The organism is Halobacillus sp. ABH2_015, from assembly GCF_056158945.1.
The window spans coordinates 1-114,475 of record NZ_JBSWUG010000002.1 but is presented as its reverse complement, the minus strand read 5'-3'; the positions used below and the strand labels follow the sequence as shown (position 1 = coordinate 114,475).

At 48.6% G+C, this 114,475-nt stretch carries 119 protein-coding genes, 3 rRNA genes, 1 pseudogene and 2 riboswitches (1 of these 125 cut by a window edge); of the genes and pseudogenes, 45 read left to right on the top strand and 78 right to left on the bottom strand.

Features of this window, described 5'->3' with window-relative positions; genetic code table 11:
• The 14 genes from ACXAD6_RS00665 to acpS all read right to left on the bottom strand — a co-directional run.
• On the bottom strand, nt 1–393 hold the 5' portion of the coding sequence (locus ACXAD6_RS00665; RefSeq protein WP_474967197.1) for a SpoIIE family protein phosphatase. Its footprint begins 183 nt before the window's first position; 393 of the gene's 576 nt are visible here — the first part of the coding sequence; the start codon lies at nt 391–393; its stop codon lies off the left edge, out of view.
• A gap of 20 nt (nt 394–413) precedes the next feature.
• Complete coding sequence (sigB, locus tag ACXAD6_RS00660; protein ID WP_027956778.1) at nt 414–1,193, bottom strand: RNA polymerase sigma factor SigB; 780 nt, start codon at nt 1,191–1,193, stop codon at nt 414–416.
• Complete coding sequence (gene rsbW / locus ACXAD6_RS00655; protein WP_474970330.1) at nt 1,165–1,641, bottom strand: anti-sigma B factor RsbW; 477 nt, start codon at nt 1,639–1,641, stop codon at nt 1,165–1,167. The genes sigB and rsbW overlap by 29 nt, the downstream gene beginning before the upstream one ends.
• Nucleotides 1,642–1,643: 2 nt before the next feature.
• Nucleotides 1,644–1,970 carry an STAS domain-containing protein gene (locus ACXAD6_RS00650; protein ID WP_474967196.1) on the bottom strand — a complete coding sequence of 109 codons (327 nt, stop codon included), beginning with the start codon at nt 1,968–1,970 and terminating at the stop codon, nt 1,644–1,646.
• A gap of 62 nt (nt 1,971–2,032) precedes the next feature.
• A complete protein-coding gene (locus ACXAD6_RS00645; protein WP_474967195.1) occupies nt 2,033–3,043 on the bottom strand; it encodes a SpoIIE family protein phosphatase in 1,011 nt (336 codons plus the stop codon).
• 14 nt (nt 3,044–3,057) lie between these two features.
• A complete protein-coding gene (locus ACXAD6_RS00640) occupies nt 3,058–3,459 on the bottom strand; it encodes an anti-sigma regulatory factor (RefSeq protein ID WP_474967194.1) in 402 nt (133 codons plus the stop codon).
• 2 nt (nt 3,460–3,461) lie between these two features.
• Entirely contained in the window at nt 3,462–3,818 is a 357-nt protein-coding gene (locus ACXAD6_RS00635) for an STAS domain-containing protein (RefSeq protein ID WP_027956783.1), read from the bottom strand.
• Between the two features lie 5 nt (nt 3,819–3,823).
• Complete coding sequence (locus tag ACXAD6_RS00630; protein WP_027956784.1) at nt 3,824–4,693, bottom strand: RsbT co-antagonist protein RsbRA; 870 nt, start codon at nt 4,691–4,693, stop codon at nt 3,824–3,826.
• Between the two features lie 227 nt (nt 4,694–4,920).
• Nucleotides 4,921–5,271: a type II toxin-antitoxin system PemK/MazF family toxin gene (locus ACXAD6_RS00625; RefSeq protein WP_027956785.1), complete on the bottom strand. Its 351-nt coding sequence runs from the start codon at nt 5,269–5,271 to the stop codon at nt 4,921–4,923.
• A 5-nt stretch (nt 5,272–5,276) separates the two neighbouring features.
• Nucleotides 5,277–5,558, bottom strand: coding sequence for a CopG family ribbon-helix-helix protein (locus ACXAD6_RS00620; protein WP_027956786.1), 282 nt, complete (start codon nt 5,556–5,558; stop codon nt 5,277–5,279).
• A gap of 160 nt (nt 5,559–5,718) precedes the next feature.
• Nucleotides 5,719–6,876, bottom strand: coding sequence for an alanine racemase (gene alr, locus ACXAD6_RS00615; RefSeq protein ID WP_474967193.1), 1,158 nt, complete (start codon nt 6,874–6,876; stop codon nt 5,719–5,721).
• 162 nt (nt 6,877–7,038) lie between these two features.
• Complete coding sequence (locus ACXAD6_RS00610) at nt 7,039–8,067, bottom strand: LolA family protein (protein WP_474967192.1); 1,029 nt, start codon at nt 8,065–8,067, stop codon at nt 7,039–7,041.
• 42 nt (nt 8,068–8,109) lie between these two features.
• Nucleotides 8,110–9,603 (bottom strand): NAD(P)H-hydrate dehydratase, encoded by a 1,494-nt coding sequence (locus ACXAD6_RS00605; RefSeq protein ID WP_474967191.1) that lies wholly within the window; start codon nt 9,601–9,603, stop codon nt 8,110–8,112.
• A 62-nt stretch (nt 9,604–9,665) separates the two neighbouring features.
• Nucleotides 9,666–10,031 (bottom strand): holo-ACP synthase, encoded by a 366-nt coding sequence (gene acpS / locus ACXAD6_RS00600; RefSeq protein WP_474967190.1) that lies wholly within the window; start codon nt 10,029–10,031, stop codon nt 9,666–9,668.
• Nucleotides 10,032–10,161: 130 nt separating this feature from the next.
• Here acpS and ACXAD6_RS00595 point away from each other — a divergent pair, with 130 nt between their 5' ends.
• Nucleotides 10,162–10,932 (top strand): rhomboid family intramembrane serine protease, encoded by a 771-nt coding sequence (locus ACXAD6_RS00595; protein ID WP_474967189.1) that lies wholly within the window; start codon nt 10,162–10,164, stop codon nt 10,930–10,932.
• Between the two features lie 77 nt (nt 10,933–11,009).
• On the opposite strand, the gene cshA is transcribed toward ACXAD6_RS00595, so the two are convergent.
• On the bottom strand, nt 11,010–12,482 hold the full coding sequence (gene cshA / locus ACXAD6_RS00590; protein ID WP_474967188.1) for a degradosome RNA helicase CshA: 1,473 nt from the start codon (nt 12,480–12,482) through the stop codon (nt 11,010–11,012).
• A gap of 217 nt (nt 12,483–12,699) precedes the next feature.
• Here cshA and ACXAD6_RS00585 point away from each other — a divergent pair, with 217 nt between their 5' ends.
• Nucleotides 12,700–13,617, top strand: coding sequence for a DMT family transporter (locus ACXAD6_RS00585; RefSeq protein ID WP_474967187.1), 918 nt, complete (start codon nt 12,700–12,702; stop codon nt 13,615–13,617).
• 49 nt (nt 13,618–13,666) lie between these two features.
• Nucleotides 13,667–14,521, top strand: a complete 855-nt coding sequence (locus tag ACXAD6_RS00580) for a DegV family protein (RefSeq protein WP_474967186.1) — start codon at nt 13,667–13,669, stop codon at nt 14,519–14,521.
• 159 nt (nt 14,522–14,680) lie between these two features.
• Here ACXAD6_RS00580 and ACXAD6_RS00575 read toward each other — a convergent pair whose 3' ends face one another.
• The 5 genes from ACXAD6_RS00575 to ACXAD6_RS00555 all read right to left on the bottom strand — a co-directional run bounded on the left by ACXAD6_RS00575 (nt 14,681) and on the right by ACXAD6_RS00555 (nt 17,884).
• A complete protein-coding gene (locus tag ACXAD6_RS00575) occupies nt 14,681–14,866 on the bottom strand; it encodes a hypothetical protein (protein ID WP_474967185.1) in 186 nt (61 codons plus the stop codon).
• A 188-nt stretch (nt 14,867–15,054) separates the two neighbouring features.
• A complete protein-coding gene (locus tag ACXAD6_RS00570; RefSeq protein ID WP_474967184.1) occupies nt 15,055–16,320 on the bottom strand; it encodes an MFS transporter in 1,266 nt (421 codons plus the stop codon).
• Nucleotides 16,317–17,027 carry an alpha/beta hydrolase gene (locus ACXAD6_RS00565; RefSeq protein ID WP_474967183.1) on the bottom strand — a complete coding sequence of 237 codons (711 nt, stop codon included), beginning with the start codon at nt 17,025–17,027 and terminating at the stop codon, nt 16,317–16,319. Before ACXAD6_RS00565 ends, ACXAD6_RS00570 begins: the two co-directional genes overlap by 4 nt.
• A 71-nt stretch (nt 17,028–17,098) precedes the next feature.
• A complete protein-coding gene (locus ACXAD6_RS00560; protein WP_474967182.1) occupies nt 17,099–17,482 on the bottom strand; it encodes a YppG family protein in 384 nt (127 codons plus the stop codon).
• A gap of 123 nt (nt 17,483–17,605) precedes the next feature.
• Entirely contained in the window at nt 17,606–17,884 is a 279-nt protein-coding gene (locus ACXAD6_RS00555) for a glutaredoxin family protein (protein ID WP_027956800.1), read from the bottom strand.
• A gap of 191 nt (nt 17,885–18,075) precedes the next feature.
• Between ACXAD6_RS00555 and ACXAD6_RS00550 the strand changes: the two genes are divergently transcribed.
• Nucleotides 18,076–19,170: an SDR family oxidoreductase gene (locus tag ACXAD6_RS00550; RefSeq protein WP_474967181.1), complete on the top strand. Its 1,095-nt coding sequence runs from the start codon at nt 18,076–18,078 to the stop codon at nt 19,168–19,170.
• Between the two features lie 63 nt (nt 19,171–19,233).
• Here the strand turns inward: ACXAD6_RS00550 and abc-f are convergent, their stop codons facing one another.
• From abc-f to ACXAD6_RS00535, 3 genes are all read right to left on the bottom strand, one after another.
• Complete coding sequence (abc-f, locus tag ACXAD6_RS00545) at nt 19,234–21,069, bottom strand: ribosomal protection-like ABC-F family protein (protein WP_474967180.1); 1,836 nt, start codon at nt 21,067–21,069, stop codon at nt 19,234–19,236.
• A gap of 276 nt (nt 21,070–21,345) precedes the next feature.
• A complete protein-coding gene (locus tag ACXAD6_RS00540) occupies nt 21,346–21,810 on the bottom strand; it encodes a MarR family winged helix-turn-helix transcriptional regulator (protein WP_474967179.1) in 465 nt (154 codons plus the stop codon).
• A 93-nt stretch (nt 21,811–21,903) separates the two neighbouring features.
• Complete coding sequence (locus tag ACXAD6_RS00535; RefSeq protein WP_474967178.1) at nt 21,904–22,827, bottom strand: YegS/Rv2252/BmrU family lipid kinase; 924 nt, start codon at nt 22,825–22,827, stop codon at nt 21,904–21,906.
• A gap of 393 nt (nt 22,828–23,220) precedes the next feature.
• On the opposite strand from ACXAD6_RS00535, the gene ACXAD6_RS00530 reads away from it, so the two are divergent.
• From ACXAD6_RS00530 to ACXAD6_RS00500, 7 genes are all read left to right on the top strand, one after another.
• Entirely contained in the window at nt 23,221–23,673 is a 453-nt protein-coding gene (locus ACXAD6_RS00530; RefSeq protein WP_474967177.1) for a MarR family winged helix-turn-helix transcriptional regulator, read from the top strand.
• Nucleotides 23,670–25,046, top strand: a complete 1,377-nt coding sequence (locus tag ACXAD6_RS00525; protein ID WP_474967176.1) for an MATE family efflux transporter — start codon at nt 23,670–23,672, stop codon at nt 25,044–25,046. Before ACXAD6_RS00530 ends, ACXAD6_RS00525 begins: the two co-directional genes overlap by 4 nt.
• Nucleotides 25,047–25,222: 176 nt before the next feature.
• Entirely contained in the window at nt 25,223–25,894 is a 672-nt protein-coding gene (locus ACXAD6_RS00520) for a hypothetical protein (protein ID WP_027956807.1), read from the top strand.
• Nucleotides 25,895–25,916: 22 nt separating this feature from the next.
• A complete protein-coding gene (locus ACXAD6_RS00515; RefSeq protein WP_474967175.1) occupies nt 25,917–27,188 on the top strand; it encodes an efflux RND transporter periplasmic adaptor subunit in 1,272 nt (423 codons plus the stop codon).
• 200 nt (nt 27,189–27,388) lie between these two features.
• Complete coding sequence (locus ACXAD6_RS00510; protein WP_474967174.1) at nt 27,389–28,399, top strand: LLM class flavin-dependent oxidoreductase; 1,011 nt, start codon at nt 27,389–27,391, stop codon at nt 28,397–28,399.
• A 140-nt stretch (nt 28,400–28,539) separates the two neighbouring features.
• Nucleotides 28,540–29,487 (top strand): BMP family lipoprotein, encoded by a 948-nt coding sequence (locus tag ACXAD6_RS00505; protein WP_474967173.1) that lies wholly within the window; start codon nt 28,540–28,542, stop codon nt 29,485–29,487.
• A gap of 17 nt (nt 29,488–29,504) precedes the next feature.
• Nucleotides 29,505–31,220 (top strand): methyl-accepting chemotaxis protein, encoded by a 1,716-nt coding sequence (locus tag ACXAD6_RS00500; RefSeq protein WP_474967172.1) that lies wholly within the window; start codon nt 29,505–29,507, stop codon nt 31,218–31,220.
• 12 nt (nt 31,221–31,232) lie between these two features.
• On the opposite strand, the gene ACXAD6_RS00495 is transcribed toward ACXAD6_RS00500, so the two are convergent.
• Nucleotides 31,233–31,490 carry a DUF2164 domain-containing protein gene (locus ACXAD6_RS00495; protein WP_474967171.1) on the bottom strand — a complete coding sequence of 86 codons (258 nt, stop codon included), beginning with the start codon at nt 31,488–31,490 and terminating at the stop codon, nt 31,233–31,235.
• Nucleotides 31,491–31,512: 22 nt separating this feature from the next.
• A complete protein-coding gene (locus tag ACXAD6_RS00490) occupies nt 31,513–32,100 on the bottom strand; it encodes a class I SAM-dependent methyltransferase (RefSeq protein WP_474967170.1) in 588 nt (195 codons plus the stop codon).
• A gap of 161 nt (nt 32,101–32,261) precedes the next feature.
• Here ACXAD6_RS00490 and ACXAD6_RS00485 point away from each other — a divergent pair, with 161 nt between their 5' ends.
• Genes ACXAD6_RS00485 through ACXAD6_RS00465 form a run of 5 tightly spaced genes read left to right on the top strand, consistent with a single transcriptional unit; the run spans nt 32,262 to nt 36,731 of the window.
• The gene (locus ACXAD6_RS00485) at nt 32,262–33,488 is read left to right on the top strand and encodes an ABC transporter substrate-binding protein (protein WP_474967169.1); all 1,227 of its coding nucleotides are present in this window, start codon (nt 32,262–32,264) and stop codon (nt 33,486–33,488) included.
• Complete coding sequence (locus tag ACXAD6_RS00480) at nt 33,469–34,329, top strand: ABC transporter permease (protein ID WP_474967168.1); 861 nt, start codon at nt 33,469–33,471, stop codon at nt 34,327–34,329. Before ACXAD6_RS00485 ends, ACXAD6_RS00480 begins: the two co-directional genes overlap by 20 nt.
• Nucleotides 34,326–35,126: an ABC transporter permease gene (locus tag ACXAD6_RS00475; protein ID WP_474967167.1), complete on the top strand. Its 801-nt coding sequence runs from the start codon at nt 34,326–34,328 to the stop codon at nt 35,124–35,126. Before ACXAD6_RS00480 ends, ACXAD6_RS00475 begins: the two co-directional genes overlap by 4 nt.
• A complete protein-coding gene (locus ACXAD6_RS00470) occupies nt 35,123–36,094 on the top strand; it encodes an ABC transporter ATP-binding protein (RefSeq protein WP_474967166.1) in 972 nt (323 codons plus the stop codon). Before ACXAD6_RS00475 ends, ACXAD6_RS00470 begins: the two co-directional genes overlap by 4 nt.
• Complete coding sequence (locus tag ACXAD6_RS00465) at nt 36,087–36,731, top strand: TVP38/TMEM64 family protein (protein ID WP_474967165.1); 645 nt, start codon at nt 36,087–36,089, stop codon at nt 36,729–36,731. The genes ACXAD6_RS00470 and ACXAD6_RS00465 overlap by 8 nt, the downstream gene beginning before the upstream one ends.
• Nucleotides 36,732–36,785: 54 nt before the next feature.
• On the opposite strand, the gene ACXAD6_RS00460 is transcribed toward ACXAD6_RS00465, so the two are convergent.
• The 4 genes from ACXAD6_RS00460 to ACXAD6_RS00445 form a co-directional block, all read right to left on the bottom strand.
• On the bottom strand, nt 36,786–37,868 hold the full coding sequence (locus tag ACXAD6_RS00460) for an FAD-dependent oxidoreductase (protein ID WP_474967164.1): 1,083 nt from the start codon (nt 37,866–37,868) through the stop codon (nt 36,786–36,788).
• Nucleotides 37,869–37,926: 58 nt separating this feature from the next.
• Nucleotides 37,927–38,244, bottom strand: a complete 318-nt coding sequence (locus tag ACXAD6_RS00455; protein ID WP_474967163.1) for a thioredoxin family protein — start codon at nt 38,242–38,244, stop codon at nt 37,927–37,929.
• A gap of 81 nt (nt 38,245–38,325) precedes the next feature.
• Nucleotides 38,326–39,144, bottom strand: coding sequence for a DUF368 domain-containing protein (locus ACXAD6_RS00450; protein WP_474967162.1), 819 nt, complete (start codon nt 39,142–39,144; stop codon nt 38,326–38,328).
• Nucleotides 39,145–39,267: 123 nt separating this feature from the next.
• Nucleotides 39,268–40,785, bottom strand: a complete 1,518-nt coding sequence (locus ACXAD6_RS00445; RefSeq protein ID WP_474967161.1) for a glycine betaine uptake BCCT transporter — start codon at nt 40,783–40,785, stop codon at nt 39,268–39,270.
• Nucleotides 40,786–41,129: 344 nt separating this feature from the next.
• On the opposite strand from ACXAD6_RS00445, the gene ACXAD6_RS00440 reads away from it, so the two are divergent.
• Together ACXAD6_RS00440 and ACXAD6_RS00435 are read left to right on the top strand one after the other, a co-directional pair.
• A complete protein-coding gene (locus ACXAD6_RS00440) occupies nt 41,130–41,681 on the top strand; it encodes a GNAT family N-acetyltransferase (RefSeq protein WP_474967160.1) in 552 nt (183 codons plus the stop codon).
• A 102-nt stretch (nt 41,682–41,783) separates the two neighbouring features.
• Nucleotides 41,784–43,316, top strand: a complete 1,533-nt coding sequence (locus tag ACXAD6_RS00435) for a BCCT family transporter (RefSeq protein ID WP_474967159.1) — start codon at nt 41,784–41,786, stop codon at nt 43,314–43,316.
• Between the two features lie 44 nt (nt 43,317–43,360).
• Here ACXAD6_RS00435 and ACXAD6_RS00430 read toward each other — a convergent pair whose 3' ends face one another.
• From ACXAD6_RS00430 to ACXAD6_RS00405, 6 genes are all read right to left on the bottom strand, one after another.
• Nucleotides 43,361–43,510 (bottom strand): hypothetical protein, encoded by a 150-nt coding sequence (locus tag ACXAD6_RS00430; protein WP_474967158.1) that lies wholly within the window; start codon nt 43,508–43,510, stop codon nt 43,361–43,363.
• Nucleotides 43,511–43,522: 12 nt separating this feature from the next.
• Nucleotides 43,523–44,548, bottom strand: a complete 1,026-nt coding sequence (locus tag ACXAD6_RS00425) for an AimR family lysis-lysogeny pheromone receptor (RefSeq protein WP_474967157.1) — start codon at nt 44,546–44,548, stop codon at nt 43,523–43,525.
• A gap of 108 nt (nt 44,549–44,656) precedes the next feature.
• On the bottom strand, nt 44,657–45,268 hold the full coding sequence (locus tag ACXAD6_RS00420; protein WP_474967156.1) for a metal-dependent hydrolase: 612 nt from the start codon (nt 45,266–45,268) through the stop codon (nt 44,657–44,659).
• Nucleotides 45,269–45,337: 69 nt separating this feature from the next.
• Entirely contained in the window at nt 45,338–45,622 is a 285-nt protein-coding gene (locus ACXAD6_RS00415; RefSeq protein WP_027956825.1) for an iron-sulfur cluster assembly accessory protein, read from the bottom strand.
• Between the two features lie 118 nt (nt 45,623–45,740).
• On the bottom strand, nt 45,741–46,157 hold the full coding sequence (locus ACXAD6_RS00410; RefSeq protein WP_027956826.1) for an organic hydroperoxide resistance protein: 417 nt from the start codon (nt 46,155–46,157) through the stop codon (nt 45,741–45,743).
• A gap of 71 nt (nt 46,158–46,228) precedes the next feature.
• Nucleotides 46,229–46,510: a YkvA family protein gene (locus tag ACXAD6_RS00405; protein ID WP_474967155.1), complete on the bottom strand. Its 282-nt coding sequence runs from the start codon at nt 46,508–46,510 to the stop codon at nt 46,229–46,231.
• Between the two features lie 186 nt (nt 46,511–46,696).
• Between ACXAD6_RS00405 and ACXAD6_RS00400 the strand changes: the two genes are divergently transcribed.
• Nucleotides 46,697–47,248, top strand: a complete 552-nt coding sequence (locus tag ACXAD6_RS00400; protein ID WP_027956828.1) for an NADPH-dependent FMN reductase — start codon at nt 46,697–46,699, stop codon at nt 47,246–47,248.
• A 215-nt stretch (nt 47,249–47,463) separates the two neighbouring features.
• Here ACXAD6_RS00400 and ACXAD6_RS00395 read toward each other — a convergent pair whose 3' ends face one another.
• Nucleotides 47,464–48,105 (bottom strand): lytic transglycosylase domain-containing protein, encoded by a 642-nt coding sequence (locus ACXAD6_RS00395; RefSeq protein WP_474967154.1) that lies wholly within the window; start codon nt 48,103–48,105, stop codon nt 47,464–47,466.
• A 524-nt stretch (nt 48,106–48,629) separates the two neighbouring features.
• Between ACXAD6_RS00395 and ACXAD6_RS00390 the strand changes: the two genes are divergently transcribed.
• The gene (locus ACXAD6_RS00390; RefSeq protein WP_027956831.1) at nt 48,630–48,821 is read left to right on the top strand and encodes a hypothetical protein; all 192 of its coding nucleotides are present in this window, start codon (nt 48,630–48,632) and stop codon (nt 48,819–48,821) included.
• 31 nt (nt 48,822–48,852) lie between these two features.
• On the opposite strand, the gene ACXAD6_RS00385 is transcribed toward ACXAD6_RS00390, so the two are convergent.
• From ACXAD6_RS00385 to ACXAD6_RS00355, 7 genes are all read right to left on the bottom strand, one after another.
• Nucleotides 48,853–49,281, bottom strand: a complete 429-nt coding sequence (locus ACXAD6_RS00385; RefSeq protein ID WP_474967153.1) for a YueI family protein — start codon at nt 49,279–49,281, stop codon at nt 48,853–48,855.
• Between the two features lie 94 nt (nt 49,282–49,375).
• Entirely contained in the window at nt 49,376–50,263 is an 888-nt protein-coding gene (locus tag ACXAD6_RS00380; protein WP_474967152.1) for a diacylglycerol/lipid kinase family protein, read from the bottom strand.
• A gap of 26 nt (nt 50,264–50,289) precedes the next feature.
• Nucleotides 50,290–50,772, bottom strand: coding sequence for a GNAT family N-acetyltransferase (locus ACXAD6_RS00375; protein WP_474970329.1), 483 nt, complete (start codon nt 50,770–50,772; stop codon nt 50,290–50,292).
• Between the two features lie 20 nt (nt 50,773–50,792).
• Nucleotides 50,793–51,068 (bottom strand): GNAT family N-acetyltransferase, encoded by a 276-nt coding sequence (locus ACXAD6_RS00370; RefSeq protein ID WP_474967151.1) that lies wholly within the window; start codon nt 51,066–51,068, stop codon nt 50,793–50,795.
• A gap of 98 nt (nt 51,069–51,166) precedes the next feature.
• Nucleotides 51,167–52,609: a carbon starvation CstA family protein gene (locus ACXAD6_RS00365; protein ID WP_474967150.1), complete on the bottom strand. Its 1,443-nt coding sequence runs from the start codon at nt 52,607–52,609 to the stop codon at nt 51,167–51,169.
• A gap of 138 nt (nt 52,610–52,747) precedes the next feature.
• The gene (locus ACXAD6_RS00360) at nt 52,748–53,476 is read right to left on the bottom strand and encodes a LytR/AlgR family response regulator transcription factor (protein ID WP_474967149.1); all 729 of its coding nucleotides are present in this window, start codon (nt 53,474–53,476) and stop codon (nt 52,748–52,750) included.
• A complete protein-coding gene (locus ACXAD6_RS00355; protein WP_474967148.1) occupies nt 53,473–55,218 on the bottom strand; it encodes a LytS/YhcK type 5TM receptor domain-containing protein in 1,746 nt (581 codons plus the stop codon). Before ACXAD6_RS00355 ends, ACXAD6_RS00360 begins: the two co-directional genes overlap by 4 nt.
• A 114-nt stretch (nt 55,219–55,332) precedes the next feature.
• On the opposite strand from ACXAD6_RS00355, the gene ACXAD6_RS00350 reads away from it, so the two are divergent.
• Nucleotides 55,333–56,115, top strand: coding sequence for a carbon-nitrogen family hydrolase (locus ACXAD6_RS00350; RefSeq protein WP_474967147.1), 783 nt, complete (start codon nt 55,333–55,335; stop codon nt 56,113–56,115).
• 123 nt (nt 56,116–56,238) lie between these two features.
• Here ACXAD6_RS00350 and ACXAD6_RS00345 read toward each other — a convergent pair whose 3' ends face one another.
• The gene (locus ACXAD6_RS00345) at nt 56,239–57,315 is read right to left on the bottom strand and encodes a nitric oxide synthase oxygenase (RefSeq protein WP_474967146.1); all 1,077 of its coding nucleotides are present in this window, start codon (nt 57,313–57,315) and stop codon (nt 56,239–56,241) included.
• 67 nt (nt 57,316–57,382) lie between these two features.
• On the bottom strand, nt 57,383–58,714 hold the full coding sequence (locus ACXAD6_RS00340; protein WP_474967145.1) for an FAD-dependent oxidoreductase: 1,332 nt from the start codon (nt 58,712–58,714) through the stop codon (nt 57,383–57,385).
• A 149-nt stretch (nt 58,715–58,863) separates the two neighbouring features.
• On the opposite strand from ACXAD6_RS00340, the gene ACXAD6_RS00335 reads away from it, so the two are divergent.
• Both ACXAD6_RS00335 and ACXAD6_RS00330 read left to right on the top strand, forming a co-directional pair.
• A complete protein-coding gene (locus ACXAD6_RS00335) occupies nt 58,864–60,036 on the top strand; it encodes an aminotransferase class I/II-fold pyridoxal phosphate-dependent enzyme (RefSeq protein WP_474967144.1) in 1,173 nt (390 codons plus the stop codon).
• A gap of 158 nt (nt 60,037–60,194) precedes the next feature.
• Entirely contained in the window at nt 60,195–60,362 is a 168-nt protein-coding gene (locus ACXAD6_RS00330; protein WP_474967143.1) for a hypothetical protein, read from the top strand.
• A 135-nt stretch (nt 60,363–60,497) separates the two neighbouring features.
• Here the strand turns inward: ACXAD6_RS00330 and ACXAD6_RS00325 are convergent, their stop codons facing one another.
• Both ACXAD6_RS00325 and ACXAD6_RS00320 read right to left on the bottom strand, forming a co-directional pair.
• Nucleotides 60,498–61,952: an aldehyde dehydrogenase family protein gene (locus ACXAD6_RS00325; RefSeq protein ID WP_474967142.1), complete on the bottom strand. Its 1,455-nt coding sequence runs from the start codon at nt 61,950–61,952 to the stop codon at nt 60,498–60,500.
• A gap of 75 nt (nt 61,953–62,027) precedes the next feature.
• A complete protein-coding gene (locus ACXAD6_RS00320; protein ID WP_474967141.1) occupies nt 62,028–62,477 on the bottom strand; it encodes a GNAT family N-acetyltransferase in 450 nt (149 codons plus the stop codon).
• Nucleotides 62,478–62,595: 118 nt separating this feature from the next.
• Between ACXAD6_RS00320 and ACXAD6_RS00315 the strand changes: the two genes are divergently transcribed.
• The gene (locus tag ACXAD6_RS00315; RefSeq protein ID WP_474967140.1) at nt 62,596–63,972 is read left to right on the top strand and encodes a DUF2254 domain-containing protein; all 1,377 of its coding nucleotides are present in this window, start codon (nt 62,596–62,598) and stop codon (nt 63,970–63,972) included.
• Nucleotides 63,973–64,097: 125 nt separating this feature from the next.
• Complete coding sequence (locus ACXAD6_RS00310; RefSeq protein WP_474967139.1) at nt 64,098–64,982, top strand: cation diffusion facilitator family transporter; 885 nt, start codon at nt 64,098–64,100, stop codon at nt 64,980–64,982.
• 35 nt (nt 64,983–65,017) lie between these two features.
• Here the strand turns inward: ACXAD6_RS00310 and ACXAD6_RS00305 are convergent, their stop codons facing one another.
• Nucleotides 65,018–65,443: a pyridoxamine 5'-phosphate oxidase family protein gene (locus ACXAD6_RS00305; RefSeq protein WP_474970328.1), complete on the bottom strand. Its 426-nt coding sequence runs from the start codon at nt 65,441–65,443 to the stop codon at nt 65,018–65,020.
• Between the two features lie 209 nt (nt 65,444–65,652).
• On the opposite strand from ACXAD6_RS00305, the gene ACXAD6_RS00300 reads away from it, so the two are divergent.
• Nucleotides 65,653–66,543 carry an alpha/beta hydrolase gene (locus ACXAD6_RS00300; protein WP_474967138.1) on the top strand — a complete coding sequence of 297 codons (891 nt, stop codon included), beginning with the start codon at nt 65,653–65,655 and terminating at the stop codon, nt 66,541–66,543.
• Nucleotides 66,544–66,577: 34 nt separating this feature from the next.
• Here the strand turns inward: ACXAD6_RS00300 and ACXAD6_RS00295 are convergent, their stop codons facing one another.
• Nucleotides 66,578–67,261: a class I SAM-dependent methyltransferase gene (locus ACXAD6_RS00295; protein ID WP_474967137.1), complete on the bottom strand. Its 684-nt coding sequence runs from the start codon at nt 67,259–67,261 to the stop codon at nt 66,578–66,580.
• A 192-nt stretch (nt 67,262–67,453) separates the two neighbouring features.
• Nucleotides 67,454–67,627, top strand: a riboswitch (cobalamin riboswitch).
• Between the two features lie 133 nt (nt 67,628–67,760).
• On the opposite strand from ACXAD6_RS00295, the gene ACXAD6_RS00290 reads away from it, so the two are divergent.
• The 7 genes from ACXAD6_RS00290 to ACXAD6_RS00260 all read left to right on the top strand — a co-directional run bounded on the left by ACXAD6_RS00290 (nt 67,761) and on the right by ACXAD6_RS00260 (nt 74,814).
• A complete protein-coding gene (locus ACXAD6_RS00290) occupies nt 67,761–69,992 on the top strand; it encodes a ribonucleoside-diphosphate reductase subunit alpha (RefSeq protein WP_474967136.1) in 2,232 nt (743 codons plus the stop codon).
• A gap of 17 nt (nt 69,993–70,009) precedes the next feature.
• Entirely contained in the window at nt 70,010–71,047 is a 1,038-nt protein-coding gene (locus tag ACXAD6_RS00285; RefSeq protein WP_474967135.1) for a ribonucleotide-diphosphate reductase subunit beta, read from the top strand.
• Between the two features lie 187 nt (nt 71,048–71,234).
• The gene (locus ACXAD6_RS00280; RefSeq protein ID WP_474967134.1) at nt 71,235–71,576 is read left to right on the top strand and encodes a P-II family nitrogen regulator; all 342 of its coding nucleotides are present in this window, start codon (nt 71,235–71,237) and stop codon (nt 71,574–71,576) included.
• 24 nt (nt 71,577–71,600) lie between these two features.
• Nucleotides 71,601–72,998, top strand: a complete 1,398-nt coding sequence (locus ACXAD6_RS00275; RefSeq protein ID WP_474967133.1) for an ammonium transporter — start codon at nt 71,601–71,603, stop codon at nt 72,996–72,998.
• A gap of 191 nt (nt 72,999–73,189) precedes the next feature.
• Nucleotides 73,190–73,285 (top strand): putative holin-like toxin, encoded by a 96-nt coding sequence (locus ACXAD6_RS00270; protein ID WP_156896547.1) that lies wholly within the window; start codon nt 73,190–73,192, stop codon nt 73,283–73,285.
• A gap of 340 nt (nt 73,286–73,625) precedes the next feature.
• Entirely contained in the window at nt 73,626–74,192 is a 567-nt protein-coding gene (locus ACXAD6_RS00265) for a sigma-70 family RNA polymerase sigma factor (RefSeq protein WP_474967132.1), read from the top strand.
• Nucleotides 74,185–74,814, top strand: a complete 630-nt coding sequence (locus ACXAD6_RS00260) for a hypothetical protein (protein ID WP_474967131.1) — start codon at nt 74,185–74,187, stop codon at nt 74,812–74,814. The genes ACXAD6_RS00265 and ACXAD6_RS00260 overlap by 8 nt, the downstream gene beginning before the upstream one ends.
• 61 nt (nt 74,815–74,875) lie before the next feature.
• Here the strand turns inward: ACXAD6_RS00260 and ACXAD6_RS00255 are convergent, their stop codons facing one another.
• A complete protein-coding gene (locus ACXAD6_RS00255; RefSeq protein ID WP_474967130.1) occupies nt 74,876–75,520 on the bottom strand; it encodes a uracil-DNA glycosylase in 645 nt (214 codons plus the stop codon).
• 134 nt (nt 75,521–75,654) lie between these two features.
• Between ACXAD6_RS00255 and ACXAD6_RS00250 the strand changes: the two genes are divergently transcribed.
• Entirely contained in the window at nt 75,655–75,876 is a 222-nt protein-coding gene (locus tag ACXAD6_RS00250) for a hypothetical protein (RefSeq protein WP_474967129.1), read from the top strand.
• 18 nt (nt 75,877–75,894) lie between these two features.
• Nucleotides 75,895–76,899 (top strand): DUF3231 family protein, encoded by a 1,005-nt coding sequence (locus tag ACXAD6_RS00245; RefSeq protein WP_474967128.1) that lies wholly within the window; start codon nt 75,895–75,897, stop codon nt 76,897–76,899.
• Nucleotides 76,900–76,931: 32 nt separating this feature from the next.
• Here ACXAD6_RS00245 and ACXAD6_RS00240 read toward each other — a convergent pair whose 3' ends face one another.
• From ACXAD6_RS00240 to ACXAD6_RS00230, 3 genes are all read right to left on the bottom strand, one after another.
• A complete protein-coding gene (locus ACXAD6_RS00240; protein ID WP_474967127.1) occupies nt 76,932–77,918 on the bottom strand; it encodes a sodium:calcium antiporter in 987 nt (328 codons plus the stop codon).
• Nucleotides 77,919–78,028: 110 nt separating this feature from the next.
• Entirely contained in the window at nt 78,029–79,543 is a 1,515-nt protein-coding gene (locus ACXAD6_RS00235) for a phytoene desaturase family protein (protein WP_474967126.1), read from the bottom strand.
• 12 nt (nt 79,544–79,555) lie between these two features.
• Entirely contained in the window at nt 79,556–80,110 is a 555-nt protein-coding gene (locus tag ACXAD6_RS00230; protein ID WP_474967125.1) for a methyltransferase family protein, read from the bottom strand.
• A 128-nt stretch (nt 80,111–80,238) separates the two neighbouring features.
• Between ACXAD6_RS00230 and ACXAD6_RS00225 the strand changes: the two genes are divergently transcribed.
• A complete protein-coding gene (locus tag ACXAD6_RS00225) occupies nt 80,239–80,397 on the top strand; it encodes a hypothetical protein (RefSeq protein ID WP_474967124.1) in 159 nt (52 codons plus the stop codon).
• On the opposite strand, the gene ACXAD6_RS00220 is transcribed toward ACXAD6_RS00225, so the two are convergent.
• The 9 genes from ACXAD6_RS00220 to ACXAD6_RS00180 all read right to left on the bottom strand — a co-directional run bounded on the left by ACXAD6_RS00220 (nt 80,394) and on the right by ACXAD6_RS00180 (nt 90,685).
• Entirely contained in the window at nt 80,394–80,621 is a 228-nt protein-coding gene (locus tag ACXAD6_RS00220; protein WP_474967123.1) for a hypothetical protein, read from the bottom strand. The genes ACXAD6_RS00225 and ACXAD6_RS00220 overlap by 4 nt on opposite strands.
• 192 nt (nt 80,622–80,813) lie before the next feature.
• Nucleotides 80,814–82,055 carry a dicarboxylate/amino acid:cation symporter gene (locus tag ACXAD6_RS00215; RefSeq protein ID WP_474967122.1) on the bottom strand — a complete coding sequence of 414 codons (1,242 nt, stop codon included), beginning with the start codon at nt 82,053–82,055 and terminating at the stop codon, nt 80,814–80,816.
• A gap of 443 nt (nt 82,056–82,498) precedes the next feature.
• Nucleotides 82,499–84,187, bottom strand: coding sequence for an acetate--CoA ligase (acsA, locus tag ACXAD6_RS00210; protein WP_474967121.1), 1,689 nt, complete (start codon nt 84,185–84,187; stop codon nt 82,499–82,501).
• A 12-nt stretch (nt 84,188–84,199) separates the two neighbouring features.
• Nucleotides 84,200–84,913 (bottom strand): ABC transporter ATP-binding protein, encoded by a 714-nt coding sequence (locus tag ACXAD6_RS00205; RefSeq protein WP_474967120.1) that lies wholly within the window; start codon nt 84,911–84,913, stop codon nt 84,200–84,202.
• Nucleotides 84,914–84,931: 18 nt separating this feature from the next.
• Nucleotides 84,932–85,768, bottom strand: coding sequence for an ABC transporter permease (locus ACXAD6_RS00200; protein ID WP_474967119.1), 837 nt, complete (start codon nt 85,766–85,768; stop codon nt 84,932–84,934).
• A gap of 12 nt (nt 85,769–85,780) precedes the next feature.
• Nucleotides 85,781–86,764, bottom strand: coding sequence for an aliphatic sulfonate ABC transporter substrate-binding protein (locus ACXAD6_RS00195; protein WP_474967118.1), 984 nt, complete (start codon nt 86,762–86,764; stop codon nt 85,781–85,783).
• 20 nt (nt 86,765–86,784) lie between these two features.
• Nucleotides 86,785–88,563, bottom strand: coding sequence for a PLP-dependent aspartate aminotransferase family protein (locus tag ACXAD6_RS00190; RefSeq protein WP_474967117.1), 1,779 nt, complete (start codon nt 88,561–88,563; stop codon nt 86,785–86,787).
• Nucleotides 88,564–88,696: 133 nt separating this feature from the next.
• A riboswitch (SAM riboswitch) is annotated at nt 88,697–88,805 on the bottom strand.
• Between the two features lie 76 nt (nt 88,806–88,881).
• Entirely contained in the window at nt 88,882–90,027 is a 1,146-nt protein-coding gene (locus ACXAD6_RS00185) for a trans-sulfuration enzyme family protein (protein WP_474967116.1), read from the bottom strand.
• Between the two features lie 58 nt (nt 90,028–90,085).
• Complete coding sequence (locus ACXAD6_RS00180) at nt 90,086–90,685, bottom strand: NUDIX hydrolase (protein ID WP_474967115.1); 600 nt, start codon at nt 90,683–90,685, stop codon at nt 90,086–90,088.
• 110 nt (nt 90,686–90,795) lie between these two features.
• Between ACXAD6_RS00180 and ACXAD6_RS00175 the strand changes: the two genes are divergently transcribed.
• On the top strand, nt 90,796–90,978 hold the full coding sequence (locus ACXAD6_RS00175) for a hypothetical protein (RefSeq protein WP_474967114.1): 183 nt from the start codon (nt 90,796–90,798) through the stop codon (nt 90,976–90,978).
• Nucleotides 90,979–91,081: 103 nt separating this feature from the next.
• Complete coding sequence (locus tag ACXAD6_RS00170) at nt 91,082–92,527, top strand: hypothetical protein (RefSeq protein WP_474967113.1); 1,446 nt, start codon at nt 91,082–91,084, stop codon at nt 92,525–92,527.
• A gap of 249 nt (nt 92,528–92,776) precedes the next feature.
• Here the strand turns inward: ACXAD6_RS00170 and ACXAD6_RS00165 are convergent, their stop codons facing one another.
• Nucleotides 92,777–93,541 carry an alpha/beta fold hydrolase gene (locus ACXAD6_RS00165; RefSeq protein ID WP_474967112.1) on the bottom strand — a complete coding sequence of 255 codons (765 nt, stop codon included), beginning with the start codon at nt 93,539–93,541 and terminating at the stop codon, nt 92,777–92,779.
• Nucleotides 93,542–93,711: 170 nt separating this feature from the next.
• Here ACXAD6_RS00165 and ACXAD6_RS00160 point away from each other — a divergent pair, with 170 nt between their 5' ends.
• On the top strand, nt 93,712–94,293 hold the full coding sequence (locus ACXAD6_RS00160) for an SCO family protein (protein ID WP_474967111.1): 582 nt from the start codon (nt 93,712–93,714) through the stop codon (nt 94,291–94,293).
• Nucleotides 94,294–94,506: 213 nt separating this feature from the next.
• Here ACXAD6_RS00160 and ACXAD6_RS00155 read toward each other — a convergent pair.
• Both ACXAD6_RS00155 and ACXAD6_RS00150 read right to left on the bottom strand, forming a co-directional pair.
• Nucleotides 94,507–94,671, bottom strand: a pseudogene (locus ACXAD6_RS00155) (IS5/IS1182 family transposase); the annotation flags it as partial.
• A gap of 348 nt (nt 94,672–95,019) precedes the next feature.
• The gene (locus ACXAD6_RS00150; RefSeq protein WP_474967110.1) at nt 95,020–95,922 is read right to left on the bottom strand and encodes a DUF1002 domain-containing protein; all 903 of its coding nucleotides are present in this window, start codon (nt 95,920–95,922) and stop codon (nt 95,020–95,022) included.
• A gap of 159 nt (nt 95,923–96,081) precedes the next feature.
• Here ACXAD6_RS00150 and ACXAD6_RS00145 point away from each other — a divergent pair, with 159 nt between their 5' ends.
• The gene (locus tag ACXAD6_RS00145; protein WP_035532877.1) at nt 96,082–96,489 is read left to right on the top strand and encodes a DoxX family protein; all 408 of its coding nucleotides are present in this window, start codon (nt 96,082–96,084) and stop codon (nt 96,487–96,489) included.
• A gap of 17 nt (nt 96,490–96,506) precedes the next feature.
• Nucleotides 96,507–97,031 carry a type 1 glutamine amidotransferase domain-containing protein gene (locus tag ACXAD6_RS00140; protein WP_474967109.1) on the top strand — a complete coding sequence of 175 codons (525 nt, stop codon included), beginning with the start codon at nt 96,507–96,509 and terminating at the stop codon, nt 97,029–97,031.
• A 38-nt stretch (nt 97,032–97,069) separates the two neighbouring features.
• On the opposite strand, the gene ACXAD6_RS00135 is transcribed toward ACXAD6_RS00140, so the two are convergent.
• The 6 genes from ACXAD6_RS00135 to ACXAD6_RS00110 form a co-directional block, all read right to left on the bottom strand.
• A complete protein-coding gene (locus tag ACXAD6_RS00135; protein WP_474967108.1) occupies nt 97,070–97,741 on the bottom strand; it encodes an acyl-CoA dehydrogenase in 672 nt (223 codons plus the stop codon).
• Nucleotides 97,669–98,217, bottom strand: a complete 549-nt coding sequence (locus tag ACXAD6_RS00130) for an acyl-CoA dehydrogenase family protein (RefSeq protein WP_474967107.1) — start codon at nt 98,215–98,217, stop codon at nt 97,669–97,671. The genes ACXAD6_RS00135 and ACXAD6_RS00130 overlap by 73 nt, the downstream gene beginning before the upstream one ends.
• Before the next feature lie 173 nt (nt 98,218–98,390).
• Entirely contained in the window at nt 98,391–98,690 is a 300-nt protein-coding gene (locus tag ACXAD6_RS00125; protein WP_474967106.1) for a putative quinol monooxygenase, read from the bottom strand.
• Between the two features lie 215 nt (nt 98,691–98,905).
• Complete coding sequence (gene ytvA / locus ACXAD6_RS00120) at nt 98,906–99,715, bottom strand: YtvA family blue-light photoreceptor (protein ID WP_474967105.1); 810 nt, start codon at nt 99,713–99,715, stop codon at nt 98,906–98,908.
• An 82-nt stretch (nt 99,716–99,797) separates the two neighbouring features.
• Complete coding sequence (locus ACXAD6_RS00115; RefSeq protein WP_474967104.1) at nt 99,798–100,370, bottom strand: nucleotidyltransferase family protein; 573 nt, start codon at nt 100,368–100,370, stop codon at nt 99,798–99,800.
• Complete coding sequence (locus tag ACXAD6_RS00110) at nt 100,300–101,217, bottom strand: LysR family transcriptional regulator (RefSeq protein WP_474970327.1); 918 nt, start codon at nt 101,215–101,217, stop codon at nt 100,300–100,302. The genes ACXAD6_RS00115 and ACXAD6_RS00110 overlap by 71 nt, the downstream gene beginning before the upstream one ends.
• Nucleotides 101,218–101,327: 110 nt before the next feature.
• Between ACXAD6_RS00110 and ACXAD6_RS00105 the strand changes: the two genes are divergently transcribed.
• Nucleotides 101,328–102,536 carry an MFS transporter gene (locus tag ACXAD6_RS00105; protein WP_474967103.1) on the top strand — a complete coding sequence of 403 codons (1,209 nt, stop codon included), beginning with the start codon at nt 101,328–101,330 and terminating at the stop codon, nt 102,534–102,536.
• A gap of 278 nt (nt 102,537–102,814) precedes the next feature.
• On the opposite strand, the gene ACXAD6_RS00100 is transcribed toward ACXAD6_RS00105, so the two are convergent.
• Together ACXAD6_RS00100 and ACXAD6_RS00095 are read right to left on the bottom strand one after the other, a co-directional pair.
• On the bottom strand, nt 102,815–103,282 hold the full coding sequence (locus ACXAD6_RS00100) for a GNAT family N-acetyltransferase (RefSeq protein ID WP_474967102.1): 468 nt from the start codon (nt 103,280–103,282) through the stop codon (nt 102,815–102,817).
• Nucleotides 103,283–103,336: 54 nt separating this feature from the next.
• Entirely contained in the window at nt 103,337–104,227 is an 891-nt protein-coding gene (locus tag ACXAD6_RS00095; protein WP_474967101.1) for a LysR substrate-binding domain-containing protein, read from the bottom strand.
• A gap of 108 nt (nt 104,228–104,335) precedes the next feature.
• On the opposite strand from ACXAD6_RS00095, the gene ACXAD6_RS00090 reads away from it, so the two are divergent.
• The 3 genes from ACXAD6_RS00090 to ACXAD6_RS00080 all read left to right on the top strand — a co-directional run bounded on the left by ACXAD6_RS00090 (nt 104,336) and on the right by ACXAD6_RS00080 (nt 106,969).
• A complete protein-coding gene (locus ACXAD6_RS00090) occupies nt 104,336–105,340 on the top strand; it encodes a YeiH family protein (RefSeq protein WP_474967100.1) in 1,005 nt (334 codons plus the stop codon).
• Nucleotides 105,341–105,506: 166 nt separating this feature from the next.
• The gene (locus ACXAD6_RS00085) at nt 105,507–106,397 is read left to right on the top strand and encodes a DMT family transporter (RefSeq protein ID WP_474967099.1); all 891 of its coding nucleotides are present in this window, start codon (nt 105,507–105,509) and stop codon (nt 106,395–106,397) included.
• Nucleotides 106,398–106,411: 14 nt separating this feature from the next.
• Nucleotides 106,412–106,969, top strand: a complete 558-nt coding sequence (locus tag ACXAD6_RS00080) for a cysteine dioxygenase (RefSeq protein WP_474967098.1) — start codon at nt 106,412–106,414, stop codon at nt 106,967–106,969.
• An 82-nt stretch (nt 106,970–107,051) separates the two neighbouring features.
• Here the strand turns inward: ACXAD6_RS00080 and ACXAD6_RS00075 are convergent, their stop codons facing one another.
• The 5 genes from ACXAD6_RS00075 to ACXAD6_RS00055 all read right to left on the bottom strand — a co-directional run bounded on the left by ACXAD6_RS00075 (nt 107,052) and on the right by ACXAD6_RS00055 (nt 114,290).
• Complete coding sequence (locus tag ACXAD6_RS00075; protein WP_474967097.1) at nt 107,052–108,203, bottom strand: AI-2E family transporter; 1,152 nt, start codon at nt 108,201–108,203, stop codon at nt 107,052–107,054.
• 63 nt (nt 108,204–108,266) lie between these two features.
• Nucleotides 108,267–109,175: a DMT family transporter gene (locus ACXAD6_RS00070; protein WP_474967096.1), complete on the bottom strand. Its 909-nt coding sequence runs from the start codon at nt 109,173–109,175 to the stop codon at nt 108,267–108,269.
• Between the two features lie 148 nt (nt 109,176–109,323).
• Nucleotides 109,324–109,437 (bottom strand): 5S ribosomal RNA (gene rrf, locus ACXAD6_RS00065).
• Nucleotides 109,438–109,638: 201 nt separating this feature from the next.
• Nucleotides 109,639–112,555 (bottom strand): 23S ribosomal RNA (locus tag ACXAD6_RS00060).
• A 170-nt stretch (nt 112,556–112,725) separates the two neighbouring features.
• A 16S ribosomal RNA gene (locus ACXAD6_RS00055) occupies nt 112,726–114,290 on the bottom strand.
• The 16S, 23S and 5S rRNA genes sit together here, the layout of an rRNA operon.
• Between the last annotated feature and the right edge of the window lie 185 nt (nt 114,291–114,475).

The window sequence follows — 114,475 nt, the reverse complement described above, 5'->3', positions numbered from 1 at the left end:
AACCCGCAGTGACTTCGAATACCCGGATAAATAACCCGCCAGCGGGATATTCCGGTGGCGTGTACCGTCAGGGTCTACAGTAATGACTCCAATATTCCCGATGGAGGAATACGAATAAGTCATCGCATGGTAATCGATTTTCAAAATACCGAGCACCACCCCGCGTTTGCCGACCAGTACTTCATTGCATTTTTTTACAAGCGCCTCTACAGAAAGAGAAGGATGATCTTCTATGATTTCCATCACAGCTTTCGAAGACTCCCTGGCCATCTCTCCACTGCCGAGGCCATCAGCCAGTGCACAAAGGAACGCATCATCTGTTTCACGGTAAAAATAACTGTCGCCACAGTAATAATTTCCTTTTTTAGCTTTCTGGAAGACAGATAACTCCACCCGTTCGTTCCCCTTTTCCACTAGAACACCTCAACCGATTCCGACTGGAGAGCTTCCCTCAATTTACGCAGCGCCCGCCTTTGCAGCCGGGATACGTGCATCTGGGAAATGCCCAGCCGCTCACCTGTATCTTTCTGACTCATGTTTTCAAAATACGTGCATTGAAGAATCTCCTGTTCCCGTTCACTCAAGATCGGCAGCACCTTTTCGAGCAGCATCCGCTGATCGATATTGGAGTATCCTTCATCCTGATTCCCGATAAGATCGAGAATGGTTACAGTACTTCCATCTGAATCCGCTTCGATTTTACGGTCCACGGACAGGGCTTTGTAGCTTTTACCCATTTCCATCGTTTCCAGTACATCCTCTTCAGAGACTTCCAGGTATTCAGCAATCTCGAGGACAGACGGGGAACGCTGCTGGATATTCGTCAGCTCTTCAGCCGCTTTCTTTATCTTCGGCCCAAGTTCCTTAATCCGGCGTGGTACGTGCACACTCCATGTCTTATCCCGGATGAAGCGTTTAATCTCACCGATGATGGTCGGGATCGCGAACGATTCGAATGATTTTCCGAAATCCTTATCATACCTGCGGATCGCTGCCAGCAGGCCGAGCATTCCGACCTGAACGAGATCTTCATGGATCGTACTGTTCTTCGAATATTTACGGGCGATGGACTCTACAAGGTCCTTATAAACAAGGACCACTTTCTCCTGTACAGCCTCATCTTTTGGATTCTCCTGTAAGTAGGCAATCCATTCGTAAATTTCCTCATTGTGGTGTTGTGATCTGGTCGCCATTATGACCCACCCCGGTTTCATGGAGGTATTTCGTCATTAATACAATCACTCCATATTTACTGTTGATTTCGACTTTATCCATTAAGGCATCAATCAAAAACAGGCCAAATCCGCCTTCGCGGAGCTCTTCAATATCACCGTCCTGCTTATAAGGTCCGATGTCTTCTTTCACTTCACCAAGATTGAAGCTTCCGCCGTGATCGGCCACCATCACCTCGAGTCTGTCCTGATACACGCCGAAACCGATGGTGATTTCTCCTTCACCCGTTTCTTTATAGGCATGTTTGACGGCGTTGGTGATCGCTTCTGAAATCGCCACTTTCAAATCTTCAATATCTTCATAGGAAAAGCCCATGCGGTTGGCAATCCCGGACGTGCTCAAACGCACGACTCCGATATATTCCGCTTTTGCAGGCACCTTCACTTCAACAAAATCAAATGGTTCCATCATTACATTCCACCTTGCACTGTAGAATCGATGTTCATAATTTCAGTCAGGCCGGTAATCTTGAACAGACGGTAGACACGGTCCTGCATATGAACGAGACGGAGCGTGCTGTCATGTTCTTTCGTCGCTTTCAAGGCACTGATAAAGACACCCAGTCCTGTGGAATCCATATAATTCACGTCTTGAAGGTTCACTTCAACGACATCCTGTTCCTTCGTCAATGGAAGAAGCGTCTCTTTAAGCTGAGGTGCCGTGAATGCATCGACTTCACCGCCGAGCATCACGTGCGCCACGCCGTCATTCTTTGTTACATCTATCGATAAATTCATAAATATCCCTCCCGTGTTGCTGAAAAGTAACCTAAATAACCAATACCCGGATCGATAAAACGTTAAACATTCCTTCTGAGAATGATCAACGTGAAATCATCACGCAGGTGGAAGTCCTGCAGGCGTTCAAAGTGCTTGTACACCTGGTCGACGATGCCCTGTGCCGGCAGATGAGAATACTGCTTGATAACGTGCAGCACTTCTTCCTGCTCGATAAAACGGTCGCCCGTCCGGCATTCTGTCACACCATCGGTCAAAAGGACGATCATATCGCCTTTTTCCACCTGTTTCTCATACTGGGTGTAGGTGATTTCAGGAGATACACCGAGAACAAGGCCCGGAGCATCGATTTCTTCAAATTCGTCCTTATCCTTATGATAATAAAAGCCCGGCTCATGACCGGCAGAAGCATAAGTAAACGTATGATTGTTGTTATTATACAAGCCATAGAACATCGTAATGAACATGCTTGCATCCACATTGCGTTCCACAACCCGGTTCAAGCTGCCCAGAATGACACTTGGATCAGTCTGCATCTCAGAGAAGCTGTCCATGGAATATTTGATCATGGACATGCATAAAGCGGCCGGCACGCCTTTTCCGATGACGTCAGCCACCGCAATACCCAGGCCGCCTTTGTTGTCGTGGACAAAGTGGTGATAGTCACCGTTCATCTGTTTCGCCGGTACACTGAGCGCCCCGACGTCCAGCTCATCAATGTCCGGCTTCACCGTAGACAACAGTGTTTTCTGCATATTGGCCGCAACCGAAATTTCGGATTTCAGCTCCAGCTGCTTTTCACGCAGCGTTTGATACTCCTGATAGGCGAGACCATAGGAAATCATGGTTTCCAAAAGGAAATTCATCGATGTCTGTATATATTCCGGCATATCCGGGTATATTTCCTGTAATGATTGAATATGCACGTTAATAATTTCTTCTGGTGATATATTCTGCTGCATCGAGTATTTACTGAACTGCTCTGCCTGATACAGAGCCTGCTCATCTTTCGTAGTAATATACTCCTGCAGCAGCTCTTTGTAATTCTCCAAGTCGAGTTTCAATGTACTCATCGTTTATACCTCCTCTAACGGAGCCATTTCACAACCTTGATTTCCGTACCTTCCCCTACGTGGGAGATAATATCGAACTCGTCCATCAGCCGCTTTACACCTGGAAGTCCTGCACCAAGTCCCCCGGAAGTCGTAAAGCCGTCCTCCATGACCTGACTGATGTCCTGAATCCCAGGTCCTTCGTCCATGGCAACGATCCGGATGCCTTTTTTGTTCATATCCTCAACCGTTTCAAAACAGACTTTTCCGGTCCCTGCATATAAATAAATGTTTCTCGCTAATTCCGAGATGGCAGTGGCGATTCTTGCCTGGTCAACGGTGCCGAAGCCGATTTTTCTAGAGATGTCACGGCCCAGCTGCCTTGCTCCGACAATGTCCCACTCCTTTTGTATGTTTACACAGGATTGAAAATCCATACTCACTCCTCCAATTCCTGGCGAAGTTTAATCAATCCTTGTTCTAGATCTAATGCTGTAGGAACATCCTGCATATGAATGCCCAAATCAATCAGCGTCATGGCTACCGCAGGCTGAATTCCCGTCAGCACTACTTTTGCCCCCATCAAATCTGACATCGTCACGACATCGCCGAGTACTTTAGCAATAAACGAATCAATAATGTCGACAGAGGTCAGGTCAATGACGACACCTGTAGCTCCACTTTCATGGATTTTTTTCAACAGGTCTTCCTGGAACTGGATAGCCGTTTGATCATCAAGATCGATCTGGATGGAAATAAGCAGGTAATTATGAAGCTTTAATATAGGTATCCTCATTTGTTTCACTCCCCATCTAGCGAATCAATCAGTTTTTCAATATCCTGGTCATTGGAACGCGTGTCCTCAATCCGGCGGTTTGTCAGCTCAAGAGCTGATTGGAAGCCTTTACGAAGGGAACTCTTCGTCGGGAACTTTCCAAGGTCGATACCGAGGTTGACGATCGTCTGCGCAATTTCGGGACGGATACCGACAAGGATACAGCGTGAACCGATTAGACGGACCGCTTCTGCCGCCTGGATGATGTGATGCGCGACCATTGTATCGACAACCGGCACACCCGTGATATCGATCAGCACGACCTCTGCATTGTGTTTAATCACTCCATCAAGCAGGTTTTCCATGATCAGCTTGGCTCTTTCCGTATCAATCGTACCGATCAGAGGCATGATCGTAATGTTATCCATCACCGGTATCAGCGGTGCTGACAATTCCTGCAGAGCGACCCGCTGCAGGGATACGATGTGCTCCCAGCTGCCCGAGTACTCATTGACGAGGCGGTTGATGATCGGATCCACCCATCCATCCACCTCCCGCAGAATTTCAGAGAAATGGTCAGAATTGACCTTTTCCGACTGCTTGAGTATAAAATCGGTTACAACGCGGCGGAATACCTGCATGCCGTCCGTCAGGTAGCTCAAAGGCCAGCCTAGATTAATGAGGCGTTCAGAGAAATCATCCAGATCCGAGGACAATCCCTGTTTTTCAATGCTTGAGAAAATGACATTCACGAACTCCCGGTTCGTATTCTCAAACATTTCCTCAGAAATCGTTGATGTATAATCATTCTTTTTATGAGCGTCAACTTCCTTCAACCACATATTGACAATATCGTCACTGTGTTCCAGCACTACGTTTTTTAATCGTTCATCCATTATCGAACCCTCCGCCATTGATACCATTTCATATTTTCCAACTGCTGTTTTTGCTATCTGGGTATAATGTTAACAAAAAAGGCCGGGTAATTACACCAATCCGTTTGTAAAAAAAACATGCCAACAACAATACCCTTTGTATTTCTATTATAAACTACATTCGACAAAAAAAATAAAGCCGCCTGCATACGAGGCAACTTTATTTTAACAAAAAGAAAAAAGATAAGTTAGAAGTCGATCAAACCGAGGCTGACCTGCAGGGATTTATTCACCTGCTGCATCATCGGTTCGTCCAATTGGGTGATCTTGTCGGTCAAACGCTGCTTGTCAATCGTTCTGATTTGCTCCAATAGGATCACAGAATTTCGCTCGAACCCATATTTTTCTGCATTGATTTCAACGTGAGTAGGAAGTTTGGCTTTTTGTATTTGCGCTGTAATCGCAGCAATAATTACGGTCGGGCTGAAGCGATTACCAATGTCATTCTGAAGGATGAGTACAGGACGAACGCCGCCTTGTTCGGATCCCACAACCGGGGACAAATCAGCGAAATAAACGTCACCTCGTTTGACTATCACAGGCTTCACACCCCGCTCACTAATTGCTCCAGGGTGTGTTCGGCCTCCTCTTCAGCTTGAAACGCTTCTGAAGCGATGTTTAAATTAATTTTCGCCATTTCCATATAACCTCTTCGCATCGATTCCCGAATATGACGTTGTTTTTTCTCACGCAAATACATTTTAGTAGCTTGACACATGAAATCGCTCCGATCACTGTTATCGAGTTGAATGAAGCCATCCACTTCATTGAGTAGGTTATCCGGAATCCGGATGACAATCTCCTGCATGCTGTCGGACAAAACCATACACCTCCACCATCTTCTCTCAAAAGAAACCAGTCAAATAGTCCACTCTAATCTTATCAAACGGGAGTGTCCATTGCAAAGGCGTGTTGGAATTTTTTTGTGTTTTGTGCAGCTTTCTATCCTTACATCGGGAGATTTGTCTTGCACCTGTTCCTTCCTGTCACAACGTATTTCTTACTTCGATGGTCTTCCCGTCCTTCCGGTATACACGGGGGACCCTGCGGCTGATGATGCAGGGAATTTCGTAATTGATGGTATCCAGATAGTCAGCCACCTCATCTGTCGTTACTTCGCCATTCCCCTGTTTACCAATTAAGGTAACCTTTGTCCCTATAGGATATTCCTGATCCAGCCGAATCATGAATTGATCCATGCAGATTCTTCCGACAATCGGATGACGTTTCCCGTCGACAAGGACTTCCATGCCCTGCAGCCGGCGGATCCAGCCATCGGCATAACCCAATGGAACGGTTCCGATCCATTCCTCTTTTTCTGTTGTATACGTCGCTCCGTAGCTGATCGATTCCCCCGGTCCCACCTGCTTCACGTGAACCAGACAGCTGGTCAGGGAAAAGGCAGGCGTCAATTCTATCGGGCGTTCCTCTTTCACATCTGCGGATGGATAAAGTCCGTACATGCTGATCCCGAAACGGACAAAGTGGTCCATCCGCTCTGGAAAACGCATGCTTGTCGCACTGTTACTCGTATGTATTTCGACATCTTCCGGCCAAACCCTCTTAAAATGGTCCATCAATCGCTGAAATTCGTCCGCCTGCCGCTGATAATAGCTCGTATCCTCATCATCTGCCGTGGCAAAATGGGTGAAGATTCCTTTCAGCCGGAACATATCTTCTGCTTTAACGGCTTCAAGGACGGCGTCCATTTCTTCCGTGTCACGGACTCCGATCCTTCCCATACCTGTATCGAGCTTCAAATGAATCGACAGCGGCTTCGGGCATGCGTCCGTCTGCACGTGATGCAGCCATTCCTTCTGGAAAACCGTGACGGTAATGTCGTTCGCTGCCGCCAGCGGAGCGTCTTCCGGACGCGTCCATCCCATTACGAGAAGGGGAGCCTCAATGCCCGCGTCCCGAAGTTTGAGCGCTTCATCCATAATCGCAACCGCCAGTCCACCTGCTCCCGCACGCAGGGCCTCGGCAGCGACCTGTACGTCGCCGTGCCCGTAAGCGTCCGCTTTGACGACCGCGTAGATCCCCGTCCCAGGGTGAAGCCTCTGTCTCAACTGCTGAATGTTTGCTTCAATGGCGGATAAATCAATTTCTGCTATCGAATCTCTGTAGTATCTATCCTGCTGCACCTTGCCCGCTCCTCTCCTTTAACTATCCTATTATTATTGAGCGGAACATTCCCCCCTGTCAAATGGACACCTCCTTTCCCATACCAAACATCCGCAGAGCGCTTTCTGCGGATGTGTAAGAAAGAAAATAAAAGCAGACGAGGACGCCTGCTCCACTTTCAACTATTTCACCATAGCCCCATGGTTGATCGAACTGGCAACGGAGACCATTTCTTCCTGGGTCAGCTCATTACTTGCAAGCTGGTAGGTCGTTCCGTTATGACTCCACTCCAGACGGTTGTGCTCTAGCGCAGCAATGACACCGTCATCCAGCTGCACCGGATCTCCGTTCACGTGGACAGAATACCCGGCACTGGCCGGCTGCACTTCTGCCTTTTCCTGAACGAGTGTGAAGTTTTTCTCTCCGGCATATGTCATGATCATGCGTTTGCCGTCATCTGTCTTTACTTCGCGTTCTTCCGCAAGCTCTGCACCGAAGGTTTCCTGTGGGTAAAGCACTTCCTCAAGCTCTTCCTCCGCCCCATCCATATTCGCTACTGGAGCCTCAGCCGGAGACATCGCCATATTCTTGTCTACATCGAAGTCTTCTTTTTTCAGCGAGTCATCTTTTGTGAAATTCGCAAAAGAGACCTCCACGAGCGCATTCATATCCTGATCGAAAACTTTGACCATAACCGGCTGGTAGGATTTTTTATCGAAATAAATTTCCTGATAAGGGAGTGTTTTGTTGTTTTGATAGTTGGTTTTCGTCTTGAATTTAAAATAGTTTTCGGTTGCGGTGAATTCGGCTTCCGGGTCGGCCTTGATATCATTTAAAAGAGAAGCGAATAAATAGGGCTGACTTGTATTCTGCGGCCAGTCACTCTGGAATTTGAAACTCTTATTCAAAGCCGGAGTGAGGACATAGACGCCGGTATCGTTTTTCAGAATGACCTGACTTCCCTTTTCGTCCTGATCATTCTGAAGTTTCACGCGGTAGTAATCATCTTTCTTGTGCCATACTTGAATATGGTACTTCTGCTCTTCCTTGCCTGTGCGCATCTTCATGTTTGCTTCCGTTTTATAACCCGCCATCTCTTCTGTCTGCTTCTCAAGCTTCTTGACTACGTCCTCTTTTGACTGGGAGCCGCACGCGGTCAGAGCCCCCAGGATGAACAGGCTGAATAAAAGGATCAGAAAACGTCTTTGCATCAGACTCCACTCCTTTGTCTCTACTTATGGACAAAGGGAACGTTAAGTTATGGATGAAGAGAGTGTACGAAAGGTTCCGGGCAGGCCTTCTATTACATCGGTGGCCAGCAGATCCACTTTCGACCGTCCCTGCTGCACGAGCTGATCGGCGGTATGGCCGTGCAGGACACAGCCGCTGCTGAGTCCGTCCAACATGGATTGTGACTGCATCAGCATCGCCAGCAGGATGCCGGCCAGGGCGTCCCCACTTCCACCCTTGGCAAGGCCCGCATTCCCCGTGGTATCGACACGCTGCCGGCCGTCAGGGGCGGTAATGATCGTTGCCGGCCCTTTCAAGACGAGGTAAACCCCATGCCGGCGCGCGAAAGCTTCAGCCAGGGAGAACGGAGAAAGCAGCACGTCCTTGATCGATCGCCCGGTCAGATGAGCAAACTCTCCCGGATGTGGAGTGAGGATGGTCGGTTCCTGCCTCTTTTCCACTTCCCCAAGAAAGTCTTTCAGCACATACAACCCGTCCGCATCAATCAGCAGCGGCCCTTTAGTATGAGTGACCACACGACGGATCAACGCCTGGGCCTCTGCTCCCCTGCCGATGCCCATACCGGCCGCTACACCATCATAGGTGGAGAGGTCCATTGTCTCCCTTTCCACAAAAGTGGCCTCCTGGACATAAGGGGATATGGACGGAACCGCTCCTTCCTCCGTGGCGATGGCGATCAGCCCGGCCCCACTTCTAAGGGCCGCCCGCGACGTCATCGCTGCAGACCCAGGCATCAACATAGACCCTCCGATGACCAGACCTCTGCCGTGGGAACCTTTATGCGAATGATCATCACGGGAAGGGAGCGTCCGTTTCACATCCTCCACCGTCCACATGCTCCGGCGCACGGCAGGAGCAGCCTGTGGCGGAATACCGATTTCAACGACGGACCACTGCCCGTACCAGGGCTGTGTATGCTGGAGAAACGCACTCAGTTTCGGAGCTTCAATCACCGAGGTGTAATCAGCTTTGTATGCTGTGAATTCCTCTACTCCTTCATCCGCAGGAACGCCGGTTGGGAGGTCGACGGCAAGACGAAGTAGAGAAGCTTCGTTACAGTGCTGGACGATTTGTTTATAAGGGTCACGCAGATCACCCTGGACGCCGATGCCGAGCATGGCATCAATGGAAACATCCGCACGCAGCAGGTATCCTTCCGCGTCTTCCACATCCGTCCATTTTTTCACTGTGTGACCGGAAGCTTGGAAGATCTGCTTGTGCACGGCGGCGTCTCCCTTAATTTTTTCGTCCGGAACGACCTGCACAGCCTCAGCCGTGTACCCAAGGTTCAAAAGGGTACGCGCAATCACAAATCCGTCTCCGCCATTGCTTCCCGCACCGATCCATACGATGATGCGGTCCGATCTCTGAATGTGTTTAACCAGATCATAGGCGGCCGCACGTCCGGCATTCTCCATGAGCATGGATCCTGCCAGTCCGGCTTCCGCTGCAGCCTGATCCCGTTCGTACATCTCTTGTGCGGTTACAATATCCAACTCGTTCCCTCCTACCCGCATTACATGTTATGAGACAAGCGGTTCAATTATGTCTTGCCTGTCTATTCCCGGCCGCTCTCTTCCAAAACCACCTGGGCGACCGCATGAGTCCGGCTGTGGGTGATCGATACCCAGATGTGGAAGGATTCAAAGCCCTTGACGGTCATCTGCGGGGCGCCTTTTTCCGATGGCAGGATTTCCATATCTTGAAAACCGAGAGCTCCGATGCCGGTCCCAGCCGCCTTTGAGAAGGCTTCTTTGGCAGCGAAGCGCCCGGCGGCAAACTCCGCCTGACGCTGTTCTTTAAGGTTATGACAGCGCTGATATTCATTTTCCGTTAATATTCTTTGAACAAAGCGCGGCTGACGCTTTATACTTTGTTTAATACGATCGATTTCAACCATATCGATTCCGATTCCTCTGATCACACAGCATCTCCCTTTTCCTTATTCATCTACCACCAGTATACCCGAACGTACCTTTGTTAAAAAAAGAATACGCAGACGGTGGTGGGACTACACTTTTAGATAACAAGACATCACAAAGGAGACGAATGTCATGTTTTTACGAACAGAAAGCTTCAAAGAGTTTCTGAGATTTTATCCAGTGGTTTCTGCGCTTGTCGGAATCCATTTTGCGTTATGGCTGCTTGCGGATTTCCTTCAGCTTGGTTTTGCTGTCGACTTGAAGCAGTGGGGCATCGGCGTGAACGTACTCGTATTAAATGGAGAGTACTGGAGGCTGATCACCCCCATCTTTCTGCATGCCGGCTTCATGCACGCCGTATTCAATTCCTTCTCCCTCGTCCTGTTCGGACCTGCGCTTGAACAGATGCTCGGCCGCGTCCGGTTTATCGTCATGTACCTGGCCGCCGGTATTGCCGGGAACATCGGGACATTTATCGTAAACCCCGATGCTTACTACGCGCACCTCGGTGCATCCGGAGCCATCTTCGGGATTTTCGGTGTGTATCTGTTTATGGTGCTGTTTCGGAAGCACTTCATCGATCAGGCCAATGCACAGATCATTATCGTCATCTTCGCTCTCGGGCTTTTCATGACGTTCACCCGTCCGAACATCAACGTGCTCGGCCATCTGTTCGGTTTGATCGGCGGCTTCGCCATCGCCCCTGCCATCTTAAAAAACGCCCGTCCCTTTTCCCTATGGCAGATCCGCACCCGTCCTTCCCGCCGGGACAGTGATGAGATTTCCTTCGACCCCAACCGGTGGAAAAAACGACGGTTCGGCCGTGGAGGGATCGGAAAATATGTATTGTGGGGCATTATCATTTTCCTCGCCTTGTTTGCGCTTGTGAACCGATCCCTTTAATTCGTGCGCCGGACCGCTCCCTTGAAACAAAAAAAGATCCGCTTCCTGACAGATAGGAAGCGGATCTTTTTTATATATTAGCTGCGGCCTTTGTTTTGGTAGCTGCCGCGCTTACCGCCTTTACCGCTGAAGTTGCGGTTGCGGGATTTGTTTTTGTTGTTGAAGTTACGGCCGCCTCCGCCTTTGCGGTAGCCGCCTTTTTTCTTGCCTTTGTCACGCTGGGCGTTTTTCACGCTGATTGGTGCAACGTAGGACAAGTTAACAGGAACTTCACTGCGTTCTTTAGTCATCAACTTCAGAGCTGCTGCGATAAGGTCTGAAGACTCATAGCGCTCAAGCAGTTCTTCTGCTGCATTTTTGTAGTTGTTCAAGTCATTGTTGTTCACAGTTTCAGCAATCTTTTCGACAGCCACTTTCTGCTGACCGCGTGCAGCTTCTTCAGAAGAAGGCACTTTCAGACGATCCACTTTCTTCTTCGTCAGCTTTTCAATCAAGTTAAGCTGATCTTTTTCACGTGGTGTAACGAAGGAGATGGACTCTCCTTTACGCCCGGCACGACCAGTACGGCCGATACGGTGTACATAGCTTTCCGGGTCCTGTGGAATATCGAAGTTGTACACATGGGACACTTCAGAGATATCCAGTCCACGGGCAGCTACGTCTGTAGCGACAAGGATTTCGATACGGCCACGCTTGAACTTGTTCAACGTAGACATACGCTTTCCTTGAGTCAGGTCTCCGTGAATCCCTTCCGCGCTGAATCCGCGGGCTTGAAGACCGTCAGCTACTTCGTCTACACGACGCTTCGTACGACCGAAGACGATCGCCAAGGCTGGATCATGAATATCAAGCAGGCGCGTCAGTGTATCGAACTTGTGTTTTTCCGGAACTTCTACGAAGAACTGCTCGATGTTTTCCACCGTCATTTCCTTCGCTTTCACTTTAACTTCTTCCGGATTGTTCATAAGAGTTGTTGCAATATCGCGGATCTCTTTCGGCATGGTCGCAGAGAACAAGAGTGTCTGACGTTCTTCTGGAAGAGCCTTCAGAATGTCGCGGATATCATCGATGAAGCCCATGTTCAGCATTTCGTCCGCTTCATCAAGGACAGCTGTGTGCACGTTCTCCAATTTGATCGTTTTACGACGAATGTGGTCAAGTAAACGTCCAGGTGTCGCTACCACGATGTGGTTGTTTTTCAACGCACGGATCTGGCGCTCCATATTGGATCCACCGTAAATTGGAAGGACGCGTGCGCCTTTCCCTTTACCAAGACGGTTCATTTCTTCAGCTACCTGAATAGCCAGTTCTCTTGTCGGGGCGATGACAAGACCTTGAACGCCTTTCACCTGTTTGTTGATTTTTTCAAGCATCGGAATACCGAATGCCGCCGTCTTACCCGTACCTGTCTGAGCCTGCCCAATCACGTCTTTCCCTTCTAGTCCTAGAGGGATGGTCTGTTCTTGAATTGGTGTGGTTTCTTCAAAGCCCATTACGTCTAATGATTTTAAAATCGGCTTTGATAATCCTAGTGATTCGAATGTTGTCACTTAATTCCTACTCCTTTATGTTTAAATCTTCTACCTATATCCATGTAAAAAAAGCCTTCTGCCACAGGAAACGGGAGAGGCTTCTCTGGTATCTGCCTGATAGATTTATTCATCATAACATATTTAACATATTATATTCTACACATTTCCGCTATGCTTTTCAAACCCAATAATGATAAAATGAGTAAAAACCGACCTATACCAGAGGAGGGCTAGATTGGAAAAGCCTCCGGTGCATCCTTATTTCATCCTGTTTATCGGAGTGGTTTCCATATCCACCTCGGCCATTTTCGTCAAGCTTGCGGGCGGCGCCCCTGCTTCGATGACCGCGTTCTACCGGCTGCTGCTTGCCGCCGGACTGATGGCCCCTTATGTATTATGGAAACATTCCGGTGAATTCAAACACATTCATAAAAAAGATTGGCTCCTTGCCACGATTTCAGGAATTTTTCTCGCCTTCCATTTTATCTTCTGGTTTCAATCCTTAAAATATACATCCGTGGCAAGCTCCGTTCTTCTCGTTTCCCTCCAGCCCGTCTTTGCCTTTACGGGCGCCTATCTGTTTTTCCGGGAACGATTTACCGTCGGAGCCATTCTCAGCCTTTTCATTACGTTGATCGGCAGTGTCATCATTGGATGGGGAGATCTTCAGCTGAGTGGAACAGCACTGGCCGGTGATATTCTTGCGCTCCTCGGAGCGGTTACCGTAACCGGGTACTTCCTGCTGGGCCAGAGTCTGCGCCAGCGGCTGTCGCTTCTCACCTATACACTGATTGCCTATGGAATGGCAGCTGTCACCCTCGGCCTCTACAACGTGGCCGCCGGGACGGCCTTCACAGGCTACTCTGGAGAGCAGTGGTTTATTTTCCTGGCCCTTGCCGTGATTCCGACGTTCTTCGGACATTCACTGTTCAACTGGACACTGCGCTGGCTGAGCGCGGCCTCCATATCGATGGCGGCCCTCCTGGAGCCGATTGGAGCCTCTCTGTTAGCTTACTGGATCCTTAAGGAATCCATCACTTGGGTGCAGTGGCTTGGCGGGTCCATCGTTTTATTCGGCTTGATGATGTTTATTTTGAGCACCACGAAAAAAGTCGAGCCGAAACTGACCCACGAATTGAAAAAAGATCACTGAAACGAGTCTGGTATACTGGAAAGACGATATTTTGAGAGCAGGTGAACGAATGACTACACAACTAATCATCGACGGCGGCGGAGATGTCGCGCCGGGAATGATGGAGAAGCATAACATCCTCTCCGTCCCGTTAAACATCCATTTCGGGGACGAACATTATAAAACGGAAGAAACCATTGATCTGGATACCTTCTATACGAAGATGAGACAGTCAGAAGAGCTCCCCGGCTCCTCTTCCCCGAGCCCGAATGATTTTTATGAAATGTACAAACGCGTGGACCCGTCTGCGAATATCCTCGTCCTTGCCATCAGTCACGGGTTGAGCAGCACCTACGAAAGTGCTGAAATCGGCAAAAACATGCTGCTTGAAGAAGAGCCCGACCGCCGGATCGCAGTTATGAACACCAAAACGGCCTCCTGTGGTATCGCTCTTCTTGTCGACGAAGCAGGAAAGAAAATGGACGAAGGCGTCTCCTTTGACGAACTTGTCGCCCATATGGAAGACCGTATCGAGAACACGATTACGCTGTTCATTTTGAAAACGCTGGAGAACGTCATTAAAGGCGGACGCCTGGATAAAGTCAAAGGCGCTCTGGCCAAGACCTTGAACATCAAGCTGCTTATGAAAGCAAGTGAAATCGGTGCCGTCGAAGTAACGGAAAAGGTGCGGGGAAACAAAAAATCGATCCGCCGCTTTGTCGATCAAATCGGGGAATACGCTCATTCCTTCGAAGACCGCGTCATTGCTCTGTCCCATTCCAATGATGAGGAACGCGGCAGTCAGGTGCTTGATATGATCAAAGACCGCTATCCATTTAAGGAAAGCCTGTTTATGGAAATGGGTCCTTTGATTGCCACCTATGCGGGGGAAGGCGGCCTCGCCATTGCCTTTTTCAAAGATTAAAAGCTGAAAACTCCGTTTCTTTACAAGCTTTTTTCTTTCTTACCGCCAGGAGCGAAAGCCCCTTCCCTTTCCGCGGACGAGCGCCCGAGCTTCCTCGCAGAACCCACGCTCGGCGATCTCGGACCACTCGTTCTTCCGCAGGAGTGGAAGGGGCGCCGCTCATTGGGAATTCTTTAACATCGACAAAGACTCTCCTTCACCCAGCTCGCCCTTGCTGGATGGAGGAGAGTCTTTTTCATATTCCGGAAGGCAGCCGTCATCGGCGCCTGTGCTTTCCCTTTTTCTTTTCCACGCAAGTGCGCACCAGCGCATCCCATGCTGTTCTTTTGAATCTGCTTCGTGCACAATTTCTCTCCTCTATATTCTAACGTCGGCATGAGGAGCGTTCGGTGGTGATGCCTGCATGCCCGCGGCATTCATCCACCGATAAGCGGAAAGTGACCCTTCCCACGACAAATGGACAACTCTCACTGGTTAACACAGGCTTTTTCTACAGCCAACAAACTCCTTAGGCCTTAGCCTAAGGAGTTTGTTTATCCATGATAGGTTTCATAATCAGGCTGCGGGGAAAGCAGTGCCAGAACTGTCGCGGTGACTGGAAACAAAACGGTAAGCACGATGATTTCCTGATAGCCCCCGAGCCAGTCATAAAAAATACCGAAAGGAAGCGGCCCGAGAGCAGATCCAACGACCATCACCGTTTGGGCAAGCCCCTTAATGCTCCCGAGGTGGGCACGCCCGAAATAATTCGGCCATACGATGTTCAATACAATCCGCTCAAATCCATTCACCACTCCCCATAAACAGCCAAAACCGACAGCGGCAGCCCAGGAATCCGTCACAAGAAGCAGCAGCAGCGTACAGATATGGCCGAAAAATGTAACAGCCAATATGTAATGCACTTGGAAGCGGTCGACAAGCCAGCCACTAATAAAAGTAACCGGAAACCCGACAACGGCCATAAGCGTCAACACCATTGCTGCTACTCCAGCGTCAAGGCTGCGCAGTTCCATAATGGAAACCATATGGAACGTGATCGCTGTGTTGACGAGAGCAGGAACCGTCACACAAAACAAAATGAACCAGAAAGCTCTCGCAGCCATTGCTTCTTTTAATGTCCAGCTTTTTTCATTCACTTCGGCATTCAGATTGTTGATCTCGTGCCCGTCTGCCGGTTTACGGCCCCCATCAGGCACTTCCCCTATATCTTCCGGACGGTTTCTCACGAGGTAAAAAGCAAGCGGCACGAATATCACCAGCAGAGCGGTTCCCCAGATTCCCCAGGTCATTCGCCAGCCGAACGCTTCAATCAGCCACGTGTTCAATGGCGGCAGTAGTGCAGAGCTTGCGAAACCCCCGATGGCCATCACACTGAGCGCCCGCCCCCTTTTCCGGATGAACCACTGCGGAACAAGGGTATTCGGGATCAATGTCATCGACCCCTGTCCAAAGAGGCGGATCAGGAAAAAACCGATGAACATCATGACAGGACCCGCTAAAAAGGCATTCCAGAACAGCGCAAGGGCGAGGCACATTCCGACGGCGACCATCATCGCCCGCTGTCCGAAACGGTCAATCAGCCGCCCCATCATAAACAATAGGAATCCGGCCGCAAGCGTAGCACCGGAATAAATGCCAGAGACAAGCGAGCGGGTATAATCAAAATCATCTATGTAATAATCAATGAAAATAGAAATGGAATACGTCTGCCCGGGCCCGGAGAAAAACACACTCAGACCGGCAATAAAAACGATCACCCATCCATAATAAAAGGGTGATCCGTCTGTTCGGTTATTCAAGTTACCCCCTCCTGCTGAGCGCTGCCGATGAACTCGAGCACTCTGTCAAACAGTTCGTCTTTATCATCTCCGTGGCAGATAAGATGCTTCGACTGCTTCAAAAAGACCACTTCTTTTTCTGTAGACGGAATTTCCTCCTCTAAATAAACCGCTGCGGCTTTGGGAACCATGCCGTCCAGCTCTCCCTGGATAATCAGGACAGGGCACGTCACTTCCCTTAAATAAGGGCGGGTAAATTGAACACATTTCATAAATTCAATGGTTGAAAATACATACGTATCGCGCATTTTTTTCTGATAGCGGCGGAACAGATCATTGTCGGCCAGCGCACCATTCCACGCATCTCCAGCCATCTCCAGAACATCCTTCGCCATCTGCGGAAGGCTCACATATTTGCCGGCGGCTGAGAGAAGCACAAGCCGGTCGATCCGGTATTTGGCCGTCAAATAAGCTGCAATCATGCCACCCATGGAGAATCCGACGATATACACTTCATCGTGACGTTTCATCAAATCCAACAGCGCCAGTTCAGCTGCTGCAATCCACTCCTGATAATAATGCCCTTCAAGATCCAGATCCTCCCCATGGCCGGGCAGGGTCGGGTTGGCGATTTCCCATTCGGTTCTCGCTTCAAGAAAATCCACGAGCGGCTGCACTTCCTCCGGGCTTCCTGTATATCCGTGAATGCACAAACATCCAATACTCATAACTTTTTCCTCCGCATCCTGCAGTTTTTCCAATATGGAAGAAAGAAAACGCGCTGACATCAGCAGCGCGTCTATTTGATCCCTTTCACAAAAGTACCGATGCCTTTGACAATCGGACTGACTTGTTGAACGGTCTTCATCACCTGACCGGTCGTATTCATCATTTTATCAAAGTCAAATTGACCTTCCTCATTTTGAAAATAGCCGATCACACTCTTCCCTGCTGCTGCGGGTTGGAAAGAGGTGGAGCCGCCTTCATTCCCGGTTTCAGTATAACCGGAGTAAGGGGTACTATTCACCTGGTAATAAGGAAAGCCGTAGGATGCACCTCCCTGATATGGGTAGAAGGCGTTCCCCTGATAATAGGTCTGCGGGTAGGTATCCTGGCTGTACACAGGAGGAGCCGGATACCGGTACCAGTTTTCGTAATAAGGGTAGGAATAATATGGGTACATGACTGTGCCACCTTTAACGTATTTACTTCAGCCTATGACAGAGGCAGGAAAAGAGTGAGACGCAATCATCCAGTACCCGACACGATAAAAAAACAAGTGACTCTCATCACTTGTTTCCTTTATTTATGAAAAGTTGAATGAGTCCGTTTGAGCATATAGGTCTTCCCTCAACCCCAGCACCTGCTGGAGCTTGCGTTTCTGAAACCCTAAAACACGGTGATCATCGACAAAGGTGGCCGGGGTCCCGTAGACACCCTTCCCCTGAAGCTCCTTAAAATAGGTGCGGTTTTCCGATACGTTCCGTTCCTCAAAATCTACATTCCACTCATCTAATAAATCCATGACCTGGTTACAAGAGGCACAATCGCGACTGGTGTACACAACAACATTCTGGTTTCCCATGACTCCCCTCCTCATGCCGGTTCAATAAACGTTCTACAGATTTTTCCCTGATCATTTTAGTTTAAACGTCTATTCCTCACCTATGTTTACCACGTATTCCCACTTATTAATCCCCCTTTTTACATAGGAAAAAAGGAATTCACCTCCACCATCCCGAATGGAGGTAAAAACAAGATGGAGGAGGCAGTTTTATGGCTTTTACGTATGTATGTACTGGCTTTCCCGGGTTTCTGGCGGCTGAGCTGCTGAAAGATCTGTTCCGCACACGGAAGGTGGATCATGTTTATCTTCTTCACCTTCCTCATATGGAAAAGGAAGCACGAATGCGGCTGCATGACTGTCTGGAGGACCCTGCTGTGGAGGGCGGCCGTATTACACTGATAACCGGAGACATTACAAAGAAAGATCTCGGGCTCGACATTTCGACAGCCGAGGAGCTGAAACAGAACCTCACCCACTTTTATCATCTGGCTGCCTTATATGATCTGGCCGTTCCGCTGGCGCCTGCCCTTCAAGTAAACGTTCAGGGAACACGCGAAGTGCTCCGTTTTCTGCAAGGCTGCCAGCGATTGAACCGCTGTCTTTATTTCAGTACGGCTTATGTATCCGGAAAAAGGCAGGGAACCGTCTACGAGCATGAGCTGAAGCATGGAGACGGCTTCAAAAACCATTACGAATATACGAAATACGAAGCAGAAAGGCTGGTACAGGAGTATCAGCATCGTCTGCCCCTCACCATTGTCCGGCCCGGCATCGTCGTCGGTCATACGCGGACAGGATCGACAGCGAAATTCGACGGCCCTTACTTTATCTTGAATCTCCTGCATGCACTGAAGTCCCTCCCTGTTGTCCCTTATTTTGGAAAAGGTCAGGCCCGGGTGAACCTCGTCCCCCACGATTATGTGGTCCAGGCAGCCAACGTTCTCACCCACCTGCCGGACGCGGAAGGTAAGACCTACCACCTGACAGATCCCCACCCCTATACAGCAAAGGACATTTATCATCATTTCGCGTATCTGTATGCCGATAAACAGCCTCATCTGACGGTGCCGCTCCCGGCTGCCCGTCCACCGTTAAAACTGAAACACATCCGCCGAAAGCTGGGCATTCAAAAAGAGGCGCTCGACTACTTTGAAACCGTCGCCGATTATGATTCAGCCCAGGCAGAAAACGACCTGGCGTCTTCCGGTCTCTACTGTCCGGACCTCTTCTACTATACACAGCCGCTCATTCATTATTATGAAGAGCATAAAAACAACCCGGCTAAGCATGTCTCCATTCTGTAAGGATGTTTCAATGGAAAATTCCACAAAAAGAAACGGGAGGGCTTATCTGCCCTCCCGTTTTTCTCATTCTCCTGCTTCGGCCAGCCAGCTCTCATACAATGCTTCCAGTCTTTCATCAAGCTCTTGTTTTTCCTGTTCCAGCCTGCGCGACTCTGAAAGCGAAGCCACCGCCCATTCTTCTTCCAAACGAGCGGCCTCTTCTTCGAGATCCGTAATCCGGTCTTCCAGGGATGCGGGTTCTTCCACAGGTTCAAGGGCCGCCTTCTTTTCCGCTTCCTCTTTTCTTTCCTCCGGCCAGTGGTGCTTCGTATCTTCATACGATCCTGAACATCGATACCCTTTTCCATTTGCCAGATACATGGTTTCCGGAAAGCACCGGTTCAGAAAATGGCGGTCATGGGACACACCGATCACCGTTCCGGAGAAGCGGTCCAGCGCTTCTTCCAAAACCTCCTGGGATTCAATATCCAAGTGGTTGGTCGGTTCATCCAGGAGCAGCACGTGCAGGTCCTGCTGCATGAAGATGGCCAGTTTCAGGCGCATTTGTTCCCCGCCGCTCAAATGGCGGATCTTCCGGAAGACATCATAGCCGTAAAAAAGAAACCCTGCCAGCTGACGCCTTGCCTCTCCTTCGGTTACACGAATAGATGCGCGGTAATAATCAATCAGCCTCTGCTCTTGATCAGCCTCCTGCAGCGGATGTTGAGGAAGATAGCCCACCTTCATCCCAGGTGCACGTTTCATCGTACCCTCATCCAGCTGTTCTTCCTCAAGAAGCAGACGAAGAAGTGTCGACTTGCCACTCCCATTCGTCCCGACGAGAGCCAGACGGTCCTGATAACGGACGTGCAAGTTGAAGCCCTGAAGAATCGTGGAATTCCCATAGGACTTCCCGCCGTTTTCCACGATGAAGACATCCTTCCCTGTCCGGTCTTCTGAATCAAGGGAAAGCTTCATCCGTTTTGGATCCATGACCGGTTTATTGATTTTCTCCATACGTTCCAGCGCCCGCTCCATGCTTTTCGCTTTTTTAAATAACTTCTCACTGGGAGGAGAGGCCTCGTTGGCCCACTGCCTCAACCGGCGGATGGCATCCCTCATTTTCTTGATCTTCTTCTGCTGTTCTTCATAATGGTGAAACTCGACCAGCAGCTTTTCTTCCTTCTTCTTTTCAAAGGTTGTGTAATTTCCTTTATAGGCTTCTATATTACCAGCATCAAGGTCATACATATCCGTAACGACCCGGTCGAGGAAAAAGCGGTCGTGAGAAATGATGCAGAGTGTGCCGGGATATTGCTGGAGAAACTCTTCCAGCCACTCGACCCCTTTGACATCCAGGTGGTTGGTCGGCTCATCCAGCAGCAGCACATCCGGCTTTTCCAACAGCAGCTTCGCCAGACCAAGCTTCGTCCTTTCCCCACCGCTCAACGTGGTAAAGGACTGATCGAGCAGGTGGTGGACCTTTAATCCGTGGGCGACCTGACGGATGGATGACTCCATTTCGTAGCCCCCTCGGTCTGCAAACCGCTCCTGCAGGAATCCGTATCGTTCTACAGCTTTCTCCATATGTTGCGGAATCCTCATCTTCTGTTCCAGCTCTTGCATCTCTGCTTCCATGTCCTGAAGCTCTTGAAAGGCCGAGCGTAGATATTCCCGGCCGGTTCCCGTCCAATGGGACGGCATCTGAGTCAAATATCCGATGGTTTTTCTTTTCTGGATAAACACATCGCCTCCATCAATCGGCTCTTCCTTCGTTAAGATCCGGAACAATGTTGACTTCCCGCTTCCGTTCCTTCCGACAAGACCAACACGCTGGTGTTCTTTGATTTCCATGTTCAAGTCTTCGAATAACACTTCGCCGCCCATAATTTTATAGATATGTTTAAGGGTTATGATCAATTTCCGTTCCTCCTAAAGACATTTTAAAAGCACAAAAAAAGCCAGAGGTCCCGTTGCCTCTGACTTTTGTTCATGCATATTCAATCAGGTATGAGACATTACAGATTCCTATTCAGATGTCATTTTTGGACATACGTGTCCCGTTGACAGCTGAAATGTGAATAATTGCACGACGCAGATAGTTCAGTTGATAATCAAGCGCATGCATCTGTAACATCTTTATACCCCCTTTGTCTTTAGTCTTACGTCTATCATAACGGATTGTCTGAAAATTGGCTACTCTTTTTGATGACCGGCATTTTTCCCGAGTTTCTTCAGCAGGTCAATCGCCGTTGTTTTCTCCTCATCTGTCAGGCCGCTCATAATAGATTCAATCTGCTGCCAGTGATCCGGAAAGATGCCGTGAAGCAGTTTCCTGCCCTCTTCCGTAATCGACGCATACGTAATCCGGCGGTCTGTCGGGCATGGGACACGCTTCAAAAACCCTTTCTTTTCAAGCTTGTCTACCACATACGTAATGCTGCCACTGGCAAGAAGGATCTTCTCGCCGATTTTCTGCAGCGGCTGATCCCCCTGATGGTATAGCAGCTCCAGTACACCGAATTCCGTCGGGTTTAATTCATAACGCTGAATATCGTCCTTCACTAAATCACCGATGGCCCGCTGCGCCTTAGATAAGACGACAAACAGCTTCAATGATGGATCTTGTTTCTTTTTCAAGTACAATTCATGTTCGTTCATCCGGTTCGCCCATCCTTTTTAAAAGATAAAGATAGTATAAGTTTAACATTTTCGCACTGTCAATCAGGCACGGACGGATAAGCTTGAAGACTTTTATAGATCAGTTGTCGTTCGAAGGGCGTTCGGGCCGCCTCCTAAAAAAGTGAAATGGGCCGGCAGCACATCGATTTGTGCAGGTGTCTCTGTTTTAATTTCGCCGTCCATATCTACTTCTTCATCCGTTTCCGTCTCAATGGTAATATGCTGTCCCTGACGATAGCTGAGGTCCTGGAACTTTTGATCGACAGAGCGTTCCCTTCCCATTGCCAGCCACTCTCTGAATACAGCCAGGCTGGAATTTTTGACAATCAGCACATCAAACTTCCCGTCCTGCAGGTCGAGCGATGACATCGGAACTTTCCGGGTACCGATGAACTGCCCGTTCATAACAAGGATCATCACCGCTTCCCCCTCCAGTTTTTCCCCATCGACGGTCAATGAAAAACGAAAAGGTTCGGATCGGTTCACTGTTTTCAATGCACTGATGAAATAACTGAGCACCCCTAAACGGTTTTTCTGGTTTTCATCGATGTTGAACGATGTCTGGGCGACGAGGCCGATGCCCCAGAAGTTGATGAAATACGTATCTTCTGTTTTGCCGGCATCCACCTGCAGTGCCTCCCCCTTCATAATGGAGGCAGCCGCCTGATCCAGCCGCTGCGGAATATCAAGGACACGGCTGAAATCATTGCACGTTCCGGCGGGAAGCACCCCGATCACCGGCCGCTTTTCCAGTTCCGCCATGCTGTTGATGCATTCATGAATTGTCCCGTCTCCCCCAAGGATTAGGAAGACATCGGTTTCTGGACCGTACGTCCTGCAGACGTCCCGAAGTTCTTCCAGCGAAGCCGTCTGAATTACACGCAGATCTTTGACCTCTTTACTGACCTCAGGAAGCACCTGGCTGAGTGCAGGTGTGATTTCATTTTCTTCTTTATTTCCGTTATATAGAAGTATCCCGGTTTCAAATCGCGGCATAGTATCCCTTCCTTCCTCCTTACATAATTGACGAAAAGCGGACCTTTGAAACGATTTCCTCTATTTTCATCCTACGACCTCCAAGCAAATCCTTTCGGCATCTAAGTAAATAGGCGGGACATTCTCTATTCGGGAAAACCACTGGGTTCCTCTTTTGGGCAAGGATCAGAAAAAATGATGAAGCTGTTTTTTCCATAGAGGAATTCAGGAAAACCTCATCGGCAACCCTGCTGTGTTACTCTTTATTCCTCCATATCTTCCATTGTACACCACTTCGTCTTCCACCTGGCGGCTTCTCTGTTAGAACAAGCCGCACCCATCCACCAAAGCAGATGGGTTTACGAATAGCCTTCTTTGTTTTATACTATATTTTGTTTAGGGGGCTAAGTAATTATGAAGAAACAATTGGATGAATCACTGGGATATCAGATTCATATGGTTTCCCATTTTCTAAGAAACGTATATAACGAACGGCTCGGGGAATATGGATTGACCCATGCCCAAGGCAAAGTCATCCACATTTTAGCCAGAGAAGGCGAGCAGCCACAGGTGGAACTCCAGAAGCGGCTGCATATCAAGCCTTCCTCTATGAACGGCGTTGTGGAGTCTCTCCTTAAATATGAACGAATATCAAAACGGCCGAGTGAAGAGGATAAGCGCACAAAACTGATCACTCTGACAGAAGCCGGCATGGAACTCCACGAAATGATCGTCACAACCATTAAGGCAATTGAAACAGAAGCTTTCGCTGACCTCTCTCAAGAGGAACAGCAGATCATGACATCCTGGTTGAAAAGAACCCAGGAACGCATAAAGTCACAAACAGCAGGGAGAGAAAACGAATGAAAGAACAAAGTCAGCGTTTAGGTACCCAGCCTATACCAAAGCTGTTGGCCAATTTGTCCATTCCGGCGATGATCGGAATGTTTGTTATGGCGCTGTACAACGTCATTGATACATTGTTCATCGCACGCGGTGTCGGAATTCTCGGAGTATCGGGTGTAAGCATCGGTTTCCCGGTTATGATGATCATTATGGCCATTGCAGCAGCCGTCGGTATTGGTGGTGCTTCCGTTATATCACGAAGGCTCGGAGCAGATAAAAAAGACGAAGCGGATCTTGTTTTCGGAAACGTCCTGATCATGATTGTCTTAATAAGCAGCGTCGGCTTCATCGGCGCTTTCACCTTTTTAGAGCCGCTCCTTACCATTTTCGGAGCTACAGATAACATCATGCCGTATGCGAAGGATTATTTATTCCCGATCATGGTCGGTTCCCTGTTCTTCTCCTTCGCCTTCGCGACAAACAACATCATCCGTTCTGAGGGGAATTCCAGGTTTGCCATGATCACGATGATCATACCTGCGGTTCTGAACATCATTCTTGACCCCATCTTCATCTTCGGACTCGACATGGGCGTACAAGGGGCTTCCATAGCGACGGTCATTTCACAGGCGACGGTATCGATTGTTGTTCTGAACTATTTCCTTAAAGGAAAATCTTCCCTGACAGTCAGGAGAGCCGCCTTGAAGCTTCAGACGAAGATCATCAAGGAAATCATCACCATCGGTATGCCGGCGTTTATCCGTCAGGTGGCTGGGAGCGCAATGATGATCGCTATCAACTTGATGCTTATCAAGTTCGGAGGCGAATTCGAAGTCGGGGTCTTCGGAATCGTCCAGAAGCTGGCCATGTTCACCATCATGCCGATGATCGGTGTCCTCCAAGGTATGCAGCCGATCATCGGCTACAACTACGGGGCCCAGAACTATGAACGTCTAAAGGAAACCGTCAAGCTCGGAATGAAAGTCGTCACCATCATTTCTGCCGGTATTTTCGTTCTCATGATGGCTTTCCCGAATGCATTGATGATGATTTTCACAGGAGATCAGGCAACGATCGAAACCGGGGCTCACGCCATCCGGATTATGTTTGCCTTTGCTGTCCTGATCGGCGCACAAGTCGTCAGCGGTGGTCTTTACCAGGCGCTCGGCATGGCCAAACCGGCGATGATCCTGTCTATGGCCCGCCAGGTGCTGTTCCTGATTCCGCTGGTACTGATCCTCCCGAATTTCTTCGGTGTCACTGGTGTATGGCTTGCCTTCCCGGCGGCCGATCTTCTGGCGTTTGTTTTATCCATGATCTTTCTTTACAGAGACCGATCCCTTTTCTTCAAACCGAAACGCGGGGCATCCAATTACGAAACGGCCCCGTCTTGATCAACAGCCCGGCGGCTTGACGCCGGGTTTTTTCTTTTTCTGCAGAAAAATCTGAATGAGCACTGCTTTGTTCTCCATCTTTTCCCAAAGATTCTCAGCAATGGATAGCAACCCATGACATTTTCCGTTAAAATGATACAGAGAATGCTATTTTTCACTGGTAAAGGATGAAGTGTATGACTTACTCGGTCCACTTGATCAAACTGTTTATCCGCCGTGATGATCATTTGTTCAAGCTGAATGAAGCTGAAAAATTGAAAAACGTCTGGAATCTATTATTCTTTTTACTCGCTCTCACTTTACTCACCTTTGTCTGGACGGCCTGGCTCGGCCTGGGTACCGATGCGATTTCCGCTAATATGACAGAATTGACCCGGACTGATTATGAACTGAGAAAAGCATGGTTCCTGATCGGCAGAGCTGCTTACGGGCTGCTGTTTTTTTTATTCCTTTTATTTATCTCTTCGTTTTTTTACTGGTTATTCAATCATGTATCCTACAAAAAGCTGATCATTCTACAAATGAACGTCCTGCTCGTTATGCTTCTTGAGCGTGTAACCTGGGTGCCGTTGATGGTCTATGCAGGAATCGACTGGTATGTATCACCTCTTTCCTTTGGTGTTGCAGCCTCCTACTTCACTTCCCTGGAGTGGGTCATTTATTTTTTCGGTTCCATATCCCTTTTCCAGCTGTTTATCATCTGGTACCAGGTCAAATGCCTTTCCCGGCTGTCCAGAACAAAAATCGGCTGGATCTGGACCGGCGTCATTTTCTGGCATCTATTGCTGTGGGCTGGAACCTCCGCCCTTGCCTATTACGATTTATATCTTCTTTACTTAATAAGGTAGGAAAGCCGCAGGTGGACATATTATGAAGAAAATTAACATTAAAGGAAGAATGACCGGATTGTTGATCATCGCTTTCATTACGACGAATGCCCTGTTGATTTATTTGGACGAAGATGACAGAGTGGACCGGAAATCCTATCTCCATACATGGTCACAGGCGGTTACATATGACCTCTTTGAAAGAGTGGAAACCAAAGGCGTCTTCACATCGCAGGAATCTGTCCCGGTTTACTTTGACGGAGCAGATGGTTCCTTCCAGCAGTTCCTCGTAAGCGAGGGGGACAAGGTGCAGGAAGGCGATGACCTTTATACCTATCAGGTTGAAGACTACACTGCAGAGGAATCCCGTCTCCAAGGAGAAGTGCAGCGCATTCAGGAAGAAATATCAGCCGTCGAGGACTATATCGATCAACTGGAGGCCTATGATATCCCTGATCCCTCATCTCCAACAAACCGTTCCACTTCTTCCTTTTTCGGAGAAGACAGGAATGCCTCCGAGGAAGAAAGCACTTCTTCCCCGGATTCTTCTATAGAAGCGGAGTACCTCAAAGAGGAGGAACTTGCCAGACAGCAGGCCGAACTTTCCAAACAGCAGGGGCTGCTTGAAATGGCGGAAGACCAGCTGGACCAGCTCCAGGAAACGGGAGAACAGATTACAGTCACCAGCCAGTTTTCAGGAACCGTCACCGATATCGATGAAGAACTCAACGCTCCTATCCTTACGATGAAGTCTGCCAATCTCGTATTGGAAGGCGAAATCCAGGAAGAAGACCGGACACAGGTGGAAGAAAACTTAACCGTTGAGATCTTTGTACCCGAGCTTGAACTGGAAACGACCGGAACGGTAACCCGGGTGGACGAATTCCCGGAACAGACAGACCTCGGCGGGAAGAGCCGGTATCCATTCATCGTGACACTGGAAGATGCGGATGAACAGCTTCTTCCCGGCTACCATGCGGAGATGCAGGTGATCACAGCGGAAGCACCGCAAGCCGTCGCTGCCCTGGACGCTGCCTTGACGACGGAAGAAAATCTGTACGCCTGGATCATGAATGAAGAGGGCATCCTGGAACGCCGGGAAGTGACAACCGGCATGAAGGAGGACGGACTTGTCCAAGTCGTATCCGGCCTCGAGGACGGGGAGTGGATGGCCGTTGCACCGAAGGACGAATTCCGTAACGCCTCTGTTTTTCTGACCTCTATGCAGGCGGAGGACCTTCCTGTCAAAGACCTGATGGAACTGGATCAGTCAACGATGCTCAATTACGGACTTCTCGGACTTTTATCGAGGTAGTCATACAAAGAAGACGGCCGCCCGCGGCCGTCTTCTGCTTGTAGAAAACCCCCGTGTTTTTTACTGCTTCAAGGAACCGGTCAAGACGCTTTGGCAGCCGGTCCATATCCCACACATTCCAAGCCATATGTATTGCATCTTTTACGTGTCCATGGGACGATAAAAGATAAATAAACCGTTGACTTTAAAGGGGGCCCACAATGAAATTAAGTGTATTGGATCAGTCCCCTGTTTTAGCTGGGACAGACCCACAGGAAGCATTAAGACAAACAACCGAATTAGCAAAATGGACCGACCAGCTCGGGTATCACAGGTTCTGGGTATCCGAACATCACAGCACCGGCAGCCTTGCGGGGTCTTCACCGGAAATCCTCGCCGCTCACCTGGCTGCTCATACAGACACCATACGAATCGGCAGCGGAGGCGTGCTTCTGCCGCATTACAGCCCGTTTAAAGTAGCTGAATCCTTCCGTGTTCTTGAGACCCTTCATCCGGACCGGATTGATCTGGGGGTCGGCCGGGCACCCGGAGGCCTGCCGAACATCAACCTTGCCTTGAATAAAGGGAACGTCCCCAATGTGGAAGGCTATCCTGCACAGGTTGAAGAACTGATCGCTTATCTGCATGGGCACGACCCGCACGGAATGGGGATACAGGCGACACCGACAGGCGAAACTGCACCACCGGTATGGATGCTCGGTTCCAGCGGGACGAGCGCGCGGGTGGCCGGAGAGCTGGGAGCTTCGTATTCCTTTGCCCACTTCATTAATGGCCGGGGCGGCACAAGAGCGATGGAGCGTTATTTCAACCATTTCACCCCTTCGCTGCAGCAGACCGAACCGGACGCCAATGTTTCTGTTTTCGTCGTATGTGCAGAAACGGATCAGCGCGCCGAGTATTTAGCATCAAGCCTGGATCTTGCCCTTCTTCAAATTGAAAAAGGCGGAAGGCGCACCCACTTCCCTACACCGGAAGAAGCTCTTTCCCACTCCTACACGGTCTTTGAAGAGGAGCGCATCGCCGATAACCGTAAAAGGATGATTGTCGGATCGATCGAGCGGGTGAAGGAAGAAATTGAGGAACTGGCTTCCCTTTACCAGGTAGATGAAATCATCGTCAATACGATTGTCACTCCATTTGAGGAGCGGCTGAAATCCTACGAACTGCTGGCCGGCGCTTTTGAACTGTCCACGTCCACCACTATGACCTGAGGTCGTAGTGGTTTTTTTTATGCTTTTCTCCAATTCCTATTGATTTCCACTCTGCATGTGCCGATGTATATAGTTGTCAGACATCTCTTTCATAACGAAGGAAATGATGTCAGCGGATTTTATACAGAGGAGTGAAATAGTTGAAGCGTTCGACCTTATTTATCGTCCTATTTCTGTTTAGTTTTCTTATATCCGGCTGCAGCAGTGGTTCTGCTGAAGGAACGGAGGAGTCTGGAATCAGTGCAGGTCTGCTTGTCACTGAAAGCGGTCTCGGAGATGATTCTTTCAGTGACTCCGCTTTTCAAGGCCTTGAGCAGGCCCGCGATGAGTTGAATATAACGTTTGATTACCGTGAACCTTTTGACCAGAATTATGAAGCTCATGCCCGCGATCTGATTGAACAGGGGCACGATGTCATTATCGGTCTCGGGTATAACTCACAGCCGGCTGTCGATCAGCTGGCCGCCGAATTCCCTGACCAGGATTTCGTTTTGATTGATGCCGTTTCTGATCAGCCCAATGTATCATCCATCACTTTTAAGGAAGATGAAGGAAGCTACCTGATCGGTTTCATTGCCGGCATGAAATCCAAAAGTGGTGTCGTAGGATTCATTGGAGGAGAAAACATTCCTGTCGTAAACCGGTTTGAAGAGGGATTCACAAAAGGAGTTCTGGAAGCCGCTCCCGACGCCGAAATATTGGTCAGCTATGCGGATACCTTTGATGATGACCACAAAGGCGCTTCTCTTGCGGCGGAGATGATCGATCAGGACGCCGATTATATTTTTCCAGCTGCCGGCTTTACAGGTATTGGTGTTCTGAAGGAAGCTGAAAAACAGGACATCTACGCTTTCGGAGTGGATAGTGATCAATTTTATACGGCGGAAGAATCCGTCGTGACATCCATGCTTAAAAACGTCAATGTCGCCTTATATGGTGTGATGGAACAGTTGTCTGAAGGAGAAAAGCTGGACGGCAGCGCCCGTACACTTGGGCTTGAGGAAAACGGTGTGGGTCTTGCCCCCATCCGCCTGATCGATTTAAACGATCAGGAAGAGAAAACGCTCCAAAAAGCTATGGGGCAGTAAAACGAGGAGGAAAACAAATGAGTATCAGCCGCAGACTATTTGTCATGACTTTGCTGCCTCTGGTGTTGTGTATTATTTTAATCGGTGTGATTGTGTTTCAAATGATCGGATTGCAGCGCTCTACGAATGAAGATATTCAGGTGCTCCTTGATGGTAAGGAGCTTCACGGACAGCTCGTTCGTGTAGAACAGGCCTTGACGACATATGGCTACAACCCTTCCGAAGCTTCCAAGCAGGAAGCCTTCACCCAGGTGGAGCAGACGAGGCAGCTGTTTCAGACGGTGGAGCCGCTCATTGTCACCGATACACAGCGGCAGTGGTTTGACCAGGCCCAGGCGAAATTCAACGATTGGGAGAGCCTGGCCACGGAAGCATTGAATACCGATGACACGAATGAGATTCAGCGGCAGGCATCACGGACAGCCGGGTTAATCAATGATGTGTACATGCTTCAGCGGGAATCACAGGCATGGTATGAAAACAAAATGGAGACACAGCAAAAGACGATCGGTCAGTTGATTCTGTTCACCATCATTGCGGCCGTTATCTTAATTATCGGCACCTTGTACTCCACCTTCCGCCTGACCGCACATATCGCCCGCCCCGTCCGCCAGCTGGCCGCCCAGGCTGCTGATGTGGCCGGAGGGAACTTGACAGTGAACATCGAAGACGATCCGAAGAAAAACGATGAAATCGGACAACTGACCCAATCCTTCCGTGTCATGGTGGAGAATCTTCAGGAAACGGTTCAGTCCGTAGACGAAATCGGACAGAGCGTCAAAACGTTCAGTTCCAGGTTGAATCAGGAAATGAACGGCCTTTCGGAAATATCCAGCCAGGTGGCTCATTCAACGGATGAACTGGCTCAGGGGAGCCAGTCGATCTCCAACGACGTTCAGGATGCCGCTGTATTGATGGAGGATCTGGACGACCGCTTTGCGAAGAACCGTCATGACGGACAAGAATCCAGGGAAATCAGTACACAAGCCCTTCATTCTGTTGAGGAAGGACAGAACAGTCTGATGAATCAGCGGACCTTGATGGATCAAAATACGGCTTCTTTAGCAAAAGTCGAAACATCGGTGCACCAATTCATCCAATACACTGATCAAATTGAATCGACCGTACACCTTGTGAACGATATCGCCAGCCAGACCAACCTGCTTGCCTTGAATGCAGCCATTGAAGCTGCACGTGCAGGAGAGCATGGAAAAGGATTTGCCGTTGTCGCAGAGGAAGTGCGCAAATTGGCCGATCAATCCACCGCTGCAACAGCAGACATCTCCGATATGGTGTCACAAATCCGGAGCGGCGTGGATACGATCCGCCGGGAAATGACAGAAACTGTCCAGGTGACAGAGCAGCAGAACACGTCTGTGTCTGCATCAAAAGCCGCCTTTGACCAGATCAGTACGTATGTCCATACGATCGACCAGCACCTCGAAGCCCTCGTACAGGGACTCGATCAGTCCCGTCACCAGAGCACAGATGTTCATGCGGCTTTTGAAAACGTAAGCAGTGTCATCCAGCAGACCGCAGCAGGAACCGAGGAAATCTCGGCTTCTACGGTGGAGCAGCAGTCCGCCTTCCAGCAGCTGCTATTGGAAAGTGAACAGCTGGAAACGATGATCGGCCAATTGAATGAACAAATCCAGCAGTTTCAATGGCAGAAGGAACCGGAAACGACTCCCCCACCTGCCGATGAGGAAATCATCACCGCTTCAGCTTCCTGAAGCGGTGTTTTTTTACCGCCGCTTCGGACGCCCGGCAGGACGCTCAAGGGAGCGCAGGTCTTCATCTACATTCATGACCTTCTGTTCCACCATCTGTCGGGCATCCTCCACTCCTTTGTTATAAAAGAAAGGCCCCATTTCCTCTGCCATCTGATGAACCCATTGATCGGCCGCCAAATCGCCAATGACCTCCCCACGTTCAAGCTCAAACCACTCTTTAATACGTTCAGCCATGTATTCCTGTTGTTCTTTTTTCAACTTCACAACCATCCCCCCTTTTCCCTCTATCCTATCACACCATCCCGGTGACACAGACCGCTTTATTCGGCTTCTCAGGACGGATATGGATGCAGACGTCCCGGAACCCTGCCTGCACCAGCATCGCCTTCATCTGGCCTCCGAGGATATGTGTGGTATCATCTCCCGCCCCCTCTTCGTGAGGACGGAGCGTTAAGGCTATTCTTCCGTTTTGGTTCATGTTTGTATACAAATGGGCGAGTATCTCTTCCGGATCTTCCCAGAAGGTGACATTGTTAACGGCATAGACTTTATCCATCGCACGGTGGAAATGGACCAGGTCTTCAGCCTGCCCGTGAATGACACCCACCTGCGCAGCATTATTGAAGCTCCGCCATTTATGCAGCACCGTTTCGACCATCACCTCGGATGGATCCAAGGCGTAAAGGTGGAGTCCCTGGATTCTGGATGCCTGCTCTAACGCTTCTCCTGCTCCACATCCGATTTCAAGAACTTCCTCTTCTTTCTGCAGATCCAGAAACGATAGTGTCCACGCGTTCAGCTTTTCATTTTCTTTTTCCATAAAACGTCCGGCAAGCTTCCCCATCCAGCCGGACGGCCTTGCGAAATGTTGATACAGCATCGGTTCCCTCTCCTTCCTTTCCCGCTTCTTGTACCCGTCTTCAAGAACAGGTATGCCTATTGGTGAAAAGGGTTTAGTTTCCTTCCCGGGCGTTTGTTTGTATGATAGATGACAGAGACCTGTACTTATTTTTTTATAAAATGATCCTAAGGGGGAAAATCATGAAAAAGTGGAGCATTCTTATGCTGCTGATCACACTAGTACTGGCTGCCTGCAGTGGCGGCGGGTCCCAGGAAGAAGCATGGAAGGATATGTCCTGGGAAACCATTGAAGAAGAGGCCGACGGCACGGAGGTGCGTCTCTATATGTGGGGCGGCGATGAAGGGATCAACCGCTACATTGATGAATGGGCGGCTCCCCGCCTGAAAGAAGCACACAACATAACTCTGGAGCGTGTTCCTATGGATGCGGCGGAAATACTCCAAAAACTTCAGACAGAGAAACAGGCCGGAAAACAAGACGGCCCGATCGATGTGATCTGGATCAATGGGGAGAACTTTAAAAATGCCAAAGAAAACGAACTGCTGGCAGGATCGTTTACAGACAAGCTGCCTGCTTTCAATGAATATTACGACACAGATGATCCAGCTTTCCAGACCGATTTCGGAACATCTGTAGAAGGCATGGAAGCCCCGTGGGGCAAAGTCCAGTTCGTCTTTCACTATGACGCCGACCGGATCAGTGAGCCTCCTTCCTCTTTTGAGGAACTGCAGAACTGGATTCATGACAATCCAGGAAAGTTCACTTATCCGCGAGCGGAGGACTTTTCCGGGAATGCTTTCTTACGCCACGTCTTATATGCCAAGGCGGAAGAGCCATCAGATATTTATGAGAATCCCTTGAATGAAGCTGATATTCAGCCGGCGGCGGATCGCACATGGGCTTATCTCAAGGATATTCAGCCGGATTTATGGCGTTCCGGTGATCACTACCCGAATGACTTAACAGAGCTGGATCGTTTATATAGTCAAGGAGAAGTCTTGATGACGATGGGCTACAATGAGTCCCGTGCGGAATCCTTGGTCGCTGATGGGGTGTTCCCGGAATCCACCCGTTCGTTCGTCCTGGAACCAGGTTCTATTGGAAATACACACTTTTTGAGCATTCCCTTCAATAGTTCCAATCCGCCCGGAGCGCTGGCTGCCATTAACTTCCTGCTTTCACCGGAAGCCCAGCTGGCCAAATTCAAGCCGGATTACTGGGGGGAAAACACCACGATCAGCATAGATCAACTACCCGAAGATATGAAACAGCAATTTGAAGCGGTGGATAGAGGAGACAGCGTTCTTTCCACAGAAAAGCTGGAGGAAAGCTTTCTTCCTGAATCAGAAGCCGCCTACGTCGAATGGATGAAAGAGCAGTGGTTTGATGAAGTCGTTCAACCTTAAACATTCTCTCCTTTTCCTGCCGGCTGTCCTGTTTATGCTCCTTCCTCTTTACGGGCTCCTGACAGCTGTCTTGAACAGCTTTGGCCGGCACAGAGGATGGACACTGGACTATTACCGGCAGATCTTTGAATCCAACCGTTTTGTCACGTCTCTTGTTTTCAGCCTGCAGACAGCCTTGATCGCCACCCTGTTGTCCATTCTTATCGGGATCGCTTTCACACGCAGTTTTTATCCCATCCTGGAAAAAATGGCACCAAGGGTGAGTGTATGGATTCCGATGCTGTTCCCGCACTTTGTCTGGGGCTACATGGTCATTCTCCTTCTTTCAGAAACCGGAGTGGCCGCTCAGCTGTTCACGGCTGCCGGATGGATTTCTGACCCGCAGCAATTTCCGATACTCACAAGGGACCCGAACGGAATCGGCATCATCTTAACCTATGTATGGAAAGAGGTTCCCCTTGTCATCTTGATGCTGCTGCCGGTCTATGCCTCGATCCGGCCGGAATACTATGCACTCATCGATACACTTGGGGGGTCGGTTTGGAACAGAATCACAGCGGTTGAACTGCCTCACCTGCTTCCGGTTCTGATGGAGACAAGCCTGATCATTTTCTCATTCACCTTATCGGCTTATGAAGTACCTGCTCTGTTGGGAACCACGTTTCCGGAGATGGTCTCCGTACTCAGCTATGACTGGTTTTACGGAAGCTCCTGGCAGAAACGTCCACTGGCGTTTGCCGCTATGGTCAGCATCAGCCTCGTCCTGCTGGTTCTGTCCTTTATCGGATACGGGTACTTAAGCAAAGCCAGATGGAGAGCTATGAGAGGAAGTCGTTCATGAAGCAGAATTCACGTTTATTTTTAGTGCTTACGCTCCTGTTTTTCCTTATACCGCTCCTCATACTGGCCGCTCAGAGCTTCAGTGCGCCGTGGCGGTTTCAAACAGGCGCCGGACTGGACTGGGAGCTTCGCAGCTATGAACAGCTGCTGCAGAACCCGATGCTCTGGAAAGCTACATTCACATCGATATGGATTGGATTCATCGTCCTGCTCCTGAATGTATTGATCGGTGTGTCCACCGGCAAAGCGCTCGCCACCGTCCCATTGAAAGGAAAACCCTGGGTGGAGGCTTTACTGCTGTCACCGATTCTTATCCCGGTCCTTGCGATCGCCATGGGGCTCCACATCTTTATGATCCGTGCCGGATTGGCGGATACAGCACTTGGTGTCATCATCATCCACCTTGTACCGACCGTCCCTTACAGCATTAAAGTATTTCACAACAGTTACCAGCAGATTGGACGGGCGATGCTTGAGCAGCCTCACATCCTCGGTGCCGGATTTTTCAGGCAGCTGTTCACGGTTGAGCTGCCTCTCTTGAAACCGGCGCTTCGAAGTGTCACTTTTTTAACCATTGTCATCAGTCTGAGCCAGTACGCAATCACAGCCGTTATTGGCGGAGGACGTGTGCTGACGCTGCCTCTCGTATTCTTTCCATTCCTGGAAAATGCGGATGCTTCCGTCATGTCTGCGTTTTCCCTCTGGTTTGCTGTCATACCCGTTGGGATGTATTTCCTGGTGGAAGCTGTCATCCTTCTGCTTCCCTACTCTCGCCTGCCTTGGAGGAATAAAAGATGAGCCCGACTACATTAGAAGTGAAGCAATTGAAAAAAAGCTTTCAAGAAGACCTGATTTTGAACGGTCTTTCCTTTCAATTAAAGAAAGGGGAAATCCTCAGCGTTGTCGGTCCTTCTGGAAGCGGAAAAACAACGCTTCTTCGTGTCCTTGCCGGCCTCGAAACCCCTACACACGGGTCCCTCTGGATGAACGGTAAGGACATTACAGCTACAAAAGCCAACCGGCGGGATATCAGTCTCGTATTCCAGCAGCCGCTTCTGTTTCCCCATATGACAGTAGAAGAAAATATTGTCTATGGAGCGAAAGTATCTAAGAAATATGACAAACAGAAAGTAGAGAGACTGCTTGAAGCGATTGGAATGAGCCGGTATAGAAATTATTTCCCTTCGGAAATCTCCGGCGGTCAGCAGCAGCGGACAGCGCTTGCCCGCGCCATGGCGACTGAACCGGAAGTGATACTTTTTGATGAACCGTTCAGCAGCCTGGATCCATCGCTTAGGCAGGACCTGCGCTACTGGGTCAGAGATTTCCTCGTGGAACAGAAAACGACAGCCTTGTTCGTCACTCATGATATGGAAGAAGCTATGATCATGGGAGACCAGATTGCCGTCTTTCAGGATGGAGAGTTTCAACAGATTGGAGAAGCATCTGTCCTTCATCATCATCCTGCCAATCAAAAAGTCGCTTCCTTCATGGGCGGCCACCTGATCCTGAATGAAAACGAATTTGTCCCACTGGGGGACATACAGCTTTCCCCGGGCTATGAAGACGGAGAGACACGCACCTTCCAAGGGCGGATGGAGCACCTGACCTACCAGCACGGACGTCCAGTGGCTCATATCAACGTTCCCGCCCTGGGCTCCAGAGTGGCGTTACCCGTTCAACAGGTTACAGCGGATACAGAAGAAGTCACTCTGCACATCCCGAATTCCCGCATTCAACGATTTGAGGTGAACCATCATGAATAAAAAAACTCTGCTCCGTTCGCTTTTGTTCCTGACGATTTTCATTGCGGCGGCCTGGTTTGCCCGAAGCCGGTTTAACGTCGATCCACAAAACATCCGTGCCTACATCCTGTCGTTCGGCAGTATCGGCCCGCTCATTTTTATGGGATTGTATGCCATCGGCCCCATTGTCGTCTTTCCAACCTCCGTGCTTTCCTTGGCAGCAGCCTTTGCCTACGGCCTGTGGCCGGGTATGCTGTACATTGTCATCGGAGCGACCGGGGCAGGAATCACCGGATGGGTGATGGGGCGCTTCTTCGGGGATTCCGTGTTGAAGTTCCATCAGTCCAAGTGGGCTTCTTCCATCTATGAGCGTATGAAAGGACAAGGATTTTTATATGTATTTGTCCTCAGGCTCATCCCGCTTGTCGGATTTGATATCCTCAGTTATTTATCAGGGATGACGCGGGTGAAACTGCCATCCTTTATCCTGGCCACAGTCCTCGGCATGCTGCCCGGCACATTCGCCTACAGTCTTGTCGGTACCAGTCTTGCCAGCGGGGACAGGACATTGATTTTCGCCGCGCTGAGCGTTTTTGCCCTTATTCTAGTAACGACATACCTTTTCCGGAATAAAGTACGTTCCTGGTTGAAGATTTAACCATAAGAAAAGCCTTTGAACCATCCCTCCTCGGCATACGGTTCAAAGGCTTTTTTATTTGTATTTCGCCATAAATTCACGATCGATCTTCTGCTTCAACTGCCATGCTTTGTGATTATGTGCATGCACAAGTCCATAAATCAAAAAACCTTTCCGATCTCCAGTGGAAAGAATATACAAAGCTTTCTTTTGAGGCACGAAGGCTTCCAACGGCTCGTGATGGAAGAAATTCTTTACGTTTTCCCATAAAACCGGTCCCTGGCGTACGGCATAAACGCCGCTTTTCGGGAGGTCAGGGTCGGTTTCCAGCGTGACACAATCTCCCGCCCCGAACAAATAGTCATAGTTCTTGAACTGCAGTGTTCGTGACACAAAAGCAAAACCACGATCATCCACATCCAGCCCTGCCCGCGTAAATATGGCATCCCCGACAGCTCCGCCCAGCCAGAGGACACCGGTGTGACGGATCTTGTTCCCTCTGCTCGTCTCAATGCTGGAATCCGTGACGGCTTCCACCTCTTCATTTTCCCACACCCGGACACCTTTTTTCTTCAGGATATGCTTCATCCGCGCCCGGACCCATTTAGGAGTATCCGGCAGAAGAGGTCCTGAAGTAACGAGACGTACCTGCCCCGGCCGCTGATGCATATTTTTATAAGACTGGATGGAAAGGGCCAGTTCCGTTCCGGCCGCTCCCCCTCCGACAATCAAAGGCTGAGGGGTTTCCCGTAAATCCTTCATGCGTTCAGTGAAAAGGTAGTTCGGTTTAATGGACTGGGCGGCCGTATGCTCGACGGACTCCGGCAGGCTGCGTGAGCCGATATCAAAACTGGCGGCATCAAAAGGGTACACGCTCCCATCATGGCAGATGATCTTCTTTTGTTCCGGTCTGATCATCACAGCTGTCTTCTGAATCAGCTGCACTCGAGCTCTTTTCGTGAGTGGACGAAGGTCGACTCTCGTGTCTTCTTCTGTATAGATCCCTTCGGTAAAGCCGGAAAACATACCGGAATAATATTGATAGGGGGATGGTGTGATGAGGCACACATCCACATCAGGCAGGCCGTGTTCAGCCATCTGCTTGAGCACTTCCAAATGCGCATGACCGGCGCCGACAAGCAGCAATCGTTTGGACATCCTTCCACCTCCTTATAAAAAACGCCCACATGGAACCAGCCATGTGGACGCTCACCCATTATAGGCTTGCCTGTAGGAATTCCTGCACTTCTTCCGGCGTTTTAGCATCCGCACTGTGCAGATGAGCGGTCTTTTGACCATTTTGGAAAACCAACAGACTAGGAATGCCCATAACTTCGTACTTTTCAGCCAGTTCAGGAAGCTGGTCACGGTTCACATCGTACCAGTGGTAACCATTATATTCCTCGATAATCCCACCGATAAACATGTCCATGCGGCGGCAGTCCGGACACCAGTCCGCCTGGAATTTCACGATGACCGGCTGTTCACTGGCAATTGTTTCGTTAAATTGATCCACGCTTTGAATAGATTCCATTCCTATCAATCTCCTTTAAGCAAGCTCTACCCTCATGATAATCAAATCACGCTCATTTGTCTTACTTTCCGCTCACGGCTGCTAGTCCTTGTATTCCACACGACCGAGCAGCCAGGCAGCAAGCAGTCCTGCAAGGAAAGTGACGATACTGACGATGAGAAGTCCTGTCGATTCAGGAACCCCGGGAAAGATGACAAACACGGAACCGATCACAAGCCCGATAATGACAGCAAAGGTTCCGGACGTGTAATTTTCCAGGAAAAACTTCACGATTTTACTCATAGAAACCAAGCCAATCAGAATACCTAATCCGACCACGGCGATGATATCGATGCGGAAATCCGAAATGCCTGAAGTCACGGTTGTGTACACACCGATAATCAGAAGGATGAACGATCCACTGATGCCGGGAAGAATCATGGCACTGCTGGCAATCCATCCGGAAAAGAACAGCAGCAGGTATCCCGACAGTGTGATTTCCTCCATTGCCGTCGTTTCCGATGTCTGGAAGATGGCCATGGAAGCCACCACAGCGGCGCCCATCAACAGCAGAATATAGTGCTTCGCTTGAAATTTATTTTTCATGTCTGCTTTATGGGTCAAATAGGGAAGCACACCGATAATCAATCCAAGAAAGAAAAACTGCGTCGGACCCGGGTAATGTTCAAACAGCCATTCAATGACGCTGGCCAGCAGCGCGATGGAAGTGACGATCCCAATACCGAGCGGCAGCAGAAACTTCAAATGTTTTTTCCATTCCTTACTGAAAAATCCGTTGATGGCCTCAATCAAACGATCATAAATCCCCAGAACTACAGCAATCGTGCCTCCACTGACGCCGGGAACAACATCGCTGGCTCCCATGAGAAGACCACGGTAAATATTTCTCCATTCCCACATGTTTCTTTACTCCTTTTTCACAGGCAGATATTTTATAGTCATTCTTTAAGCTTCCATCATACCTTGTCTTGAAGAAAAATACAAAAAGCAAAAGGCCCGGTTTCCCGGACCTTTTTTCATGCATCAGGCAGATGTTTTTTCCTTCTCTCTCTTCCCTTTTTCAAGAGCGGCCTTATCAGCACGCAGTGCCTTGTAAAGGGAAACAACCATGAGAATCATGATGAAGGAAAACGGGAAGGCGGCAGAAATCAGAGCATTCTGGAGCGCCTGCAATCCTCCGGAATACAACAGCACAGCCGCCATGGAAGACTGGACGATCCCCCATGCGAACTTCACCATTGTCGGGGGAGTGAGCGACCCGTTCGTCGTCTGCATGCCCAGCACAAAGGTTGCAGAGTCTGCAGATGTAATAAAGAACGTTCCAATCAGTGTCATAGCAATAATAGAAAGAATCAAACCTAATGGATAGTTATCAAACATTCCAAACATCGCCTGTTCGGTAGCCAGTCCGGCCAGGTCGGCATCGCCTGACTGCTGCACTTTAATCGCCGAGGAACCGAAGGTGGAAAACCAAAGGAATCCGACAACAGACGGGACCAGAAGGACACCGGCCAAGAATTCCCGGATGGTACGTCCTTTGGAAACACGGGCAATAAAAATTCCGACAAACGGAGACCAGGCGATCCACCAGGCCCAGTAGAAGACGGTCCAGTCGTTGATCCATGCACGGTTTTCCTCATTATTCGGAGCCAGACGGAAACTCATCGTCGGCAGATTCTGCAAGTACGCCCCGATCGTATCCGTAAACATGTTCATAATGAAGAGCGTCGGCCCGACAATCAGCATAATGACAAGAAGAGCCAGCGCAAGGAACATGTTCGTATTACTTAAGTATTTAATCCCTTTGCTCAACCCTGTATAGGCTGACATCATGAACAGAACGGTAACAATCCCGATAATGATCAGCTGCACTCCAAAGGAATCCTCAATGGGAGTCAGGTAGGTCAGGCCGCCATTAATCTGAGCGGCACCGAAACCAAGGGTTGTCGCTACACCTACAATAGTGGCGAAGACGGCAATGATGTCGACCACCTTGCCGAGCGGCCCCTTCATTTTATCTCCAAATATCGGCTCGAGTGTGGAGCTGATCAAAGCGGGAGCTCCGCGTCTGAATTTAAAATACGCAAGAACCAAGGCGACGATCGCATAAATGCCCCACGCATGCACGCCCCAGTGGAAATAGACAAAACGCATGGATTCATTCAACGCCGCTGCTGTACCGGTTTCCGCTGTGGGTGCATTGTTTGCGTAGAAAAATATCGGTTCCGCAGCCCCCCAGAAGACAAGACCGATCCCCATGCCTGCACTGAAAAGCATGGCAAACCAAGTAGCATAATTATAATCCGGGGTATCGCTTTCCTTTCCGAGCTTCATTTTACCGTACGGGCTGAATATCATATAAAGACAAAAAACGACGAATCCTGTAACGATTAATAAGTAATACCATCCAAAGTGAACAGAGATGTAAGACTGGATTTCACCTGTAATGGATTCCAGACTTCCCGGGGCCCATGCCCCCCAGATGACGGAAAATAATGCGATGGCCAGTGTAACCCAGAATACCGAGGTAACTTTTTGCATAATTTGCTCCTTTCTTCCTAAATAATGGTCATAGAGGATATGAAATGCGGGGAAAAAGTTGGGTCCTGCATAATTATCGAATACCCAAACCTAGAAAAATTAAACAATTGTCGTCATTTCCTGCATAAAAAAACAGCCCTTAAGATGAATAAGGACTCCTCGGATCAAAGTGTACCAGATTTTCCCGTAAACTCAAAAAAACGTCAAAAGCCGACAAATCCATACGTTCCAGGTCAACCTTCAAAGTTGGATTCTTGAGGAACTATGCACATGTGAGCCCTTATGACTACCCTTATTTTTCCATAAATCATCTGCTACAATGAACAAAAATAAGGAGGTGGATGATGTTAAAAGGACAGTTAGTCGAACTGCGTCCAGTCGGAAGACATGACTTGGACCATTTATACAGATGGGCGAATGACGAACAGCTGGCCGACCTGGGTCACGGCAGCTCTTCCGCCTATCAAAACAACAACCCGAAGGAAGATATCGAAGCGTTTTACGAAAAAAACCTGACCCATCAGGCGTTATGGGAAAAAGGCCGTGTCTTTATTGTGTACACCATCGGCACGAACGTTCCGATTGGAAAATGCGATTACAGAGAACTAAACCCGGTCACACGTGCAGCGGAGGTGGGGATCAGCATCGGCGAGCGTGCCTACTGGGGACAGGGCTATGGACAGGATGTCTTATCCACCCTTTTAAAGCACCTGTTCTATACGTTGAACCTCGAGCGTGTGCAGATGGATACGTGGAGCGGCAACACCCAGGCCCTGCGGCTTTATGAGAAAGCGGGCTTCGTCGAAGAAGGACGTTTGAGGAAGAATGAATTCGTCCAGGGCTCTTATTATGATACGGTCCTTCTCGGTATGCTTAGAAATGAATTTGAAGCATAAAGAGAGACAAAGGTTTCCCAAGGAAAATGTAGGGAATTATATACACAACACCTCAGACCCCGCCCCTTTTTTCTCACGTCATTCTTATGAAAGGAGACGACGATGAAAGATCACCTGAAAAACCCTGTATTCCTCATTTCCGCTTCTGTCATTCTCGTTCTTGTCGTAATTGGAGCGGTCAACCCGGAAGGTTTTGGTGCTGTAGCCGGAACCTTATTCGAATTCACAACCATCAATTTTGGCTGGTTTTACTTAATTTCTGTATTCGGCTTCGTCATTTTCCTTGTTGGACTTGGCTTAAGCAAATACGGAAAAATTAAAATCGGTCCGCCCGATTCCAAGCCGGAATTCCCATTCTTTACTTGGATCGGCATGCTTTTTTCCGCCGGTTTTGGTGTAGGCCTCGTTTTCTGGGGCGTTGCTGAACCGATGAGCCATTTCTTTGAAACACCGTTTTCTGAAATGGAAGCTCAGACAGAGGAAGCGGCGCGTGTCGCAATGGGCTACTCCTTCTTCCACTGGGGAGTCAACCAATGGTCCGTATTCACTATCGTCGGGCTGCTGATTGCTTTCCTGCAGTTCCGTAAAGAAAAAGACGGTTTGGTATCTACAGCCCTTGAACCTGTTCTCGGGAAGTCAAAGCCTGTCAAATACACCATCGACTCCCTTGCCGTGATTGCTACAGTCATGGGCATAGCGACTTCCCTCGGACTCGGCATCCTGCAGATGAATGGAGGATTGAATGCCGTCTTCGGCGTACCTAATAACACCACGATACAGCTTGTCATCACAGGCGTGCTTTTGATCTTATACTTAACCTCCTCCAGTACAGGGCTTGATAAAGGAATCAAGTGGCTCAGTAATTTGAATCTCGGCCTCTGTCTGCTGCTGCTTTTGTTCGTTTTCATTGCCGGTCCTACGGTTTTCATTTTAAACAGCTTCACCCTTGGTCTCGGAGATTATATTACGAACTTTGTGACCTACAGCCTGCGTCTCACCCCTTATGAGGGAGGAACATGGCTGAGAGAGTGGACGATCTTCTACTGGGCTTGGGTCATTGCCTGGTCCCCCTTCGTCGGTGCCTTTGTAGCCCGTGTTTCGCGTGGGAGAACGATCCGGGAATTCATCTTCGGTGTTCTCGTTGTCCCTCCACTCATTGCCTGTTTGTGGATTGCAACCTTCGGAGGAACCGCTTTAAACAGCGATCTGAATAATGGAACACAAATTGCACAGGCCGTCAGCAATGACGTCACCGTGGCTCTTTTTGAAACCTATGAGTTTCTTCCGCTGACCGGAATCCTGTCGCTGCTGTCCATCTTCCTGATTGCTACGTTTCTAATAACATCGGCAGACTCAGCAACCTACATCCTTGCCAGCATGACGACGAACGGCAGTCTCACTCCTGCCCTTTTCATTAAGATTGTCTGGGGAGTACTGATGGCGGCCATCGCTGGTGTTCTATTGGTAGCTGGAGGTCTCGATGCGCTGCAGACAGCCTCTCTCGTATCGGCCCTGCCGTTCACGGTGATTATTATTCTCTTTATCTACGCCTTCCTGAAGATCATACGAAAGGAACCGCTCCCGCAGCGGAAGTATGATTCCAACGAAGACAACAGTCATAAAAAGAATGCATAGATCAAAAAAACAGCTGCCCTGCAAAGGACAGCTGTTTTTCTTATTCAACCGATTCCTGGATCACCAGGATCATACATCACTTCTGCGTTTCCAGCTCTGCTGTCCTGAATTTCATTCATAAGGGCGGACGAGGATGAAAAAAGAGAAAACATGAGAACGAAACCAACCATTGACGTTTGAAATGCTTTTTTCATTTTCAAAGCCTCCTAACAGGTTTTTAAACGTTTCATATACTCCAACGGGACACGGGCGAAAAAGTGATCGCCCCTTTCCTTAATAAAGCGCGTATAGGAACGATAAAGCATGTCCATATCCTCGTTCACATAACCGAGGTAGCTTTCCTGAAAAGGCGTAGGGGATGGAAGGGATTCCAATGCCTGACGGGCCTTTTCCAAGCGGCCTTCCGCCAGATCCAGGTGAGCCTGTTCCACGACATCCGTCGTTGATACGCCGGCTGTACGATGATGAAAGGCGGAAATGAACGGGATGGTGTGAACACGGATCATATCCGCAAAAGAAGATAATTCGTACTGATCAGCAATCGCCAGTGCTTTCGTCAGTGGATCCATAGCCGAATCGTAGCCGTTGAACAGCTGACAAAGAGCAAGAATGAAATACATACGGCTTTTCCGGCGCGGCGAAAGCTCCGTATTGATCATTTTGTAGGCGTGCCGGCTGGCTAGAATCGGGTTGTCTGTTTTCCAATAATGGTGAAATAAAAGCTCCTGATACCGCTGATTGAGATAGTAGTACATCAATGGCTCATCCACGCTGGCCAAAGCACGGTCACAATCGTCGATGTATTTGTCCAGGGCTGTAAAAACTTTCAGATCATAATAAGCATAAATCATGAGAAAGAGATGAAGGCAGTGCAGGGAAGGATGACTGCATTGATACTGCTGCAGCAGGGTCAACTGCTCCCTTGACACGGGGGTTTCCACGCGTTGGAGCAGAAGATTGTAAAGCGGAAGGACTTCCTGATGTATGTAAGGAGAATGGAGCACGACAGCTAAGTCCTCGAAGAAATCATTCATATAAAAGAATTCAAGGCAGGCCAGCTGATCATCGATGTGAGTCGGAAAATCACCAAGAATAACATCTCTTGTACGAAGCAGCGCTTCTTTTTGAGAGTGGATTTTAAGATTTTCCAGGTAAATCATGTACAACGAGGATGTATGCCGCATATGCAGGCTGGCCAACGGTCTCGGCTCTATTAATTGGTGATCCTTCATCAGTCCAAGGACTCCTCTCCTATATCTATTACCATTTTATTGAAAATTCTGCCATTTGTCTATATAAAGTTGAAGCACTGTTCAATCTTTAACCATCGATGATGCAGATTAAAAAATGGTTGAGGTAAGGAACCAGACGTTCCATAGAACAAGACTGTAGACAATCATTTTCTCACTGGGCGATCCCGTACGGAATGTAAGGAGGAACTGCTGATGCTTCTTAGAAAACGGATAAAAAAGCGGAATGCCTTTTTTCGTCAAGTAGTCACCGAACAAGTGAGAAATGACGCCGACCACCAGCCCGGCAGCAAGAACACGTGGAACTTGGAAGGCCTGTTCAAGAATTGCACTGTAGACAATCAACAGACCTACAAACAACAGGGAGTGTGTCATTTTTCTGTGCCCACGGATCATAATAAGAACCGGAAGGAGCATCATGACAAAAATCTTCAATTCGTCTCGATATGTATTCAAATAGGATGGGAAAAACAAGTAACACAAAAATGCGAGTGTAAAAATCGTCAGTAAGCCGCGCCAGAATTTCTGTCCGAACGTAGAGGTCGGCGTATCAATGTCTGGAAGCAGCGAACCAATTAAAACAAAAACTAAAAATAAAACCATTTGAAACGGCCGCTCGGAAACAACTTCAAAAGCAGGAATCAACGTCAACGCGCCTACCCCGAAGGTGAAGCCGACAACCTGGTGTCCTGGTGCCATCATGGAGTATGCCGCTCCCCTTTCTTCTTTTTCAAACTAAAAAAATAAACCCACACTAAAGTGGGCTTTCGGTTAACAGTCTTTCTCAGGAAGACCGGTCATTTGAAACTTCGGCCCTTCCATCGTCTGTTTTCCTTCTATAGTCAACGGTTCAATTAAATGAGCAATTCTCTGGTCAACGGCGACCGGAATCGAATTGATATAATGCAGTTCGTCGTCGGCTTCAGGTTCGCCGAGTGTCATACCGATATCAGGCTCACCGCAGCCATATCCGGCAAAAAACAACCGGAGGCCCGGTGCCTCTTCCTCTTCTAATATCTGCTGCAGTAAGTCGCGCGCTTCATCGGTGATTTGCACAGCTCTTCACCCCTTCCATTATAAAATACCACACGCCTGATGGAAATAGAAATCATCCGCCTAAACGCCCATAAAAAAATCCCGGGGGAAAACCCCGGGATTTTTTCCTTCTTATCGATTATACCGCCTGAGCATTGATCTCTACATCAATGTTGCCGCGTGTAGCTTTGGAATAAGGGCATACTTTATGAGCTTCTTCTGCAAGCTCTTCCGCTTCTTCCTGAGATACACCTTTAATTTTTACATTAAGGACAACACCGACTTTAAAGCCATTGTCTGCTTCATCTTTCATGAGACTTACGTCAGCAGTGATTTCAGAATCGATATCCTTTTTCTGATTGCTTGCCACGAGGTTCAGGGCACCATCATAGCAGGCAGAATATCCTGCAGCAAACAGCTGTTCAGGGTTTGAACCTTTTTCTGAACCTTCACCCGGCATGGTCAGGTTCAGATCAATAAGACCGTCGTCAGATTTTACGTGTCCATTACGTCCACCTTGGGCTGTTGCGTGCGCTGTAAACATAACTTTACTCATCATTATCACTCCTTGACTAGTATAGAGACTCCATCCATTACATACCTCATCTTTCCTGATGGTAAACCTTTCTATTCCTTGTACACCCGAAATTCGTCCTGCAGCGATTCTGGTGCCATCTTCACCATCCACTGGAGAATGTACGTAAAAACAGCCAGATCATCGACAATGCCAAAGAAAACGAGCACATCCGGAATCAGGTCCCATGGAAAAACAAGATAAGCGGCCAGAAGAAGAACGGAAATCCATTTCTTTTTCATACTTACCTGCCTGGACTGAAAAAAGCGGATGATAAACGGGACAGACTTCCGCACATTAAAAAGAAACTTGATTCTTCTCCAGAAACGTATCATTCCTCATCCCTCCCCTTTTATTCATTCCCTGTTTGAGCGCTGGTACAGCCACTGCTTTCCATTGCTTTCACTGTGCGTATACTTTACCATAAAAAGGAGAACAACCCGGAATCACAGAGAGAGAATAGCCCAGACAACACCATTGGCATATACTATAAACAAAGACCAAAAGGGGAGAAGGATGTCATGAAGATCTTGCTGCTCAACGGAACAATTGTCGGAAAAAAAACACGGACCCTGCTAAATGAAATAGATAAATACATTCAACTGCTGCCAGATGATCACGAAACGAAAATCATCGACCTGGAAAATTACGAACTTCAATTCGTCGACGGACGTCCGGCCGAGGAATACAACCAGGATATGCAGCGCCTGATCCAGGAAATTGAGGAAGCCGATGCCTATGTGATCGCGACCCCTATTTTCCAGGGCTCCATTCCAGGAACATTGAAAAACGTATTTGATGCCGTATCACCACTGGCTATGCGCTATAAACCCGTCACCATCATCGCCAACGGCGGAACACTTCAGCACCACCTGGTTATCGAAAATCAACTGAAACCCATTCTGAACTACTTCCGCTGCATGGTCACACCGAACTACGTCTATACCCATACCAATCATTTCTCCACCGACGGCGAGCTCATCGACGAAGACGTCCGCAGCCGCCTCAAAGAAATGACCATCGTCTTCAACCAATACCTGCAAATGAGCCGCCATTTAGAACCCGATAAGTAAAATAGGGTGTGGAGAGGAGCGGGGAGGCCTGACACGTATAAGCCGGGCATTGCAGTGAAGGGAACTTTCTTCACGAAAATGAACGGCTTATATCGCGAAGGACTGCTCCTCGGAACCGGATTACAAAAAAAAGAAATGCGGAGGCGCCCTGATCAGCCCATGGAATATAAGCATCAATGAAAAAATCCCTGACAGTAACCTGTCAGGGATTTTTTTCATACGCGTCCGAGAACCTTGCTCACATAATTTTCTGTTTCGCGGAAAGGAGGAATACCTCCGTATTTATCAACATTTCCCGGCCCTGCATTATACGCGGCAAGAGCCAGGGACGGATCATCATTGTAGCGGTCAAGCATTTGTTTCAGATACTTGGTCCCTCCCATAATGTTCTGTTCCGGATCCAAAGGGTTCTCCACTCCCAGACCCCTTGCTGTCGCGGGCATCAACTGCATAAGTCCCTGGGCTCCGGCATGACTCACAACATCTGCATCAAAATTGGATTCAGTCTGAATGACAGAACGAATCAGACTTTCATCCACCCCGTATTGGGAAGATGCCTTCAATATCCAATCATCCAGGCTTCCTGATTCTTTTGTTTGTCCAGCAGGAGCCGGCTGCTGCTTCGGTGCTGTTGTCACCGGAGAAGCCAAAGGTCGATCTGCCCCGTTTAAATAAAGGGACTCTGTATTCATCGACACGGGAGAAACCCCTGCCGCAAACGCCTGACTGACTGCCGCTTGAAACAAATCCTGAAAGGACAAACCCTGCAGATCCTGTCCACCATTCCCCTGCTGAGCGCTGCCCAAAAAAGAAAAGCTCTGCATCTGCATCATCCATTGAAGCTTGTTGACATCCATTGCTTCCACCTCGTCTCATTGATATGTAAAGTGTACAGGATGCGTCAACTTCCGACAATCACTTGTTGGATCATTTTTACAAGTTTCCAGACTTAGACAAAACTTGAGAAAAAACTTTCCTGAATCACTCATTTAAGTACCGTTTCACGCTCTCTTTTTCCCAAAGCAGAACCCACCGGAGCAGTGGTACAATAAAAGAAGCAAAAGAGTTTCCTCATCACCGTAAGTGGGATGGCGTGCAGGTTGTCCACGTCTTCAGCGATTGTTACATCGTAACTGTTCTTACATAGGTACACTCTTTTGTCTCTTACGTCGAATGACCCTATTATTTTTCCCCGCCAGGAAAAATAACCTGTAGATTTCATGGTACGTCTTCCCTCATCGAAAGACGAGCACCATCTCCCTTTTGTTTTCAAAAGGGAGTTTTTTTTTGTTTTTCATGAAGGACAAAATATTTTCCAAAAGATAAATATTGCCTGCCTGCTCCTCATATATTGAAAGTACAAAGGAGGTGGGAAACCATCATGGAATTCAACAACAATGCATTTTATTTCCTGGCTGCTCTGCTCGCTGGTTACGCCCTGTTCAGCTTAGGTGATACGGGTGGAAATTTCTTTGATCAGTTCTTGTACTATGCAGGCTACATTGCGATGATTCTGTTCTCATTTGTACTTATATTTACTGGCTTAGCACGGTTCCTCAAACAATATCAATAATAAAAAAAGGACTGCTCCCTGCAGTCCTTTTTCATATGCCGAACCATCGTTTCAGGAAGCTTTTCCGCTCGGGAGCTTCTTCCTTTACTGCGGGGGGATGATAATGAATCTCTTCTTTTTCCACAGCATAATCGAGCGTTAACACTGCCCCGTACTCCGTTTCGGTATCCTGGTTGGAGATGGTTGTATGATGAATGTTATGCTTTTCCGCTGTATCCTTTAACGGCGATAAAAAGCGGTAGCTGATCTCCCCGTTCAATAACAGCGTCGCGTCGGGGTTGCGGCTCATTTCCTTTTCCAGCTCCCCAAAACCTTCCTCCTGCATCACTTGTCCGTTTGTCAGCGCAAGGATAATCCGTTCCCGCAGCGTACCTAAAAATTGTCTGCGTTCACCCGGGTTGGTTTCTCTGCTTCCGTATATCCCTTCCTGCAGGTAATCCTCCAGATCCGGTTTTTTCATTTTTCCATCACCTCACCCTTCTATTATGAACGTTCAAACAACGGACATCCATTCAAAAAGCCCAGGAAAAAAGGACGGGTCCTGCGACACCGTCCTAAGGTACAGAGATTACTTCTATATGAGAAGGAAGAACATCAAGAACTACCGGAAGAGGATCTCCCTCCTCCCCATCCACATTGGTTTTCACCGTTTCCCCGGAAGAGATCTCCACCCGGCGGGATTTGAAATACTCAACCGAGGAATCTTCCTGCAATTCGCCTCTTAAAATGGATGTAACGATAGAGGCAAGGCGCATCATGTTCATACGCGGAAGAATGAAACAGTGCAGCATCCCGTCATCCACTTCTGCGTCAGGAGCCAGGCGCTCAAATCCACCTGTAGAATTTGTTAGAGCGGCCAGAAAAAGGAACGCGTCCCCTTCCCACGTTTTATGGTCATCGAACTGAATGGTCAGCGGACTTGTTCCGTCTGAAGAGAGCGTTTTGATTCCTTCCATCACATAGGCAAGCGGACCGAAACGCGTCTTCTGCTCCGGACTGACTTCATACGTCGCTTCTGCGAGAGCTCCGACAGCTGTAATATTCACAAAATACCGGTCGTTCACTTTACCTATATCCACTTTCCGGGAATGGTCATTACGCAGCAGCTGGACCGCTTCATCTGGATGAAGCGGTATATTCAAAGCTCTGGCGAAATCATTGACGGTCCCCAGTGGAATAACAGCCAGAAGAGGCCGGTGTTCCTGGTCGACCATGCCGTTAATGGTTTCATGAAGTGTTCCATCTCCTCCAAGAGAAACGACCAGATCATACGCTTCTTTACAGGCATTCCGGCAGTATTTGGTAGCATCCAATTCTTTTTCGGTCTGCACCTCTTTCACAGCATATCCCTTATCTTCAAGTATCTCCTGAATTTCAGCCACATACGTAAGGGCTTCCTCTTTACCAGAAGAAGGATTGACGATCAGCATTGCGCTTTTCATGATTCAGCCTCCCTGCAGCCGGGGCCTTATTCTTCCGAACCCCTGCCGAGTAAATGTTCAGGATATTGATACACCGTCCGCACAGGAATGAATCCGAACGATTGGAAGAACTCCTGTCCTCCATGTCCCGCTCCCTGCCATTCCACTTGGATGTCTTCGACGTCCTGCGCTTGCATCCAATCCAGTAAGGAGCGGCACAACTGTGTACCGATGCCTTCCCTGCGGTAAAATTCATCGACATACAGTTCTTCGATCCGTCCCTTTCTTTCCTCAGCGGCAATCGAATTGATTACAGCAAGTCCGTAGCCGATCAGCCGGCCTTCCACTTCGGCGGCGATCAGTTTCTGTTCCGGCGCGGCATTCGTAAACTGATCAGCAGCCCAGAATTTCCGCTCCCGGAGTACATCTCCTGAGAGTTGTCCTTCCTGTTCATCTTTCACGGCATGGAGAAAATCCACGGCATATCTTGTAAAGTGCATTAAATCCCTGTCCTCTACTTCCCTGATCACTGCCAAATCAAACGCCTCCTCTACTTCTTGCGAACCACCTGATATTCCGGGGTTTCTTCTATTACATTATGCGCAAAAGAGCACACAGGGTCGATCATTAATTTATGTTTTCTCGCATAATTCACAGCTTCATCTACGAGCTCCCTGCCAAGCCCTTGTTCACGCTCGGCCGGATCCACATGAGTGCTCAGAATGATCATTGTATCATCTTCCACATCAAAAACCAGTTCGGCGGCTGGATCCTGTTTTTCTCCCATATAAAGTCTTCCTTTTTCTTCATGAATCATTCGTTCCATGTTCAACTCCCCTTTCATATAAAAAGCATTCCCTCCTTCCGATAAGAAAAACATCCATGGAAGGCCCATGGATGTTAAGAAATATAAAGGAAGATGCTTCAGGCTGTCGGCTTCAAATCTTCTTCCAGCGGGATGTTCCGCTGCAGGCCGCGCTTGGCCGCTATAAAGAAAGCTGTTACAACCCCCACTGTAATGACCGCAGCCAGCCCATAAGCTACATTCAACGGAAGGCCGAATCCGATTGGCGCATTGATGATATACGTGAATGTAGCCATCGTCATGAATGCGGCCGGAACAGCGGCGATCCAATAGTTTTTTCGGGCGAGGAACAGATACATCGCACCCACCCACAGCGCAATGACAGCCGTGGATTGGTTCGCCCAGGAGAAGTATCTCCAAAGCAGAGTGAAGTCAATGCGTGTCAAAGCAAAAGAAATGACAAACAACGGCAGCGCAATCCAGATACGGCTGGTCAGCTTTTTCTGGGAGATGTTCAAGTAGTCGGCGATAATCATCCGGGCACTACGGAAAGCTGTGTCCCCCGAAGTGATCGGCAGAATAATGACACCAAGAACAGCAAGCGTCCCGCCAAACGCTCCAAGCATAGCAATCGATACTTCACTGACGACCGCAGCAGGGCCGCCACTGGCAAGGACTTCATTCAAGCCTCCGGATCCGCCGAACAGGCTCATTGCAGCAGCTGCCCAGATCATGGCAATAATCCCTTCCGCAATCATCATGCCGTAAAAAATGCGGCGTCCCTGCTTCTCTTTCTGAGTAGTTCTTGAAATAATCGGCGTCTGGGTGGCATGAAATCCGGACAACGCCCCACAGGATATCGTTAGAAATAACAGCGGGAAGATCGGTGCGTTGTCAGGGTGCATGTTCGTCATGGACAACTCTGGAATCGGTGCGCCTGTAGCTACAAGAGATACGCCGACTCCAATGGCACTGATTAATAACAACGCTCCGAAGACCGGATAGAAACGGCCGATTATTTTATCGATTGGAAGCATCGTAGCAAGTAGATAATAAACAAATATTGCTGCCAGAATAACAGGAAGGGACAGCCAGCTGTTCGTCATATTGTGCAGAAGATCAGCTGGAGCTGTTACAAACACAGTTCCGACGAGAACGAGAAGCAGGATAGCAAAGGCGTTTACTACATGCTTCATCACTTTTCCAAGAAACCTGCCCGCCAGTTCAGGCAGATGAGCCCCACGGTTTCGAATCGATATCATTCCAGTTAAATAATCATGCACAGCACCAGCGAAGATGCAGCCAAATACGATCCACAAAAACGCGACAGGACCATAAAGTGCCCCAAGAATAGGACCGAAAATCGGTCCGACTCCGGCAATGTTCAAAAGCTGGATCAACGAGTTCCGTTTTTCCCCCATCGGCAGATAATCCACGCCGTCCCCATGTGTATATGCAGGAGTCTCACGGCCCGTTTGAACTCCGAACTGCTTTTCTACATATTTCCCATAAGTAAAGTATCCGACGATTAAAAGTGCAATACTGACTAGAAATGTAATCATCAGCTGTTCTCCCCTCTTCTTTGTAATCGGTTGCATAAAGTTTATCATGGTAACGCTTACAAAAGAGGGGGTTCTGTTTATCATGTCGTTACTCGTGTTCAACATGCAGAAAAGACGCATCGAAAAAGAATGCGTCTTTTAAAGCTCCAGCTTTTTCCGTAAATCCTTTACATAGTTCCTGCTCACCGAAAGCTTTTCTTCCGCTCCCCGGAGTTCGAGCTGCCAGGCTCCATTAAACCATGGAGTGAGCCGGTAGATATAATCAAGGTTGACGAGATAGCTCTTATGGATCCTGAAAAAGGAGAACGGCTGAAGCCGCTCCTCCACATCTTTCAATGCATCATTTGTCTCATAGACAGCTGTCCGGCCGACGATTTTCGTTGCCCTGTCCTCTCTGTACACGTACATAATATCTGAAGGGTTGAGGTATTCAATGGTGTCGTCCACCTCAACTGCAAACTTGGTTGGAACCGAACCCGGACTGTGATCTGTCTGAGGCTGCAGCTTCTTTTCAACCCGTCTGATCGTTTCAGCCAGCTGTTTCTCATCAAACGGCTTAAGCAGATAATCGAGCGCCTGATGGCGGAACGCTTCTACGGCAAAATCCGGATACGCTGTAGCGAACACGATTTCGGGCACCTTTTTCAAGTCCTTCACGGCAGAGGCTGCAGCCAGTCCATCCATTTTCGGCATCTCAACATCCAGAAACATAATGTCCGGCTGGTATTTTAAAGCTGCCACAATGGCTTCATCACCGGAAGCCGCTTCTCCAACAACCTTGATCTGTTCAAAATCTTGAAGCAGGAATTTCAATTCTTCACGGCTGAAGCGTTCATCATCGACAATCAGTACTTTCATGTCAGTCATGCCGTTTCCTCCTGTTCCACCAGAGGAAGAGTGAAGCTGATCCGCGTTCCCTTTCCGGGCCTGCTTTCGATGTGCAGTTTCGCTTCTTCCCCATGCATATATTCCAAGCGTTTATTGACATTATACAAACCAAATCCCGCCCCTTTATCTGAATCTACGACTCCGTCCCCAAGCTGTTCAAGACGGTCCGGGTCTATCCCTCTGCCGTTATCAGCAATCGATACGTGCACACGGGCCCCCTCCTTCTGTATGGCCAGAGTAATCCGTGCTTCTTCATCCTGATCCTTAACCCCATGTTTCATACTGTTCTCCACGAGAGGCTGCAGCGTAAGCGGGGCTATTTCAGCGGATAAAGCGGACTCATCGATGTCATAATCAATCTTCAATCGGTCTACAAATCGTGTTTCTTCTATTAAGAGGTAGGCACGCACATGCTTCAACTCCTCCGCCAGGCTGACCCGGGTCTTCGTTGTCGCCCCCAGATTCTGACGGAAAAATTTAGAGAGTGCGATGAGCAGGGAACGGGCTTTATCCGGCTCTGTACGTGTCAAAGAAACGATAACGTTCAACGAATTGAACAAAAAGTGGGGATTCACCTGTGCCTGCAGCGCCTTCACTTCGGCTTTTCTTGCCATCTCTTCCGCCTGGTCGGCATCTGCCAGTTCAAGCTGCTGGCTGAGGAGGGCGCTCAGCCCCTGAATCAGTTCCAGAAGGACCGTTGATATTTCTTTCTCTGTTCTTACATAAAATTTCAATGTCCCCACCACTTCCTCCCGTTTTTTCAGAGGTACGATGACAGCCGCTCCCAGCGGGCAGTCTTTGTGCTGACACTGAATGTCCTCATGTCCGGCAATCACGCGGCGGCCGGAGCGGATAACCTCCCTTGTCGCATCGGTTTGAATCGCTTCCCCGTAATGATGATGATCATCAGCCAGGCCGACATGAGCCAGTATCGTCTGCTTATCCGTCATGGATATAGCGCTTACACCAACTTTATCATAAATGATCCGGCATGCTCTTGCTGCCGATTCCTTCGTCAAGCCTTTACGCAGGTGGGCAACCGTCAATTCAGCCAGTTTCAGGGCCTTCTGCGCCTGAACAGCACCAGCCTTCTCCTCCTCATTTAACACATTACGGATAATGAGCAGAAAAAGAGCAGACCCGACACCATTGGCAGCAATCATCGGAAGACCGATTTCCTGAACCAGCTCCCACGCTCTTGTAAACGGCTGTGCCATCAGGAGGATGATTCCCATTTGGATCGTCTCTGCCAGGGCACCGACGAACAACGCCGTTTTCAGTTTCAAAGGCTTCCCTTTTTTATGAAAAAATCCGGCAATCAAACCAGCAACGACAGCGGAAACACCACAGGCCAGACCTGTAAATCCTCCGAGGAAATACCGGTGAAACCCTGCAATCAATCCTGCCCCCAGGCCGATACGCCAACCACCGAACAGACCAGCGGCCACGATACCGATAACCCTGGAGTTCGCCAGTGCTTCTGTATCCACCAGTTGATACGCCCAACGACCGAATTCCAGGGAACTTGTATCATACGTAATGCCTGTATATGTGCCGATCATTCCGAACAGGCCGAAAAATCCGATCGCAGTCATCTGCTGTTTCCCTGTTAATATCTTCTGGTCGGCCAGTTCACGGAAAAAGTGGAACCGGGTAAAGATAAAGGCAGCCGTGACGATGATTCCAAGCCGTTCCAGCATAGGAAGAAAAAGTTCAAACATCGCACATTCCTCTTTCTATCTTTTTTTCTATTGTAGCACGCTTCCTAAAAAGACACGGAATGCAGGAAAACGTCAGAATTATTTGATACACTAGGAAAAAATGAGGTGATGATAATGAAAACGAAGATCGCTATGATTCAAATGGATATTGCCTTCGGTGATCCGTCTGCCAACCGGAATACGGCGCAGGCCAAAATAAAAGAAGCGGCCGACCAGGGAAGTACTTTGATCCTGCTTCCAGAGCTTTGGACAACCGGGTATGACCTGACACGCCTTGAAGAAATCGCTGAAGACCTGGAAGGGCCGACCCACCAGCTGCTGAAGAAGCTTGCCCGCGACCACAGGGTAACCATTGCAGGCTCCATTGCTGAACGGGACAAGGAGTCCTTTTATAATACGATGGTCGCTTACAATGAAAACGGAGAGCGTGTGCTGAACTATCGTAAAGTCCACTTATTCCGTCTGATGGACGAAGAAAAATATCTGGAGTCCGGAGACACGCAGGGAAACTTCCACTTACATAACATCCCGCTGGCAGGGGCCATCTGCTACGACATCCGCTTCCCTGAATGGATGCGTACGGAAATGCTCGGCGGAGCCCGCGGCCTGTTGGTTGTCGCAGAATGGCCGAAGCCCCGCGTCGATCACTGGCGCAGTTTGTTGATCAGCCGCGCAATTGAAAACCAATGCTTCGTCATGGCCTGTAACCGCTCCGGTTCCGACCCGAATAATACATTCGGAGGTCACTCGCTCATCATTGATCCATGGGGGACGATTGCAGCCGAAGGAGGGCTGGACGAAGAAATCGTATACGGAGAAGTCGATTTTTCCGAGGTGGAGGCGATCCGGAAGCAGATTCCGATTTTCCAGGACCGACGTCCTGACCTCTATCAATGATTTCGTTGATATCTACCAAAAAAAATGGTGACCGGCATAAAATCATGGATATACGGAAAATTAAATCGATATCCACCTGATCCATTAAAAAACCGCCGGGCCTTCATAGGTCCGACGGTTTTCTTATTCATAGGCTGGCGTTTGATAGAAATAATTCGGTGAATCCATCCGGTTTTCATAGGAAGAATGGAAAATGTGCGTCGCGGCGGGCGATACAGGCGGAATCAACCATGTCCAATCACCTGTCGCCTGACGTCCACATTTATTTTCTTTCTGTTCAAACCGTTGAAACTGCTTGGCAGCTGTATGATGATCGACGATATTCACACCATCCATCTGGTAGGAATGAAGAACGGCCTGATTCAATTCGATCAAGGCCCGGTCCTTCCATAACGATGTATTGCGGCGCGTATTCAGCCCCATCGCTTCAGCGACTGCCGGGAGCAGATTATAACGGAATTCATCAGCCAGGTTACGGGCTCCGATTTCCGTTTCCATATACCACCCGTTGAACGGGGCTGCAGTATAATTCAACCCGCCGATTTCAAGACGCATATCGGAAATAATGGGGACAGCATACCATTTCAACTCCAAATCCTTAAACCAGTCAAAATCCGGATGTCTCAGCGGGACTTCTAAAATTTTCTCCTTAGGAATTTCAAACCACTGCGGCTGCCCATGATCCGCTTCAATGACTAAAGGAAGAACATCATAAGCCGTTCCTTCCCCCTGCCATCCAAGTTCCTGACAGCGTTTAGTGAATTCCACGGAAGCTGGATCCCCGGTCACCTTCCCATTTTCTTCATAGCCGGCGTACCGGATCAGCTGGTGATTCCAAAGCCGGATCTGGTGCTCTTCCGTTTCCGGTTTGAAAATGGTGATTGTTGAACGGATGCGTCCTCCATTTGTAGCGTAATCGATATGGTCATACAAGGCATCCCGCATAGCTTCGGCTGTATCAAGATGGCGGGCATCAAAGACGCGCAGCGTATCCCAGAACAGGCGGCCGATACAACGGTTGCTGTTCCGCCATGCCACCTTGGCACCGAATTCCAATTCCGTAGAGGTATGGGTATAAGTACCTTCCTCGTCGATGGACTGCCGGACTTCATCCAGTCGGTCCTCCACTCCGGAAAGTTGTTGCTCATAGTAGAACAGGCGGATGAATTCCTCCGCCTTTGTATAGAGATCTGTATTCACAGCATGACATCCTCCTGTAGGTTGCTCATCCCCCATCCTACCATATTCCCATAGAATCCCCTATCAATCAGTCTGCTTTACGTGCCGCCTGCTGGATCGGATCCCATACGCTGTTATAAGGAGGCGCATAGCTGAGATCCAGATCCTGCAGATCATCCACCTTCATTTTGTGGAACAAGGCGGTGGCAAGGACGTCGATCCGTTTATCCACCCCGTCCTTTCCAATGATTTGACCACCCAGAAGCTGGCGGGTTTCCGCATCGTAAATCACTTTTACAGTCATCGGGTTATCCTTGGAGTAGTAACCCGCTTCATGTGTGGATTGGACAGTCTTCGTCTTCACTGAAAATTGCTCCTGTTCGGCTTCCCTTACGGACAGGCCGGTGCGCCCGAGCGTCAAGTCGAAAAATTTCAAAATGGATGTGCCTGTAATTCCACGGAAAGGTGTACGGACGCCTGCCATATTCAATCCTGCGATCTGCCCCTGTTTGTTGGCATGGGTCCCCAGCGGGATGTAATCCATCTTTTCCTTGACCCGGTGATATTGAACGGCACAGTCACCCGCGGCATAAATGTCCAGAATGCTGGTTTCCATAAAAGCATTCACGGCTACAGCGTCTTTGATCCCTTTGTATATGCCTGTCCCTTCAAGAAATGATGTATTGGGTGTCACACCAGCAGCCACAAGAACGAGATCCGTTGCATACGTTCCTTTGTCCGTGACAACGGTTTCCACCTGTTCATCCCCCCTGAATCCTTCGACAGATTCATTGAGATGGAGTTCCAGACCATTTGTGCGGGCCTCCTCATGCACCAGTTCTCCCATGTCTTCATCAAAAATTTTCGCAAGCTGAGCACCACGGTCAATGATTCTCACCTGTTTTCCAAGGGCGCGGTAGCTTTCCGCCATTTCAAGACCGATATACCCTCCCCCGATAATCGTTACATGTTCTGTCTCTTCCGTCGTTCCTGCCATGATTTCCTCAATATCAGGAATGGTCTTCAACGTATAAATCCCGTCCAGATGCCGTCCATTCCACGGTGGGACGATGGGGGATGCACCGGAAGCAATCAAGAGCTTATCGTACGTGATTTCCACCTGCTCGTCACCGTCAAGGTTTCTGGCGTAGATTTTTTTCCGGTCACAATCCACCTGTTCCACTTCGTGACGGATGCGTACATCAATGCCGTATTTCTCACGGAAGGTTTCCGGTTTTCTTGCAATGAGGTCTTCCGTTGAATCCACCACACCTTTCAGTACATAGGGCAGACCACACTGGCCGTATGAAGTAATCTCCCCTTTCTCCAGTACTGTAATGGTACTGCCTTCTGTGTTACGGACGATCTGCATCGCCGCACTCATACCGGCCGCATCGCCGCCAATGATCACATAATCCATTCTTCCCACTCCTTTTCCTGTTTGCAGACGTTCCTTCTATCTTTACTTCTTTACCATTAATGTTCCCACTCAAACTTCCGTCATGTTACACTGTCTATATTATCTTTTTGTTCGACTTTTCCAAAAACATATGTCTGAGGTGACCATCCATGAAAGAATTCCAAACATCCAAAGCCATCCAGCGTCTGCCGGATCAATTTTTCGCAACGCTGATTGATAAATTAAATGCCTATGAAAATAAAGGCTGGGACACTATTAACCTCGGTCAGGGGAACCCGGATCAGCCGACTCCTGATCACATTGTTGAATCCTTGAAGGAAGCTGCCGACAATCCTGAATTTCATCAGTACCCTCCTTTCCACGGATATCCGTTCTTTAAGGAAGCGATCGCTGAGTTTTACAAGCGCGAGTATGATGTAGACCTGGACCCTGAAACAGAGATCGCCATCATGCCCGGCAGTAAAACCGGCCTGGTGGAGTTAAGCCAGTGCTTCCTTGATCCTGGAGATGTCGCACTCGTGCCTGATCCCGGGTACCCGGATTATTGGTCAGGAATCGAAATGGTCGGAGCGGAAATGAAGCCGATGCCGCTGCTGGCTGAAAACCACTTCCTCCCGGACTATGAAGCCATTGATGCCGAAAGCTGGGAAAAAGCCAGGCTTATGTTCCTCAATTATCCGAACAATCCGACCGGGGCAACAGCGGACAAGGCTTTTTACGAAGAAACGATCAAAGAAGCCGAAAAGCATGATGTCTGCGTGATTCATGATTTCGCCTATGGAGCCATCGGTTTTGACGGCGTCAAACCGCTCAGTTTCATGCAGGTGGAAGGTGCCAAAAATGTGGGTGTAGAAGTTTACACGATGTCCAAAACCTTTAACATGGCCGGTTGGCGCGTGGCCTTCGCCGTTGGGAACCCCAGCGTTATTAAAGCCATCGAAACTATCCAGGACCACTATTTCTGCAGTATTTTCGGCGGCCTCCAGAAAGCGTCTGCTACAGCCCTCCTAAGTTCCCAGACTGGTGTAGAGGAACTGGCAGCTACGTATGAGCAGCGCCGCGATCTCCTTTTATCCGGTCTGGAAGAGGCTGGATACCATGTAGAGCCGTGCAAAGGTTCATTTTTCGCCTGGCTGCGCGTGCCGGAAGACTATACCTCCCAGTCCTTTGCAGATGCCCTGCTTGAGGAAACCGGATTGTTTGTGGCCCCCGGCATCGGTTTTGGAGCGAGTGGAGAAGGATATGTGCGTATCGGCTTGAATAATTCAGAAGAAACACTGAAGGAAGCTGTTGTACGCTTCAAAAAATTCGCGGAAAAATAAACCTCAAAAACGCCTGTTCTACAAGGAACAGGCGTTTTTTGTTGAAATTCTTCTTAATCATTTCGATTTTATCGTAAAATAAAAGTTGCACTTTCACTGTAAATCGATTTAAATATATATTATACAAAGATTACACATATCTTATAGGAGGGGTTTGAATGTACGCGCTCATACGAAAAGACAGCAGTGTAATTGAAATCCTCAGGGATCCCATCGACCGGAGAGAGCGGATATTTACTCGCAAAGAAGATGCAAAAGAATATGCCGATAAACTCAACGTGTTAATTGCCCATGGCCCTAAATGGGAAATAGAGAAGTATTTGTAACATCACTCCTCCCTTTCCACTACTACTTATCCTTTTGCAGCCTTCCTGACGGCAGAAGAGTTCTGGAGAACCCACAACGATATCATCCAAAAAAAAGCCCGGACCTTGTTAACAAGGTCCGGGCTTTTCATTTGATTAAAATGGATATTCACGATAGCCATTCATGACTCCGATCCATTTTACGGTTGTAAATTTGTCGAGGGCCCACTCGCCACCGAAACGACCAAGGCCTGACTCTTTTTCTCCTCCGAAAGCGACATGCGCTTCATCGTTCACAGACTGGTCATTGATGTGAATCATACCCGTTTCCACACGCTTCGCTACTTCAACGCCGCGGTGGACGTCACGGGTGAAAACAGACCCACTTAAACCGTAAGGAGAACCATTCGCGACTGTAATCGCTTCTTCCTCCGAAGACACTTTGATGACAGAAGCTACAGGACCGAACACTTCATTATTCGCAATCGGCATATCGTTGGTGACACCGGTCAGCACCGTCGGCTGCAGAACATTTCCATCTGCTTCTCCACCTGTAAGAACTTCCGCCCCTTGATCAAGGGTCTTTTGCAGATCTTCCTGTATACGCTCGACAGCATCGCGGTTGATCAATGGTCCGACCGCCGTATCTTTTTCAGAAGGGTCACCGACTTTCAGGCTTTCCACTTTTTGTTTGAACTGCTCGACGAACGCATCATGAACACTTTCATGAACGATGATTCTGTTCAGAGACATGCAGATCTGGCCCTGGTGCAGGAATTTACCGAAAGCAGCGGCCTGCACGGCTTTCTCCACATCTGCATCATCAAGGACGATCATGGCGTTGTTCCCGCCAAGTTCAAGCGCTGTGTCTTTAATGTGTTTACCGGCCAGCTCTCCAATATGGCTGCCCACTTCTGTTGAACCGGTAAAGGAAATCAGCTTAGCGGCTGGGTGAGTAACAAAAGCGTCGCCGATTTCAGATCCACGGCCGACAACAACGTTAATCACACCTTCCGGAAAGCCGGCTTCTTCAAATAAATCAGCAATGAGCAGGCCGGACGTTACCGGTGCATCAGAAGCTGGTTTAACGACGACCGTATTTCCTGTCGCAACAGCCGGCGCAATGGATCTCAAAGCAAGGTGGAATGGGAAGTTCCATGGGCCGATAATGCCGATTACCCCTTTAGGAGAACGGTAGACCCGGTTTTCCTTACCCGGCGTGTTGGACGGAAGAATTGAGCCGGACATTCTCGTCGGGAAACTGGCGGATTCACGGATGATGGACACAGCCGCCTGATATTCTACTTCAGCTTTGACGATTGTACTTCCGGATTCCTTCACAAGCCAGTCGACGATTTCTTCTTTCCGCTCCTGCACGACGTGAAGCAGCTGATCAAAATACGTCTGCTTCTCGGCAGGCAGCGTTGTCATCCAGCCTTCCTGCGCCTGGACAGCCGCGTCATATGCCTCATTCAAATCGTCTTGGTTGGCGGACGGGATCGATGCGATGGACTGCTCTGTATATGGATTGACATTCTCTACAAATTTCTCACTGGAGCCATTTTTCCATTGGCCATTGATATATTGTTTCGTAAATGTTTGTGGACTCATTTCTCAATTACCTCCATTCAGGAACTATACAGGGCTATCATTCCCGCCTGGATGCCTTTCAAACATTTGGACACTTTACAAATTCTTCTTCATATCCACGTGGGGAATGCCGTCTTCAAGATAGACGCCGGTCATTTCCTCAAATCCGAAAGAAGCGTAAAACCCTCTTAAATGTTCCTGTCCTGAAAGCCAGATGTGATCGGTATGGTAATTCGTTTCGACAGCTTGAATGGCCTTATCCATCAACTTCCGTGCCATTCCTTTTCCACGATAATCCTTATGTACAATGACACGGCCGATGCTGTAGGAGTTATTATCCTCAACCGGGGGGACGATCCGGCAGTAAGCAGCCACTCTTCCTTCACCCTCCATCCAGATGTGCAGGCATTCGGGGTCACGTCCGTCAATTTCCGGATACGGACATTCCTGCTCTACGACGAATACCTCGACGCGTAATTTCAAGATGCTGTACAGTTCCTCCTTTGTCAGCTGCTCATACGTTTTTTCCATCCAGTTCAAGTCCATTCCTGATCATCTCCCTCTATTTTCCTACAATTATGACGGTTTTAACAAAAGAAGGAAAGGGAATTATAAAGTGGTCTCTTTCATAACGATTCCACCCAAAAAAAAGGAGGGAACACCAATGCTTTTGAAGATACTCCCGATATCTTTACGTAAATATTTTGAGATGTCGAAGCGTCAGCGGAAACATGAAATCCAAATGACCATTTGGTATATGCCGCTCATTTATATTGCCGCTTCGATTCTTTTCGTCATAGCCACCCTGTATCTGGACTTGTCTTTTCAGCTGGAACAATATACACATGAGTTCTTCCGGATTAATGCCGATATCACACGAATGCTCGTCAGTACGCTGATTGGCGGAATTCTTACATTGAGTGCCTTTACATTGAACTCCCTGCTTGTTGTGCTTACAACTTTCAGCGGACAATTCTCTCCAAGGATGCTTATTAACTTTGTTTCTGATAAACGGACCCAGCACGCTCTGGGTATTTTTAATGGGAACTTTGTTTACGTGCTTCTTGTATTCCTTTTCATCGGGAATGCCGAATATGAGTATTTTGTGGCCGTCCCGACCATTACGATTCTAATGGCCTTTACTTCATCTGTGACGTTTATTTACTTCATCAACCATGCGACAACATGGATGCAGGTACATAACATCACGGACTCCATGAAGCAGTCATCGGAGAAAATCATCAATCAGACACTCCGAAAAGACCTTGAAGCTCACCGCTGTGAAAACCCGGACAATCTGCTGGAGGATTATCAGGAAAAGACGTTCCATATCGGTGCTGTTCAATCCGGATATGTCCAGCTTGTCGATTACCAGACGATGATCGAAGAAGCTCGGAAAGATAACATTATCCTTCAATTCAAAGCACAGGTCGGTGATTATATCCTGCGGGGAAATGAACTGATCAGCTACTGGGGGCCTGGAGCTGATCATATCGAAAAGGAGAAATACATCCGGATGATCAGCATCGGCTATAAGGAGACGGAGCTGCAGGACCTGCAGATGGGGATGCATAAGCTTGCCGAAATTGCGATCAAATCCATCAGCAATGATGATCCCAAAACGGCTTCCAATACCATTTACCGCATGTCAGAACTGATGCTCACCGTCGAAGATTATATTACCTTCACCCCTTACTTGATGGATAAGGACGGGCAGGTTCGTGTCATCCTGCTTTCCGAATCCTTTGAGTACTACATCTACCGGGGTTTCGGCTATATCCGGCATTATGCCCGGGACAACCATCTGATTATTACCGACCTTGTCGGTTCAATCGCATCTATTGCTGAATCCATTGATGAATCCAAACACGAAATGCTTTGGGAATTTGCCTGCAATACCATTGATCACATTGAAGAGAAAGTCATTTATGAACTCGACAAAACCTTCCTGCTTCAAGAGATGGAGAGGCTCGCCATGACGACAGGGCATAAGCTTGACTATTACCATATCTACCGACGTTTTTACCCAGTCGATGGCTGAAAGGCATGGCAGGAGAATAGGAGTCTCCCCCCTCAGGGGGAACGATGGAAAATCGTTTGACAACCTCTTCTTCTTTGCTTATTTTTAATATATGAACATATATTCATATAAAGGGAGGTTTAAGGATGGGTCATCACCATCATCATCACGCAGACTCGACAACCGGAAAAATCAAAACCGCTTTCTTTCTGAATTTCGCTTTTACCATAATTGAAATCATCGGCGGATTGTTAACGAATAGTATGGCGATATTATCCGATGCGCTGCATGACCTCGGAGACTCGCTCTCTCTAGGCCTTGCATGGTTTTTACAGAAGTTCTCCAAAAAAAGAACATCCGAAAGCTTTTCCTTCGGCTACCGGCGCTTCTCCCTTCTGGCCGCTCTTATCAATAGTATCGTCCTGATCGTAGGATCCATTTTCATATTCGTCGAAGCCGTTCCCCGGCTTTTCGATCCCCCTGAACCCCATGCCGGGGGGATGCTGGCCGTGGCCATTCTCGGCATCGTCATTAACGGATCTGCCGTTTTCCGTCTGCGCGGCGGGGATTCCATGAACCAGAAAGTTCTGACATGGCACCTTCTTGAGGATGTCCTCGGGTGGATCGCTGTTCTCATCGCCAGTGTTATCATGATGTTCTTTGACGTACCGATCCTGGACCCTGTGGCTTCCATTGGAATCACTCTGTTTATTTTGTATAATGTCGTCAAAAATCTTGTCCAAACGATGAAGCTGTTCCTGGAAGCTGTTCCATCTGATGTGGACCTTAAACGAATCATCAAAAAAATCGATGACCTTCCAGGGGTGTTATCCAGCCATCATACCCACCTGTGGTCTCTTGATGGGGAAAACCATGCTTTTTCCACCCACGTAGTCGTAGCAGGAAATGCGGGGAAACAGGAGATCTGTTCCATTAAGGAAGGGGTAAAAAACACACTGACATCCATCCAGCTGGAGCACATAACAATTGAAGTTGAATACGAAGACGATCCATGTGGGCTGGAAACCTAAAAACAGCAGGCTCGACAGCCTGCTGTTTGTTGTTCTTATAATTCCAGGGTTTCCGGTGTATGGGAACCTTTGTTCATGTAACGGATCGTTTCCGGGAGGATTTCAAGAACGACAAATTCAGGATCATCCTTGCCATCGAACCATCGTGTCATCTCATCATTCCAAATCCACTCTTTAATCTCCTGATCACTGCGGATTTTCGCCTGCCCTTGTACTTCCAGGTAGGTATCGCCGTAGCCTTCTCCTTCATATCCCAGAAGGATATGAACGTGTGGATTTCCCTCGATCTCCTCCGCTTTATGTGTTTCCTTGCTCGTCGGGGTGAAAAACGTGAAATTCTCGTCGTTGAAAAAAGTCATGTAACGGGTGTGCGGTTTGCTGTCCTTTACCGTAGCCAGTGTTCCAACTTTATGATTATCCATCAGTTGATGGATCTGCTGCTTCAATTCTTCCTGATTCAATGTCATGCTCCTTTCCACTTTTCATTTCTTTGATTTCACAGTCAGTTTTCCCCGAAATAATGGAAGTAAACCAAAAAGTGTGCCGGGATAAATCATTGACATGAAGTTCACACCACCGGGGTATAGTACATCTATGCGCAGCGCCCACCCGGGTCTGTGCTAAAATAAAAAGAAACGATCATCTAACAGAAGGAACAGGAGGAAGTGTGTTGAATCGGCAGCTGTTTACAAAAAAATGGAGCCTCATTTTCATAGGCTCGGTTTTTATCGGTCTTCTCATATTTTTTATAAGCGCAAAATCAAGCAGCTCTGAACCGGTGGAACGCTCTGAGCTGACACCGACATTGTTTGTACATGGATATAAAGGCGGCCCGCGCAGCTTTCAGTCGATGATAGACCGGATGGAAAACCTTCAATGGGGGAAAAAACATATGACCATTTATGTTTCTGCATCCGGTATGGTATCGATTCAAGGAAACTTCTCCAGTACACCCCGCCCATTTGTCCAGGTACTTTTCGAAAACAACCGGGCAAGCATCCAGGACCAGACGTACTGGCTTCAGCAGGTGATGAAGAAGCTGCGGACGGAACATAAGATCCAGCAGGTGAATCTAGTCGGTCATTCGATGGGCGGCCTGGCTTCTGCCGGGTACCTCATGTCAGAGTCCGACCTGCCGGCGCCCAAGGTCGAAAAACTGGCCGTCATTGCAAGTCCGTTCAATGGCATTAAAAAGGAAGGCTACTTTGCGTCCAACTATGGGGAGGCGACCACAGATCTCCAGCCCGGGTCAGAAGCTCTCCGACAGATGGAAGAAAACAAGGAAAACTTCCCGCCCGAAATTGAAGTGCTTGCCATTGCGGGCGTCATCAACGGAACGGAACCGGAAGAAGACCATTGGGATGGACTCGTCCACTCTTCCAGTGTCAGCAGACTGGAGAAGATTGTTCCCTTCGGTCAGTACAAAGAGGAGCTGATTTTCAACAATCTGGCCACACATTCCGGTCTGCATGAGCTTGCAGAAGTGGACCGGATGCTTGCCGTTTTCCTTTGGGATGAAACGGACGAAGATAACCTTAACTCTTTTGACGAGCATTTATAGTCCACACTCCCGGCACCTGTTCATAGGTGCCGGTTTATTTTTTCTCCAAAATGAACAGCCACATAAATGTCAGCGCCTGCTTCAAATCCTCATCAAGATCGGCAAGCAGGTGAGGTTCCACCCCTCTTTTATAAACGCCTTCTCCATCGATCACTTCCCAGCCATTTTCAACAGCCAGCTGCTGTAATTCCCATGGCATCATCGTATTGCAGATCACTTTTTCCCCATACAGCCTCCGGTAGCTGTTCACTCTCGGCATTGCTGTCGGGCCAAGAAGCCCTATACAGAGGCGTCCACCCGGCTTCAGCACCCGCTTCATTTCCTCCAGCCCCGCTGCAGGTACTTCTGTCCATTCCAGTGAATTAACAGCCATTCCGCCATCGAACTGTTCATCTTCAAAAGGCAGATCCGTCAAATCGCCTTGCACAAACCTCAGCTGCGAATGATCGTCCACCCGTTGATTGGCCTTGTTCACCATATCTTTGGAAAGGTCCACGCCTGTCACGTCATACCCTTCCTTGGATAACATATAGGAACCGTATCCATCTCCACAGCCAAGGTCCGCAATTGTGCCGGCCGGCAGATATTTTTTCACAAAAGGGACAATGCTCTTCCTGCTTCCCTCTTCCCACATGGTGCGGCTCTTTTCTCCCCACATATCTGAACGGCTGTCCCATTGGCGTTCTGCTTCCTTATGCCAGTTAAATGTTTCACTCATTCTGAACCCTCCTGAAAAATTTTTCTCCCACTTTCATTATAGTATACAAAACCGCGCCACTCACTGGTTTCCCTTATCGAAAAAAGGGGAATCCTACCAACCATCCAAAAGAAAAGAGTTGCATGATTCATCCACCCACGTTATGATAAAAACACTAGATAAGCTATTAAACAACAACAAAAACACTATATATAGTATGAACGAATCGAAGATGCCACAAGGCTTAATAGGGAATCCGGTGAAAAACCGGAGCTGCCCCCGCAACTGTCAGCACTCGCGAAACGGTAAAACCACTGTGCCACGCACGGGAAGGACCGGAGTAAGAACGAGTGTCAGCCAGGAGACCTGTCTTCATTCGTCGCAGTTTCAACTTCTTCGGGGATTGAGAAGATGAAGCGATGAAATGAAAGAGCCTTGTCTCTTCCTTTTTTTCGTTTCATGGTTTCATCCGCTCACCCCCAAAGAGCGGTTTTTTTTATGAAAAAAAAGGAGTGACACTATGGCTGCCACATTAACGACGACAAGCTGGACGGACAAGATTCAACAATGGAAGGACGACTTTCCTCAGCTTCCCCTGGACGATTTTTTAGAAAAGCAGTCTTCACAGATCGCAGACAAACCCTATGATGAACAGGCAGATGACCTTATCCTCGAGTGCCTCGCCGAAATAGATGAAGCGGCACCGGACTGGACTTATGTGGCCAGCCGGATCCTGCTCACCCGTATGTACGAAGCCTCTGCAGGGAACCGCAGCACAACGAAGGCCTATCAAAATTTTCATGGCTTGATTGAGACGTTGATCGAGAAACAGATTTACACACACAAGCTGCTCACTTATTACAAAAAAGAAGAACTGGATGAACTGGAACAGGTTATCACGCCGGAACGGGATCACTTATTTACGTATATCGGTCTGAAAACGCTGTCGGACCGTTATTTGGCAAAAAGTAAGTCCGGGGAGATTTTCGAGCTCCCTCAAGAGCGTTTTATGATTATTGCCATGGTTTTAATGGCTCAGGAAGATGAAAACAAGCGTCTCTCTCTTGTGAAGGAAGCGTACTGGGCTCTCAGTCACCTGTACATGACCGTTGCTACCCCGACCCTTTCCAACGCCGGAAAGAGATATGGACAGTTAAGCTCCTGTTTCATTGATACCATCGATGATTCCCTCCAGTCCATCTATGACAGCAACACAGACATTGCCAATTTGAGCAAGCATGGCGGGGGCATCGGTGTGTACTTAGGTAAAATCCGCAGCCGCGGCAGCGATATCCGTGGATTCAAAGGCGTTTCCTCAGGGGTCCTTCCATGGATGAAACAGTTGAACAACACCGCGGTCAGCGTGGATCAGCTCGGCCAGCGTCAGGGAGCGGTCGCCGTGTATCTGGACGTATGGCATAAGGATATCTTCCCGTTTCTGGACAGCCGGCTGAACAACGGAGATGAACGTCAGCGCACCCACGATTTGTTTACAGGGGTATCCATCCCTGACTTATTTATGGAAGCGGTGGAAAACCGGGAGGACTGGTATTTATTCGATCCTCACGAAGTTCGTACGGTTATGGGCTTTTCTCTGGAAGACCACTTTGATGAACATAAAGGAGCCGGTTCTTTCCGGGAAAAATACCAGGCCTGTATCGAAAACCCTGATTTGTCCAGGGAAAAAGTACCCGCCATTGAAATTATGAAGCGGATCATGATCGGTCAGCTGGAAACCGGGACCCCTTACATGTTCTATCGGGATGAAGTGAACCGTATGAACCCCAACAGCCATCAGGGCATGGTTTACTGCAGTAACCTCTGTACAGAAATTGCCCAGAATCAAAAAGCGACTGTGCAGGAGGAACAGTATGTCGAGGACGGAAAAATCATTTCGGTAAAAACCCCGGGGGATTTTGTCGTCTGTAACCTGTCCAGTGTCAACTTAGGCCGTGCCGTTCCTGCGGGCGTTATGAAGCGCCTCGTAAGCATCCAGGTTCGTATGCTGGATAATGTCATTGAACAAAATACGATTCCTGTCCTTCAAGCGCAGTTAACAAACCATTCCTACCGCGGCGTCGGTCTCGGTACCTTCGGCTGGGCACACCTTCTCGCCAAGAAGCAGCTGGACTGGGAATCAGATGAGGCTCTCGAATATACATCGGAGGTATATGAAGCGCTTGCCTATCACGCCATTGAAGCAAGCAGTGAGCTGGCCGCTGAAAAAGGAAGCTATCCATATTTCGAGGGATCCGACTGGGAAACCGGAGAATTTTTTGTTAAACGGTCGTTTGACCAGGAAGGCACGTGGAACTGGAAAGCCCTGCAGAAGAAAGTCTCCCAGCAAGGCATGAGAAACGGTTATTTGATGGCTGTGGCGCCAAACTCCAGTACCTCCTTAATTGCCGGCAGTACAGCAAGTATTGATCCGGTATTCAAGAAATTCTACTCCGAAGAAAAGAAAAATTATAAAATCCCGGTGACAGCTCCCGAACTGAACCATGAAACCTACGGGTACTATCCATCCGCTTATGATGTGGATCAGCACGCAAGCATCCGCCAGAACGGCATCCGCCAGAAATATATCGATCAGTCCATTTCCTTCAACCTGTATGTCAGAAATACCATTCAGGCCAAGGAACTGCTGGCGCTGCATATGGATGCATGGAAAAACGGTCTGAAAACCACTTACTATACCCGCTCCACTTCAAGTTCCGGAGACTTTGATGCTTGTGAAAGCTGCTCATCGTAAAAAGGAGACCAAGACTTATGGAAACATTAAACAAACGAAAGTTAGTCGACCACGAAGCACCTAATGCGTCCACCGGAATCGTTAACGGACGCAGCTCCAATATATTGAACTGGGATGACACCCGCTATCCGTGGGCCTACCCGATGTATAAAACGATGCTCGCCAACTTCTGGATTCCGAGTGAAATCAACATGAGCAACGACCTGAAGCAGTGGCCGGAGCTGAGCGCCCAGGAACAGGAATCATTCAAGAAGATTATCGGTCTGCTCGCTTTTCTGGATTCGGTCCAGACTGATTACTCAGGAAAAATCTCGGATTATCTAACCGATTCCAGTTTGTCCGCTCTCATGCAGGTGCTGGCGTTCCAGGAAGTTGTCCATAACCAGTCCTACTCTTATGTCCTGTCCTCCCTCGTAGACCAGCAGGAACAGGAAAAGATTTTTGAATACTGGAAGCACGATGACGTCCTGATGGAGCGCAATCAGTTTATTACCGACGGCTATCAGGATTTCATTGATGACCCCTCCCTGGATTCCTTTTTGAAATCCATCGTCTATGACGTTGTCCTGGAAGGACTGTTTTTCTATGCCGGGTTCGCCTTTTTCTATAACCTTGCCCGTAATCAGAAAATGGTCTCCACCAGTACGATGATCAACTACATTAATCGCGATGAACAGATTCACGTGAGCTTGTTCACGCGGATATTCAATGAGACGTTGAATGAAAACCCTCAGCTTGATGCCGATGCTTACCGTGAATTCGCGAAAGAAACGTTTAAAACAGCGACAGAGCTTGAGATCAAATGGGGACGCCACCTTATCGGAGATCAGTTTCCGGGCATACCGATGGATGATCTTGAAGATTATATCCGCTATATCGCAAACAAACGGTGCCGGATGCTTGGCACGGATAAGCCTTACCCTGAACAGGATACAAATCCATTCAAGTGGATCCGTGCCTATCAGGACGTGGATGAAGGAAAATCGGATTTCTTCGAACAGAAATCCAGGCAATATACAAAAGTATCCGATACGAACGGATTTGATGACTTATAAGCCTGCCGAAAAGCCTGCCGGGGACCCTTGCGTTCCGGCAGGCTTTTTTCTCCCCTCACGAACATGTCAACTTTCCTTACATATTTACAATAAAGGTATTGATTTTTCAGAATATTTCTTATATAGTAAATAACAACTACTACGCATGTCATATTTCCTGACATGAATATGAGGAGGAAATGAGCTTATGAAAAAGGTCGAAGCCATCATCCGTCCCGAAGCTTTCCAAGAGCTCCGGCAGCAGCTGGACGCCCTCGGAGTCAAGGGGCTTACCGTTTCAGAAGTAGCTGGATGCGGTCAACAGAAAGGTCAGGAAGGAATCTTCCGAGGTAACCGTTTTGAAATTAAATTGTACCCGAAGGTTAAGGTTGAAATGGTCATTGAGAACCACGAGCTCGGCTCTGTCGTTGATGTCATCCTGGAAGCCTGCGCTACTGATGAAGTCGGGGATGGGAAAATATTCGTATCCACCATCGATGAGGTCTTCCGGATCAGGACAGGGGAAACTGGCAAACAGGCACTTATTTAATTTATAGGAGAGGACGATCCATTTATGAAGAAAGTTATTCCTTTATCACTGCTGGCTCTTTTCAGCTTTCCTGTCGCCGCCAGCGCTCAGACGACCGTAACCGCTGAATCTGTACTTCAATCCGTTGATATGGCCTGGGTAATGATTGCCGCCTTTTTAGTATTCTTTATGCACGCAGGCTTTGCGATGGTCGAATCCGGATTCACACGCTCGAAGAACGCTTTAAACATCCTCATGAAAAACTTCATGACAATGTCGATCGCCGCTGTTCTCTATTTCATTGTTGGTTACGGCATCATGTTCGGATCGTCCGGAGGCGGCCTCATCGGTCTAGACGGCTTCCTATTATCCGGACAGGAGGATCAAATCGGATTCTTCGTCTTCCAGGCTGTCTTTGCCGCTACCTGTGCAACCATCATTTCAGGTGCTGTAGCGGAACGTATTAAACTGGGATCCTACCTTTTACTTACGATTGTCATGACTGGTTTCATATATCCTGTTGTCGGCCACTGGGTATGGGGTGGAGGCTGGCTCGCTGAACTTGGGTTCGTAGACTTTGCCGGGTCCACCGTCGTCCACCTCACGGGCGCCCTGGGTGCGGTCACGGCCGTTCTATTCCTCGGACCTCGTATCGGGAAATACAGTGGAAAAACCGTGAATGTCATTCCTGGACATAACATCCCTCTCGGCGCTCTCGGTGTTTTCATCCTATGGTTTGGCTGGTTCGGGTTCAACGGCGGAAGCACACTGGCTGCCGACCCTTCCCTCGTCCCTTCTGTCATTGCAACTACTCTGCTGTCCGCTTCTGCCGGTGTACTCGGGTCAGGTTTCTACTCGTATGCGAAGTTCAAACGTATCGACGCCTCCCTGACATTAAACGGCGCCCTTGCCGGCCTTGTCGGGATCACAGCCGGCACAGCAAACGTTTCCCTGGCCGGAGCCATTGTGATCGGGTTTATTGCCGGTGTCATTCTCGTGGAAGCTGTACAGTTCCTGGACCGCGTCGTACGTATCGATGACCCTGTAGGTGCGATCGCAGTGCACGGCATCTGTGGAATCTGGGGGACATTGGCGGTCGGATTGTTCGCTGTCGAAGGCGGTTTACTATACGGAGACGGAGCATCCCTTCTTGGCATCCAGGCCGTCGGCATACTTGCTGTCATTGCCTGGACAATGGTAACAACTGCTGCTACGGTGGCTGTCATTAAAGCAGTTGTGGGCATTCGCGTTTCCCGTCAGGAAGAAATTGCCGGACTGGACTTCGCCGAACATGGTTCTCAGGCGTATGAAAGCTCCAGAGGAATCTTCAACGAAAACCTTGATTACGGTTCTAAAGATTTCGGAGTCGGATTGCTGCACCGTTTAAATGACCTGCAGTCTGAACAGGCCCCGGAAAAACCGAAGGAAAAAACCGCACAATAAGAGAAAAAGCAATACCCTGCCCCTGCTATAAGGGATAGATTCACTTCACCGTGAATCTATCCCTTTTTAGTTCCTTTCGTCTATTTTACGAACACACGTTCTTATTTTTCGAAAATTATGGTATCCTTGTAGATAGATACCGTTCCCTATCATAAACAGAACTTTGTACTAGAAAGGGTGTGAGGCCTGAAATGAGCACATATGAAGCCCTCATGATCATGTTTGCGTTTGGAACATTCATCATTACCCTCCTTGCGCTCATCATAAAAATGAACAATAAAAAATAGACCTTCACGAACGTGAAGGTCTATCCTGTCTTCCTGTGCGAACGGTATCGCGGCGGCAGCTGCATCTGCCGCCGATTCTCTTTTATTATAGCATAAATAGGAGAGAACATAAGAAAAAAGTTTACCGCTCACACGCCGTTATTCCTCCATCAGCTTCCTTATTTCTACACGGTCTGCACCTATCATTCTTTATCATCCGCCAGGTTTCACGTGGAACAGCTTTTATGATCCTGATAACAGACAAGGATAAAACAGTCATTACGACGAATATAAGAGTAAAAGACAACGGATGAAAACTTTTTTCCGGGGAGTGTCGTCTAAACAGATGAGGTGGGACAAATTGATACGCAGACAGCGGCCGCAGCCTGCTTATGAACCCGATGAACTGGATGAACAACAGATTGAAGAATGGATACGTCAATACGGCCATGATCTCAAGTGGCTCGCTTACTCTTATGTAAAAGATTATGCAGCAGCTGAGGACATTACACAGGAAACCTTCATCAAAGCCTACCAAAGCTACCATTCCTTCAAACAAGAATCTTCTATTAAAACATGGCTGTACAAAATTAACGTCAACTTATGTAAAGACCATTTAAAAAGCTCCTATATGAAGCGTGTCGTTAAAAAAGGAACCGAACTGTTCAGGTCGATTCCTTCCCCGAGAGAAAACCCGGAGGAATTGGTGATTCGCCGGGATGAAGACGAAGCACTTCTTGCCCACGTATTAACTCTAGAGGATAAATACCGGGAAATCATCATCTTATACTACTTTGAAGAATTTGATATCAAAAGCATGGCAGACGTCTTGAATACCAGTCCGAATACAGTTAAGACAAGGTTGAGACGGGCCCGCCAGCTTCTTCAGGAACGGATGACAACGGAAGGGAGTTCACAGAGTGAATGATTTGACGGACAGAAAATTAAAGAAAATGAACCACCGCGTCAAGTACGGCCATGTTCCATTTGATGAGCGATATATGAAAAAAAACGTGATTCACACGATGAACCAGGGAAAGACCCGGCACAAGTCCAGCTTCTTGATGAAAACAAGGGTGTGGGTCCCGGCTTTCGTTACAGCTGCTGCTTTTACAGTCACGTGGAACACAAACGGCCCCTCTAAAGAAGAAGCTGGTTCAATGGCCTACCAATCCACTCCAATCCATGTGAAAGCACCCGCCCCCCCAGCAGGAGCCGATATTGCTCATACCTCTTCAACGATGGTTCGGGAAACATATATCATTTATGAAGATGAGGAATTTTATCAGACCAACACTCTTGTTTCCAAAGAACAGCTTGGTGAAGTCGTAGGCGTGATCGGCCACCAGTCTCCCGGCGAAGAAGCCGAACCTTTGGCCCAGGTGAACAGCTTCCAGCCGGAAGCGAAGATTTATACAATCAAAGGAGAAAAACAAACAGACAAAGTAGCCGTCCAAAGCTGGCGCAGCACAGGAATCGGATCGCCCACTGTCAGCACACAAGGGTATTTTGTATTTGAAAAACTCCCTTCAAACAGTTCGGACAGCTGAATAAATGATTAGCATCAAATTCGAAACCTCTTCCTGACCTGAATCTTCCACACAAGAACAGTCACCCTTCCCCGCGGCTGTTCTTTTCTATCTCGTTCTTCAGATGATCCAAAGACTCCCAGATGGTATCTTTAATCCCCGGATTGTAAAAAACCGCAGCCGGGTGATACAACGGAATGATTGTGTATGTTTTTTCAGTCAGCTCGTAGCCAGTGCCCCCTTTTTTCTGAACAGGAACCTGAAAGGATTGCCCAATCACGTCTGTCATCTTATCTTTTCTCCCGGTCAGCCGTTGATAAGCCACACCTCCGAGGGCAATAATGATTTTCGGATCCATTTCGGCAATCTGGTAGTCCAGCAGGTGGGCGTGGGCATCGATTTCTTTTTGATTGGGCTTCCGGTTCGCCTTCCGCCTCCCTCCACTCCCTTTTTTATTTGTATCCACCCACTTGTAAGGACGGCTCCTCACAACGCTTGTAATATAAACCTCTTCCCGTGAGAGGCCCGCATAATCCAGGTGCTTGTTCAGCTCGTCTCCGGCACGGCCGATGAACGGCCGGCCTTTAACCGCTTCATTCTCCCCCGGTGCCTCTCCGACAATCATAATGTCCGCTTTCTCATCCCCGGACCCAAGAACAAATCCCTCCACATCGTAAGGTTCCATATTCTTTTCCGCCTCATTAACCAGCTCTTCGGGCCATTTCACAGCCATCTCCCCCTTTTCTTTTTTATTTATGTTCCACCAGGACCCCGCTGTTACACGCGGACCTCCGGATTTCCTTCTTCTGTCGTATAATCCAGCAGGAGGATGACACGCTATAAGAAAAGGAGGCGGTATTTGTGACAGAGCAGGATATGGCTGACATTTTCAGCGATTACGGGTATAGCAGTGTCTACCATCGATTTAAAACACCCCTGTATGTAACAGGACTGCTGGATGACATGGAACCAGCGCTCTTGGAGGACTTTTTCGAGCATATGGAGCTCTCTCCTGATTTGTTTTTTGATGAATTCCGCTTTTGGATTCAGTATTATGCAGCCTCTCAAAATAATCATTCATAAAACAGGAAGGTGTGTCATATGAGCCAGGATGGACGTATTGTTCCATTAACTTCAGGCGAAATCGGAGTGCTATGGTCCGGGTATCTAGGAGAAACAATGATCAACTGCGTGATGGACAGCTTCCTCCAAAACGTCAAAGACAGAGATGCCCATAGACTTCTGGAACTCAATGCCTCTTTAGTAAAGAAGCGGATCAAGCACTATCGGCAGATTTTCGATCAGGAAGGCATGAAAACGCCGGAGGGCTTCGGTGAACAGGATGTGTTTCTCGATGCTCCACGAATGTTTTCGGATAAGTTTTATATTTTCTATCTAAAAGAAATGAGCCGCTCATCGATTCTGAATTATTCCAACGCGATGTTCGCCTCTCACCGCCGTGATATCCGGATGTTTTTCCTTAAGAGTCTACAGGAATATGCCGACATTTTTAATGCAGCCATCGAAGCTCTCCTTGAAAAGGGGATTGTCATCCGCACTCCGGCCATTCCTATACCTACCGAAGTCAAAATGGTGGAGGACCGGTCGTTTCTGGGCCACATCAAAGGGTCACAGCGGGCGATTTCTGCTTTGGAAATCAAAGAATTGTACATCAACCTTGATACGAATATGCTTGGGAAGTCATTGATGATCGCCTTCAGTCAATCCGCTGATTCCGATGAATTGCGAAAGTATATGGTGAAGGGACGAAAAACCGCCCATAAGCATATCCATTTTTTCATCAATCAATTGATGGCGGAAGACCTGCCCGCTCCCCAGCTGTGGGACCCTGAAGTGACGGAATCTGATGTTCCTTTGTTTTCTGACAAACTGATGTTTTACCACGCTGGACTTGCTGCATCGAACGGAATGGCCAACTATGGAACGGCCCTGGCTCAAACAGCACGCAAAGATCTGTCTCTGGCCACCGCCCGGCTCCTTTTGGAAAGCGCCCGCTTTTCCGCAGAAGGTTTTCATATCGGAATTAAAAAAGGCTGGATCGAGCAGCCTCCGCTTGCTCCGGACCGCCCACGCCTATCTGAATAAAAAAAGCAGGAGGAAAGCTCCCCCCTGCTTTATTATTTGATCTGAAAAACGAGATACGTCGTCACAAAATAACTGATGATGATTAAAACGGAAGGAAGCATGTAGCTCCAAGGCTGCACCTTTTTCCTGGTAATGCTGTAAATAATCAGCAGGATAAATAAAATCGAAGCCGCTCCTGTAAAAAGGTTCGCAGGAGAGGACTGCTGAAGCAGATTCCCTTTGATGTAAATCAAATCGGTAATCGCCAGGATCATCAAATTGAAGGCGTTACTGCCCAGGAGCGAACTGATGCCGAGGTTGAAATTCCTCAGCTTCAAAGCCGTTCCTACACTGACGGCATCAGGAAGCGATGTACTGATCGCTACTAGGAAGGCTCCGATAAACGAAGCTCCGATACCAGTAATTACAGATATCCGTTCGGCTGTAATCGTCAGCACACTCCCTATCACCATAATCAACAAAGCATACATAATAAACCTGAACAATACCTGCTTGTACGTAAAGTCCTTATACCGCTCATTCTGCTTCTTAACTTTCCTCCCTTGATAGGACGTCCGGTTATTGATGAATTTAGACCCGATGAAATACAGCATAATGACAGCGATGGATGTATAACTGATATGGAATATATGCGTCGGCAGCGTCAGACTCAATCCAGCTATGACGATGATCGTCATATAAATAACCAGCCAGCCGTACATCTTGCTTTCCGCCGTGGCATGGGTAAGGATTTGGTACCTTCGATAAACGATGTCAAAAATAGCCAGACCCATAATATTAAACAAGTTACTCCCAATTAAATTACCAACAGCCAGATCAGGACTGTCAATGATGATTGCCGTAACACTTGATGTCAACTCCGGCAGGGATATGGCGATTCCGATGATCGCTCCCATAAATGCAGAGGACGCTTTCGTTTTTTCTTTTACCGCATCTCCATATATCGATAATCGGGAAGCCACAAAAAAGGTGCTGACCCCTGATAATATAAAGAGCGCAAAAATGATCCAGCTGCTCATATAATCACTCCAGACTCAATTCTCGCAACTCCTACCCCATACCCCCGGTAAACCGTGTATAAACGAAAAGACCAGCGCTTTTTGCTGGTCTTTTCTGGATATAGACGTATTCAGGATTGAGGTACGGCTTCATTTTCATACTCTTTAATCAAATCAGCGGTCAGCTGGCCGGAAAGTGTCACCATAGGGACACCGCCTCCCGGGTGGGTGGACCCGCCGACAAAGTACAAGCCTTCAAACACCTGACTCTTGGAAGGAATTTTAAATCCACCGTTGGATTTCTTATCCGCTGCAATGCCATAAATAGAACCGCCGTTCGGACCATAGAGAGCTTCCAAGTCTTCCGGGGTGAACCGGTATTCAAACTCGATGGAATCACGCAGTCCTTCAATTCCCATACGTTCCAGCTTATCCAGAACTACTTCCCTGTAGGCGTCCCAGTCCACAGGTTTCTGTTTTTTACCTGTCATCGGCGGCACGTGGGTCAGGACAAACAAGTTGTCCTTGCCTTCCGGCGCCTGGGTTTCGTCCGAACGAGCAGAAATACCGATGTAGATGGTCGGGTCGTCCGCAGGCTTTCCTTCTTCAAAAATCTGCTTGAATTCTTTTTCAGGATCTTCAGAGAACAGGAAGTTATGGTGCTTCAAGTGATCGAACTTGCGGTCTGTACCAAGAAGCAGAACAAGACCGGAAACCGTCGGATCGAACTTCTTCTCCAGAGATTTCGTTTCCTTCTTCACTTTGGAAGTCTTCGGTGCCAGCTTTCTGTAAGCTGGAATCGCTTCGAGGTTGGAAACGACAATATCAGCCTCGTGCAGCGTGCCATCTTCCGTTTCCACACCTGTCACGCGGTCATTTTCGACAACAAGGCGCTGCACAGGTGTATTCAGATGAACATCGACGCGGAGTTCGTCCATCAACCGGCCCATCCCCTCCGCAATCTTATACATGCCGCCTTTGACATAATGAATGCCAAGACCCAGCTGGACGTAAACGAGCTGATTCAAGATGGCAGGGGCTGAATATGGGTTGGATCCCACATACATGACGAAATAGTTGAAAAGCTGCTCTAAATAAGGATTGTTGAATTGTTTATGCGTGGACTTCGCAACCGTACTGAGCGGATCCATCTGCATCAATTCGTTCAGCTTATGATGTTTCTTCAAGTCTTTCAAGTCCTGGATGCTGTACTTATAAAAGCTCTTCATGCACAATTCATACATATCCTGGCTGTAGGAAAGGAAATCCGTCAGCTTTCGGTTCGGACGGTTCGTCACTTTGGACATTTCCTCCAACATATTCGGAAGGTCACTCGTTACATCCACCTGTGTACCGTCTTCAAAGAAGGTGCGCCACTGCGGCTCCACCCGCTCCACTGTAATATAGTCTTCCAGACGTCGGTGAACACTGGCGAAGAGCTGCTCCAGCACCCACGGCATCGTCAATATGGATGGTCCTGTATCAAACGTAAAGCCTTTTCCCTCGCGGCGGTTCAACTTTCCGCCGATGTTGCTGTTCTTTTCAATGACCTTTACATTATATCCATCTGCGGACAACCGGATTGCAGCGGACATCCCGCCCAGTCCTGCACCTACAACAATCGCTGTTTTCTTATTCAAACCCATCCACCTCCAAAATTAATAAACAAAAGGAATGAAGCGGTACCTTTTTCCACACCATTCCCTGTACATCTCGCCGTGTTCTTTCGTCAACATCGCTTCTTCGAGCCGGATTCTATGTAGTAAAGCGATCGTTATCAGTATGCCAAATAGAACAGCGGGATAGACATTGCCGGTTCCGAGACAAAAGCCGACAACAATGAAAAACAACCCTGTATACAAAGGATGACGCAGCAGCCGATAAGGTCCTGAACTCACGAGTCTGTCCCCTTTCCGTACCGCCACATTCCTTGTAAACTGCTCCTTCAAATGGAGAATCCCCCAATACCGGAGAGCCGTCCCTGAAGCATACAAGATCAGTCCTGTCCACCATACCCATTGGGCAGTGGTGATTCCCACCGCGCCTTCTCTTAATACAAGAGAAGAACCGACGGTCAGGACAACAATAATAAAAATCAGCGGAAAGGAGCGGCGTTCCTGGTCACCACCGTCAGATCTGTCGTTTCGGAAAATAAAAAACTCCGCAATCCAGAAAACGGTCACCACCATAAAAAGCAGTTCAAAGACAGACAAAGCAGCCCCTCCTTTCCACATGCATAGCTGCTACTAAACTCCTTTTTCCCCTGTTCCTTCATCCGTAAACAGGTCTTGCCCATCCCAAAGAAGGGCTTTAGTATATAAAGAAAGAAAGGAGCATCAAGATGGAAGCATTTTATTGGATCTTCATCCTCTCCGCTGTAACCGCTACTTTTTTCGTGATTTTCAAAAAGTTATCAAGAGGAACCTACTGGACAGTCGCAATTCTCGCCCTCCTCTATCTGGTCGTCCTTTCCTACAGCCTGCTTAACGGCCCTCGTTAACGCCGGTCTTCTCTGCGCTGTTTATTGATAGCCTCCCTGATGTGATAGAGCTCTGCATACATAGCCGTTACATAAACGAGCAGAATACTCAGAAACATGGAAAGGATAAAGGATGTTCCACCGAGATCGAACCCGAGAACAGCGGAAAAACCGACAACTGCCCCGATAATCACCCCGATGGCGGTTAAGTAGATAATTTTTTGAAATGTTACAGAATAAAACATGGGAACACTCACCTCTTCCTACTTTTATATCTATCTTCTACTATACCCCTGCAGGACTTTCCTTACACGTCGAGACGTGGATGATCCCCAGCGCTCCCTCCTTCCATTTGAAACAGAATGAAGCCCGGCACAGCAGACTTTTAGAAAATAAAAAAAGTGCAACCAAAAGGTTGCACTTTTTCAGTGTTCCGTTTATGCTTGCATACGTTGTGTTTCCTCATCCAATCCACCGTGCTTTTTCTCGGATTCAGCGACAACAACTGCACACGCAGCATCTCCAGTAATGTTAAGAGCTGTTCTTGTCATATCAAGAAGACGGTCAATACCGATAATCAACGCAATACCTTCGACCGGCAGGGATACCTGATTCAGTACCATGGCAAGCATGATCAGACCGACACCCGGCACTCCGGCCGTACCGATACTCGCAAGTACGGCAGTTAACACGACCATAATTAATGAAGTGAAAGATAAATCAGATCCATAAACCTGGGCGATGAAAATCGTCGCCACACCCTGCATAATTGCTGTCCCGTCCATGTTGATGGTGGCCCCGAGAGGCTGAACGAAACTACTGACAGGTTTAGGGACATTTAAGTTTTCCTGCGCCGTTTTCATAGAGATCGGCAGCGTGGAACTTGAACTGGATGTACTGAATCCAACCGTCATAGCAGGGAAAAACCCTTTGAAGAACGTAATTGGATTCATCTTACCCAGGAAGGATACAGCAGAACCGTACGTGACAATGGCGTGGATGAACAGCCCGAGAAGGACGACAAACATATACATACCCATCGCACGCATACCGTCAATGCCCATTGTTCCGATAGCGGAAGCAAGAAGACCAAAAGCACCATACGGCGCAAAACGCATAATCAGATTAACGAGGAACATCATAATTTCGTTCCCCTGCTCCACCAGTTTATAGATCCCTTCTGTTTTCTTGCCGAGCATAGCAAGAGCAAAACCGATAAAGATCGCAAAGGCAATGATTTGCAGCATATTTCCATCCGTCATAGACTGGATCGGGTTGGTCGGAATAATGTTCGTAAAGGTTTCTACAACACCAGGTGCCTCCTGGGCTTCATACTCCGCATTAGCCGTACTGATATTAATATCGCCCGGCTGGAAGAGGTAGGCAAGCCCGATCGCAATGGAAATGGCGATCGTTGTTGTAGCTAGAAAGAAGCCGATGGTTTTCCCGCCGATTCTCCCCAGTTTCTTCGGATCACCCAGGGAAGCCGTTCCCAAAGTGATGGAGAAGAAGACAATCGGGACGACGAGCATCTTAATAAGATTTAAGAAGACGGTCCCCAATGGACTGAAAATATAAGCATCCAAAGATGTAAATAGATCGGGTGCAGCTAAATGGAGACCCAGACCTACCGCAGCACCAAGGATTAAACCAATAAAAATCTTGGTTGTTAACTTCATGACGTAACCTCCTGAAAACAGATATGATAGCGCTTTCTTATTATTTCCTTCAAGCGTGATTTCTTAAAAAAAGTGAAAAAAACAGTCTTGAACCATTAAAAAAAGACGTACGCAGTGGGGCGTTTGTACCTCTTTGGGTGTGAGTGTGTAGGCGTAGTTTCGGACATTAACTTTTGGCTGCAACCATGTGGATGGATCGTGCTTTATAGATTATAGCACAGAATGACTAAATTTTGAATAGAATTTGCTGGCAGTTTTTTATGCATCCGCATAATGGAAAGATTGCTGCGATTCACCGGCCGGAAGAACCGCTGTAGGACAGTCTTTACAGGATTATGAGAAATTTTAGAATATATTACAATTTTATAAAAATATAAAAGGCGTTGTATATTATATACAATCCATGCATAAAAAAACAGCCGCCTCTCAAGCGGCCGTTCTTATTAAAGAACCCCTTCGCTTTCCCACTTCTTAAGTTCTCTCCGCAGAACCTTACCACTAATCTGTGTTTTAGGAAGCTCTTCTATAAATGCTATTTCCCTTGGCGCAGCGTGTGCCGCGAGCCCACTCTTCACGAAGCTCCGGATTTCTTGCGCTAACTCTTCCGTTCCTTCATACTTCTCATTTAAAACGATATAGGCTTTGACGATTTCTCCGCGTACATCATCCGGTTTTCCGATGACTCCGGACTCTTTCACAGCAGGATGCTCCATCAGCTTGCTTTCAATTTCAAAAGGTCCGATTCTCTCTCCAGAAGAGTTGATCATATCATCACTCCGGCCCTGGAAGAAAATATAGCCTTCTTCATCCATATACGCAAGGTCACCAGCGAGATACCAGTCTCCTCCGAACGGGAAATACGTCTGATATTTTTCGGGGTTTTTCCAAACTTCCTTCATCATGGACGGCCAGGATGCCTGTATGGCAAGATGGCCTGTTTTATTGGAGGGAAGCTCATTTCCATCATCATCCAGCACCGCTGCCTTTATTCCCGGTATCGGCCGGCCCATGGATCCAGGTTTGATGGTTCTCGTCGGCAGATTGGCTACAAGCTGGGCGCCTGTTTCCGTCATCCACCAAGTATCGTGGATTCTCAGGCTCCACGTTTCGTAAGCCCAGTGAATAACTTCCGGGTTCAACGGCTCTCCGACACTCAGGACATGTCGTAGTTTAGATAAGTCATAGTCTTTATGCAGACGTTCCGGCTGGGATTTCAGCATACGGAAAGCGGTCGGTGCGCTGTACCAGACGGTTACACCCGCGCGTTCCAGCACCTCATACCACGCTTCAGCAGAAAAGCGCCCTCCGTGAATGACTGTGGTCACCCCGTTCAAAAGAGGAGCAAACACGCCGTATACCGTACCTGTCACCCAGCCAGGGTGGGCGGTACACCAATAAATATCCGATTCATGGAGGTCCAGTACCCAGCGTCCTGTCTGGTACTGCTGGATCATATTACGGTGGGCATGGATGATGCCTTTCGGCTTCCCGGTAGAGCCGCTTGTGTAATGAATGTTTAAACCGTCTTCCAGATCGACCCATACCGTTTCGAGCTCCGGATCTTCCTTTTCCGCTTCTTTTGTAATGGAAATGTAGTCCCCGCCCTGCCTGTCGGTAACAAAAATATTTTTCAGGCTTGGGATGTCCTCCCGAAGGACACGATCCAGAAAAGAGTGGTCGGTTATTAAATATTCCCCTTCACAATCGTTGATCCTATCCTTTACAGCTTCTTCCATAAAGGCTTCAAACAATGGCCCGACGACAGCTCCCAGCTTGATGGCGGCCAGCATGGCAATATGACAGGAAGGATGCTTTGGGAGGAAAACAAAAACAAAGTCTCCCTTCTTCACCCCATGCCTCTGAAGCACACGCGCCCATCGGTTCACTTCACGCTGAAGCTCGGCATACGTATAGGTGATTTCTTCTTCATCCGACAAATAATGCAGCGCGGTTTTGTTCCCTCTGCCTTCCGCCACGTGCCGGTCGACACACTCATAGGCCATATTCACCTTCCCGGTCTCGTGCCAGGTAAAGTTGGAATGAATATCCTTCCAATGAAATGGAGCGCCTTCCCTCCATTCCCGTCCGACTTGGTAGTCTCCCTTCTCCGGAGGGATTGTCGCGTTTGTCATAGATGTACCTCCTTATCGTTTCGTAAAGTCCAGTTCCTTGAGAATCTGCTCTTTCAATTCACCTAGAACGGCATCGCCACGCTTTCTCGGCTTCGGCCTCTGGATGAACAGTTCCGACTCGATCTGTCCCGGCTGCCCTCTCATGATGACAATGCGGTCACACAGATATAGAGCTTCATCAATATCGTGAGTCACAAGGAGTGTTGTCGTATGGTGTTTCTCCCATATAGAAAGCAGAAGGTCCTGCAGCTGCATTTTCGTAAAAGCATCCAGGGCACTGAAGGGTTCATCAAGGAGAAGGATGTCCGGCTGGCTGAGCAGCGACCTTGCGATAGCAGCCCGCTGTGCCATACCACCGGATAAGTCCTTTGGATAATGATGCTCAAACCCCTTTAATCCTACAGTTTCTATCAGTTCCAAGGCGGGCTCCTTTTTGGACGGCCTGGAAAAACCGAACGTGACGTTGTCAAGGACATCCAGCCACGGCATCAGACGCGGTTCTTGAAACATCATCCCAAAGGCACTCTCACGGTTTTCAGACTTTGTCTGGATGCTCCCTTCGTACTCCTGATCCAGACCGGAAAGAACACGAAGAAGCGTACTCTTCCCACATCCACTCGTGCCGAGCACTCCGACAACTTCTCCTCTTTTTACCTGTAAATCTATATTTTCAAATCCTGTCGTTCCGGATTGGAACGTTCGTGACACTTGATTGACTGCCAGCACATGGATCGTTCCTTTCTGTCAGGCATTTTCTAAATTATCCTGCCACTTCAATGCTCTCGTCTGTATTCTCTTCAATATCTCATCCGTAACCTTGCCGAAAACAGCAAAGAGCAGGATGCTTCCTATAACAAGGGCAGGGGCAGACGTATTCTGACCGTACACCATCAAATAACCAAGTCCCTGGCTGGCACCCAGCAGCTCAGCGGCCACTACGAACATCCAGCCGAGGCTGAGACCGCTCCTGAGACCAACGATGAAAGATGGAAGCGCGGCAGGAAGAATGATTTTTTTAATCTGCTGCAGACTCGTAAAGTGATAGATACGCCCGACTTCGATCAGTTTACGATCGACTCCCTGAATGCCTGACGTTAAATTTAAATACACAGGGAAAAATACCCCTACAGCAACAAGCGTAATTTTCGACGCTTCACCGATGCCGATCCAAAGGACGAACAAAGGCACCCAGGCAAGCGATGGGATCGCTCTAAGGGCCTGGAGCATCGGATCAAGCAGCTGACGGGCGATCCGGCTGTACCCTGTAGCCGCTCCCAGTACAACAGCCGCGGCCAGACCAGCAAGAAATCCTGCAAAAACACGATAGAGGGTGATGCTGATGTGCCCCCACAATTCCCCTTCCTGTGCCATGCCGGTCATTTCTTCAACGACAGCTGTTGGAGAAGGAAGCAGGTAAGGAGCCACCCATCCCGCCCGGGAAGCTGTTTCCCACAGAATAAGGATGAGCACCGGGAGGACCAGCCCTAACAACGCCCCTCCCCACTTCCTTTTAGGAGCCGGTTTGATTTTCGTTCGCTGCACAGCTGGTGATGAAACAGCAGCTTCTGTACGACTGGACATCGTTGGACCTCCTTATTCACTCACTTCTTCTGCAAATTCCGGCCGGACAAGATCTTCCGTCAACTGATCAATATCCACATCCGGTTTGATCACTTCTTCTTCCTGAAGGACCGTGCCGGCTCCTTGAATCGTTTCTTTTAAAGCAGCTCCCGGAACAGGATCTGACAGGTCGTTGCGATCCAGGCTTTTCTTCGCTACCTCAAGATCGAGGTTGGCTTCCTCGGCCAGAATTTCAGCGGCTTCATCCGGGTGTTCTATCGTCCACTCCCGCGCTTTTTCGTAGGCTTTAATCACATCTTTGACGACGTCAGGATGGTCATCCGCAAACGCAGAGCGGACGTTCAACGTTCCGTACGTATTGAATTCAGGCTTACGGTAAAACAACTCTGCCCCTGCTTCCAGTTCATTACGTGCCATGTGGGGATCAAGCCCTGCCCATGCATCGACATTGCCGGAGTTCAAGGCAGAAGCCCCTTCGGGATGCTGCAGATTGACAAGCTCAATATCATCCACACTCAGTCCATGGTCCTTTAAAGCACGAACAAGAAAAATATAAGGGTCGGTTCCAAGCGTGGCGGCGACTTTCTTCCCTTTTAAATCCTCTACAGTAGATATGCCAGAATCCGGATTCGTGACTAAAGCCGTCCATTCCGGCTTGGAATAGAGATAGACGGATTCTACAGGAGCATTATTCGCTTTAGCCATCAACGCGGCTGCTCCGGCTGTAGAACCAAAATCAACGCTGCTTGAATTCAAAAACTCAAGCGCCTTGTTGCTTCCCTGGCTGAGCACCCATTCCACTTCGATGCCCTGTTCTTCAAACGCTTCCTCGGCCCATCCCTTTTCTTTCAAGACCAGACTGGTTGGAGAGTAGTAGGCATAATCAAGGGTTACCTTATCCGGCTGATCCTCCTGACCTTCGGCATTACTTGAACAACCGGCAAGCCCGATGGCGGCCGCTGCACTGAGGACAGCTATGACTTTTTTCCAATTCATCTTTTTACCCCTTCCCCTACTTAAATTTCGCATGCGTACGTATCTATGCTTCCGCGCAGCCGCTGTGCTTCTTTGTAGGTACAACGGTTATGGACAACTTCCAGACCTGCTTCACTGGCGATTTCCGCTGCTTTTGGAGAAATGACCCCTTCCTGGAGCCAGAACACACCAGGCTGGATGTCCGCTGCTTCCCGGGCAATCTCAATGGCGGCCTCAGGGCTGCGGAACACCTGGACGACGTCGATGCTGAATGGGATCGATCTCAAATCCGGGTAAGCTTTCTCGCCAAGCACCTCCTCCTCCCGAGGGTTCACCGGGACGATCTGATACCCGAGCCGCTGCATTTTTCTTGCGAGTCGGTGACTCGGACGGGAAGGCTTTCCACTGAGACCGACGACAGCCAGGCGTTTCGGACGTGTTTCTCCTCCTTCTGTAATCTTCGCAGAGCTGAGCGCCCACTTGATGACTCCTTCATCATTCTCTGTGATTGCCCGCTTTCCGGAATCATTGCCTGTTGCCTTGGCAATGGCCCGATCCAGGTCATTGATTAAATCCTTGCTGGATTCGAGTCCGATGGAAAGACGAATCAGCTCTTCCGTCACTCCGGTCGCCGCAAGCTCTTCAACAGAAAGCTGCTGGTGGGTCGTGGACGCCGGGTGGATGATCAGAGATTTCGCATCGCCGACATTGGCGACATGGGACCACAACGAGATGTTGTTGATCACCTGACTCCCAGCTTCTCTGCCTCCTTTGATTCCAAATACGACAATGGAACCATAGCCGCCCTCTAAATATTGATTGGCCAGTTCATGGGCCGGATGGTTTTTCAAGCCGGGGTAGGAAACCCACTCCACATCGGGGTGTTCCGCCAAGTATTCAGCCACTTCCCGGGCATTATCTGAATGACGTTCCACCCGCAGATGTAGCGTTTCAAGTCCCTGGAGCAGAAGGAAAGCGTTCTGCGGACTGAGGCAGGAGCCAAAGTCACGAAGCAGCTGGACCCTGAGTTTTGTAATGTAGGCGAGCGTGCCGAAATCGGCTGTATAAACGATCCCGTTGTAGCTCGGATCCGGCTCTGTGAAAACAGGGAACTTTCCATTGCCCCAGTCAAACTGCCCGCCGTCGACAACGACGCCGCCGATAGCTGTTCCATGGCCACCAATCCATTTCGTGGCCGAATGGACGACAATGTCAGCTCCGTGTTCAATCGGACGGCACGTGTAAGGTGTGGCAAACGTGTTATCTACAATCAGCGGGATTTTATTTTCGTGGGCAATAGCGGACACTTTCTCAAAATCAAGCACGTGAAGACTCGGGTTGCCGATGGTCTCAGCGAATACAGCCTTCGTATTCTCATTGATGGCCTGTCTGAAATTGTCCGGATCGACCGGGTCAACAAAATGAACATTAATGCCATACCGCGGTAAAGTGTTGGCGAATAAATTATAAGTTCCGCCGTATAAATTGGATGCTGCCACGACTTCATCTCCTGCACCAGCTACATTCAAAATGGCCAGGGCAATGGCGGACATGCCTGAAGCCGTCGCTACCGAGGCTACTCCGCCTTCCAGAAGAGCCATGCGTTTTTCGAATACGTCCACCGTCGGATTTCCGAGCCGGGAGTAAATATTCCCCGGTTCATCGAGGGCAAAAAGGCTCTGGGCGTGATCGGTATCATGAAACACATAGGATGTGGTCTGGTAAATCGGAACGGCCCTTGAACCGGTCGTAGGATCTGGTGACTGTCCACCGTGCAGAGAAATGGTATCAATATCGTAGCCTTCAAAAGAGTTGGTCATTGTATGTCCTCCTAAAGTTTATTATTCTCATCATTTTAATCAGTTTTAAAAAGAAAGTGGTCCTTACAGCGTCTATATCCATGCAAAAAGCCCTCTTCCATATAAGAAGAGGGCTGAACGTACTGTTATCCTCCTCTTATCTACCAGATCCATGATCTGTAGGACTTGGCACCTTTTCAAACCGATGTTTGAAGGTTGCCGGGCTTCACAGGGCCTATTCCCTCAGCCGCTCTTAATAAGAGTACTAGTTATTTAATTTTGATTATGATGTGAATTATAGCTGACCATCTGCATCAATGTCAATAACATTCTGAATTTTTATTTTATTGAAGCGTCAATGGTTCTTTTCAGCTGATGAATGATATCTTCATCGCTCTCAATTCCTATGGATAAGCGGATGACGTAATCGTTCACTCCGATTTTTTCACGTTCTGTTTCTGACAGAGCCCTGTGTGACGTACGGACAGGGTAGGACACAGTTGTCTGGACACCAGCGAGTGTCGGTGCAATTTTGATCCATCCAAGAGATTTGAAAAAGGCTTCCACATCCACGCTCTCATTGAGCTCGATGGTAACAATCGCTCCATGACCACGTTCAGATACGTATTCAGGATAAAACACCTTTTTAACCCCACTATGCTCCCGAAGTGCCTCTGCAACACTTTTTGCATTCGCAGACTGTTGTTTCATCCGGAGTGCAAGGGTTTTGGCCCCTCTCTGGGTCAACCAAGCTTCAAACGGACTTAAATTTGCTCCAAGAGTCACGATTTTCTGGGCTGCTTTGGAAATCAATGCTTCCGAACCGGCAAGGACGCCGCACGTGACATCACTATGACCGCCTATGTATTTCGTTGCACTGTGCACAACAAGGTCCACTCCATACTGATAGGGCTGGACAAGATAGGGGGTGGCGAATGTATTATCCACCATCGTCTTTATGCCGTGTTTTTGAGCGAGACTGCTCAGACCTTTCAAGTCTTCCACGCGTAGGAACGGGTTGGAAATCGATTCCGTATAAAGCAGATGGGTATGAGGCTGGATGGATTTCTCCACCTCGTCCAAATTGTTAAAGGATACCATGGTGACGTCGATTCCGAAGGATGGCAGTTCTTTAGTCAGGAGTTTGTGCGTACCTCCATACACATCTTCTGCGGCTACAATATGGCCTCCGGGTTCAACAGCCGCCAGAATGCCTGCAAGGATGGCTGACATTCCTGAGGAGGAAGCGACTCCAGATGGAGCACCTTCGAGCTCAGCAACCGTTCCCGCAAGTTCATCGGTATTCGGATTTTTTTCTCTTGTATATAAGTATGGACTTTCCCCTTCATAGTAACTTTCCAGATGGTCCAGGTCCTTGAAGGTAAAGGCGGATGTCTGATAAATCGGTGTCGTCTTGCTGTTATGCACCTGTGATTGATCCTGTTTATGGTGGACAATTTTTGTTTCAAAGCTTGGGTGTGTCATTCGTCGACTCCTTTCTGATCACTTAATCAAAAATTATATCGATGGAGAGGTGTTATTGTCAAAGTTTTTCGACATATTCAGACAAAGCCTTCAGCAACTGGCTTTGATAGGCAGGGGTATGAGGAACAAATGATTCCGCCTTCATAGTTTCTGATTCCCCGGTGCAAATCGAAACACCTGCAGCCACTTCCCTCTCTCCCGTCATTAAGAAGGATAACTGATCCAGAGGGATGGCAAGAACGTCAGCCACTTCAACTCCCACCGGCATATCCCCGCCAGGCCAATGATAGAAAAACAACCGGCAGATTTCCCGGTCCACCTTGTCTTTCCCAATCAATTCCTCCTTCACATATCCTGCCGGTGTTAAAGCAGAACGTTCCAGTGACAGCCCCAATTCTTCCTGAATTTCGCGCAGTCCCCCTTTCATCAATCCCTCTCCTGCTTCGATGTGTCCGGCGGCCGTTATATCATATAAGCCGGGATAATCTTCTTTATCAAAGGCCCTTTTCTGCATCAGCACATGCCACTTTGTATCGACTTTCTTTACAAACCAGCAGTGAAACGTTTCGTGCCAGTCTCCATCTCTGTGAACCTCCCCGCGGACCTTGACACCCGTTTTTTCTTCCTTTTCATTAAAAATATCCAGCATTTCCTCCATCTCTTAAGCCCCTCTCCCTATATACGGATCTTTCTGTGATTACGATCTATGATATCCAGAAGTTTAATTTAACAGCAAGGAGGAAATCTTAAACAAAAGGAGGTGGAACGATGAGCGAAAAGAAAACACGCCGCGCCCGTGTCGAACGATCGAATGAGGCGGCAGAAGCTTTTAACCGGTCAGCAAAATTCAATCAGGCTTTCTCCCACGAACCCCCGCAAGCCTTACAGGAAGATCATAACCATTCGGAAGGAGACTCCCTGCTCCACCATTACTCCGATGACGAAAAATGACCTGCGTTTATCCGCGGGTTATTTTTATGACCTCTCAAAAATATAGAAAATTCTGTTAGTATAGAAGGGAGCGTGACAAGCATGATGAAAGGGTGAATTCACCATGGGGGAAAACATAGGAAAATGGAAGTGGCTCATCATTGGCGCTGTCCTGACCCTTTTTGCAGGAGGTACATACATTTATACAGGTTCTCAAGACTCCTCCAAATTGGTTCACGAAGAAGACGGTTCCTTACATAGAAAAGCCAAGCCTGTCGATATGGAAGACGTTCCTGGCAGCTGGAAGGAAATCGAGTCAGAGGAGCGTCTTCACGAGTTTTTTGAAGAGCGCATTCCGGGCCTGGCCCTTGCACGGGAAGAAGGGCTGACCACAACAACCGAAGCTTCGGCTTCGCTGCCGGGACGCGACGGCAGGGCTCAGATTTACGAAGTGTGGCATGGGGAACAATTCATCCACTTCTTGTACCGTATTGATTTATCTGCCCTCGTTTCTGAGACGGAGGAAACGGAGGGGATCGGGAATATGCCGTCGCTGCATTCCATCCATATGAAAGCGACAGAGGATAACGGTGCCCAGACATTGGACCTCAGGCAGGATGGGGTTGGTAACCAGGAAGCTGTGATCTACGAAAACCGCCTGTATGGAGCAGTCTCCACCCCTCCGGTCAATGACCCTTGGGAACTAAATGATTTTGAGACGAAGGTTGAAGAGGTTAACCGGACGGTTCCCACATCCCTGACCTTTCAAATGGACGGCGAGACCTATGAAACAGAAGCCGCACCTGTTTCTTATGTATACAATGAGGAAGCGAATATCTTGAAAACATTCACCACCACCGGGACCTACGAAAAAGATGGTCTTGTCATTGAACCCGAAGAAGTCCAAGTCCGAGCATCCTATGGAAAAGTGAGAATGGCCATTGAAGATGAAGATGATGTGTTCAATCATACGATGAATTCCTACTTTAAGATGGACACAGGCGAGAAGATCCCGGTATTTCTCGGTTATGATCAGGAAGAGAACGCCGGCACTTATGAAGGGCGGTTTCAACCATTAGGAGAGATTCCTGAAGAGCTTACGCTTGTTGTAGAAGATATCCACCTTAAGGAAGATGCCTCTTATTCGTTTACTGTAGATATAGACCATATGGACTTGAACGCGTCTACTTCTAAACGGATCAGCGAAAAAATCGGAGAAGCGCGCCAAACGGATATTTACCTGGACAGCGTGGAAACAACAAGTGACCAGCACATGAGCTTGGAATTGAGCTACAGCCCGCACGACTACCACCAAAACGAAAAGCTGGTCGGAGAATCCTTTCATCCCCTTCCTGCATCAGAACAAGGACAAGAAGAACCTTCTTCTTTCGTTTCTGTTCTGGGAGATAACGGCCAGGAAGTCCAGGCCGATTATGCAGGTACCGATGGGATGGCCACGATATCTTTCCCGACCAACAACTTTCAGGAAGCCTCGACGCTCACTATTACCGTCAACCAGATGGTGTATGGAAAAGAAGTCGACACGACATTTGATTTGAAACCCCAATAAGAAAGCAGAGGCACAGCTTTACAGGAACTCTGAACCTTCTCTTTGCGCACTAACGTCCATAAGAAGAAAGTACTTTGTTCCCATGATTGAGATGATGAAAGAGGTGACGTAGAGCTTATCGGTGGTGACGCCTGCGGCAGGCACCCACCGATAAGCGGAACGTGACCACCTACACGCTGTAGGAGCATGACCCCGGGATGAAAAAAGTATCTTTCCAGCAAGCTGAAAGCAGAGGCACAGCCTCTGCTTTTATAATGCGTCTATGAATTGAGATGCGGCTTCATTGAAACGGTCATAGTGAGTCGCAGGTGTCTGATGATAGGCGTCCTCGATGACGACCATCTTCGCCTGCGGACACGCCTGATAAAAATGACTGTGTTCACTGATCCAGAACTCCTTGCTCCCATAAACCAGAAGCAGCGGCTGCCTTAAGTTCTCCAGCCGGTGGCTGCAGTCATAATGAAGTGCCCGGTCATAAAAGGCATGCCATGCTTCCGGATCCGACTTCGCCATATGTTCATTCAGCTCCCGCTTCAGTTTTTCATCCCTGAAATGAGAATGACTTAACAGCTTAGCGAGGGTTTCAGGGCTCTTCTCCACCCAGTACATCCCCCCGTGGAACTCAAAACGGAGCCCGCCGGTTTCAACTTTTGGAAATCCTCCTGCAAGAATGACTGCTCTGGCTCGTTCAGGGTAGGTCAAAGCCGTCTCCTGAGCCACCATCCCTCCGCATGAATAGCCGGCGATGACAGCAGATTCCAGCTGGAGATGATCCAGCAGACTGATCACTTCCCTTGCATACCAGGTAATGTCAGGGGAGTGTGTTACCACATCAGAATCTCCGTTCCCACTCAAATCCGGTAGAAGGATGCGGTACTTTGCTGCCAGCTCGTGCTGCATTTTAAACACCATCCGTCCCATTCCCGGCGGATGGATGAAAACGACCGGCTGCCCTTCCCCTGAATCCTCATAAAACAATGCTTTTCCGGAATGGCTGTCCGTATAATAAGGCATACCCTGTCACTCCCTGATCGAATATCATGGACCCTTAGGATTCCCTGGACTGAAAGGGTTATACAAGCAGGTATATTTGTCCAATTTAAGAACAGTCCCTCAGCCGATTGACACGTTGTTTAAGGCGGTCGTAAACTAGAAGAGACTTTATAACCTGGAAGGAGAAACCTATGAAGCGCTTGTTACTCTTAGGCGGATTGCTCAGCCTCGCCCTTATACTAGCGGCCTGTGGATCCAGCGAACTGGAAGATACCTTGGACTGGGAGATCCAATCATTCGAAGGGACCACCCAGAATGGGGAATCTTTTTCCACTGATGAACTGGAAGGCGAAGTATGGCTGGCGGACTTCATTTTCACCAACTGCAACACGGTCTGCCCGCCTATGACAAGAAACATGGTGAAAGTGAAAGAAATGTTGAAAGAAGAAGGCGTGGATGTACATAGTGTCTCATTCAGTGTAGACCCGACCGTCGACACACCAGACAAGCTGAAGGAGTTCGGAAGCAAATACGGCATGGATGAATCCAACTGGACATTTTTGACGGAATATACACAGGAAGAGATTCAAGACTTTGCACGGGAAAGCTTCAAAGCCTCTGTTTTAAAAACGGAGGGCAATGACCAGGTCACCCACGGCACATCCTTTTACTTAGTAGGAGAAGACGGGAAAGTCCTGAAAAAATATAGAGGGGACACCGACGTTCCTTTCGAACAGATTGTCGAAGATACGAAAACCGCCGTGGATTCATAAACAAGAAGCCGCTCTCCTCATAGAGAGCGGCTTCAGCTTGTAGAGAAACCTCTGTTTCTTTACAAGCTTTTTTTGTTTCTTACCGCCAGGAGCGAAAGCCCCTTCCCTTTCCGCGGACGAGCGCCCGAGCTTCCTCGCAAAACCCACGCTCGGTGATCTCGGACCACTCGTTCTTCCGCAGGAGTGGAAGGGGCACCGCTCCTTGGAAGTTCTTTAAAATTGAAAAAGACTCTCCTCCACCCCGCTCACCCTTGCAGGATGGAGGACAATCTTTTTCATATTCCGGCAGGCAGCCGTCATCAGCGCCTGTTCTTTCCCTTTTTCTTTTCCACGCAAGCGGCCATAGCGCAGCTCGTGCCGTTCTTTTGAATCCGCGAACCTGCTTCGTGCACAATCTCTCTCCTCTATATTCTACCGTCGATGAGGAGCGTTCGGTGGTGATGCCTGCAGGAACAGCACGGTCCGAAGATCCACTTGGGCAGGCGGCCTTCCTGACCAAGTCAGCTGAGGGCGTGCCCGCGGCATTCATCCACCAATAAGCGGAATGTGACCCTTTACACGACTAATGGACAACTCTAACTGGTTAACACAGTCTTTTTCTACAGCCAAAAGCCGCTCTCCTTATAGGGAGAGCGGCTTTTCTTTCGGCAGGCGTCCTTCCTGACCAAGTCAGTTGAATACCTGCCCACGGCAGACATCCACCGATATAAAAGCCGGAGAACCGGCTTAATTGAACAAGGAGCTTATGAAGTTTTTCAAAGACTGGAAGAAGCTTTGAACGGCATTACGGAAGCTGTTCCAGAACCCATCATCATTGATGATATCCTGGATGCTGCCTGTCAGATCATCCAGTTGGTTTTTCACTTGATCGAAATTGATATTCAAATTTCTCATTTGATCAAACAAATCCGTCAATCGCTGGCGGTCTTCTTCACTGAGTTCGATGTTCAGCGTCTGCAGCTGCTCCTGAACAATCTGCTCGACCTCTTCCTTCGTTGCTGGATCCTGCTCAGCGATGGCTTTCTTGATTTCCGTCAGCAGTTCGCTGACTTTATCCTGGTCGATCCCTTCTTCTTCTGCAATATCTGTCGCAATATCCAGTTCATCGCTCGCGACTTTCATACGGCTCTCATCCAGTTTCACCCCTTTGGCATCATACGCTTTGTAGATCCCGGTAAGAGCGGAATGTCCACTCACTTTCACAGAGGAAGCCACCAGCACTTCAGCGTTTTCGACGCCGGCAGTAAGGAGAGCATTCGTATACATTTCTTTAGTCACCTGTGTTATGTTATCTGGTGTAACGATTTCAATGGACAGTCCTTCTCCGTTGTCTTTATGAAGAATTTTCACAGAAGAATACATATTCGAATTTGGATTACCACCGATGTACTCATTCAGATCCTGTCCGTTGACCGAAAACTCGTCGACCTGTTCATGCTGGTCCACCTTGAGTAAGTCCGCCACCTCAGATTTCTGCGCTTCTGAAAGGGCTTCACCGTAGACAACAATCGGCAGTCCCAGCTTTTCATTGATGCCCTGGTCTCCTGTAGAGGCGTAACTTTCCAGAGGCACCGCCCAAACAGAAAAGAGAAGCAGAGCCATCATCCAGATACTTGTCAGTTTTTTCATAACGTCGACCCCTTAATCGTGGTTGATTCCTTCTCATACAACGAGGCGGAATCACCTTACTAGTATACCCGCATTCTCAAACGGGTCTTTTACATAGACGTCCGGGAGGGAAAAAAGGTTTCAAAAGCACTGATATTTTTAAAGGAGCGTGACCATGACATGATACGAAAAATCGGCCTTTATATTTTTGCTGCCGCTTTGTTCTACGCAGGAATCACTCATTTCATCTACGACCACGGATTTGCCAGGATGCTTCCGCAATGGGTGCCGCTGAAGCTTGAAATTGTTTACATGTCCGGCATCACCGAATGGCTGCTGTCGCTGCTCTTGGTTTTCCCGCAGACGAGAAAAGCCGCCGGCCTCGCTACAGCCGTCTTCTTGATTGCTGTGCTCCCTGCCAATATCTACGCAGCCATCTATTCTATACCGGCTCCATGGTCGGAGGAAGCAAGTCCGGCTGCTCTCTGGATCCGCCCGCTTTTCCAGCCTGTGCTCATCTGGTGGGTACTGGCCTGTTCGCAGGATTCGAAACCAGCGCAGCGGTTTGATAAAATGAAGAGGAATTAAATCGGAGGAGGTAGTCTATGCGTTTAGCAGATAAGAAAATCATCGCTCTTGTGAGCAAGGATTTTGAAGACTTGGAATTATGGTACCCGCTTCTCCGTCTGCAGGAGGAAGGAGCTGAGGTTCATCTTGTCGGTGAAAAAGCCGGCGAGGAGTACCCAGGGAAATACGGTGTTCCTGCCGTATCTGATTTCGCTTTTGATGAAATCGATCCTTCTGACTATGACGGAATTCTCGTCCCCGGCGGCTGGTCTCCAGACAAGCTCCGCAGATATGACAAAGTTCTCGATATGGTCCGGCATATGAATGAACATGAAAAGCCGATCGGTCAGATCTGCCACGCCGGCTGGGTACTGATTTCTGCAGGTATTCTGGAAGGACGAACGGTAACCAGTACACCAGGTATTAAAGATGACATGACAAATGCAGGAGCCACCTGGGTGGACGAAGCGGTCGTCCAGGACGCCCACATCGTGTCCGCAAGACGTCCGCCGGATCTTCCCCCTTATGCGAAAGCTTTCGCCGACCTGCTCGCTGAACAATAAGAGAAAAATCCCAAAGCGGCGAACCGCTTTGGGATTTTTTATTGATCATCGGAAATGGCGTGCTTGGCAAGCATGGACACAACCGCATCATCCATCGGCGGATTATGCAGCCCGGCACGTACATCACGGTAGTATTTCTCAAACGGATAAGTCTTTGACAGTCCGCGGCCGCCTGCAATCCGCATGGCAAGATCCACCACTTCATTCGCTGTGTTGGTAACCGCAAGCTTCACAGCGCCCAAGTCAGGACCCATATGTTTCCTCTTTTCCGGTTCTTCATCCCATTTACGTGCCACACTGTAAAGGTAGGCATGCGCCTGCATCAGCTTCCATTCCATTTCCCCGATTTTATCCTGGATGTGAGGGACTTCTGCGATCGGTTGATCGAGACTGTTCGGCTGAAATTCCTTCGCAAAAGCCACGGCATCATTGCGTGCAGCGACAGCAATGCCTAAGTAACACGCAGGGATATGAAGCAGCCATCCTTTTGGAGACGGCTTTCCCTCCTGCTTTAATTCGACGAGGTCCTCTTCGTCAAACTCCACATCGTTCATAACCAAATCATGACTGGCCGTCCCTCTCATTCCGAGGGTATCCCACGTCTGTTCCACCGAAAGTCCGGGCTGGTGGCGGTCGATCATAAACCATCCGACACTGTCTTTATCTTCCACATAGGCGGATACAATATAATAATCCAGATGCTCAGCCATTGACGTGAAAGACTTTCGTCCGCTGAGGACATAGCGGTCGTCTCAGGGATTCCTCCGCGGGTCGGGCTCCCGGTTGCCGGTTCTGTAGCTGCACGGTTGACGACTTTCTGGCTGGAGACGACTTCCTGGACGAGTCTGTTGTAGGAAGCGGGTTCCCATAACTTCTCCTGCGATAGTTCCATCATTGTGCCCATATGCCAACCGATGGACAAAGCGACGGAACCATCACCTTCTGCAATTTTTTCCTGAAGCAGCAGCAGCTCATACAGGGAAAGGCCTTCTCCGCCGTCTTGAGGGGGGAGAGCGAGGGATGGGTACCCCACTTCCTTCATGACCTGCAGCGTTTGCGGAGAAAAGGCTGCGTGCTGATCGGTTTCCTGGATGTGTTTTTTTGCTTCATCCGCAATCGCTCCGGCTTTTTGAAAAAGACGTTCCTGACGTTCGTTTTTAATCCACGTTTCAATCATACCTGTCATTCCTATCCACTCCCGGTTCGTAATCTATAATTAAATCATACCTGACAACTCGGAATGAAGCCAACGCGGTGCTTCTTTTGATTCTCTTTTCAACATACCCTGCCTCTTCATAAATCATTCCCGTCTCCTCTTTGTATGTAAAAAACCCGGCTGCCTTCAGCCGGGTTCCTGTTTTATCCTTGTTTTACTTCTTCACCTTCGTATATCTTAATAGAAAGAGGAGCAGCTAGAAATTCAGAAGCTTTTCCGACAAACGCCTGGAAATGCTCACTTTGATTATGCTTCTCTACGGCTTCCCCGTTCTGCCACACTTCCACCATTTTGTAGGTGTATGCTTTGTCCATATCCTTGACCAGATCATAAGAGACATTTCCCTCTTCCTCTCTGGATGCCTGGATCAGTGGACGGATTTCCTCCAGAAAGCCATGTTCCTTATCAGGAGCCACTTCAAATACAGCATGAATAATATACATACCATCTTCCCTCTCTTCGTATCGCATTTGTGAATTCGTACTCCAATAGAGTCACCCGGAATCGTGCTCTTTATCAGCAGACATCCAGGTACCTCGAGCCGGATTCTCCTCTACATCGTAATGGATAAACCGCCGGGCAGGAAGTGATTCGCTCACCAAGCGCTCTTCCTCCACCTAAAAAAGCACCGTCTGAATGCATCAGATCGGTGCTTTGATCATTTCCTTCTGGGAATTTGTTTCAACGCCTGTTTTACAGAGGCATACGTCTGCAGCGAAAGTTCACTGAAGTCCGCGTATGGAGCACTTTGAATCGCAAAGGTCGGCTTAATGCCCGTAATGACCAGCGTCGTCCCCATCAAGTCCAACAGCTGATTCATTTGATAAATCCCCATATGTACCGCTTCATTGTAGGAATGAACCGCTGACATATCCATGATAAGATAATCTTCCTTTGTTTCTTTAACGTGATGACTGACCGCTTCCAACATCTGCTGCAGCCGTTCATCATCCACTGTTCCAACAAGTGGCAGTACAGAAATGTTGTCTTCCACAGGTACAATCGGCGTGGAAAGCCGCTTCACTTCAGAAAGGTAATGGCCAATCAATTCCTCCTGCTCCCTGCGCTGGGTCACGTCTTTCTGAACCCCTACAAAATAAGTCTGATCCATCTGCGAGATATAGACCGGGAAGATTTGCAGCTCATTCCAGAACGGTGTCCCGTCCTTCCGGTAGTTCTTAATCTCCAGCAGAACCGGCTCTTTGCTCTTCAATCCTTCTCTGATGCGTTCAACCTGACTTTCGCTCGTGTCTTCCCCTTGAAGAAAACGGCAGTTGCGTCCGAGAATTTCCTCAGCTTTATAACCAGTCAGTTCCTCAAATCCTTTATTACAGTAAATCATCGGATTATCTTCCTGCTCCGGATCTGAAATTACGACACCTGCACCCACGCGGTCGATCGCAGCTTTTATGAATTCATTTTGTTGAATTTCTTCTAATCTAGCAAACGAAAGTTCATTCACGGTCATCCAGCTCCCTTTAAAATGGAATGAATACTATTATAATAAAATGAATGACAAACCCCTTGCAAGTTAATCCATCCACTTCCATCTATTCCCAAGGTAAAATAGTAAGTTTCGGCCAGCGTTTTTTCCATTTCGCTGCCTTTTTCAAATAGACTTCCTCCGGAATCAGCCGCTTGTTCGGCCGGACAATTAAGCTGAATAAATCCTCCAGACCGAAAGGGGCATACATATCGAAGGTGCCTGGTGCTCTTCTTTGGACAGCGAGTGAGGAGGCTGTCGTCGGCCATGTATCCACGGCTGCTTCGAGGGACGGATAGGGATCAAGCGGAATGTCGAAATTTTCTTCATACCATAAGTGAACGAGCGCCTCGTTCGTTACATCCACTTCAAAAGGGTGGCGGGAAAGCTGCTTTCTCATGTCCCTTTCCAACTGCCGCTCCTCTTCCAATGTTCCTTCTGGATCAAAATAGATCAAATCCGCATCTCCTATCCCATACGCGGGGTCAAACCCATGCTTCTCATTCCATACACTCTGCACAAGTGCCCCCGCTCCTATGTAATAACTCGAAAAATAATGATCGGCTTGGTCAAAGATCGGAAGGAGGTGAGGGGTTTTCTCCTGGATGATTTCGATCAGCTCGCTTTCCAGAGCATTCATGATTTCCACTCCTTTTTTTCAGGTGTTGAAGAAAGGCCTCTACCTGTGGAAGGGAACGGACATCCGGCTTCACGCATGCCCATGTCTCCCTGGTTACAGCATTCCCCTCTTGATCTACAAGAGGCAGGCAGGCATACTCTTCCTTTTCCTCGTACGCAATACTTCCTGGAAGGACCGTCATTCCGAGTCCGTGTTTCATCATTTGTTTAGCGGTCTCGAAATGATCGACCTTCATCGTCGGCCTGTAAGTGAGTTCCTTCTGATTTTCCCGCCACTCCTCAAGAAGACGTGTAAAGTCCGGATCTGTTCTGAATTCGATGAACGGCCTCTCCGTTACAGGGGGGAGAGGTAACAAATCGAATAAATAAAGCGGGTCATTCAATAAATGGGTCGAGTTGAATCCGGAAATCGGCTCCCCTCTCACGATGGATAGATGATTATCGAGCGCTGATGAGCGGACTTCACTGCTGATACCTGTGATAAGATCAACCGTTACCTCAGGATACATCTTTGTAAATGACTGGAGTATTTCCGGAAGAAAATACTGGCTGTACAGCGACGACGCTCCTATGGAAAGGGTGCCCGACACCCTCCCTCCTGCCATCGCCAGTTTATCTTTGAGCTCTTTTTCCTTTTGCAGGATTTCCCTGGCTGAAGCAAGCGTCAGCTCACCGAAAGGAGTGATCCAAAGCTTTTTCGAGGTGCGGACGAAAATGGCTCCTCCCAGTTCTTCTTCTATGTATTTCAATCTCTGAGTGATCGCCGGCTGGGAAAGAAGAATTTTTTTTGCTGTCGAACGGATGGTACCACATTCATGAAGCTGGATTAACAGATCATAATCTTCCATTCTCACCGAACGTTCCCCCTATCCATTTTTCTTATCCCCCTTTATTATAATTAAATATTATTCAAATCTCTATCCTTCCAGTAAGATAAAAGGGAAAAAGGAGGGATCACATGCTTCATTTGAAAACCGGACGTCTGCTCGGAAGTTACTTTCTATACGAATGCGGGCGGGCCATGTATTTTGTGCTGACCACCTGGATCTTGTTCCAATGGACGAACGACCCTTTGTATACAGGGTTATTTGTCAGCTTCGGCTTTCTGCCCGGGATGGTCTCCAACCTGTTCTTCGGAGTACTTGTAGACCGGTACAGCCGGAAGAAACTCGCTGTAGCTGCCGGAGCATCCAGTGTGCTCATCCTCTTATTTTTATGGACGACATCTGCCGTGGATACAGAAGCCCCCTGGCTGATTATTCTCGTCCATATGCTCCTTCAGACAGCCGGCTCCTTATTCCGTCCTGCCCTGCAGGCTCTGACAGCGGCGATCATTCCGAAAGACGAGCTTCCGAAAATCTTCTCCTGGTCCAATTCCTCGACGATCACAGGCAGCCTGATCGGTGCAGGCACAGGCGGGGTTCTGGCAGGGACCCTTCCTGCGGAAATCCCCTTAGCAGTCGTTCTTCTCCTGTTTACAGCAGCTACCCTGTCCGTGATGCAGCTGAATGAAGCTCCCTTTAGAAAAGAAAAGCGGAAACGCCTTTCATTTTTTCTGGATATGAAGGAAGGCTTCCGTTATGTCCATCACCACCCGCTGTTTTACGGTTTGTTCTTTCTCTTGATGATCGGGCAGCTGACCTTTCATACTTCTCTCGGCTTTTTAAGCGTTTATACCAGTGCCCACCTGCTGCAGGGGGCTTTCCTCTACGGACTGCTCGATGCGGTGTTTTCGATTGGAGGCATGGCAGCCGGGCTGCTGGGGACGTGGTGGTGGAAACTATTCAAAAACAGCCTGGCGGTATGGGCCTTTGCCGTTACTTCATGTGGTCTGCTCCTCGTCAGCCTGACTACCAACGTATGGCCCGCTTTTATAGGTTTTTTCTTTATCGGTTTCGGCACATCATCCATTCGCGCTTTACTTCAATCGGTTCAGCAGATGGCGTCGGATCCGGCTTTCCACGGAAGACTCTCCAGTCTGCGTATGCTCGCCAATCAGTCTTCTGTCGTCATCAGTGGGCCGGTATTTGGAGCCATTGCTTCTACTTCCGGTGTCTCCTTTGTCTTCCTATGGCTGCTTCTTCCAGCTGGTGCCGGTATTTTGTGGGCACATATCCAGTCCCGCCATCCAGATTTTCAAGCGGTAACAAACCGGAGAACCGCCTGATCATAAAAAAAGGCATGCTTTTCAAAAGCATACCTTTGGTCATGTATAAGTTAAGTACGGTTATCTTGTCTCTTCCTTCGGTGTACGGTACACTTTTTCAACCTCGATCCCCAGTGTCTTCAAGTAATCGACGATCTGGTCCAGTCTCTGCATGTTTTCACCTCAGTATGAAATAGAATTGGCAGGAAATCTGACGACAATCTACTTATTACTCTATATACGTCTCCCATCGCAAAACGTTTCACTTGACTTACAATGAACCATACCCTTGTCTTAAATCAGTTATGCACCTTTTTACACATTCGAACATTTTTTATAACCGTCCCGTTCAGTGTCTTCTCTTGATGACGGATCTTCTCATACCCGTGCTTCATGAAGAAAGGGACAGCAGCAAAACTGGCTTCCGTATGGAGGCGCACCGCTCCCATGGATTCAGCCTTTCTTTCCAACTGTTCCAAAAGGATGGATGCTGTTCCTGTCCGCTGGTAATCCGGGCTTACATATAGGAAATCGATACATTCCTCATCGGTTAAGGAGGCCATTCCAATAACCTGATCCTGTTCCAAGGCAAGCAGGGTGAACCCGTTCAGCAGCCTTCCAGACAAGCTTTCATTCAATGAAACAGCCCCGGCCCATGCTTTTTTCTGTTCATCCGTATACACGTCCAGCGGAATGTCCATAATCGCACCAACCATCAAGCGGATGACTTCATCTGTATCGTTGTTCCCCATCTTTCTTATCTGCACCAAATCTCTCTCCCTTCCATCATAACAAAATGGTCATGCTGTGACGTTAAGGTTTTATGACAATTGAAATAACTCCTTCACCTTTCCGATAAATGCCTGCACCTGTTCTGTGATTTCCTCTTCACTCATCGGGGTGACGACTGAAAAATAACGGGTGGTCGGCTGAATATAAGGAAGGGGCATAATCAGGTGTTCGGCAGCTGTGTGGGTCACCACCGTTTCTGAAATAAAGGATAGCCCCAGCCCTTCTTTTACACCTTGGACGACTCCATGATTGCTCCCGATCGTAATCGTCTTTCGCGGTCGTATATTGTACGACTCCAACATCGATTCCATCATCGCCCTTGTACCGGAGCCTTCCTCCCTGATCATCCACGTGTGATCCTGCAGATCCTCGAACGTCAGCGTTTCACATGTGCGAATTGGGTGGTCATCCGGCACGATGACCACCATCTTATCCTTCATAAAAGGGAAGGAAGACAACCCCTGATCAGCCACACGGCCTTCAACAAGCCCTATGTCCAGGGAATGAAGCTGAACCTCTCTGTTGATTCTCTCAGAATTGGCAATGGTCACCTGAAGATCCACTTCAGGAAACTCCTGGTCATACGCCCGGAGAAGGGAAGGAAGAATGTATTCCCCTACTGTATAACTCGCTCCTATTTTCACCGTCCCTTTCATCTGGTCATGATACTGCAGCACTTCTTTTCTGGCTTTATCCATAACGCCGAGAACCTGTCTGGCTCTCTTATACACCATCTCGCCTGTCGGTGTGACATCAAAGCGTTTCGGTGATCGGTTAATCAGCACGGTATTGAATTCTTCTTCCAGGTGCCGGATATGGGAGCTTACTGTGGGCTGTGAAAGCCGGAGCAGGTGAGAAGCTTTTGTAAAGCTTTTCTCATCAATCACCGTAATGAGCGTTTTCAATGATTCAAAATCCATGATGACCCTCCTGTTATTATTAAATCCTATTATAACTATTATAAAGTTTTATTTTACTAATAATCAATGGGCGCTTATGATAAGGAAGGAATAGAAAGGAGAACCATCATGAACATCATTACATCAACGATATATAAACAGCCTCTTCTTTCTGGTATTGCATATACAGCCTTACTATCAGCGGTCGGTTTTCTCGCTGCCCAGCTTCCTGGAGTCAGTCAGATCGGACCTCTTGCTGCCGCCATTCTGCTGGCTGTCCTCTACCGCCATTATTTTGGTTATCCCGAACAAATGAAAAGCGGAATCCAATTCGCAGCGAAAAAACTGCTTCGGCTGGCCATCATCTTATTCGGCCTCCGTCTGAATATGAACTTGATCGTCAATGAAGGACTTCCCCTCTTGTGGAAGAGTGTCCTCGTCATCATTTTTGCTGTCGGACTCATGGTCCTTGCAGCTAAAATGTTTAAAGCCGACCTCTCACTTATGACCCTGCTCGGAATCGGCACCGGTATCTGTGGGGCCTCAGCAATCGCCGCCGTGTCGCCGATCATTCATGCTAAGGAAGAGGACACAGCCGTAAGTGCCGGAATTATATCGATTGTCGGTACGCTCTTTGCGATCGGCTTCACCATTATCCGGCCGCTCCTTCCTCTGGATGCAGACGCCTATGGCATGTGGGCCGGCCTCAGCCTGCATGAAATCGCCAATGTTGCCCTGGCCGGTGAGCCTGCAGGAGCTGATGGGCTGGGCATGGCCTTTCTCGCAAAGCTCGCACGCGTGTTTCTCCTTGTCCCTGTTAGTCTTCTGCTTCTCTGGGTCATGAAGATCCGGAGCAAAGGAGAAAACCAGGGATCCATCACGTTCCCCTGGTTTCTGCTGGGCTTTATCGTTATGAGTCTGTTCGGAAGCTATGTCGAAGGGACATATATCACCATTCCCGACCCTGTCATGAACAACCTGCTCACCCTTACATCCTTCCTGCTGACGATGTCGATGGTCGGCTTAGGGCTGAGTGTCAGTCTCAGAGATGTTCGGGACAGAGCATTAAAACCGACGGTGATATTGATTTTCGTCTCCATCCTGCTGGCTTTTTTCACCTACTGGATCTTTTAACTCCTCGCTCACGAGGAGTTTTTTTGTCTTTTTCCTGCACTCTTTGTCGAAGGACTTAAGCTCCCAGAGTCTTTTGGTAAAATAAAGGAGGATCAGGGTGTCTGACATGCCTGTCCTTTCTATGCATATAGTAAAAGCAGCGGACTTATAGAAAGGATTCAGGTATATGAATGCTCCAGTTAAAATGAGTGCATCCCTGTATGCCCTGTTGTCCATCACTTTCTGGGGAATATCTTTTGTTTCGACCAAGGCGGTGCTCGAAAAAATAGACCCGTATTCCCTGCTTGTTCTACGCTTTGGAATCGGGGCTCTATTTTTATTTTGTATGATTATCGTTTTCCGCTATCCCTTAAAAGTACGCATAACCCATCTGCCCCACCTCCTCGTTCTCGGCATTCTAGGGGTTTACATCCACCAGGTGATCCAGGCGACCGCCCTTTTATCCATCCAGGCCTCCGATGCCGGATGGCTCATTTCTTTTTCACCCATTTTCACCATTGCTTTATCATTCATCTTTCTACACGAACCTCTAAGTCTGAAAAAAACAGCCGGCATCATTACAGCTGTGCTCGGTGTGCTTCTCATCACCTCCGGAGGGGAAGGATCTTTTATTAAGCTTTCTTTAAGCATGGGCTATCTGCTTATGATTTTAAGCACTCTGAACTGGGCGGTCTATTCGGTACTTTTGAAGAAGCTGGCTGTCCCTCTCCCTTCCATCGTCCTAACCTTTTATATGAGCATCATCGGCTGTCTGCTGACCCTGCCTTTTTTCATTAGAAATCAAGGGCTCACTCAGCTGGCTGCACTGGAATTGAGTCATTGGGCCCACCTGTTGTTTTTAGGTATTTTCGTTTCCGCTGTGGCTTACTGGTACTGGGCGAAAGCACATGAAATTCTGCCCGCCTCCCAAGTGTCCGTGTTTATGTACTTGGAACCCTTGGCCACATTGTCCGCCGCCATGCTTCTCCTTCATGAAAAACTGGCAGCCACATCAGTTATTGGCGGCCTATTCATTCTAATGGGGGTTCTGCTTGCTCAGCATCAAAAAAGAAAATAAAGGAGGAAACCGTGATGCGCATGGAAGAACGGGTGCAAAACGCTTTTCGTACGCTGACAGATCACTCTCCGGCATCCTTAAAAAAAAGACTGCTTGAATGTGACATTACACTTGAGGAGTTGGATCCCTACCTGAAGGATCCTGAGGGTAAACCGTACTACCGCCAGATGATATATGAGGATGAACATGTGGAGATGATTGTGATGAATTGGGCAGACATCGAATGTGCCCCTCACGATCATGGAGAATCATCCGGCTGGATACTCATTATGAACGGGGAAACGAAACAAACCGTCTATAAAGGAGGAAGTGAAAAGCTCCCTGAACCCCTTTTTACAGAATACAAGGAAAAAGGGCGGACAATGTTCGCTCCCAAAAAGGGGATTCATAAAATGGGACGCAGCGGAGAAAATGCTCTTGTCACCCTTCATTTATACTCCCCGCCGATTCGGGGGATGAAAGTCTATGACCTGGACACCTGCGCTGCTTGTGTCGTTTCCGCAGACTGTGGTGCCTGGTGGCCGGAAGAACAGCGGCAGCGGCTTAAGGAAATACAATTGAAGAAGAGTTGAGCCGGTACCGGGAACTCCTGCAGGCACCGGAAGACCACGGACGATCAGCAAAAAAAGAGGAAGCGGTGCACCGCTTCCTCTTTTAATCCATTTCGTATTGATCTTTTTCTTCAACAAAACGGTTGTACCGGCGCTGAAACCAGTGGAAAAAGTGAGAAACAAACACCTTTAAAATGGCATAGCCTGGGATGGCCAGGATGATTCCAATGATTCCAAAAAGGTGACCGGCCGTAAGCAGGACGAAGATAATCGTGACTGGATGGATGTGCAGGCTTTTCCCCATGATCTGGGGAGAAATGAATTTTCCTTCCAACAGCTGCACAACCGTCCAGACGAAGACAAGCTTCAGCACCATGAACGGGGAAGTCACAATAGATATGATCAGCGCCGGCGTGATGGCGATCACCGGCCCTAAATAAGGGACGACACTCGTGACACTGGCGATTGCTGCCAACAGCAGGGCGTAATCCAGTCCGATGATCAAAAACCCGATATACATCATGACACCGATACAGAAACTTACAATGATCTGTCCTTGAATATAGGCGCTTAACTGGTGATCAATGCCTTTGAAAACACTCGATACCTCCGGGCGCGCTTTAGGAGGAAACAGACGGATTATGACCCCGGGCAGCTTATGACCGTCTTTTAATAAGTAAAACAAGATGAAGGGAAGAGTGACAATGGCTACAACGACACTGGTGACAGTAGAAATGATACTCGTGATCCCTTCCACTGTCTGTGTGGCATAGGACGATATGTAATCCGGTACTTGATTGATCATCCCATCTACATCCTGAAACATATTAGTGTAGTAAGCGGAGAAATAAGAATTCTTCAGCCACTCATCCATCGATAATATTAAGTCGACGACATAGCGTGGCAGTTCTTCCGAAAGACTGATCAACTGCTTTTCCAGGAAAGGTATGATCAAAACGATCACCATCGTAATTAACCCGATGAGCACGAGCAGCGTTAAGACAATGCCCCAAATGCGTTTGATTTTCCACTTCTCCAGTAAGTTAATCACCGGCCGCAGCAGATAATAGACCACAACAGATAAGATAAGCGGGAGCGCTACGGTTTTCACAAATACGGCAACAGGTTCGAATATAAACCATACATTTGAAAAGACCAGGATATTCAATCCGGTCATTAGTAGAATACCTAGTAGAAATAATGTTTTACGGCCTCCAAAAAAACGGATGACCGGTGTGGAGTCCCAGCGATTCATAAACATTTCTCCTCAGCACAGCATGATTGATTTTATTCTATCACACAGAAAGCTCTTTCCACCTTATCCAGCTTTTACAGATGGAAGCTGATGGCTGTGACTTTTTCTTTTCGTAGACAGGTAGACGCCTGCAAAGATTGTCAACAGACCGTATATAAGGTTGGGCGTAACAGCTTCTCCCAAAAGTACACGACCCCAAATCAAGGCGGTGACAGGGACAAGATAGGTGACCATACTCGCAAACTCGGCCCCAGCCTGATCAATCATATAATAATAGAGAAGGTGAGCTGCCCCTGATCCGAGACATCCAAGACCGATGACAGCCAATATGGATTGAAGGTCCAGATTGACGACATTTCCCCAGCTGCCCGGCTCGAGCCAGAACAACCCGAGCGCACCGGAAGCGGCTCCGACCAACAGACCGGCTAAAGCCAGCAGGACGACGTCTGTCCCTTGAAGATATCTTTTGGTGAAATGGGATACAAACCCGTAACAGGAAGCCGCTAAAAGCATCGTACCGACTCCGATGAAACCCTCCCCTGTTATTTCCCCGGGGCGGAATCCGGTTAACAGGATGATACCTGCAAAGCCGATCACTATGCCTCCCCACTGTCTCCAGTGCAGACGCACAGAAAACAACAGAAATCCTGCCACTCCTGTCAGAATGGGTGTAGAGGCATTCAATACAGCAGCCATATTGCTTGTCAGTGATGTCTGACTTAAAGCAATCAGTCCCCACGGAAGCCCGGCATTGAACAAACCGACAACGATAAGACGCTTCCACGGAAGAACAGCCGGCCGCTTCCCTTTCCACCAGCGATAAAGAAACAGCGGAAGAAGGACAGCGGCGCCTGCCATACATCTCAGAAACACAGTCCCCCATACTCCTGCAGCAGGTATAAGGACCTCAATAAAGACAAAGGATAACCCCCATATCAGGCTGAGTGCCATTAATGCCCCGTACAGCTTCACGCCCTTCCTCCTCCTTCCTCTCATCGACTTGGAAATAACAACCAATAATTTTATACTCTATCAAATCTAAACGTTCCAATCAATAGAAATGAAACATACATTCTTCTATACGAAAAAACCTCCAGGACAATCCTGAAGGTTTTGTGTGACGTGGCAGCGTCCTACTCTCACGGGGGTAAACCCGACTACCATCGGCGCTGAAGAGCTTAACTGCTGTGTTCGGCATGGGAACAGGTGTGACCTCTTCGCCTTCACCACCACATCAATATAAAGTTTGAGGTGAACCCTCAAAACTGGATAAGGAAACAACTATTGATTAAAACACGATTCACGAAGTTCAGTCCGGCTGCAGCTCCTAAATCCTCGCTGTTCTAAGCACACCTTCTTCAAGACTGAAAAACACAGCCTTTACGAATGTTTGCTTAGCCAGTCGGATTTGACCAGTCGCTTTCGCCTTCTTCATATAGATAAGTCATCGATCCATTAGTATCCGTCAGCTCCACGTGTCACCACGCTTCCACCTCGGACCTATCAACCTCATCGTCTCTGAGGGATCTTATCTGCTCGAAGCAGAGGGAAATCTCATCTCAAGGGGGGCTTCATGCTTAGATGCTTTCAGCACTTATCCCGACCACACGTAGCTACCCAGCGATGCTCCTGGCGGAACAACTGGTACACCAGCGGTGTGTCCATCCCGGTCCTCTCGTACTAAGGACAGCTCCTTTCAAATTTCCAACGCCCACGACGGATAGGGACCGAACTGTCTCACGACGTTCTGAACCCAGCTCGCGTACCGCTTTAATGGGCGAACAGCCCAACCCTTGGGACCGACTACAGCCCCAGGATGCGATGAGCCGACATCGAGGTGCCAAACCTCCCCGTCGATGTGGACTCTTGGGGGAGATAAGCCTGTTATCCCCGGGGTAGCTTTTATCCGTTGAGCGACGGCCCTTCCATACGGTACCGCCGGATCACTAAGCCCGACTTTCGTCCCTGCTCGACTTGTAGGTCTCGCAGTCAAGCTCCCTTGTGCCTTTACACTCTGCGAATGATTTCCAACCATTCTGAGGGAACCTTTGGGCGCCTCCGTTACTCTTTAGGAGGCGACCGCCCCAGTCAAACTGCCCACCTGACACTGTCTCCGGACCGGATTACGGTCCTGGGTTAGAATGTCCGTACAGCAAGGGTAGTATCCCACCAGCGCCTCCACCGAAGCTGGCGCTCCGGTTTCCAAGGCTCCTACCTATCCTGTACAAGCTGTACCAACATTCAATATCAGGCTGCAGTAAAGCTCCACGGGGTCTTTCCGTCCTGTCGCGGGTAATGTGCATCTTCACACATAGTATAATTTCACCGGGTCTCTCGTTGAGACAGTGCCCAAGTCGTTGCACCTTTCGTGCGGGTCGGAACTTACCCGACAAGGAATTTCGCTACCTTAGGACCGTTATAGTTACGGCCGCCGTTTACTGGGGCTTCGGTTCAACGCTTCGCATAAGCTAACGCATCCCCTTAACCTTCCAGCACCGGGCAGGTGTCAGCCCCTATACTTCGCCTTACGGCTTCGCAGAGACCTGTGTTTTTGGTAAACAGTCGCTTGGGCCTTTTCACTGCGGCTCCTCGGCAGAGGAGCACCCCTTCTCCCGAAGTTACGGGGTCATTTTGCCGAGTTCCTTAACGAGAGTTCTCCCGCTCACCTTAGGATACTCTCCTCGCCTACCTGTGTCGGTTTGCGGTACGGGCACCTCTTTCCTCATTAGAGGCTTTTCTTGGCAGTGTGAAATCAGGAGCTTCGGTACTATAGTTCCCTCCCCATCACAGCTTGACGTTGTCGGACGGATTTGCCTATTCCGACCGTCTCACTGCTTGGACGTGCACATCCAATGGCACGCTCTCCCTATCCTCCTGCGTCCCCCCGTCATTCAAACGGAAAGGAGGTGGTACAGGAATATCAACCTGTTGTCCATCGCCTACGCCTTTCGGCCTCGGCTTAGGTCCCGACTAACCCTGAGAGGACGAGCCTTCCTCAGGAAACCTTAGGCATTCGGTGAAAGAGATTCTCACTCTTTTTTCGCTACTCATACCGGCATTCTCACTTCTAAGCGCTCCACCAGTCCTTACGGTCTGACTTCGCAGCACTTAGAACGCTCTCCTACCACTGATCATAAGATCAATCCGCAGCTTCGGTGGTGTGTTTAGCCCCGGTACATTTTCGGCGCAGAGTCACTCGACCAGTGAGCTATTACGCACTCTTTGAATGATGGCTGCTTCTAAGCCAACATCCTGGTTGTCTAAGCAACTCCACATCCTTTTCCACTTAACACACACTTTGGGACCTTAGCTGGCGGTCTGGGCTGTTTCCCTCTCGACCATGAACCTTATCACCCACGGTCTGACTCCCAGAACAAAGTCTATGGCATTCGGAGTTTGACTGAATTCGGTAACCCGATAGGGGCCCCTCGTCCAATCAGTGCTCTACCTCCATGACTTTCTATTCTGAGGCTAGCCCTAAAGCTATTTCGGAGAGAACCAGCTATCTCCGTGTTCGATTGGCATTTCACCCCTACCCACACCTCATCCCCGTAATTTTCAACTTACGTGGGTTCGGGCCTCCAGTCAGTGTTACCTGACCTTCACCCTGGACATGGGTAGATCACACGGTTTCGGGTCTACGACCGCATACTCACTCGCCCTGTTCAGACTCGCTTTCGCTGCGGCTCCGCTTCTGCTGCTTAACCTCGCATACGGTCGTAACTCGCCGGTTCATTCTACAAAAGGCACGCCGTCACCCATTAACGGGCTCCGACTACTTGTAGGCACACGGTTTCAGGTTCTATTTCACTCCCCTTCCGGGGTGCTTTTCACCTTTCCCTCACGGTACTGGTTCACTATCGGTTACTAGGGAGTATTTAGCCTTGGGAGATGGTCCTCCCGGATTCCGACGGAATTCCTCGTGTTTCGCCGTACTCAGGATCCACTCCGGAGAGAGGAAGATTTCGACTACAGGGCTGTTACCCTCTTCGGCTGATCTTTCCAGATCGATTCGTCTATCTTCCTCCTTGATAACTCCAAAGGAGTGTCCTACAACCCCAGAAAGCAAGCTTTCTGGTTTGGGCTGATTCCGTTTCGCTCGCCGCTACTTGGGAAATCGCGTTTGCTTTCTCTTCCTCCGGGTACTTAGATGTTTCAGTTCCCCGGGTCTGCCTTCCTATACCTATGTATTCAGTATAGGATACTGTCCCATTACGAACAGTGGGTTTCCCCATTCGGAAATCTCCGGGTCAAAGCCTGCTTACGGCTCGCCGGAGCATATCGGTGTTAGTCCCGTCCTTCATCGGCTCCTAGTACCAAGGCATCCACCGTGCGCCCTTATTCACTTAACTATCTTCGTGAAAAGACGTTTATATAAATCAATTAGATGTCTTGTCATCATGATCTCATCGCTAGATGAGTCATAATTCCTTATCCAGTTTTCAAGGTTCACAAATTTGAAAGATGCTTTGATCTCTCAAAACTGAACAACCAACACAGTACGTTTCCGTAATATCCTTAGAAAGGAGGTGATCCAGCCGCACCTTCCGATACGGCTACCTTGTTACGACTTCACCCCAATCATTGGCCCCACCTTCGGCGGCTGGCTCCAAAAAGGTTACCTCACCGACTTCGGGTGTTGCCAACTCTCGTGGTGTGACGGGCGGTGTGTACAAGGCCCGGGAACGTATTCACCGCGGCATGCTGATCCGCGATTACTAGCGATTCCGGCTTCATGCAGGCGAGTTGCAGCCTGCAATCCGAACTGAGAATGGTTTTATGGGATTTGCTACACCTCGCGGCTTCGCTGCCCTTTGTACCATCCATTGTAGCACGTGTGTAGCCCAGGTCATAAGGGGCATGATGATTTGACGTCATCCCCGCCTTCCTCCGGTTTGTCACCGGCAGTCACCTTAGAGTGCCCAACTGAATGCTGGCAACTAAGATTAGGGGTTGCGCTCGTTGCGGGACTTAACCCAACATCTCACGACACGAGCTGACGACAACCATGCACCACCTGTCACTTGGTCCCCGAAGGGAAATCCCTATCTCTAGGGAGGTCCAAGGATGTCAAGACCTGGTAAGGTTCTTCGCGTTGCTTCGAATTAAACCACATGCTCCACCGCTTGTGCGGGCCCCCGTCAATTCCTTTGAGTTTCAGCCTTGCGGCCGTACTCCCCAGGCGGAGTGCTTAATGCGTTAACTTCAGCACTAAGGGGTGGAAGCCCCCTAACACCTAGCACTCATCGTTTACGGCGTGGACTACCAGGGTATCTAATCCTGTTTGCTACCCACGCTTTCGCACCTCAGCGTCAGAAACAGACCAGAGAGTCGCCTTCGCCACTGGTGTTCCTCCACATATCTACGCATTTCACCGCTACACGTGGAATTCCACTCTCCTCTTCTGTCCTCAAGTTCCCCAGTTTCCAATGACCCTCCACGGTTGAGCCGTGGGCTTTCACATCAGACTTAAGGAACCGCCTGCGCGCGCTTTACGCCCAATAATTCCGGACAACGCTTGCCCCCTACGTATTACCGCGGCTGCTGGCACGTAGTTAGCCGGGGCTTCCTCGTCAGGTACCGTCAAGGTACCGCTCTATTCGCACGGTACTTGTTCTTCCCTGACAACAGAACTTTACGATCCGAAGACCTTCATCGTTCACGCGGCGTTGCTCCGTCAGACTTTCGTCCATTGCGGAAGATTCCCTACTGCTGCCTCCCGTAGGAGTCTGGGCCGTGTCTCAGTCCCAGTGTGGCCGATCACCCTCTCAGGTCGGCTACGCATCGTTGCCTTGGTGAGCCGTTACCTCACCAACTAGCTAATGCGCCGCGGGCCCATCTGTAAGTGATAGCGAGAAGCCATCTTTCAACTTATCTTCATGCGAAGAAAAGTATTACCCGGCATTAGCCCCGGTTTCCCGGGGTTATTCCGATCTTACAGGCAGGTTGCCCACGTGTTACTCACCCGTCCGCCGCTCGTTCCACGAGCTTCACCCCGAAGGGATCCACTCGCTTCCCGCGCTCGACTTGCATGTATTAGGCACGCCGCCAGCGTTCGTCCTGAGCCAGGATCAAACTCTCCATAAAAGTAGTTTGACTTGCTCATCTGCACACCGAATGTGCTTGTTTCAAATTTCTTCATTAAAGAAGAAATGTTTTGACGTACTGGTTGGTTCGTTCAGTTTTCAAAGATCAAATGTTGTCGGCCGTTTGAAAACAGCGACTCAATCATCTTAACATGTGTTGTTTTTCGTGTCAACAACTTTTTTCAT

Bases quoted from the DNA above. Each gene is read 5' to 3' on its own strand.
- sigB (WP_027956778.1), bottom strand. From the start codon at position 1,193: ATGGCGACCAGATCACAACACCACAATGAGGAAATTTACGAATGGATT.
- rsbW (WP_474970330.1), bottom strand. From the start codon at position 1,641: ATGGAACCATTTGATTTTGTTGAAGTGAAGGTGCCTGCAAAAGCGGAA.
- ACXAD6_RS00650 (WP_474967196.1), bottom strand. From the start codon at position 1,970: ATGAATTTATCGATAGATGTAACAAAGAATGACGGCGTGGCGCACGTG.
- ACXAD6_RS00645 (WP_474967195.1), bottom strand. From the start codon at position 3,043: ATGAGTACATTGAAACTCGACTTGGAGAATTACAAAGAGCTGCTGCAG.
- ACXAD6_RS00640 (WP_474967194.1), bottom strand. From the start codon at position 3,459: ATGGATTTTCAATCCTGTGTAAACATACAAAAGGAGTGGGACATTGTC.
- ACXAD6_RS00635 (WP_027956783.1), bottom strand. From the start codon at position 3,818: ATGAGGATACCTATATTAAAGCTTCATAATTACCTGCTTATTTCCATC.
- ACXAD6_RS00630 (WP_027956784.1), bottom strand. From the start codon at position 4,693: ATGGATGAACGATTAAAAAACGTAGTGCTGGAACACAGTGACGATATT.
- ACXAD6_RS00620 (WP_027956786.1), bottom strand. From the start codon at position 5,558: ATGGTTTTGTCCGACAGCATGCAGGAGATTGTCATCCGGATTCCGGAT.
- ACXAD6_RS00610 (WP_474967192.1), bottom strand. From the start codon at position 8,067: ATGCAAAGACGTTTTCTGATCCTTTTATTCAGCCTGTTCATCCTGGGG.
- ACXAD6_RS00595 (WP_474967189.1), top strand. From the start codon at position 10,162: ATGTTTTTACGAACAGAAAGCTTCAAAGAGTTTCTGAGATTTTATCCA.
- ACXAD6_RS00580 (WP_474967186.1), top strand. From the start codon at position 13,667: ATGACTACACAACTAATCATCGACGGCGGCGGAGATGTCGCGCCGGGA.
- ACXAD6_RS00565 (WP_474967183.1), bottom strand. From the start codon at position 17,027: ATGAGTATTGGATGTTTGTGCATTCACGGATATACAGGAAGCCCGGAG.
- ACXAD6_RS00560 (WP_474967182.1), bottom strand. From the start codon at position 17,482: ATGTACCCATATTATTCCTACCCTTATTACGAAAACTGGTACCGGTAT.
- ACXAD6_RS00555 (WP_027956800.1), bottom strand. From the start codon at position 17,884: ATGGGAAACCAGAATGTTGTTGTGTACACCAGTCGCGATTGTGCCTCT.
- ACXAD6_RS00550 (WP_474967181.1), top strand. From the start codon at position 18,076: ATGGCTTTTACGTATGTATGTACTGGCTTTCCCGGGTTTCTGGCGGCT.
- ACXAD6_RS00540 (WP_474967179.1), bottom strand. From the start codon at position 21,810: ATGAACGAACATGAATTGTACTTGAAAAAGAAACAAGATCCATCATTG.
- ACXAD6_RS00535 (WP_474967178.1), bottom strand. From the start codon at position 22,827: ATGCCGCGATTTGAAACCGGGATACTTCTATATAACGGAAATAAAGAA.
- ACXAD6_RS00530 (WP_474967177.1), top strand. From the start codon at position 23,221: ATGAAGAAACAATTGGATGAATCACTGGGATATCAGATTCATATGGTT.
- ACXAD6_RS00525 (WP_474967176.1), top strand. From the start codon at position 23,670: ATGAAAGAACAAAGTCAGCGTTTAGGTACCCAGCCTATACCAAAGCTG.
- ACXAD6_RS00520 (WP_027956807.1), top strand. From the start codon at position 25,223: ATGACTTACTCGGTCCACTTGATCAAACTGTTTATCCGCCGTGATGAT.
- ACXAD6_RS00515 (WP_474967175.1), top strand. From the start codon at position 25,917: ATGAAGAAAATTAACATTAAAGGAAGAATGACCGGATTGTTGATCATC.
- ACXAD6_RS00510 (WP_474967174.1), top strand. From the start codon at position 27,389: ATGAAATTAAGTGTATTGGATCAGTCCCCTGTTTTAGCTGGGACAGAC.
- ACXAD6_RS00500 (WP_474967172.1), top strand. From the start codon at position 29,505: ATGAGTATCAGCCGCAGACTATTTGTCATGACTTTGCTGCCTCTGGTG.
- ACXAD6_RS00495 (WP_474967171.1), bottom strand. From the start codon at position 31,490: ATGGTTGTGAAGTTGAAAAAAGAACAACAGGAATACATGGCTGAACGT.
- ACXAD6_RS00490 (WP_474967170.1), bottom strand. From the start codon at position 32,100: ATGCTGTATCAACATTTCGCAAGGCCGTCCGGCTGGATGGGGAAGCTT.
- ACXAD6_RS00485 (WP_474967169.1), top strand. From the start codon at position 32,262: ATGAAAAAGTGGAGCATTCTTATGCTGCTGATCACACTAGTACTGGCT.
- ACXAD6_RS00480 (WP_474967168.1), top strand. From the start codon at position 33,469: ATGAAGTCGTTCAACCTTAAACATTCTCTCCTTTTCCTGCCGGCTGTC.
- ACXAD6_RS00475 (WP_474967167.1), top strand. From the start codon at position 34,326: ATGAAGCAGAATTCACGTTTATTTTTAGTGCTTACGCTCCTGTTTTTC.
- ACXAD6_RS00470 (WP_474967166.1), top strand. From the start codon at position 35,123: ATGAGCCCGACTACATTAGAAGTGAAGCAATTGAAAAAAAGCTTTCAA.
- ACXAD6_RS00465 (WP_474967165.1), top strand. From the start codon at position 36,087: ATGAATAAAAAAACTCTGCTCCGTTCGCTTTTGTTCCTGACGATTTTC.
- ACXAD6_RS00460 (WP_474967164.1), bottom strand. From the start codon at position 37,868: ATGTCCAAACGATTGCTGCTTGTCGGCGCCGGTCATGCGCATTTGGAA.
- ACXAD6_RS00455 (WP_474967163.1), bottom strand. From the start codon at position 38,244: ATGGAATCTATTCAAAGCGTGGATCAATTTAACGAAACAATTGCCAGT.
- ACXAD6_RS00450 (WP_474967162.1), bottom strand. From the start codon at position 39,144: ATGTGGGAATGGAGAAATATTTACCGTGGTCTTCTCATGGGAGCCAGC.
- ACXAD6_RS00445 (WP_474967161.1), bottom strand. From the start codon at position 40,785: ATGCAAAAAGTTACCTCGGTATTCTGGGTTACACTGGCCATCGCATTA.
- ACXAD6_RS00440 (WP_474967160.1), top strand. From the start codon at position 41,130: ATGTTAAAAGGACAGTTAGTCGAACTGCGTCCAGTCGGAAGACATGAC.
- ACXAD6_RS00435 (WP_474967159.1), top strand. From the start codon at position 41,784: ATGAAAGATCACCTGAAAAACCCTGTATTCCTCATTTCCGCTTCTGTC.
- ACXAD6_RS00430 (WP_474967158.1), bottom strand. From the start codon at position 43,510: ATGAAAAAAGCATTTCAAACGTCAATGGTTGGTTTCGTTCTCATGTTT.
- ACXAD6_RS00425 (WP_474967157.1), bottom strand. From the start codon at position 44,548: ATGAAGGATCACCAATTAATAGAGCCGAGACCGTTGGCCAGCCTGCAT.
- ACXAD6_RS00420 (WP_474967156.1), bottom strand. From the start codon at position 45,268: ATGATGGCACCAGGACACCAGGTTGTCGGCTTCACCTTCGGGGTAGGC.
- ACXAD6_RS00410 (WP_027956826.1), bottom strand. From the start codon at position 46,157: ATGAGTAAAGTTATGTTTACAGCGCACGCAACAGCCCAAGGTGGACGT.
- ACXAD6_RS00405 (WP_474967155.1), bottom strand. From the start codon at position 46,510: ATGATACGTTTCTGGAGAAGAATCAAGTTTCTTTTTAATGTGCGGAAG.
- ACXAD6_RS00400 (WP_027956828.1), top strand. From the start codon at position 46,697: ATGAAGATCTTGCTGCTCAACGGAACAATTGTCGGAAAAAAAACACGG.
- ACXAD6_RS00395 (WP_474967154.1), bottom strand. From the start codon at position 48,105: ATGGATGTCAACAAGCTTCAATGGATGATGCAGATGCAGAGCTTTTCT.
- ACXAD6_RS00390 (WP_027956831.1), top strand. From the start codon at position 48,630: ATGGAATTCAACAACAATGCATTTTATTTCCTGGCTGCTCTGCTCGCT.
- ACXAD6_RS00385 (WP_474967153.1), bottom strand. From the start codon at position 49,281: ATGAAAAAACCGGATCTGGAGGATTACCTGCAGGAAGGGATATACGGA.
- ACXAD6_RS00380 (WP_474967152.1), bottom strand. From the start codon at position 50,263: ATGAAAAGCGCAATGCTGATCGTCAATCCTTCTTCTGGTAAAGAGGAA.
- ACXAD6_RS00370 (WP_474967151.1), bottom strand. From the start codon at position 51,068: ATGGAACGAATGATTCATGAAGAAAAAGGAAGACTTTATATGGGAGAA.
- ACXAD6_RS00365 (WP_474967150.1), bottom strand. From the start codon at position 52,609: ATGATTACATTTCTAGTCAGTATTGCACTTTTAATCGTCGGATACTTT.
- ACXAD6_RS00360 (WP_474967149.1), bottom strand. From the start codon at position 53,476: ATGACTGACATGAAAGTACTGATTGTCGATGATGAACGCTTCAGCCGT.
- ACXAD6_RS00355 (WP_474967148.1), bottom strand. From the start codon at position 55,218: ATGTTTGAACTTTTTCTTCCTATGCTGGAACGGCTTGGAATCATCGTC.
- ACXAD6_RS00350 (WP_474967147.1), top strand. From the start codon at position 55,333: ATGAAAACGAAGATCGCTATGATTCAAATGGATATTGCCTTCGGTGAT.
- ACXAD6_RS00340 (WP_474967145.1), bottom strand. From the start codon at position 58,714: ATGGATTATGTGATCATTGGCGGCGATGCGGCCGGTATGAGTGCGGCG.
- ACXAD6_RS00335 (WP_474967144.1), top strand. From the start codon at position 58,864: ATGAAAGAATTCCAAACATCCAAAGCCATCCAGCGTCTGCCGGATCAA.
- ACXAD6_RS00330 (WP_474967143.1), top strand. From the start codon at position 60,195: ATGTACGCGCTCATACGAAAAGACAGCAGTGTAATTGAAATCCTCAGG.
- ACXAD6_RS00325 (WP_474967142.1), bottom strand. From the start codon at position 61,952: ATGAGTCCACAAACATTTACGAAACAATATATCAATGGCCAATGGAAA.
- ACXAD6_RS00320 (WP_474967141.1), bottom strand. From the start codon at position 62,477: ATGGACTTGAACTGGATGGAAAAAACGTATGAGCAGCTGACAAAGGAG.
- ACXAD6_RS00315 (WP_474967140.1), top strand. From the start codon at position 62,596: ATGCTTTTGAAGATACTCCCGATATCTTTACGTAAATATTTTGAGATG.
- ACXAD6_RS00310 (WP_474967139.1), top strand. From the start codon at position 64,098: ATGGGTCATCACCATCATCATCACGCAGACTCGACAACCGGAAAAATC.
- ACXAD6_RS00295 (WP_474967137.1), bottom strand. From the start codon at position 67,261: ATGAGTGAAACATTTAACTGGCATAAGGAAGCAGAACGCCAATGGGAC.
- ACXAD6_RS00290 (WP_474967136.1), top strand. From the start codon at position 67,761: ATGGCTGCCACATTAACGACGACAAGCTGGACGGACAAGATTCAACAA.
- ACXAD6_RS00285 (WP_474967135.1), top strand. From the start codon at position 70,010: ATGGAAACATTAAACAAACGAAAGTTAGTCGACCACGAAGCACCTAAT.
- ACXAD6_RS00280 (WP_474967134.1), top strand. From the start codon at position 71,235: ATGAAAAAGGTCGAAGCCATCATCCGTCCCGAAGCTTTCCAAGAGCTC.
- ACXAD6_RS00275 (WP_474967133.1), top strand. From the start codon at position 71,601: ATGAAGAAAGTTATTCCTTTATCACTGCTGGCTCTTTTCAGCTTTCCT.
- ACXAD6_RS00270 (WP_156896547.1), top strand. From the start codon at position 73,190: ATGAGCACATATGAAGCCCTCATGATCATGTTTGCGTTTGGAACATTC.
- ACXAD6_RS00245 (WP_474967128.1), top strand. From the start codon at position 75,895: ATGAGCCAGGATGGACGTATTGTTCCATTAACTTCAGGCGAAATCGGA.
- ACXAD6_RS00240 (WP_474967127.1), bottom strand. From the start codon at position 77,918: ATGAGCAGCTGGATCATTTTTGCGCTCTTTATATTATCAGGGGTCAGC.
- ACXAD6_RS00235 (WP_474967126.1), bottom strand. From the start codon at position 79,543: ATGGGTTTGAATAAGAAAACAGCGATTGTTGTAGGTGCAGGACTGGGC.
- ACXAD6_RS00225 (WP_474967124.1), top strand. From the start codon at position 80,239: ATGGAAGCATTTTATTGGATCTTCATCCTCTCCGCTGTAACCGCTACT.
- ACXAD6_RS00220 (WP_474967123.1), bottom strand. From the start codon at position 80,621: ATGTTTTATTCTGTAACATTTCAAAAAATTATCTACTTAACCGCCATC.
- ACXAD6_RS00215 (WP_474967122.1), bottom strand. From the start codon at position 82,055: ATGAAGTTAACAACCAAGATTTTTATTGGTTTAATCCTTGGTGCTGCG.
- acsA (WP_474967121.1), bottom strand. From the start codon at position 84,187: ATGACAAACGCGACAATCCCTCCGGAGAAGGGAGACTACCAAGTCGGA.
- ACXAD6_RS00200 (WP_474967119.1), bottom strand. From the start codon at position 85,768: ATGTCCAGTCGTACAGAAGCTGCTGTTTCATCACCAGCTGTGCAGCGA.
- ACXAD6_RS00195 (WP_474967118.1), bottom strand. From the start codon at position 86,764: ATGAATTGGAAAAAAGTCATAGCTGTCCTCAGTGCAGCGGCCGCCATC.
- ACXAD6_RS00190 (WP_474967117.1), bottom strand. From the start codon at position 88,563: ATGACCAACTCTTTTGAAGGCTACGATATTGATACCATTTCTCTGCAC.
- ACXAD6_RS00185 (WP_474967116.1), bottom strand. From the start codon at position 90,027: ATGACACACCCAAGCTTTGAAACAAAAATTGTCCACCATAAACAGGAT.
- ACXAD6_RS00180 (WP_474967115.1), bottom strand. From the start codon at position 90,685: ATGGAGGAAATGCTGGATATTTTTAATGAAAAGGAAGAAAAAACGGGT.
- ACXAD6_RS00175 (WP_474967114.1), top strand. From the start codon at position 90,796: ATGAGCGAAAAGAAAACACGCCGCGCCCGTGTCGAACGATCGAATGAG.
- ACXAD6_RS00170 (WP_474967113.1), top strand. From the start codon at position 91,082: ATGGGGGAAAACATAGGAAAATGGAAGTGGCTCATCATTGGCGCTGTC.
- ACXAD6_RS00165 (WP_474967112.1), bottom strand. From the start codon at position 93,541: ATGCCTTATTATACGGACAGCCATTCCGGAAAAGCATTGTTTTATGAG.
- ACXAD6_RS00160 (WP_474967111.1), top strand. From the start codon at position 93,712: ATGAAGCGCTTGTTACTCTTAGGCGGATTGCTCAGCCTCGCCCTTATA.
- ACXAD6_RS00150 (WP_474967110.1), bottom strand. From the start codon at position 95,922: ATGAAAAAACTGACAAGTATCTGGATGATGGCTCTGCTTCTCTTTTCT.
- ACXAD6_RS00145 (WP_035532877.1), top strand. From the start codon at position 96,082: ATGATACGAAAAATCGGCCTTTATATTTTTGCTGCCGCTTTGTTCTAC.
- ACXAD6_RS00140 (WP_474967109.1), top strand. From the start codon at position 96,507: ATGCGTTTAGCAGATAAGAAAATCATCGCTCTTGTGAGCAAGGATTTT.
- ACXAD6_RS00135 (WP_474967108.1), bottom strand. From the start codon at position 97,741: ATGGCTGAGCATCTGGATTATTATATTGTATCCGCCTATGTGGAAGAT.
- ACXAD6_RS00130 (WP_474967107.1), bottom strand. From the start codon at position 98,217: ATGACAGGTATGATTGAAACGTGGATTAAAAACGAACGTCAGGAACGT.
- ACXAD6_RS00125 (WP_474967106.1), bottom strand. From the start codon at position 98,690: ATGTATATTATTCATGCTGTATTTGAAGTGGCTCCTGATAAGGAACAT.
- ytvA (WP_474967105.1), bottom strand. From the start codon at position 99,715: ATGACCGTGAATGAACTTTCGTTTGCTAGATTAGAAGAAATTCAACAA.
- ACXAD6_RS00115 (WP_474967104.1), bottom strand. From the start codon at position 100,370: ATGAATGCTCTGGAAAGCGAGCTGATCGAAATCATCCAGGAGAAAACC.
- ACXAD6_RS00110 (WP_474970327.1), bottom strand. From the start codon at position 101,217: ATGGAAGATTATGATCTGTTAATCCAGCTTCATGAATGTGGTACCATC.
- ACXAD6_RS00105 (WP_474967103.1), top strand. From the start codon at position 101,328: ATGCTTCATTTGAAAACCGGACGTCTGCTCGGAAGTTACTTTCTATAC.
- ACXAD6_RS00095 (WP_474967101.1), bottom strand. From the start codon at position 104,227: ATGGATTTTGAATCATTGAAAACGCTCATTACGGTGATTGATGAGAAA.
- ACXAD6_RS00090 (WP_474967100.1), top strand. From the start codon at position 104,336: ATGAACATCATTACATCAACGATATATAAACAGCCTCTTCTTTCTGGT.
- ACXAD6_RS00085 (WP_474967099.1), top strand. From the start codon at position 105,507: ATGAATGCTCCAGTTAAAATGAGTGCATCCCTGTATGCCCTGTTGTCC.
- ACXAD6_RS00080 (WP_474967098.1), top strand. From the start codon at position 106,412: ATGCGCATGGAAGAACGGGTGCAAAACGCTTTTCGTACGCTGACAGAT.
- ACXAD6_RS00075 (WP_474967097.1), bottom strand. From the start codon at position 108,203: ATGAATCGCTGGGACTCCACACCGGTCATCCGTTTTTTTGGAGGCCGT.